This window comes from Christiangramia sp., from assembly GCF_029937855.1.
GTDB lineage: Bacteria > Bacteroidota > Bacteroidia > Flavobacteriales > Flavobacteriaceae > Christiangramia.
Map to the genome: position 1 here is coordinate 56,884 of NZ_JAPYPC010000006.1, position 91,251 is coordinate 148,134.

Genomic DNA, 91,251 nt, shown 5'->3' on the forward strand with positions numbered 1-91,251 from the left:
GAAGTATGCATTCAGAATATGGATGGGGAGAAGGTAGGAACTGGCTGTAAAGGCCAAAAACCTCACTAAGATAGCTTGGTTCTTCTATTTCTGGAAGAACTAATAGTGAAGATTAGTTTTAGTAATCCACGGATTTAAAAACCCATCAGGATTTCATTTTTGACAAATATTCTTTATCTGTGAGATCGAGGATTAATGGGGTGATACTTGTCTTTTCGTGTTTTATGGCCCATCTATCTGAATCCTCATCTTCAGCTTCTATAGGTACCACAGTGAACCAATAATGCTGCCTTCCCATAGGATCTTTGTTAGCTACCATTTTCCCATCATAATGTCTTACCGAAAGACTGGTCCAGGTTATTTCTCCATTAGGGTTTCTGGGGAAATTAATATTTAACAGCTCCTGTTCATCTTTATCTACAACTTCTTTAAATGCATCTCCTACGTAAGGTGAAAGAGCATCAAAATCGGTTTCTGTCTCTCCTACAGATACGCTAAAAGCAATACCTCTTATTCCAAATAAAACTGCCTGCCTGGCTGCAGATAAAGTACCGGAATGCCAGGCAGAATTTCCGAGATTTGAACCAATATTCACTCCTGAAACAACAAGATCGATATTTTCAAAGAGGTAAGTGCCCAATGCTACACAGTCAGCTGGTGTTCCATTCACGCGGTAAGCCTCCATTCCTTCAAATTGGATGGGAGATGTTTTGTAAGAAATTGGTCTTCCAGAGGTGATGGCCTGTCCCATAGAAGATTGTTCCACATCTGGCGCCATAACAATTACATCGCCAAATTTGGAAGCAACTTTAGCCAGACAGGCAAGCCCCGGACTATAAATTCCATCATCGTTTGTCACCAGAATTTTCATTTGAATTAATTTTAATGAATAATTGATATAAAATCGTTATTTCCGTTTTCTGTCCTAAAATCCTTTCGTCCTCCCTCAATTTAATTGACTCCATTAAATCTTCGTTTTGAAGGTATTCACTTTAATTTGATTTATTTTCAAAATGGGATTCTGAAACCATTCCGATAGCTTTTGGAACAAAATGACAGATTTTTTTCATTTTAGGATATTTTATAGATAACAATAAAATCTCATTCTCTTTCTGAAAGGTACTATTTATCACCGTTAAAAACTAGGTAAAAACTGCTAAGAAGTAGTTAACTTTTAATTTCGGCAGGATTTCTTTTTTACTTTTAAAAGGAAATTATCATACTGAAGATGAAGCAGGTAATACATAATCCAACAGCAGGTAAAAAACATATTTCTAAAGAAGAAATAGTGAAAGCACTTAAAGATAATGGATCTGAAATAGCGTACATCTCTACGGAAGAATCTGGATGGGAAAAATTCTTAGAATCTAATCCGGAAATAGTATATGTCGCCGGAGGAGATGGTACGGTTCATAAGGTAGCAACCGCTATTATTAATAGAGAAAGCGGCACTAGGAATCCAAAGATTCATATTGTTCCTACCGGTACGGCTAATAATATGGCTAAATCTTTAAATATACCTTTTGGTATAAACAGTATCAAAAATATAAAGGGAGATAGATTTAAAGCTATAGATTATGGGAAAGTAAAAGGTTTAAGCGCAAAGCATTCTTTTGAAAGTATTGGTATAGGCGTTTTTCCAGCTTTTGTAAAGGAAATAAAGAGGATGAAAAAGGAAGGTGAACCAGCCGGAGATTTGAAGCAACTTATAGAAAAATTAGTTGAAAAAGTCACAGAATTTAAGCCACTCAAGGTAAAATTAAAAACAGAGAGTTTTAAAATAAGCGGTTCTTTCCTGCTTGTAGAAATTATGAATATTAATTATTTGGGACCTAATCTACATTTTGCTCCTTCTGCTATCTCAAATGATGGATTTTTTGATCTAATCATGGTGCCTGAAAACAGGAGACGTGAATTGATATTATATTTGGAGCAGCTATTAAATGGAAAAAATGGAGCATTCGATGCTGAAAACTTTATGTTGAAGCTAAAATTAAAAGAAGCCCGAATTAAATGTAAAACTAATTTAGTTCAAATAGACGACGAGCTTGACGAGTCCTTTAAAAATACAATGGAAATTAAGGTAATTCCGAAAACTTTGAATTTTTGTTATTAAATACTGAGAGCATTAGCCTGAAGAGTTCGCACAAAGATTTAAATTGATTCATAACCACATAGGATATTGAAAACACATATTTATAGATCTTGATATCCTGGTAATATTAAGTATCAATAGAATCGCCTGCCCGGTTAAGCCTGTACATGAAAAACAAGTTGAATAACTAGTTGATTATTGGAAGTACCTAAGTAAATACTATTATAGATATTAATTTGAGGTAAACCAATTTATAACAAAGCGGGAAATCCTTTAAGGAGATCCCGCTTTTAGAAAGTTGACCAAATCCTGCTGATTTGGAATATAATTGCTTTAATTTATGAAACGCTGTTTTCAGGTTTCCATTCAAATTTTTTGAATGCTTCATCTACCGGAGTTTCTGCAATATGGTTGGAATAATTACTGATCACTTTTTGTGATATTCCCAAAATAATTTCTAGAAGCTGACGTTTGGTGAATCCGGCAGCATAAAAAGCCTCCAGTTCTGCTTTAGACACATTTCCACGGTTGCGAACAATAGAAAGCGTTGTTTCATGCAAAGTTTGGAGTTTTTCGTTAGGCATTTTTGTCTGGTTACGCAATGCTTCTGTAATTGCTGGATCCACCTTCATCATATTAGCTATACCAGTATGAGCGGGAACACAGTAATGGCATTCATGCTCCACATTAATGGTTTGCCATACCACGGTGAGTTCTTCATTATTAAAAGAAGAATTTTGAAAAACTTCGTGAAGCATTTGATAAGCTTCCAGAGTTCCAGGGGACTCTGCCAGCACACCATGTAGATTAGGAATCATCCCAAAAGCTTTTTGTGACTTTTCTAATAAAGCTTTGCTTTCTTCCGGAGCAGTATCCGTATTGTGAATTTTTAAAGTACTCATAGTTTAATATTTAAATTAATAATTATTTATCTAAGCAAATGCTTAGTTTTAAGGGAAAAAAATTGTCAGATGTTTAAGAAGGTGGTTTGAATATAATCGTCCAGTTGTTCCTTGTTCAGTAGTCGGGAACCTAAAGATAAACCCAGCATGGATGTCATTAGATAGTTAGCCTCTCTTTTAATAGTTTCCTGGGATTTGCCTGATTCCTGTTCTAAATTATTTATAAATAAAACTTTGATCTCTTCAGTAAACTTCATTAATTCCTGTATAAGATCAGGCGTTGCTTTGCTTCCCAGTTCACTGAGGCTATTACATACAAGACAACCTTTATTTATATCATTGTTTCTAGTAAATTTCAGAAAATCATAAAAGAACTGTTCAATTCCTGCAACTCCGTTCTTAGACTCCTTTAATTTTTCCCTGATGCTATTTAATTTTCCTTTATAGATTTTTATACTTTCAAGAAACAAACCGTGCTTACTACCAAAACTAGAGTAGATTGAAAACTGATTGATTCCCATCTTATTCTCCAACATACGGACGGAAGTCCCCTCATAGCCATTTTCCCAAAAAAGGTCCATTGCCTTTTGAAGTACCTCCTGTTCATCATATTGTTTGGTTCTGGCCATAATTTTAAATAATAATACGAATCTAAGCAGTTGCTTTGATATAGAAAAGTTTTTAAGTTTTATTTATTGTTTTACACAAATAAGATCTGTTTTAGTTATTCTTATAAAATGAATAATAACTTAACTCTGAACTTGTTGTAGAATCTATTTGAAAAATAAATCAATGTTTTATTGGTACCCTTAAATCAATGATTCCACTGAGTCAAATAAATAAAGTTTGATGAAAGAATTTATGAACAGATAATGGATAGATTAGATAATTCACTGTTTTTCAAATAATCATTTATTTTTCATTCTTTTGTAGACCTTTAATCTTTAAACTTAAGATAGATAAGCCCTATATCTCAAATCTATGAAGTCTAAAACCAATTTGGTAAGCTCTGGACTCCTTACCAGAATAAAAATCTCTGCTACACAATTTACGGGTCTTGCTTTAATTTTGCTCTTTTTTTTATTTCTTTTAACCGGAATAGAGATTGGGTTAGCCAGCGTAAATCATAATCTGAAAAGTGATTTCCTTGACCTTTTTTTATGGAGTTTTTACGAGGATTTCAAGTTTTTTCTAATCCTGTTTTTTCCGGCTTATCTATTTTTTGCCCTGCTCCATCTAATTAGTCCAAACCTTGCCAAAACCATATTCCTAATTTCCAGCCTTATATTATTTATAGGTCAACTTACCTTGATTTTTTATTATAATACCACGCTGGTTATGCTGGGAAGTGACCTGTTTGGATATTCCATAAATGAAATAATTCAAACAGTAGGTGCATCGGGATTTTTCAGCTTAATTCCAATTCTTATCTATATCCCTTTAATTGCTGGATTATCCATTTCCCTGGTATATCTTCCGAATAAATGGAGGCCGGGACATGTGATTTCATTAAGTTTTCTTGCCATTTCATTTATTTTTTTAGTTACAGGTGGATCTGAAAAACTGAATACAAAAATTTTGATTTCAGATTTTGAAACCAATCTCGTGAAGAACAAATCTCAGCATTTTTATTCTGAAGCCTATGCTTACCTGAATCCTGAGCTTTATGAAACCGATATCTATGCTGAAAGTTATCTGGAGAATTTCTTTTCTGAATATGCAAATGCCGAACCTATAAAATACCTGAATGATCCTGATTATCCTTTTCTGCGTAAAGCTCTAAAGCGCGACGTGCTTACCTCATTTTTTAAACCAAAAGAACAGGCACCAAATATTGTTATTATTATAATGGAAGGTCTGGGTAGGGCTTTTACAAACCGGGGTGTATACCTTGGTAATTTTACCCCATATTTAGATTCTCTTTCAAAAGAAAGTCTTTATTGGCCAAATTTTTTGAGCAACGGCGGCCGTACCTTCACGGTGTTACCTTCATTATTGGGTTCACTGCCATTTTCCCAGAATGGATTTATAGAGATGGATCAAAATATGCCAGATCAAATTTCACTTTTAAACCTCCTGAAAAAAAATAATTACCAAACCTCTTTTTATTATGGGGGAAATTCTGAATTTGATAAGATGGCAGCCTACCTGCGAAAAAATAAAGTTAGCCATATTACTGATATAAATGATTTTCCATATGCTTATCGACAAATTCCCCCTTCTGCCAGTGGTTTTACCTGGGGATATGGTGATAAGGAATTATTTCGCTATTATTTGAATACTAATCCTGTTGGTGAAAGCCAGCAGCCAAGACTGGATGTATTGTTAACGGTAAGTACCCACGATCCTTTTGTCATTGCCGAGCCTGAAAAATATACAGAAAAATTTGAGGAGAAAATGAGTGAGTTCGGTTTTAGTGAAGAGAAAAAAGAGAATTATAGAAATTACCGGGAACAATATACGAGTATTTTATTCGCTGATGACGCTATTAAAAATCTAATAGAATCGTACAAGGAACGGGAAGATTTTGAGAATACTATCTTTTTGATTACCGGTGATCATAGGATTCCGGAAACTCCCATGGCTTCTAAAATTGATCGTTATCATGTTCCTTTGATCATTTATTCCCCTATGATCAACCGGCCGGCTGAATTTGAATCGGTTTCCTCTCATTTTGATATTGCACCAAGTTTAATATCGTTTCTGAAAAACAACTATGATATAAAATCCCCTGAGATGAACAGTTTTATTGGTAGGGGTTTAGATACTACCAGAAACTTCCAGAACATTCACCAAATTCCTATGATGCAAACTAAAACTGAGGTAATAGATTTTGTAATGGGGGAATATCATCTAAATGGAGACAATTTATATAGACTAAACCAGGAATTTACAGAAGTATTCGTTGATGATCCTATAAAGGAAGATGAACTGCGAAATGAATTCAATCAGTTTAAGATTAAAAACTCCGAGATTATAAATGGAAAAAAAATAGTACCGGATTCTATAGTTGAAAGATATACGATCAACTAATTATATATACGTTCTGAATATTGTTCTAAAATATTTGAAATTAAAGGCCTGTAATAATTCCAGAAGAAACTGCTACGTTCCATAATATTCCTATCATCATAAAATAAGCCTTTGAAAAAACTAATACCTGTAAAGTAAGAACTCCCCATTCCTACAGGATTATCTGCAAAATCACCAGAGAAATAATAGAAATTATAATCATCCCCAAGGTGTTGCGTAACCGCAGGAAAAGTGGAAGGAATACCGTATTTTTTTAGCTCTTCGAGGCCCTTGGAATTGGCATCAATCACAAATTTGGAAACTGTTGTATTCACTTCATTATTCCAAGAAATAATATCGAACCAAAAAGGATATTTTATTCGTTCAGGAAGTGAATATTCTTTTTGAAAATTTGCTTCTGTAATAATATAAGGCATGGCATTTTTCAGATGGGTTTCATCTTCCAGGATCACTACCTGATCCTGATTGTTTACAAAAGCAATCCCTGAATTTTTAAACGGCCATTCTCCGTTATGGGAATTCCGGTAATTCCTAACCAGCCATTTTGGAAGTTCCTTGTTTTCCTGCAGGTTGAGGTTGTCAAAAAAACGGGCTGTCCAGCCGCTCCATTTCAGCTGAAAAATTTCCTCGAATTGATTCCTATTTTCAAAAGCCGTAGGCGAGCCAATGGTATTAAATTCGGTGATAATTAATTTATTCTTTTCTTTCAATAATTTGAGTAACTGCAAATCTTGGTCACTCAAGCCACCATAAAGGATACCAGAACGTTCTTTTTCATCTTCCTCCTGAAACCACTCGTTGTTATATATTCCGTAAGTATCAGTGAAATAAGCCAAATCTGCATCATTGCTTAACTGGTTTAATTTTGAAAATGAGAATCTTTCAAGGCCTTTTAGATTAAATTTCTCATTTTCTTCAGGAAAAAAGCCAAAATAATCCTCTTCTACTTTATATGATTTTTCTGAAGTTTTAGTGTATTTTTCATGGTTTAGAATCCAGTTGAGTGAGATATGTTCCTGGCCTTCTGTGGTGAGTACCGTCTTATCTATAATTGCAATAACCAGTTTTGTATTTGGAGTGAAAAGCCAGGCCAGCCACATGATAGTAGGAAGCCCGATGAAAAGGAGCAGGATTCCCAGGAAGAGACGTTTTCTCATTTCTAGAATCTTTTGAAATATCCTACGCCCACTGAAATTTGGTTGCCGCGAGTGTCCGGAGCATATTCCTGATCTTCCAGTTCTGCATTAATGAAAAATATATTGGTACTATTTACCGACATTCTGTATCCCACAGAGATATTATTTGACTTTAATTTATAGGGATCCTGGTACAGGATATTGTTTGTGTTATCATCTGGCGAGATTCCTGTTCCAATTCCAAAACTTAAATAATCATCGGCACCTGCAATATAATAACGCACATTCAGGGCATAGGAGTGGGAAACATTTTCTTCATCTGGAGTAAGATAGGTCCTTGCATTCAACCAAAAGTTACTGATGTATTTACCAACTGATGCCGTATAAATCCAGGTTTCTTCATCAAAACTTAACATCCTAAAACCCACTTCGCCCTCAAAAGCTGCCGGTAAATTGGCAAAAAGGGATGCTCCAACCCGATAATCAGGGAATATACTACCACTACTGGATAAACCGCCGCTAAGGTAGGCATAGAAAGTATCTGAAATACTGGGATATGCATCAATCACTAGTTGGGTGCCGTTAGAACTGAATCTGTTGGCATAATTAAGCCTCCCGATAATAGAACCTAATTTGGTACTTCTGGAGTAGTCGATACTGGCAAGGTGCCAGGGATCATCAAAACGATTCTCAAAATTGACAAACTCATAATCTACCCCAATCTGATTTCTTGCTGAAACGTTGCGAATGGATTCTCCCAGGGAACGAGCTTCAGTTAATTTTGGGTTTATCTTTAAGAGTTGATTTAAAGTATTACTGGCTTCAGAATATTGCTGTAAATCTTTTTGAACTTTTGCTTTTAAGAGAAGGAGCTCTTCAGATTTTGGATTAGTTTTTATACCAGTGTTCAGTATTTCCAAAGCTTTTTCTGAATTATCATTCCAGTATTCCAGGCTGGCGTAGGCGAGAGAACCATCTTCATGGCCGGGATTTTCATTCAGAACCCTTTCAAAAGCGACCCTAGCACTGTCAATTTTATCTGTCCATGTATAAAGTCTCCCAAGGAATATTCTAATATCGGCATAAGAAGGGCTTTTTTCGAGTGCCAATTGGGTGAGTTCTATTGCTTTTGGATAGTTATCTTCGTCAAAAGCAGCAATTCTTGCTTTTTGAAATAGCTCGTCAGTAGTAAATTCCTCTTCCTGCGCAATCGAAGAAGTAGTGAAAAAAAACACGAAAAAGAACAAAAGTAGGGGGGATGTAATTTTGGATTTCATACAATAGGGCATATTATTTTAGAACAATATTCCTGTTGAAAGACTAATGTTTGTAGGTTAAAAAAGTTTCAGCAGTAAAAAATAAATATTCTAAAGTCGTCGCAATATAATAGCTTTAAGTAAATTGAGTAATAAATAGCTATAAATTTTGTCTACTAAATGATTACGAAAAAATCAACATAATAAAACTAAAAATATTATTCTTGCGTATGTTTTCTCTAATTACTGGCTAGAACTGACCAATCTACAAAAATTAGAAAGTTATTTCTTACACAAATGCCCTTCATTTACGGACAAAAAGCATGTATAAGCTTTATAAGGATTGATTTTCAGATGTATTTATTATATTTCCATAAATAATTTCGAATGAGGAAGATCCTGGTAATTCAAGAGGATATCGTTATTCTTAAAATTATTGAAAGATTAGTTAGTCTCAATGGTTTTGATTGTAAGGCAATTAGATCCCTGGAGGCACTTTCAATTGAAGATCAACAAACCAATTTCGAATTTATTATAACTGATATTTTATTTGAAGGAATAGCTCCGTTGCAGTTTATAGCTCAGGTTCAGGAGGTTATTCCCCATAAAAATTTGCTCATAGTAACCAATATGGGACAGGATAAGATAAAACAGGAAATATTTGCCTTGCAGGGTATTACAGGGTTTTATGCTGTTCCTATAGATCTGGATGAAATTGAAGCCATAATACAAGCCTACTAATGAATGAAGCAAGAATACTTTTATTCATCGCGATTGTTTTTTTAGTTCTGGTAATATATTGGATATCTATTACCATTAGTCTTATTTACAGGAATAGAAGAACTTCCAGGTTAAATAAGATTGAAAATACCTTTGCAGATATTGTAAGTCGGTATTTATACAATGATCCTGTTAATCCCATAACTTTAAATGAAATTACTGCCAGGCTCAAAAATGTAGGTATCAGGCCAAAGAATAAAAATAATATTCAGTTTCTTATAAGGCTTATGATTCGCACTCAGCGAACTATTTTGGGGAGTAATTTCACCAAACTTCAGCAATTATATACCCAGATTCCTCCTTATGGCGTTTCCATTAAAAAAATATCCAGTTGGAGCTGGTATAGAAAGGCAAGGGGAATTCGAGAGATCTATGAAATGAACCAGTCTCAGTATTTTGAAGAGATCTTTAAATATCGCAACGATAAGAATATTTATGTTAGGAGAGAGGCCCAGATTGCGCTGGTAGTTTTTTTAGGTTGGGAAAGTTTAAGGTTCCTTCCTTATCTTGAAAGAAATATGACTTTGTGGCAACAGATAAAAATTGTAGAGAAACTTTACGATCTATATCCTAAACCGGAGCTTAAATGGTTGCATAAAGCCTACAAGACCGAAAAACTTTTTGGTAAAAAGCTGCTAATGCGTATTATTAGAAAGTATTTGCTGCATGGGGAAGTAGATTATATTATTGATAATTTAAACCATGAAGATTACGAGGTACGTGAAACTGCAATTTACTGCATTCAAACCTTTGCAGTTCCTTTGTCCACGATGGCTTATATTAAAGAATTGTATGATGAAATTCCCAATGCCACACAGCAAGGACAGTTGTTGACTTATATATTTGAAAATTCAGATATTGATTTAGATTTTTATCTGAAGCAGCTTTATAGCGATAACGATGAACTTAAACTTAGTGTGGCAGAAATTCTATGGAATAATGGTTATAAGGAGAAAGTTCAGGAATTTTATTACCAGCAGTATCCTAATTCAGTATTAAATGTGGGATAGTGCCGAAGGCTTCTTTGGAAGTTATTATCTCTACTGGATAAGTGTATTCTTATTTATTGGTTATGGTGCCAGTTTATTAACTTTATATCTAAGCGGAATTCTTCTTGCCAGAAGATCGATTAAAAGAACTAAACAACGATCTGTCTTTTTACGTGCTGAAGATATTGTTAGCGCTACAGATATACCATCGGTCACTGTGATTGCCCCGGCTTATAATGAAGGACTTACCATAGTGGAGAATGTTAAGTCTTTGCTTTCAATTCAGTATCCTTATTATGAATTGATTTTAGTAAATGACGGGAGTAAGGATGATTCGCTGCAAAAACTTATTGATGAGTTTGATCTTGAAAAGCAGGATGCAACATTCATAACCCAGCCTATACCCACAGCTTCTGTAAAATACATATACAGGAGTCGGAAGAAAAAGTACACTCATCTTACCGTAATCGATAAAAACAATGGAGGTAAAGCAGATGCCATCAATGCAGGTGTGAATTTCGCTACCACAGAATTGGTGATCTTTACAGATGTAGATTGTATCATAGAGCAGGATGCAATTTTGAAAATGGTAAGACCTTATCTTGAAGAAGATGATAAAGAAATTATTGGTTGTGGTGGAGGAATAGGGATCGCCAACGATTCTATTATAAAGGACGGTATTTTAACCGAACTTCGTTTGCCTCACAGGCTTATTCCTATGACGCAGGTTGTAGAATATATTCGATCATTTTTACTGGGAAGAATGGCCTGGAGCGAGATCAACGGACTCATGCTTATATCTGGCGCATTTGGGATGTATCCCCGAAAGCGGGTTATTGAAGTCGGCGGCTTCAATCCTAAAACGGTGGGGGAAGATCTGGAGCTATGTATCAGGCTGAGAAAACACATGGAAGAGAAAGATATACCGTATAAAATAGTTTATCTGCCCGAAACGCTTTGCTGGACAGAAGCCCCTTCAGATTATAAAATATTGATCTTGCAGCGTGATCGTTGGGCCCGTGGATTATGGGAAACAATGAGTTTACATAAGGATTTACTGTTCAATAAAAAATACCGCCAAATGGGAATTTTATACTATCCTTATTGGCTTATATTTGAATTTGGTGCGCCAATTGTGGAATTTACGGGGATTATCTGTATTATAGCTTTTACTATTTTTGGATGGATCAACTGGCCTTTCGCGATATTGTTATTTCTTGCAACTTATCTTGTAGGCTGTGTATTTTCCACGATCGCAATTTTTATGTATATCAAAAGCTTTGATCATTATACCAAACCCAAACAGATCGTAGAACTGTTATTGGCAGCATATCTGGAACCTTTTATTTATCATCCTTTAATATTGTTCGGTCAGATAAAAGGATATTATAAAAAACTCTTTGATATCTCTTCCGGGTGGGGAAATATGACCAGAAAAGGCTTTAAGGTTACAAAATCGCAACAATCCTAGATAGACTATTTTCCTTAACTTGGTTAATATTTCAGTCTAAACTATAGATGTCCCCATGAATTTTAAAAATCTAATTTTCTTTATACTTCCTTTGTTTTGTTTTGCACAGGAAAGCAATATAGTAATAACCGGGGAAGCAAAGATTTCCTATCAAAAATTCGGGAGAGGTTTTCCTGTTCTTATAATCAATGGGGGACCGGGGATGAATAGTAATGGGTTTGCTTCTTTGGCAGCCTTACTTTCAAAGAATAATACAACCATTATCTATGATCAAAGGGGAACGGGCAAATCTGGATTAAAAAACCCAACCCATTCAGAAATAAGTATAGAAAATTTAGTTGAAGATATTGAGAAACTCAGAGTAGTTCTGGGATATGATCAATGGATCATTCTAGGTCATTCTTTCGGTGGAATGTTAGCTTATGCGTATGCAGCTGAATATCCAGAACGCATAAAAGCTATGATCCAGTCCCATAGTGGTGGGATGAGTTTAAACAATGTGGAGAAATTCGATATCACCAAAAGACTTACTGAGTCTGAAAATGATAGTCTTGTGCATTATTCTTTAATGGTGCAATCTACTCCGGGCAATTCGAACTTAATGAAACAGCGTGCAAAATATTTAGCAAAGGCATATTTGTATCATTAAAAATATGAAGATCAAATCACCGAACGATTACTTCAGGTAAACCGAAATATAAATAGTCAAATATGGTCTGATATGCGCTCCACTGGTTTTGACAAAACAGAGGCAATGAAAAGCTTTCAGAAACCAGTGTTGATATTGCATGGAGATTATGATCCTGTACCAGTTTCTATCGCCAAAAAGGCAGATGCTATCTTTCCCAATTCCAAATTGCAGATCATGGAAAATTGCGGACATTATGGCTGGCTGGATAGACCGGATATTTACCTGAAAGAGGTTAAAAATTTTTTAAAAGAGAACTCTTCTTTAGTCAATTGATCTGGTAATTCTATCTTGTAGCAAGGTTAAAGAAAATAATTTCAAATGGGAATTAGTAGTATAAAAGGGACAACAAGATTAGCCAATAACGTAGAGTTACCATATTTAGGTCTCGGTGTTTACAAAGCAGAGAATGGGAAAGAAGTGATAAGTTCTATTCATCATGCATTGGAGGCCGGATATAGACTTATAGATACTGCTTCTTTTTACGGAAATGAGGAGGGAGTAGGAAAAGCTATAAACATGGCGAATGTATCCAGAGACGACATTTTCGTTACTTCCAAAATTTGGATAAACGATCAGGGAGCAGAAAATACTCGCAAAGCATTTGATCAAACTTTGGAAAAGTTAGGATTCGATTATTTGGACCTCTATTTGATCCACTGGCCGGTTCCGGGAAAATATCTTGAAACCTGGAAAGTCTTTCAGGAGCTGTATGAAGAAGGAAAAGTTAGAGCCATAGGAGTGAGCAACTGCCTTCAACATCATCTTGAAAGTATTAAAGAGTTGGGAGGAGTGCAGCCCATGGTTTTACAAAATGAATTTCATCCAAGGCTTATCCAGCAGGATTTATTGAATTATTGTATTAAAAATAATATTCAGTATCAGGCCTGGTCTCCTTTTATGAGAGGTGAGATATTGGATAACAGCCTCATAAAGCAAATTGCTGAAAAATATAAGAAAACGGCGGCTCAGATCGTGATTAGATGGGATTTACAAAAAGGAGTGGCTACAATTCCCAAGAGTGTTCATAAAAGTAGAATTGAGGAGAACGCAATGGTTTTTGATTTTAGGTTAACTAATGATGAACTCAGCAAAATTGATACATTGGAAGATAATACCAGGACTGGAGCACATCCAGATCATTTTATGGAACACTTTAGCTGAAAAGAATATTTTTATTATTAATTCCTTTTGAAAATTGGAATAAAGCAATTTAATTTGCAAACCTTAATAGGGAGTGATCCTTCGGCAAATATAAAGTTGAACTGTACCATAGTTTATCTTTAAAAAGCCGAAAAATCACAAACTGGCTTTTATATAGATTGGGATGTGGCCCTTCACCAAGCTTAGGATAAACTGCACCACAGGTATCTTTTGCGGGTCGAAAAACCATAAACTGGCAGGTGATCTGCTTATTACATAATTCGGGATGTGGCGCAGTCTGGTAGCGTATACGCCTGGGGGGCGTGGGGTCGCAGGTTCAAATCCTGTCATCCCGACAATTAAGGTGTCAACGGACACCAAAAAATAGCTAATCTTATGAAAATCAGCGATTTCAATTTTTTCTGAAATCATAAGATTAGCTTTAATATCAATTCATAGGTTACCTATTCGGTTACCTAAATAGGTATCAATTTTTTCAGTAAATTGGTAATTCAATAGACTTGACTTTCGCAACGATTTGACTTTCGTAAAACGAATCGATTATTCACCTAAAGCGAGAGAATATGCAGACTTTAAAGACTTTTAGTATTCATTTTTGGCTTAGTACGGCCAAGAAAAAAGATGATTTAGCACCAATTTATGCCCGAATTACGGTTGATGGTAAACGTGCTGAAATCAGTTTAAAACGATCTATATCGGTTACCTATTGGGATACCCGTTCCAAACGTGCAAATTGGAGAGTTCCCGCTGGAAAAGCCCTGAATATCTATTTAGATCAGGTTTATGCCGATTTACTGGCTTGCCACAAGCAGCTTTTGGGTGAATCCAAATACGTGACAGCCCAGGCTATTAAAGCAAGGTATCTCGGGGAGGACGAACAACATAAAACGCTACTTCAATTGGTCTCCTACCACAATAAGAATATGGTTTCGATACTTAAGCCCGGAACCCTAAAAAACTATTATACAACGGAGCGCTACATCAAACGATATCTAACTAATAAATTAAAAACCAATGACATTTTTCTAAAGCAATTATCCTATAAATTCATTATTGATTTTGAGCAGTTTCTTCGCAATGGAAAATCCATAAACCGTTCTCAACCCCTCCGAAATAATGGGGTTATGAAACATTTAGAGCGTTTAAAGAAAATGATGAACCTGGCTCTTCAATTGGAATGGGTTGAAAAAGATCCATTTGTGCGATTCAAGCTAAAATTTACAAAACACCAAAAGGAGTTTTTGTCTCAGTCCGAACTAGAAATTTTGGAAACCGGCAACTTATTTCCAGAAACGCTACGCAAAACAAGAGATGTTTTTATATTTTCCTGTTACACAGGACTGTCTTATATCGACGTTAAATTGCTTTGTGAAAAACATATCGTACGGGGAATTGATGGCGATTATTGGATATTTACAAAAAGGGAAAAGAATGATGAACCCGTAAAAATTCCCCTTTTAGATAAAGCGCTTGATATTTTGAAGAAGTATGATCATGGCAGTGGAAATGGCGAGGAGGAACTGCTGCCGGTCTTTTCCAATCAAAAAATCAATAAATATTTAAAAGAGATAGCTAACATCCTTGGAATACAAAAGAAACTATCCTTTCATGCAGCTCGTCATACTTTTGCGACTACAGTAACACTTTCTAATGGAGTACCAATTGAAACGGTATCCAAGCTACTGGGTCATAGCAAGCTTTCCACTACACAAATTTACGCGAGGGTACTTGAACAAAAGGTATCAACCGATATGCGCTCTTTACGAAATAAATTAGAAACAGAAGATAGAGAACATACAAGGTTGCATATTAAATAATGAATACTAGTGAGTGGTCTCTAAGACCACATTTTAAAAACTTATGCTTAAAATACTTTATTATGGTTATTTCTAACATATACCAGACACATCTCGAAATTCTACAGCTTATAAAAACTTCAATGGATAAAGTTTATAAGAAGGATAGATCTTCAGCTTTCAAAAAATATTATGATGAAATTTCTGAAAGTTTAAACAAAATGGAATTAAATAAAAACCTGACTCCTTTAAAAGTTGGAGATTATGTAGTCTTGGATGACAACTATTCTTTTCAAAAAGACAAAGCAAAAATATTAGATAAATTTAAAGTAATTAATATACGACCTCATAAAAACAGAAGAGGAGGGATTGGGTATAAAATTCATAATATTAAACTCAATTACTCTTACTATGTTTCAAGGAATGCTATTAAAAAATCAAATGAGCGTTAAAATTATAAGCAAGAATCAAAGAGAAACAGTTTACTGAGAAATAGAAATAGACTCACCCCATTCCCCTTCATTCCGCAGAAAATCTCCATTGTGGTAAATACGCTTCATTAATAAAGTCTTGGACACAGCTCCAAAGATTCCGGTTTCCATTGCGCCCTCTCGCAGAAAAATGCGATAAGCTCCATTCCTATCTACACCTTTGAAGTTAAGTCCGCTTAAAATCCTTCTTCAAGATTATTTTTCGTTTAATAACCCGGAAAGCACATTCCCCTGCATTTCGCGAAAGGCTACATTTCTGGAAAAGAGCTTTCCTAAAAAAAGTCTTGGACACCATTCACGATTTCTACTTGTCATTCCACTAACCTGATTCACTGTCTTGGTGCGGGACGCTACATTCCTATTCCAAATCGAGAAAGGAGTCCGCTGGATAGGAATTCCATTTAATCATTTGGTGCCGCTTCCTATATTTTGATATTTCACAAAAGCCTTTAGAACTCACTCCCGCACCCTCGCCGCCACTCCCTTTTTTTGACAGCAAAATACCAACATTTAGAAGTTGAACGGACTGCATAAGCCAGTCGTGCCTCCTTTTTATAAGTCCTTATCAATTCCAAATATTGAAAATGTATCAGCAACAAAAAAAGGTAACAGCGAGGGCACTATAGGAAGTAAATCTAAAATGAATCTTATGAAATCTTATAAAAACATCAAAAAGGAAGCGACACCAAAAAAACAAAAAAAGGAAAACGCTCCAGATATAATAAGTAAATCATTTCAAAAAATATCAAAGTAAACTATCTGAAAGGTTCAGGTAGAGTAATTAGTAATCTTTAATTCTTTTAATCATGAGTACTTTAAAAAATCACGTACAGTTAATTGGAAATGTTGGACAGGATCCACAAATCACGAACCTTGAAAGCGGGAAAAAAGTAGCCCGTTTTTCACTCGCCACCAATGAGTTTTATAAAAATGACAAAGGCGAGAAAGTACAAAATACCGAATGGTACAGCATAGTGGCTTGGGGAAAGACTGCCGAAATCATCGAAAAATATGCCGGAAAAGGTAAAGAGATCGGAATATCTGGAAAACTCAAATCCCGAAGCTATGATGATAAAGACGGAGTAAAACGGTATGTAACCGAAGTAGAAGCCAACGAAATTCTTTTGTTGGGTATAAAGAATGGCGATAATTCAGCCGAATAATTAAAAAAAGTAAGAGGGCGGGTACTTGCTCACGGTAACGCCCTCTTTTTCATTTCAACTCTTTAAATACAATCAAAATGAAAGCACAAGTTAATGAAATATCGATAAAATATCAGGGTAATTTTAAGATCTCACAGGCACCAAAAATAACTTCTTCAGTAAATGCCGCAGAGCTATTATTTGATATGTGGAATAAAGACCAGATAGGACTGCAGGAATGTTTTAAAGTCATGCTCTTAAACAATTCTAATAGAGTAAAAGGTATTTTTGAAGTTTCTACCGGTGGCATTACCGGCACCTTAGTAGATCTGCGAATTCTTTTTGCAGTTGTTCTTAAGAGCCTTAGCTGTTCTGTGATTCTTTCGCATAATCACCCTTCAGGAACTTTAAAACCCAGTGAGGCGGATAAACGCCTGACAGAAAAAATTAAAAAGGCAGGGGAGCTTTTAGATATTAAAATCCTTGATCATTTAATCCTGACCCCCGATGGTGATTATTTTAGTTTTGCTGATGAAGGCAGACTGTCTTAAAACCAAGTCTTTTTTGCACTTGATAGGACCAAAATTGGATTTGTTATCAACTTCATTTGGTGATGACAAATCCATGTTTTGATCATTGGGGTTGCCAAAAAATTGCGCACTATGTCCCGTATTATAAAAAAGATGCTTTGAAAGAGGTTATCAAGGCTCCCAAAAGCTTTTTTGCCCATAATGTTCATGATTCTCTTTAGGTTGTATGCTATGAAAATTAGCCCAATGTCAGCAGATGCCCTTGCTTTCGTTTTCTTGGTCATAACATGATCAAACCCCCATTGCCGTTTTATGGTTCCGAAAGGATGTTCGACAATGGCCTGCCTTCTTTTGTAGGTTTCCTTGCTTTGGAGCACCCTTTTCTCATTCGCTTCGAGATAAGCTCTGTACTCTGAACGTTGAATAGACCTTCCTTTCTTGGATTTGGTACATAGCTCCATTACCTTACAGGCTTTACATGCAGGGGTTTTATAGAGCTTATATCTAAATTCTCCTGAAGAATGTAAATACCGGGAGCCATTGCTCTTCATTAAATTACCTTCTGGACAGGTATAAGTGTCCGTTTTATCATTGTATTTGAAATTTTCCCGAACATAATATGGGTCAGGGGCTGGAGTGGCACTAACTGGTGCCGGTATGGCAACGAGCGTATCTATACCAAGCTTGTTTGCTATCATGAATTGGCTTCCGGAATGATAGCCCTTATCGTAAAGAGCCGTAAAATCACTGGTGCCAAGAATAGACTTGGCACGTAATAGCATATTCCCCATAGCCTTCCTATCACCTTGGTTGGTGACCTTATAATCAATAGGAATGCAGTGCTTTGCATCGACCGTAGACTGGATATTATAAGCCACTTCGGTAATGTTTCTACGAATCAAAATTTGCCTGCTTTCAGGATCAGAAGTAGATATTTGTTCCTCTTTTGATATTTTTAATTGTTCCTGTAATTGTTTGTAATTTTTCCGGCGCCTTGAATGCTTGTTAATTTCTTTTTGTATTTCGTTTCGATTGGTATCACCATCTTCTTCGGCTAATAACTCATTGTATTGTTGAAGCTTTTTGTCTATATATTCTAACTGACGCTGTATCTTTTTTTGGTTGTAATTATTCTTTTTACTGTTTTGAGCTCTTAACTTGGTACTGTCCCCTGCGATGAGAATTCCCCCGATCAGCCCAAAGTTTCTAGCTATGGATACAGTAGCTCGAAAAACCTTCTTAATGGCTTTGGGGTTATCTCGTCGAAAATTGTTTATAGTATTGTGGTCAGGGGTAAGCCCCTCTAAAAGCCACATAAGCTCAATATTCCTTTTACATTCTTTTTCCAATTGTCTGCTTGAGCGCACTTTATTCATATATCCATAGATATAGAGCTTCAGTAGGGTGGCGGGAGAATAAGCTGGTCTACCATTCTCACCGAAATCAGCTTTGAACCCAAGTTGTGCCAGTTCTAGGCTATTTACAAAAATATCTATAGCCCTGACAGTATTATCCTGCTCTATGATATCATCAAGTGTTACAGGAAATAGGGATGCTTGACGACGGTCTGTTCCTTGTATGAATTTCATACCTTAAGTTACAAAAACTTCTAAGAATACATCTTACCTATCCGCAAAGATCCTGAGGTTTTTAGACAGTCTGAAGGCATACTTTAGATGCTATCAGATATACTTATAAAAATTAGCTAAAGAACATCTCTGAAACTCCAGAGATGTTTTTTTATGCTTTGAAAATTTCAATTGGTAAAAAATTCTTATCTTTAAAAGGCTGATCTTCAGCATTTATTTTTAGATATAGTGAGCCTATATTTTTGACTTTCGCTGCTCCCTATACCCATCAATTTATTTTATAAGGAATCTTGAATTCTAAGAAAAAGGCAATTGGCGTTTAGCCAGATTGTATAATTTTTTTGTCCGCCTGGCGGGACAAAAAGGAATAGCAAGAGGATAACGGGCAGAGCCACGTTACATATTCGGTTTAAATTTTAAACAACTGAAAGTCAGTTACTTAAAATAATTAATTTTTGAGTTTTGGGAATTCGGAAGTCATTTTTTAGTAAAAACCTTCCGCAACACCCATAAAATGGTCAGTTTTTTACTAAAAAATGGATAGAGAATATAAAAAAGAACAGTTTGAGACTTTAAAGATCAAGTCTTCCGTAGCTAAGAAATTTAGACGGTTTAGTCGCATGTTATCTAAATCACAGTCGGTCAGTTTGCTTATGATGATTGAATTTTTTGAAGAGCATAGTATTTCCCCTATGGAGTCAATGGGTCCTAAAATGCAAACGTTAGAGTACCTAATCAAAAAAAGGTTCAATGGAGTGATCGCGATTCTAAAGGATATGGAAAAGAGTCAGACCAAACCTACCGTGGCCATGATGCAATCCTTATTTGAGGAGTCAGCACCTAAAAAACAAGCCCTGATATTGGAGAAAAAAAATGCTCAAAAAGATCCGCCTAAATATCAGGAACGTAGTCAGCAAGAAACATAAATCATCGGAAATGTATATCACCATCACAGCACAGAAATTGGGCGGGAATTACTCACAAGGTTCAGCCGACTTTGTGGACTATCTGGAAAAGGAAAACCAGGGTTTGGATCAGGAAGATGGAGAGTATTTTTTCAATCAATATGGGGACCAAATTTCAGCTGAGGAAGTAGTTCGGGAAATTGATGCTAACACTGCCAAACTGGAAAAGACCGAACCCAGGTTTTATTCTATTACGATAAGCCCTTCAAAATATGAATTGAATAGAATACAGAATAGCAGCGAGGATCTAAAAAAATATACCCGGGAAGTGATGAAGGATTATGTGGCATCTTTTAACCGCGAGATCAATGGCCGACCGGTCAATATTGATGATATAAAATATTACGCAAAAATTGAGCATCAACGAAGCTTTAAAGGAACAGATAAACAGGTGCGGGAAAATCAGCCTTTTGCTAGTAAAATAATTCAACTAAAAAGCGATATCCAAAAAGTGGAGCGCGGTGAAATCTCTGGCAATATCGCAAGGATGGAACGGGAGATCCAGAAGCTCGAAAAGACAGCACCCCATCAGCAGAATGGAGCACGTATCGTTCAGGGAATGCCCAAGGAAGGTAATCAAAGTCATGTTCATATTATCGTGAGCCGTAAAGATGCTTCCAATAGGTTTAGCCTATCTCCCGGAAGTAAATACAAAGCCTCCCAGGTAGAACTAAACGGCAAAACTGTCAAACGGGGCTTTGATCGAGATAAATTTTTTAGTAAGGCTGAAAAGACCTTTGACAAGAATTTCGGATATCAGCGGAATTTTGTGGAGACCTATAAAGCCAGGAAGGAATTTATTAAAAATCCCCGGTCTTATTTTTCAGTCCTAATGAAATTACCCACAAATGAAAAAGCAATGGCGATGAGAATCCTAAAGCAAACTGGAATGCCCATGATGCCAAGTATTCCTACCAGTCAGGCGCAACTGGCATTAAAAGTATTTAATCGCTTACGAAAAGGCTTAGATATAGCCGTTAAATCAAGTTCTATCGGAATTTAAATGGAAAATTATGGAGTTATTTAGTATCATGAACATCTTATCAATTACTGTTTTTGGTAGTTTACTTTTCTACGGACTTTATCAGATTTCCAGATTTGCATTTTTCTTCAATACAACCTTGCTATCGGGATTTATCGTTTATTTTTTTTATCCAGATCAGATGATGGAAGGTTTACTTTATTTTGGCTGTCCGTTGATTTTAATAAATACTGTTTTCTATGTTTTTCTGCATAAAACTGATTTAAAGAGTAACGTAGCTTTGAAATACCAGGTGAATTTCAAAACAATTAGTAAAAGTTTCAAAATTGAAAATATCAAAAGGGGTGTTTCTATTATTGGTTCTGCTGGAAGCGGAAAAACAGAAAGCGTAGTTTATGGTTTCCTGAAGCATTTTCAGAAATACAAATTTTGTGGGGTGATCCACGATTATAAAGATTTTGAGATTACAGAAATGGCTTATCCGCTTTTTAATAAATCGGATATACCTTTTAAAGTGGTTTCCTTTGATAAAATCATCCATCGGGTAAATCCCATTGCACCCCGATATCTTGAAAATGAAGAGAGCGTTAACGAAATTTCCAGGGTGCTGATTGAAAATCTGCTGGAACATAAAGAGTCGGGAACTAGCGGGACAACCAAGTTTTTCAATGATGCTGCGGAAGGATTAATAGGAGGGATGATCTGGAAGTTAAGAACATCCTATCCCGAATTCTGTACCTTACCTCATTTAATAGCCATCTATCAATTTCTGGATACAGAGAGCCTTATTGCCTTTTTAGAATCAAATAGGACGTCCAGAGCAATGGCAGATGCTTTTATTAGCGGTAAAGATTCTGAAAGGCAAACCGCAGGGGTGAAAAGTACCCTGGCCAATGCATTAAAACGTATTAGTACCCAAAGTATTTTTATGACCTTATCTGCCGATGAGGTACCTCTGAACATCAACAATCCTGATAATCCAGCGGTAATTTCTGTAGTGAACAATCCCAAGTTTGAATCTTCCTATTCTCCGGTGATTGCTGCAATTATCCATACTATCACCAAGCAAATGAGTGTACGTAACTCAAATTCATCTTTTCTATTGATGGAAGAAGCACCTACTATACGTTTATTGAATATGCACCGCATTCCGGCTACTTTAAGAAGTTATGATATTGCCACGGTTTACGTGATGCAGGACAAGATCCAGAACGATATGATGTATGGAGACAAGGCTAGCAAAGCGATATTAAGCAATTTGTCTTATCAGTTCTTCGGAAAAGTAAACGATCCTGATACCGCTAAATATTACGAGCGATTTTTTGAAATTATTAAAGATCCGACCAAAAGTGTGAGCAGCGGCCACAATCTGAATTTTGATACACGAGTCATAACCGGTGAACATGAAATCCCTAAAAATAGAGCAGATGTTTTCTTTCGTTTGAAACAGGGTGAGTTTATTACGTATGCCGATGGCAAGGATAAGAAAATACAATTTAAATTACAGAAGATTCGACGTCAGCTTCCCCAAGAGACTAAACACTTTTCAAAGGTTGATTTAGAAAGTAATTTTGAGAGGATTTATCAGGAGGCGAGGTCGATATTTAGTTGAGTCCAAACAAAAAACTCTACTTGTGTATCAACATTGGGTTGTTGAAAGCTTTTTTAATACTCAGGCTTCACATTTGAATCTTCTTTATATCTTGTTAAAAATTTAACGCAGTTATAATTAGAATATCTGATTCTGCGTGTTAGAAAGTAGTTCCCTACACGCTGTCTATTTTTTTAATAAGATTATCTCTGCATGACGGAACAGGAAATTGATTTGAATAGTTTTAATATACTTAAGCCACGGAAGGCACTCAATAAAGCCTTTTTAAAGGTCAAGCCCAATCGAACCCAGATTGAATTGTTTAAAGATAATCTTAAGGAATTACTGGATAGGACCAATGATACCGAGTCCGAAGAGTTCCATAAGAACCTGGTTACAGACTTTCTGAAAAAGACTTATTACGACCCCAACCACTTTATAAATACCAAAGGCCGCAACGACCTGGTGATCCATAACGGGAACAAGGCTAAAAGTACCGTGGGGGTGATCATTGAGGCGAAGAAGCCAACGAACAGAGCAGAGATGCTCAGTAAAGAGAAGATCAACGTCAAGGCATTTCAGGAACTGGTGCTATATTATCTTCGGGAACGTATCACCCAGAAGAATCTGGAAGTGAAATATGTGATCGCTACTAACATACATGAGTGGTTTATTTTTGATGCCAATATTTTTGAAAAAACCTTTGCCCAGAATAAAAAGCTGGTGAATCAGTTTGTAGATTTCGAAGCTGGAAGACTGGCCGGGAAATCCACTGATTTTTTCTATAAAGAGATCGCTGAACCTTTTATTGCTGAAATGCAAAAGGAGGTGGAATTCACGCATTTCGACATTCGGAACTACGAAAGACCACTCCGTAACAACAATCCGAAAGATGACAATAAACTAATTGCGCTCTTTAAATTGTTGTCTCCCGAACATTTGCTGAAGCTTCCATTCACGAATGACAGTAATAGCCTCGATAAACGATTTTACGGGGAGCTGCTTCATATTATAGGCCTTACCGAAACCAAGCAGGGAGGCAAAAAGATCATTGAACGCCAAAAGGAAGGACAGCGAAACACCGGTTCTTTTTTAGAAAATGCGATCATCCAGCTGGATAGTACAGATAAGATTAGTCGTCTTGAGAATCCGTCGTACTTTGGAGATAACCAACAGGAAAGACTCTTTAATGTAGGTCTGGAATTAAGTATTACCTGGCTTAACCGGATCTTATTCCTAAAACTGCTGGAAGCGCAGCTCATCACGTACCATAAAGGGGACCGGTCTTATGAATTTCTTAGCCTGGACAGGATAAATAATTACGATGATCTCAACAGTTTGTTTTTCCAGGTGCTGGCCAGACAGTATGAAGATAGAAATGAAGATGTAAAAGCACTGTTTAAAAAAGTACCTTATCTAAACAGCTCCCTTTTTGAGCCTACAGATATTGAACATACTACCCTATTCATTAGCAATCTTCGGGACGATAAGACACTACCAATTTATAATGCTACCGTACTAAAAGATAAAAAAGGTAAAAAGCGCAGTGGCGAACTCAATGCACTGGAATATCTGTTTGAATTCCTTAATGCCTACGATTTTAGTAGTGAAGGTGGAGAGGCCATACAGGAAGATAACAAGACGCTTATCAACGCTTCTGTGCTGGGGCTAATTTTTGAAAAGATCAATGGTTATAAAGACGGTTCTTTCTTTACTCCGGGTTTTATCACGATGTATATGTGCCGTGAAACCATTAGGAAAGCGGTGGTACAAAAGTTTAATGAAACTAAAAGTTGGGACTGTAAAAACCTGGATGAACTTTATGATTGTATAGAAGACCGTAAGGAAGCTAATGAGCTTATTAATAGTTTGAAGATCTGTGATCCCGCGGTGGGAAGTGGACATTTTCTGGTTTCTGCGCTGAATGAGATGATCGCTATCAAAAATGATCTGAATATTCTGCAGGATCGCACAGGCAGAAGACTGAAGGAATACCAGGTGGAAGTGGTGAACGATGAACTTATTGTAACCGATGAAGATGGGGAGCTTTTTGAATACAATCCCCTGGCGAAGGAAAGCCAGCGCATACAGGAAGCACTATTCCATGAAAAGCAACAGATTATTGAAAACTGCCTTTTTGGGGTAGATATCAACCCGAATTCAGTTAAGATCTGCCGACTGCGCCTTTGGATAGAATTGCTGAAAAACGCTTATTATAAGAATGAGACGGAATTAGAGACGCTTCCGAATATAGATATTAATATCAAGTGTGGAAATTCCCTGATCAGCCGGTTTGACCTGGATGCCGATCTAAGCAAGGCGCTTAAGGATAGCAAATGGAGTATAGACAGTTACCGGGTAGCAGTAGATACGTACCGGAATGCCGAAAACAAGGAGCAGAAGCGGGAGATGGAAAGGATCATCCACGACATTAAAAATGATTTTAGGAGCGAGATCTCTGCCAATGATCCTAAGGTAAAGAAATTACAAAAGCTGAAAAGTGAACTCTTTTTGATGACGCAACAACCTAAAATGTTTGAACTTTCAAAAAGGGAAAAATCTAAATGGAATAAAAAAGTAGAAAAACTTACCAGGGACAGCAAAAAACTTGAAACCCAGGTACAGGAAATCAAAGACAACAAGATCTATGAAAATGCTTTTGAATGGCGCTTTGAATTTCCAGAGGTTTTGGATGATGAGGGGGACTTCAGCGGGTTCGATGTAGTGATTGGGAATCCACCATATATTAGGATCCAGGATTTAGTGACTTCACACAAAGAGGCAGTAGAGTTTTACAGCAATCATTTTATTACAACTGGAAAAGGAAATTATGATTTGTATGTTCCTTTTACGGAGAAAGGTGTGGAACTTATCCGGGAGCAAGGTAATATGTGCTATATCATGCCACATAAATTTATAAATGCTAATTATGGCCAGCCTCTGAAAGGTTTTATTGGAGAGAAAAAGCTTCTAAGAAAAATGCTTCATTTTGGTGCTGCTCAAATATTCGAAGATGCTACTACGTATACAGGTCTCTTCTTTATCTCTAAACGTGAAAACTTAAAAGTACACTATTCAAATCTGGACAATATAGATGAATTCAGAAATGGAGTTATACCGAGTTTTAAAGAAGGGACAACTTCTTTATTAACTGGTGAACAATGGCTATTTCTTGAACCTGAAGCTGCATCTTTACTTAAAAAGCTTCAAGCCCTTCCTGATACATTAGAATCTAAAACTTCCAGAATTTTTCAGGGGGTAAAAACAAGCGCAGATAAAATTTTTATTGTGGAGAAATTGGATGACAAAGGTGATCTATTTGAAGTATATTGTAAGGAGAATGAGAAAAAGTATTTTCTGGAAAAAAGTTTTTTATTGCCACTAATAAAAGGAGGAAACAGTCGTCCTTACAAAATCTCACCTACAAATCTACTTTTGATCTTTCCTTATAAGGATGGAGAATTAATAGCCTCGGATATATTAAAAAAAGATGCTAATGAAATCTGGAATTATTTTTTAGACCATAGAAGTGTGTTGGAATCAAGAGAAAGAAATTCTTTCAAAGACAAAAAATGGTATAGGTTTGGTAGATCTCAAGCCCTTTCTGAGATTGTTAATAGTAAAATTTTCACTCCAGATATAGCCCCATCTCCCCGATTTTCCTACGATGAAAAAGGAGAATATGCATTTACCGGGGGAGCTGCTGGAGGATATGGTATAATACCTAAAGATGAATCTGATTTCAAATCTCTTATGGCCATTCTGAATAGTAAGGTTGCATTTTGGTTTATCTCCAAAATTTCCACGCAAATGAGGGGAGGGTGGTACAGTTTTGAATCTAAATATATTAAATACATACCGATTCCAGATATTTCAAATACTTTAAAGAATAAAATCAATAGTTCCGTTGAAGAAATATTAAGATTGCAAAAAGAAACACCAAAAGCAGACACTTCTTCTTTAGAAGCAGAAATTGACCAGTTGGTTTATGAGCTTTATGGTTTGAAGGAGGAGGAGATTGAGATTGTAGAGAAGGCTGTTGAATAGCAAGAGCATGCTTGACTTAGCTTCTATACCTAGATTAATAAGCCGAAATAAATAGAAAAGAATTGATATAACGATTTACCTGTAAGCTATAAAAACCTATTATATGAAATTAATAAAAGCTAGAGTTCAGAATTATAGAAGTATTAAAGATACCGGCGAATTTGAAATTGAAGAATTAAAAACTATTATGGTTGGCCCAAACGAAGCTGGAAAAACAGTTTTACTGAAAGCTCTTCAACAATTAAGTCGTCCAACAGGAGTAAAGGGATTTGATATTATACGAGATTTCCCGAGGTCGTTATACAATGATATAACTACCAAAAAAGTCAAACCAGAAGAAGTTGAGATAGTTAGAGGGTATTTTAAACTCGATGAGGAAGATAAAGCAGAAATACCAGCTGAATTTCACGATTGCGAATATGTGTTGTATAGAAAATTAAATAATAAAGGGATTCATTTTTTGAAAAATGCACCTAAAAAAATCACTTATGGAGATTTAAAAAAAGACTTGAAAAGATTAATCATCCATTTGGATAAGCAATTCGCCGACCAAAATCCAGACGCAACTACCGAAAAAAAGCCAAGCGAAACAATAGCAGATTTAACTAAAACTTTCTACGATTCAAAAACATTCACAGAAGAAAATTCAAAAGAACTTATAAAATACTTGGATGATACCTACGGTTTAGTTGATGAGGATAATGACAAGGAAGAAGAAAGACATACCGAAATTTTAGAATTGCTAAAAAAGAACAATCAGCACGATGAAGTCTTAAAAACTTTAGATAAAAGAACACCCGTATTCGTTTTATTTAATAATTATTTCAAAGTAAAACCTTCAGTCCATTTAGAACATTTGGCAGAGCGAATCGAGAAAAATCTTCTTGAGGATGAATATTATGACTACGGTAATCTATGCTTACTAAAATTACTAGGTTTTACCGCCAGAGAACTTTCCGAAATTGGAAATACTGAAAGTCCTGATAAAAATGATACAGATGCGCTAAATGATTATCGAGATACCCTAGACAATCGAACTTACCAATTAAATGCAGCAAGCATAAAATTAACCAATGAAATTAAAAGCATTTGGAATCCAAATCCCAATCGACCAGAAGCAGAAAGATTAAGAATTTCTGCCGACGGACAATATCTAAAGGTTGTTGTAGAGGATGAATTAGGTGTTGAAATTGAGTTAGACCAAAGGTCAGAAGGTTTTCAATGGCTAGTTTCGTTTTTTGTCGTCTTTTTTGCAGAAGCGATGGATAAACATAAAAATGCAATCCTATTGTTAGACGAACCTGGAATGAGTTTACATGGATTAAAGCAGAGAGATTTTAGAGAAACCATTTCACGTTTAGCAATAACTAATCAAACCATTTATACAACACATTCGCCTTTTCTTGTTGGTTCAAACGAATTAGATTTAGTTCGGGTTGTAGAATTAAAAGACAGGAATGAAGGAACGAAAGTACACACTACTATTTCTTCAAGTGATCCAGCTGGTCTTCTGCCTTTACAAGAAGCTTTAGGTTATGATTTGGCCCAAAGTTTATTCTCACAGCAACGAAACCTGATTTTAGAAGGCATAACTGACTATTGGTACTTAGATGCTACTGCACAACTTCTTAGAGATGGCAAAGTTGAGAATCTTAATGATAAAATTGCACTTGTTTTCGCTAATTCTGCAGGAAAAGTTGTCTATTATGCGACTATACTTTATGCTCATAATTTAAAAGTAGCTGCATTATTAGATTCAGATGTTGCGGGCGACCAAACAGCTAAACAAGAAAATTTAGTACATACTTTAGGAAACAAAAACATACTTAGAACAAGGGATTATGTTTCTAACATTCCCAAAGCAGAAATTGAAGATTTACTAAGGCAAACATTAATTAAAATTGTTAAAGATGAATATGGAGTTGATACAAAAAAAACTTCTAACTCTCAACCGAACCGTCCGATAATTGAAATATTTTCAAAGGAAGTTCCTGATTTCTCAAAATATAAGCTAGCGAAGGCATACGTTAGATGGACAAGAAATAATGAGGCGAAAAAATTACAGAAATCGGAATTAGAAAATTGGAAAAAAATGATTCAAAAAATCAATAAGATTTTGAAATAAAATTATCTGGAAATATCTTCGCAACTAATTATAGTATTTATTTTAGTCCTATACCTTTTTTAGGTATATTTACCGAATAAATACTAAAATGTCTGTATCTGAATATATTAAGAAGCTATTAAGCGTGGAGGAGTATTCCTTTTCCCTGGCTGAACTTTTAAATGAAACCGGGAAAGGAAAAACTGCCGTAATAAGAGAACTTGACCGTTTAATTGAAAAGGGAGAAGTCATCAACCTTAGACAGAGCTTTTATCTAATACTCACGCCAAGATACTCAAGCTTTGGCAAATTACCCATTAGCCTTTATATAAATAAGCTTTTCCATTATTTAGAACGCAAATATTACCTGGGGTTTTATAGCGCGGCTAAAGTTTATGGCGCCAGCCATCAGCAGGCACAGCGGGATTATGTAATGTCCCAGACACCTAAACTTCTGGACATTCAAAAGTCCACCATCGATATTCGATTTTTAACGACTTCAGTTTGGCCTAAAAGCAATATTATTTCAAAAAAATCAGATGCCGGAATTTATCATATTTCGAGTCCGGCCCTTACGCTGGCAGATCTGGTGCGTTACCAAAACAAGCTGGGCGGTATCAACCGGATGCTTTCCACGATAGAAGAATTAATGGAAGAGGTCACCCAAAATGATCTGGAAGAGCTACTCGAATGGTTTGATCATAAAGCCACCTTGCAGCGTGTAGGTTATTTAATTTCAGAAATAGATGCAAATAATAGCCTGGGAGACCTTATTTTTGAACACCTGGATAAAAATAAATTTTATCCTGTTTTATTGCAACCCGATACAAAACAAAGACCCGGGGCAGTGGACAACAAGTGGAAAGTAGATGTTAACCTACAATTAGAAAGTGATATATGATCCCAAAACCTTATTTGGCTCAATGGCAGAAACACGCCCCATGGAGAGAATTTTCACAAATTAATATAAGTATCTTTAGTGCCAGATTTATTTAGATTAATGACCGAAACAAACCGTATAGAATATAAACAGCAACTTACGGAAGGATTAGAAAAAGAGGTGATCGCTTTTCTAAACTATCGTGAGGGTGGTGTGATATATATTGGGATAGATAAGAACGGGAACACAACCAATCTTCTGGATGCTGATGCCGACCAGTTAAAAATCAAGGATAAAATAAAGAACAACATCCGTCCCTCTGCGTTAGGATTGTTTGACATTGTGAGTGAAGAAAGGGACGGTAAGAATATCTTAAAAATTATTGTGGCCAGCGGTCCTGAGAAGCCGTATCATCTTAAAAAATATGGGATGAGTGAAAAGGGTTGTTTTATCCGAATTGGTTCAGCTGCTGAACCTATGCCTCAAAAGTTGATTGATGAGTTATTCGCAAAGCGTACACGGAATTCTATTGGAATAATAAAAGCGCATCGTCAGGATTTAAGCTTTGAGCAGCTTCATATTTACTATCAGGAAAAACAAAAACCGCTCAATAAGCAGTTCAGGAAAAATTTAGAGCTTACAACGATAGAAGGTGATTTAAATTACGCGGCTTATTTGTTGGCCGATGACAATAATGTTTCTGTAAAGGTTGCCAAATATAAAGGCGATACGCGTGTAGATTTAGTGGAAAGTAATGAATATGGCTATTGCTCATTAATAAAAGCCACCAAGAGTGTTTTGGATAAAATGAATTTGGAAAACCGGACGATAACTCAAATCACCCATAAAGAACGAAAGGAGCATCGTCTTTGGAATGCCATTGCACTCCGAGAGGCCATAATAAATGCTCTTGTCCATAATGATTATACTCGCGAGATAGCTCCAAAATTTGAAATTTTTAATGATCGGATAGAAATAACATCCGCAGGATCCTTACCAGATGGCTTAAGCAAAAGTGAGTTTTTTGAAGGTTTTTCTATCCCAAGGAATAAAGAATTAATGCGCGTTTATAAGGATTTGGATCTGGTGGAACAATTGGGGTCAGGAATACCCAGAATACTGAAATATTATGATAAAACCTGCTTTAGTTTTTCTGATAATTTTTTAAGGATGGTTCTACCTGCAGCAGAAAAGGTTTACGGAACCGAGCAGGACACCGAGCAAGTACCCCCCAAGTACCCCTCAAGTACCCCTCAAGTCACCCCCCAAGTACGAGAACTTTTAAATGCTTTTACTTCCGAACACAATAGAACTGAATTGCAAAAATACTTAGGGCTAACAGATAGAAAGAATTTTAGAATCAATTATTTAGTGCCGGCCATAGAAAATGATTTGGTAGAATTAACGATCCCCGACAAACCTAAAAGCAGTAAGCAGCGGTATAGATTAACTGAGATAGGAAAAAAAGTAAGACAAAAATGAACCTTTATTACCAGAACCAGCCTATGACCAGAAAGCAGCTTTCCAGTGGTTAAAAGAAAATATCATTTCAAGAATGTGATCTTTAAAAAGGCCCTTTCTCTCGTGGTCCATTATGCGTTACCTTCCATCGGCCATCATTTTGCACTAACTTAAAAATACCAGGCTTAGTGTCGTAAGAAGTCGAGTATTTTATCCAGGCCACATCGTCTTCTATAGCCTTGTCTACAACTTTGAAGTCGGCTTCTGAATTCTTGTCTTCAATAAACATTGATTGAATGCTGGCCAGGTTTGCATAGCCTTCTGCAGTTGTGTGCTTTTTCAAAGTAGCCTCATCACCATAATAAAAACTCTCGGCAACAATTTTAGCCGTTTCATCAGGGGAAAGATTATTATTTTCCGCACAGGAAAAGAATAAAATTAGGAGTGAATAAATGAGCATTTTTTTCATTACAATTCAATTAGGATGATTAATAAATCTATGCGATATTTTAAGTTTAACCTTTCGTTCCCCGTTCTTTTCATTCAATTCAAGAACAGCTCTACGGTCGTCACTTAAAGAGAATTTGGGAACGACATACACCAGTCTTGCGGTTTCATTTTCCTTGATTTTTAAAGGCATATTATATTTGAATACCGGTGCCTTATATAGCTTCTGTAACGACTTCTTTTTACCTTTTTGTCTCGTTTCAACTGAGAGATTCAGGAAATTTAGATCATAATCTAAAGAAGATTTGTTTTTAATCTCTATATGGAAGTAGAGTTCATCCTTATCAAAAACGATATTTTCAACACTTAATACGATGCCTTCATTTCGCTTTTTTATCCTTCCTATCTTCTGCTTTCGGTTAATTAAATAACTACAGAATTTCTTATAGGAATGAGCTTTATTATCAATCTTTTTATCCAGAGAATCGATACTTGCAGTTGCCGCAACTAAAGGCTTCTCATTACCAATACTACTGGTTTTTTGGATAAAATAATTTAGCTTCGAAAGCTGTTTTTTATACCTTACAATATACGAAAAAACTGAACCATCTTTATTGATTATTAGTAAGTTACTTTCATTTCCCGGCTTGGCCTGAAGCAATCCAAAATACTGTTCTTTATCCCGATTATAGGTAAACACGAAATTATCAGACCCCGTTATGCCTTGTCGGATAGGCTCCGGGAAAAATAAGGCTACATTCTTTTGATCGTTGGCATAAATAGTATCTAAACGTAGGTGTGTTTTCGCGTTTATCTGTCCCGAAGAAAGTAGGGGAGCGAAAGTAAAAATAAGAGTCGAAATGATGATGTATTTTTTCATAAGAGTAAGTTTTTAAATGCCCAACTTGTCCCGAATTTATTTCGGGATTATGGACTCATAACTTTGGTTTTAGAATTAATTTATAATTGTTCAGGACCGTTACTTTTACATTTCGATTCTGTCGTTGGAGTACTTTGGTTACACCACCTATCTGGGGAACGCTTGGGATATTGATATCCTGTATGAGGTCATCCAGGACTTCGCTCATTGCTTCCTCCCGAAAACTATTTTCCACATAAATTCCTTCGCTTCCATCCTGAAGATCAAAGGCTTTTAACCTGGTGGAGTGGTGGTCTATATTCTCTATTTCAATAAGCGCGCGATTTGGCTGAAAACTGATGAATCCGAAAATGGGCGTATTCTTAGGAATTATTTTACCGTTAATAGTTGCTGTTTTGCTTAATCTCATTCGTAGTCGGGAATTTACCTTAACCACCTGATCTCCATCGACCAAGGCGTTTATGATAGCATCTGTATTTTTGATAATTAAATTTTCATTCTTAGCTGGAGCTGAAGCGAAGAACAGTTGATGTTCCAGGCCTAATTCTTTAGCTTCCATCTTTTGTCCGGCTTTTATTTCAGCGGAATCTTTTTTCTGGATCACGGACTCAGCCACTTTCTTTACGCCTATATTTTGATACGTCTTTTCAGAATACTGTATTCTGCCAGCTTTATATATGCTATCCACAATGTGCTCTTTCTCCTTTTCGGGCAAATCAGGGTCGTAGAAACCGAGGGAGTCTATCAATTTTTCATCATAGATACTAGGTGCATTGGTTTCCCGTACTTCTTTTAGATCATTGATGGCATCCAGTTTTGAATCATATTCTTTCTGTTCCTCATCAAGCTCAGGCACCAATGTTTGTTTAAGGATTTCATTTTCGTCTTCATTACCGCCGATGACCATCAAGGAATAGGAAACAATGAATATCACAACTACCAGAAGCACAGAGGCAAACACGATTTTATTTTTTTCAATTTTCATAAGATTGGATTTTATGTGCCCACCCGCCTGCCGTCGGGCAGGTTATGGGCTTTCAATTTTCAACAGATATTTTCTTTAAAGTGTTTTCAAAATAATCAGTAATAAGCAGCCCGTGTGGATTGTTAGGGAAATTACGATTGACGCTAATGAGCTTTCCTGTGGAAACCATTTCATAGGTATCTACAATTGACCCACGGTTAATTTCAAAAATGGTAATTGTTCTAAAGGAGTAAGCTCCATCCTTTTCTTCAAGTTGGGAATTGATACTTAAAACTTTCTGGATCAGCGAATATTGAAGTAATCGATTATAAACTCCTTCAGCTTTCTTTTGTCTATAGAGATTGTCCACGGAACTATTGCCAAGCCAAAGAGCCTTTTCCAAGTTCATCTCGTAGTTACTTGCATCGATATTATAGAAATACCTATGGAACAATTCTAAATGGGCAAGGGCTTCTACCCTGAAATTTTCTTTCTGGGCTATGAGCTTCAAAGGAATTACGGAACCATCTGTATTAATCGCAAATGCGTTGGTCATTGCCTTGTTATTGATGTTGAATACCATCCAAACTGAAAAGAAGCTGGAGAGTGTTGCACAGATAACCACAGCCAAAACGATAAATCGGTTGATCCTAAGTACTGCATATATGTTTTTATAAGGTGTTTTCATTGTGTAAAAAGTCTTAGTGTAAAAGAAATAGCACGTCGGTAGAGTTTGAATTTCAGAAATACGATAAACCCCACCGAACCCAGCTGTACAACAGGGGCAAAAAAACCGCTGCCTACATCTGTCCCGAACAGGTTCGTCCAAAAGTTGGTATTGATTTCCGTATAAATAGCATTAACGAAAATATTCACCAGGAAGAAAGCTGGGACAAGCATATAGACTCCGGCGTATAGCCTAAAAAAATTATAAGCCATGGATCGGAATTTTTCAAAAACGGCAAGACTGATAACCAATGGAAAGAAGGCTTGCATTATGCCTAAAAGAAAGAAGCGCTCAGCCAGAAATAATGGGTAAATGAATAGGTCTAAAATCCATAGAATAATACCAATGATAAACGCAAATATTTTAAATCCGTAAAGGGGTGTGACCAGTGCCTCATAAAGCAATGTCATTGCATTTTTTGCGGCATCCATTAGGTTAACATCTTCTTCAATGGGAATATCCTGCATTTGTAAAGGCAACAGGGCAGGCGCGGTGCCGCGATATTGAGCTTCTATGGAAACCAGGATACTATCAAAGAAGCCAAGGATTTGTGTGGAGAAAATAACCAAAAGCACTACTGCAAAGTTTTTGGCTAATTCCCCAGGACTTAAGCCCCAGGTGTAACCATCCTTATCTGCCACGCCTTCGTTATATTTTTTTAGGATATTGACTAGGAAGAATAACACCGCAAGCGTTTTCATTCCGGCAATGGTATATTGCGAGAAGCTGCTGTTCTGTATAGTCTGGAAAACCGTATCTATGTATTCCAATCCGATTCCTAAAAGAATTGTCGCGGTCATTTTTAATATGCTGTTTCGCGGTTATTGATTTTATCCTGCATCCTTCGGAAAGAAATAATATCCCGATAGCGCCTTGTTTTTGTAGTGATATTGGAAACCATTTCTCTGGACTCCAACTCTTTCTGCTTTAATATTTCAGCACGGTCTGCATCACTCATTTTTAGATAGTCACTGGATAGGATCTCGTCTATGAAATCCATTGTGTCCAATGAATTGTCTACAATAGCACTGAACGATTCTGATATTCTTTGCACTTCCTCTGGTTTGATGTATGGGGAATTAAGGATATCGCGTAAATCGCTTTGCATTACAGCAATAAGCCGCTGATTGTTACGACTTATTTCGCGTACTGCTTTTAATTGCCGTACCACATTATTCACTTTTTCCAAACTCTCTTTTTGATCCTTTAAAAAGTTTACAGTTTTCAGAAGATTAGCGGTTTGTTTTCCAGATTCCAATAGCTGCTTAACCAGACTTACAAAGTTGGTGTTGTCATAGACCGGCATTCCCTGGGCCACAGCACGGCTAGGGAAAATAAAGGCTAATGCCAGTGTGAGTATTAAAAGTTTTGTTCTCATGATTTCTAATTTTTAGATGAATATTCCGTGATTGCTTTTTCCATATTTTGATGTCGCTCATAGAGCTTCATTATAGCGTCGTTTTCTTGTCCGTCTGTGAGATAGGCGGCGTAAACTTCCCTGGGAACTTCAAGCCGGAAAATGTTACTTTCCTTACCAATCTTGATAAACATTTCTGTGTACTTACGTGCTCCTGTAAGGTTGTTCTTGATGGACTTTAATTGGTTCAAATCATGGCTTGATAGGTTGAGTCGCCTGACCAATTCTGCATATCCTTTTTCGTTATTCAGGCTATAAATAACCTGTGTATTTTCCAATATGCTGGCGGATGTAGAGTTTTGAGGGAGCTGATTGATGGATTGAAGAATAATTCCAATCGCCCCATTCTGTTTCCGAATAGCCTGATAGTAGAATTCCACACTTTCCAGTACGTTTTCAAATTTTAGTTGCTTGGCAAATTCGTCGAATAGGATGATCCCTTTTTCAGCACGGTTCTTCCAAATTGTTCGTTGTATAGCTGACTTTATCAGTTTCAACATTACGGATAGGATTTCCTTATTGTCTTTGACTTCATCCAGTTCAAAAACAATCAATCGTTTGTCTTCAATTTTATAGGTCTGGTCTTCGCTCACCTCAAAGAGAAAACTATATAAACCATTGCCGACATACTCCGACATGATGTGTAAGAAGTTGGTAATATTAAAGTAGTCAGGATGGATTTTAAGGGTATCCAGAAGGTCGTTTTGGTTCCGCTCGATAAAATGATAGAAACCATCCAACGAGTGATCTTCTGAAGTACTATCGTAATAATAGCGTAGTATCTTTTTGACCGAAACTGATTGTGCTTTGGTGACTTTCAGATCGGAAGTAAAGAGCTCGAACAGAAACACCGATAGATCTTCCAGCCGTTCCGGTGTCAGGTCATTTGTATGGCTGATGTAAAATGGATTAATGCCCAGATTCTTTCCACTTTCATAGCGGAGCACGGTATATTGTCCAGGATAAAGTTTGGCAAATTTGGTATAAGAACCTCCCAAATCAATGATGACCAGGCGAACCCCACTTTCAAAGTATTGACGTAGGATGTTATTAGCCAAAAAAGATTTGCCCTCACCTGTTGGTGCAAAAATGGCAAAGTTCCGTGCCTTGATACGTTTCTTTTGTTCGTCCCAGACATCTTTAAGAACAGGAATGTTATGTTCCCGGTCGTTAAAGATGATTCCAGTTGAATCCGATTTGTAGTTGGTATTATTGATGAAAAGACAAAGCGCGTGTTTTAAATCGGTTACATATAAATCTTCGTTGGAAAAATTAGTCGAAAAGCAACAATAACTGTTTAGTATATAATTCTTGCGTTCTTCTCCACGGGGATAGTAGGGGATAATATCAAGTTCTTTAAGCTCCGTTTTTATTTTAGAACCGATTCGACTTAGATTTTCAGGTTTCTTGTCCCAGAAAACTATGTTTAAATGGCCACGGATTATCCGGGCATTGTCATCTGCATTGATCTGGTCAAGGATATGCTGGATTTTTCCCAGAACCATTTTATTCTGAGAACCGAAATTGGAACTCTTGTTCAATTCCTCGACCTTCTTGTCGAGCAGCTTGCGCCATTTTTGTTTATCGTCCAGATACAGGATCTGGTTGACAATATGGTTTTCTTTCAGTGTAAGCCCTAAACCATCAATAAACCCCTGATGAAATACAAAATCGTCAGATGTGAATTTCTCATTGGTTTTGCTACTCTGTACACTTTCGCCAAAGCACAGTTCGCTATTGATGGCCAGGGCATCAAAATAATTTTCTCCAATATTGACGTTTGACTTTTCTAACAGAATATCGGTATCAAAACCTTCGTTAAAGCCATTGAAATACCCGTTGGTCAGCTCATCGATTCCATTTGCTTCAAGCGGAATAATTTCCATTTTTCTGCTATTATTGATAAAGGAAACTGAATCACTTACCGACCCTATAAAACTGTTTACATTATCGTCCATTTGCCGTTCAATACCTTTTGTAAGCTTTCGGAATGGGTTGACATACTTTGGATTGTTCAAAGTTTTATTTTTCGTCAATATGAAAAATAGACAGCAGCGATGTTTCATATATTTCATTCCCTGGAAATGATCATGCGTAGCTTTTTCCAAAAAAGTTTTATTTGGTAGTTTATCGGAAGAATAGGCCTTTTTTAAATAGATGTCCTGTTTGTGAACCACAGTGCCAACTGGAAGGGATTTTAATGCCTGAAACCAGCTTCCGTGGATTTCTTCAAAATCTTTTTCGGATAGGGAATAGATCTCAGGTAGTATTACTTCATAACATAAGACCACATTGCCGTTCGTGGCAAAAATTATATTGTCCTGAATATCTGCAATGGGTCGATATTTTGAAAGATTAATCTTGTCCATAATAAAAGCCTGAGTTTTGTTTGTTGCTGATAATTTTTGGAAAAGCTTTTGCCGTTTGTAAGAATTGTGGATTGTTGGTTATCCGAGTCAATGATATATAGACTGCTGTATTAAATACCATTGCAGTAATAATTATCCTAAAACTGAAAGAGAAGATGATGACCAGGAGCGAAGCGATAATGGAAATCATCATCAATGCGAACAGGGAAATAGGTAATCCAAAAATGACCGCCCGTTTCCTGATGTTTTTATAGACCTCAAATTTTTTCATTATACAACGATTGAGATTAGATAGGTAAAGATTCCTACAACTGCGCCTGCAATAAGCACAAAGACCAGTATTCGGGTGATCCCTTTTTTGAGGTCTGCATTCTCTCCAAAGAAATGTCCTGCATTAAAAAGGAAACCAATGAGGAAAATAACCCCTAGAATAATTGGGAAAATGGTTCGAATGGTATTGGACACATCATCAACAGAATCTTCGATGCCTCCAATTTGAGCGAAAAGTGACGAGGAGAGCAACGAAAGAAAAGTTACTAGGTAGATTGATTTTTTCATAACTGAAAATTTTAAATTTTTGATTCATTTTCGTTATAAGAAAAGTACATATATTTGTTTTTAAATAACTGATAATCAAATAATTGTGAATAAAATATTATTTAAATTCAAATAAATTCGGATGGTGTTATTTGACATTAAATTCTATGAAATTTGGATAGTAAGTTGTTGATAACCCGAAAAGTAAAAATGAAGGAAGTGCTCAAAAACGTCAGTTTTATAATTTTGCTCTTAAAAATGTGTTTCATTTTTGGGCAGGAAATACCGAATCAAAAAATAATAGTTATTGATCCGGGACACGGTGGAAAAGATTCTGGTGCAATTGGTGTAAATGGCATCCAAGAAAAGGATGTTGTTTTGAATATTGCCAATGCTATTTTGAAGCTAAATAATGAATTAGATAAACCTTTGGATATTTACTTAACCAGGTACACAGATACACTAATTTCTTTATCGGATAGGACGAAGTTGGCCAAAGCTTTAAAAGCTGATATGTTTCTGTCCTTGCATTGTAATCATTCCGGTAATTCAGATGTCCGAGGTATTGAAGTATATGTGGCTAACGCTGAATCAAATTATTCACAGGAATCCATCTGGCTGGCTTTTCAATTACAGACTACATTAAAAAATCAATTAGGATTTGAAAGCAGAGGTGTGAAGTTTGCCAATTTTCAGGTTTTAAGAGAAACGGTTGAATATTGTTCAGCGCTTTTAATTGAATTTGGTTTTCTTTCCAATGTTGATGAGGCAGTCTATTTTTCTGAAAGTTCAAATTTCACATTTACTGCACTAAATATTTTGAAAGGAATTAATAACTACCTAAAAAAAATATGATGAAAGAGGCATTCTTAAAAGTTGTATTAAGTATTCGGGACCTATGTAAGGAGTTTTTTGTTGAGTTATTTTCATTACTAAGGTCTTAAGAAGCTCACTTTATTTTCGTTTATCCCGAGCATCCTTATCAAAAGAGATTAAATTAAATAGTTCTCTCATCCTGCTGCGCACACGATCACCATAGCGCTCTTCCAACTTTTCTGCACCTAAATTTGTGGTCGCATGAGTAATGATTTTATATTTAGTTTGTAAATACAATTCATAACGTGACAAAAGAACCTCTCCCATCACGTTCAAATCTTTTCCGTAGAATCGTCCATCCGGTTCTACGCCAAGGTCATCAAAACAGAAAGATTTTGTGTTTCCGTAATCTTCAATGGTTTTAAAACCTAAATGGTTGAAGCTAAAAATTACATTGCGACAAGGGATCATCTCATAAGGCTTTTGCAATGGAACAATATATTTCAATAATTTCATGAGGCTGGTTTTGCCACATCCCACCGGACCGGATAATAGAATTCCTTTGTGAATATCAATATCATATTTTTTACAGATATCATGATCCTTAATGAAATAGGAGCAGAGTTTTAGTAATATATTTTTATCTTCTTCATAGATTTTAAATTTTTCCCCAAAAAGCAACTTTCCCTTTGCATTCAGGTAAATCAGTATTCTTGGAAAATCGTAAAGCACAGATTTTCCATCAAACTTACCGAGCGAATATTCCACGCCGCCTTCGTTTATTTTAGAGGGGTTCTCCATAATCTTCAGTTTTAGGTGTTCTTAAGTAGTCCCATTTTTGGGACGCTCGTTTTATGTTTGGTTTGATTTCTTTAGCAAATAATTCTGTTCGGTCCATCCAGTCCATGGCCAACGCACGCCAATCTCGAACTTCTTCCCCATCGCTAGTTTTCCAATTCTTAGCTTGGTAGTGATCAAAGAATTTTTTTCCTTCATCAGCATCAAAACTTTTTTCTTTAAAAAAAATAATAACGGCCTGCCTGCCCTTTGGCTGTTTATTAATGTTTACTTGTTTAGTATTGTTTATATTAGATACCAGTGCTTGTCCACTCACGGGACGGTTCGGGCCCACTACCTGTCCATTAATGGGATTGTGCTGGTTCAGTACTGGTTCACAAATGGGACGGTACTGTTCCGCCACCTGTTCTAATATGGGATCGTACTGTCCCATAACAGGTTCATCACTTGTCCCTATAATGGCCATCTTGATCTTACTTCCTTTAAAGGGATTGTTGGAGGGAAAATAGAAGAGATAGTTCCAGGAATGTAGATTAGTAATACATCTATGATAGGTAGTTTTGGATCCTATTTTAGCCACACGCATGAGTTCTCTACGATTTACATAGAATTCATCTGCAAAGCGACTGCTGTTCCATTCCTGAAACAAGGCCATATACAGGCTAATATGGGTGGGATTCAGGCGGTCATCAAAATAAAACGTTGAAAAAGCCGCGTTAAGTAGCTTAATATAATTCATAGCTTATAAGTCAAAATTATGATGCACCTTATTTTCGGCCATAAGCTTTTGAATTTCTTCAATATCGTAATAGATGATTCCTCCTACTTTGGAGTATGGCAAGGTTCCGTTGATACGTAGGTTTTGAAGAGTGCCTGGACTTATCTGTAGGAGGGCCATAACTTCAGAAGATTTTAAATATTTTTTGAGGGTCCCCTCAGCTTTCTTGGTTAGGAGTTCTTTTATCTCATCAAGCAATTCAAGCTTGAATTCCCTGAGATCATCGGTGGTAATAATACTTGTTGGCATAATAGAATGATTTTTTAAATTAAGGGACTACCAAAAGGTTAAACTTTTTAATTGACAGCCCCTGCATTGATTTGACTTTCATTCTACAAATTTGATTAGGATTATTGGGTTTTCTTCCCCAGTACGACCATAGTAGGGTCAAAATTTAACATATTGAAATTTACTCTAATTTGTACTGTTTTGGGGTCATGTCTGATCTTTTTAATTATAAATAGAAACAAATTCTATAAAAATTTTGCACTAGGTTTAATTACCATAGGTCTATCATAGTAGGGTCTTTTTTTAACATTAAAAGGGGATAGATGTAAGAGGCTTATTCTTCGCTTTTGTCCATTTCAAAAAGTAGGGAAGTGGCCATGCGATCAAGGAAAATTGTCCTGCTTATTTTCCTGTTCTTCATATAACGATAACCTTTGTATATATCTTTTGGTTCATAATCAAATACTTCCTGAAGCTTCTGCGATACCTGAATTATACTAAGTTCTTTCTGCTTTTTCAGACCGACAGCCCAAAGAGCATAGACCAACTCCACCCAATCTGCATTGGAAAACGGCCAGGGTATTTTTTCGGTAGGATGAAGGTTTATCCTATTACCGTTCAAATTATTTTTGAGTTTGAATAATCGCTCTTCCAGATAATTAACCAACGAATTATTAGCTTTGAGTTGGCCTAAAAGCATATCCCTTGGTGTAGAAAAATCTGGATCTTGAAAATAGAATTTTGAAATATTTAAATGATAGCTTCCCATGTAATCCCTCGTATAATATTCTTTATCAAAATAAAGAGCTCGTGAATTGGCATATTTGTCAAAATCCAGATTTTGCAAAAAGAAACGGTTGAGCTTATGGATTTTCTTCTTGATAAATTTGAGCTGGTAGTTTTTATCGGCCTTTGGGAATTGAATTTCAAAAGAATGAATCTCTGAAAAATATATTAGTTGAACCAATGGAATTTGTTTGGTAACCTTGAAAAAATTGATTTCAGATTCAATCGATTCAAAACCTTTGGAGACAATTTCCTTTTTATAAATGTAGAGTGTATTACGACATAGTTGAATAGAACGATAAGCTCGCTCTACAATTAGATCATTTTTCAGCTGAATATCTTTTAATTTTTTTAAAAATTTTTCTGATTCTAATTGTAAATCCATCTCCCACCAATTTAGCCTTTAAAGAATCCTTTGAAATCATCAACCTTAAAGATAATTTCTGCCTGCAAAAACCACTAAATAATATGGCGTATTTCATTAGGTGAAACCCGTATTTTTATACGGAATTCTATGTGAAGACTTATTATTAATTTTGAAAGTTGAGGACTATTGTAAGTTTTGAGGATAAACATCAACTTTCAATCTTCTTTCTTAAGAAAACGATCAAGAAATTCTCTTTTGTTTTTTAGTCCTGATTTTCTAAAGATATTAGATGCATGTTTGGACACTGTACTTTCTGCAATGAAAAGATCTTTAGCGATTTCCTTGTAGGGTGTTTCCGATAAAATAAATAACGCAATTTCAAATTCTCTTCTGGTTAAATTTTGAAAAATGATTTTGGTCTTGACTGGATCTTGATTTGGATCACTATTAAAGTTTATTATCCTACGGAGTTTTTCTTGATTTTTGAGGAAATAGAGATATCTGTTAATTTCAAGGGCTGTAATAACATAGAATGCAAAATTCATTATGGTAAAAGTTAACCATTGGTAATCACCTATTACAGTTAAAATGGGTAATAAGACAATACAACCTATGCTTATTGTAGCCAGCTTCTTTCGTCTTCTAAAAAAGGAATTTGGATTCTGAATCCTCGATATTCTTTTATAAAAGAGTCCGAGAAAAACAAAACCTAAAAAGGATATCGGGATCGTGAACAGGATCCGTGCAGCATCTAGCGAATGGGTAAGGAAATAAGGTATTAAGAATAATAAGATAAAACCTACACTTAAGATTATTGCAATATTCTGGATACTGAAATAATGTTTTATAAAAACAATATCATAATCTTTATAGAGATAATAAATAAGGTAGGTGCATAGTGCAATAGCGACTCCATAGGTAATGACATATTGAAGAATGAGAGGCTGAAGAAAGTCTTTTATAGGTAAAAATCCGCCAGTTAAATTATAAGCAACATATAAACAGCCAAGAATAATATATCGTCTGTGGCTTAGACGCCTCATTTTTGCATTTTGAAATATAGCAATGATCACTATTGTTGAGTCTAACAATAGGTAGAAAAAAGTCGTCCAATGTATTGAGGTGCCAAACATTTCGCTTATTCATTAGGCTCAAATTTATTGGTTTCTAAATTCTTGGTAACGTTGCTCCAATGAAACACTTGTCCGTTCATAGCGATATAAACGTCTGATTTTAGAAATTGTAGTGCGCTAATTGCATATCCTAAATTAAACGGTGCATCTGTATTTTTTTCAGTTCCTAAAATAAAAGAACCTACAAGCACTATAGTTTTATTCAGGCTACGGTTGCCTATATATTTTGCGGTATGTTCCATAGTGAAAGTACCGTGCGTAATCAATATTTTTTCTGAATCAGATAATTGGATACTTTTAACCAGCTTCGCACGGTCTTCCTCAGTTATAGAACGACTATCCTTTCTTATAGCTTCTTCAATGATAAATTGGAAAGAAACATTTGCTGATTCAAGAAAATCTTGAATAGAAGCAGTTGCTTTATTTTTATTTAAATCCCGATCCAGACCTTCTATAGTTCCTCCTGTGGTGATTATATGTATCATAGCGTAAGAGGTTTCTTATAAAGATAAGGTTTAAAATTTTAATTTAAACTATCCCGAAGCATTTCCGGTTTAACCACGGTTCTAAATCCTAAATGTTCCTGTGAGGAATCCAGTGCATTTGCCATACGGGCAGATATTCTGTAACTGGCGCAGTAAGAAGCATTACACAAATAAGAACCACCTTTGATGACCTTTTCGGGGGCCATAGCATTGGGATTAAACCACTCTGACGCTCCTTCCGGGTTTTTAACCATACTTTTTTCACTTATATCTTTGTAATAATTTGTATTGTACCAGTCCTGGGTAAACTCCCAAACGTTGCCAGCCATATCATATAATCCATATGGATTGGGGGGATACGATTTTACCGGTGCTTTTCCTTCAAAACCGTCAACGAGGGTATTGGAAGTTGGAAATTCCCCTTCCCATGAATTTGCCATTTCAGGTAATTTTTCCGAATCGGTGCCCCAGGTAAAAATAGCATCTTCTTTTCCTCCTCGGGCTGCGATTTCCCATTCGGCCTCCGTAGGCAACCTTCTTCCGGCCCATTTGGCATAAGCTTGTGCATCTTCAAAGGTAATATGTACTACAGGGTAATTCTCTTTGCCCTCTATACTGCTCCCTGGTCCATTGGGATGTTTCCAATTTGCACCAATAGTCCAGTTCCACCATTGTGAATAATCATATAGATTGGGAACGCTGCTTTTTGTTTTTTTAAAAGTAAGCGATCCGGGCTGTAAGATTGAATCTGCAGGTTTTGGAGTGCCTGGTGGCAGTTGTTTCTTCATTTCTTCCCAATTTATAGGCTTTTCAGCAACAGTTACATATCCCGTTTCCTCAACAAACTCTTGAAATTCAGCATTGGTTACTTCATTCTTATCCATAAAGAATCCGTCAACAGCTACCTCGTGTGCCGGTTTTTCGTGGTTCATTGCCATTTCATCGTTTTTTCGGGCTCCCTGTACGAAGGTTCCTCCCGGAATCCAAACCATTCCTTCCGGGGTTTCAGTATCTGAAGGTTTTTTGGGACTCCCTTTAATAGCAGGAACTGTAATATCTTCAGAATTTACAGTTTCTTTATTTTCATTTTTACAAGAGGAGATAATTAAAGAATAAATAAGAAATAAGAAGATTATTTTTAAGATTGAAGACTTGTTTTTATTTAATAAATATTTCATTCTTTATAATTGAGATTATTAATTGCGTTTATTTTAAGGCTCTTTCCAAGAGTCATCATAACACTTCCCGGAATTATGAAAACTGTAGAGGCCAATTCGATAATCGAAATTTCCGTCATGCTTTAAATAAATTCTGAACTTGTCCTTTTAACCTGCTTGCCGGTGAAGAATATTTTTATTGTATCAAAAGTAGTTAAAAACTTGCACTTTAGTGGATTTGGCTTAAGTTTTTAAAGAAATTAAAAAGTAGTTTCTAATAATTTTCTTCATTAGTTTCCGGTAAAGATACGGATTAAGATTTATTGGTTGGTTTAACCAATAGGACCGTTTTTTTTGACTCAAATAGCAAGGGCGTAGCTAAAAGAATGAAAGTTGTGTATCTGGTGGTTTTCTAGTAAGGTGATCCTATTTTTGGGTTGGTTTTTCCCGAAACTAAACAGGTCTATATAGCTCATTAAATGCAAGCGTCCCATCATGATCATTTTTGAATTAACCAGATCTTCTTTGTCCTTTTTTCACTACCAACAAATAGCTGTACGATAAGCCCTCACAATATTTGTGTTTTAATGGCATTGGGGCTGTCTCCAGAGAAATTCTTGAGGGGAAAATTTTGTTTGAGGCGATTGAACATTGTTTCTATCTTCCATCTGTGTTTATATATTTCCCATTTCTTTGGGCTGAACAAAAAGTTATTGGACAAGAACTCGTATACTTTCTGGTTCTTTTCATCCATATAGACTATTGTGCCTTAACTCTATGGTCAATTCTTTTTTTTAACGGTTATGATCTTATAATCCGCATTTCCTTTTGCCGTGTTACAAAATAAATATCCTGGCTTGTATAGTCAAAATACTGCCGGTAATCATAGGCTTTATCGAATACCACGAAAGAACCTTTTTGGATTTCAAGTTCTTTCAGAAAGGTGTGGGTAGCAGCATTGCTAAAGCGAACAAGACGAGGAACGTCCTTCATGACATTAATCATCGTATGCATCTTAATACCACCTTTTTCTTCCCGTTTATAAGATTACGTCCAACTCCCTTTAATATATCGCTGAAGAGGCTAATGGTGGTTGAATCCACAATCTTCAAGTGCTCAACAGGAAACCTTAGCGAACTGCTGTCCGATAAAAACCGGGCATATTTATTAAAAACTCATAATAGATAGTGGCAAAGACCTCGCTGTAGCGATTCGCATTGACATCCGATAGTGGACTACGCTTAGGAAAATTGTTAGGTCCTAGATGACTAAGCTTGTCCTCACAAGATAGTTCACGCCAAGAACTCCCTTTCCTGATAGCAACGGCGAGGGAAGTGTAGATTTTTTTCAGGAAAATAAAATAGCTGCTAAACATCAAATCTTTCATAGGTACTCGCAAAAACGCAGTAATGATACAAATATAGATAGGAATAATTACCATACTCGCTCTAGAGGCATTCAAGGCCATAGCCAAGTACCAATGGTATTTATTCAGCTCGGTCTTTTAAGATTGAATTTATTTGTAAAAGTGGAATTGTAAAACTCAATCATCCATTTCAAAATTGTATAGGAGATTCTATTTTGAGATATAACAAAAAGTAGGCTTACATCAATGAAAATGGTGAATTTACTCTATATTAAAAATTTTACAGTTAAACACCTAAAAAAATATAAAAAATGTTTTTTAATTTGTTTATGGGATTAAATATGCATTATTTCGTTAAATAACTGTAAAAATTATTCATAATTTAAATGGTTTTTCACAGCGAGTAAAAATCTTTTATGAAAATTTTTTCTAATCATTTTAATTCTTTGCCTGACCTGTTTTCAGGTTAATGCTCAGGACCTTGTTGTGTCGGGTAGAGTAAACTCTGAGGAGGATGGTTTGCCATTACCTGGGGTTAATGTAACACTTGAAGGTATGGATGTAGGAGCGGTTACTGATTTTGATGGTAATTATTCTATTGAAGTTCCGGAAGGTGCAAATATCTTAATTTTTTCTTTTGTTGGTTTTGTTTCCTAGGAAGTAAAAATAAATGGAAGAACTACTATAAATGTAGTTCTTACTCCAAATCAGGAGCAACTTTCAGAAGTAGTGGTCACTGGATACGGGGAAAGAGATAGGAGTTCTTTTATAGGTTCTGCTTCGGTATTAGGGAACGAACAAATTGAAGATCATCCCTTTGGGAATGTTGAGCAGGCTTTACAGGGAAATGTAGCAGGTCCTTCAGAGCAACTATTAATGACCGTGAGATGTTAGATGAGGAACTATTTTCAGAAATAGTAAATCCCAAAAAGATTCCAGCCAGAAAGTATCAAATGATAGTTTAAGATATGATAACGGATTTTGGTTTTTTACGTTGAAGGAACAGATCTAGGTACAAAAAACGGCGGTATTCCATATATGCCCGGTTACGGAGGGATCAAGATAATTTTGTTGCCCAATAATACGGTGTACTATTATTTCAGCGATAATTTTGATAATGTATGGAAGAAGGAGTGTATGAGTCTAATAGAATTTGGTCCTTTTGTGATGAAAATAATTCTTCCGAATAAATAATGTAATTTAATATCCTATGTTAGTTAATCCTCTGAAATTTCAAATCTGTTCAGTATTGTTTGTCTTTTTTTGCTGGACTGGTTCTTCCCAGTCCGAAGATTTTTTCATTCCGCTTAACCTAAAAAAGGCATATGAATATGGGACGAGAGCAATGAATGGAGAACCCGGTGAAAACTATTGGCAAAATTCAGCTGACTATAAGATGGAAATAATTTTTGATCCTGATACCAGAGAATTAAATGGCTCTTCAAAAATTTCCTATTCCAACAATAGTCCTGATACTTTAAGTGAGATAGTCATCCACACATTCCCTAATATCTTCAAAAGCGGAAGTGCCAGGGATAGGGATATTTATGATTCTGATGTTTCCAAAGGGCTTATTTTGGAAGAGTTGAAAATTGGGAATGAGTTAGTTATAAATAATGTCAAGAACCAGAATGGCAAACAAATCTATTCAGAAGCCACTTTTACAGTTATTCCTTTAAAAATACCAATGTTGCCTAACTCAAAAACTGAGTTGGTGGTGGTTTGGAATTATACTTTGAACAAAGAAACACATCTTCGCACCGGCCAGACAAGTGATACCGGATTTATGATAGCCTATTTTTTCCCCAGGATCGCCGTGTATGATGATATTGACGGATGGAATAAATACGCATATACCGGAAATACTGAATTTTATAATGATTTTGGTGACTTTGAAGTTGAGATAAGCGTACCGGAGAATTACCTGGTTTGGGCCACCGGGCAATTAACCAATCCTTCCGAAGTATTGAAGGATAAATTTTATGAACGTTTTAAAGCTGCCCAAAAATCTGAACAAAAAATCGCTATCGTTGACTTTTCTGATATAGGAAAAGACATAACCTTATCAAAAACAGACAATACCTGGAAATACAGCGCGAAAAAGGTACCTGACTTTGCCTTTGCAACAGCAAAAAATTATATCTGGGGGGCACGCAGTGTAGATGTTAACAGGGAAAGCGACCGGCTATTGACTATTCATACAGCCTATGATCCCAAATCAAAGGATTTTAAGAAAGTTAATGAATTTACGAAAGAATCAATAGAATATATGACATCGGTATTTCCTAAAGTCGATTTTCCTTTTGAAAACCATACTGTTTTTAACGGATTAGGAATGATGGAGTACCCTATGATGGCCAATGATAGATCTTTTGAGGATTTACATCGAAGCCGATGGCTTACCCACCATGAAACCTTTCATTCTTATTTTCCCTTTCTTACAGGTTTAAATGAAACGAAATATGCCTGGCTGGATGAAGGATTGGCCATGTATGGAACCAATGAATTTTTGAGAAGTATAAATTCTCCACTTAAAGATGAGATAGGTTTTCAAAACTTTGACGGAAGAATAGGATATGATTCAGATTTTCCCATTTTTGCAGTATCAAAATATCTCAAAAATCCCACCTATTACAACAACTCTTATCCAAAGGCAACAGCTTTTTTTCTGGTGATAAGGGAATATTTAGGGCAGGAAGAATTTACTTCTTTTATTCAGAAGTTTGTTAGTGTCTGGAAGGGGAAACATCCTACAGCCCTTGATTTTCTTTTTTTACTCAATGAATCAACCCCCGAAGATTTAACCTGGCTAATAAAACCCTGGATTTTTGAATTTGGTTACGTCGATCTTTCTATTGGAAATGTGACTTCTACTGAAGAAGGTTATAAGATCAATATTGAAAATAAGGGTAATTATCCTGTGCCTGTGTACTTAGATGTCACCTATAAAGATGGAACTACAGCTAACATATTAAGGCCAGTAAGGGTATGGCAAAACGGAGAAAAGAACTTCCTGATTTCGCTTGGGACGAATAAGGAAATTCAAAAATTAGTTTTAAGGGATATTAGTCTGATTGATGCGAATCCTGGAAATAATATTTTTACTTTTAAAACAAGGTCGCCATAGTACCTCCGCAAAAGGTCAAAAGACTATTTCAACAAATTCAGGTCAGGCTGGGCAAATTTAAGCACTCGCAAATACATATTAGAAGCGCTGTTATAAACACCGTCAATGGAAGAAATTCGCTTATTAATTACTTCAATAAGGTGATTATTGTCGCGGCACATCACATCGATTTCTAAATCATAGTCACCCGATGTTATTGCTAAAAAGCTAACTTCTCTAAATTCCAGGAGCTTATTAGCTACATCATCAATTTTATTTGCTGGGCGAACCGCAATTTTAATATTTGCATAAGCATTAAACCCGAGCTTGTCTGGATTAACCCTGCCGAGGATATGAATGGTTTTATCCTCGATTAATTTGGTGACTCTAGTTCTAATTGTGCTAATTGAAGCTCCTGTTTCCTTAGCCATCACAGTAAAAGAAGCCCTTCCGTCATTTTGTAAGTAAGACATGATTGTAAAATCAAGTTCATCGAGAGAATTATTTAAATCCATTGTATCATGTTATATATGAGCAAATTTAAGTAAAAATTGGCATTTAGGCCTTTCTAAAACACATAGTTTAAAAAATGCAATTTAGTGCTGTAAAAAAAATAAAATTATTTTTTTTGAATATTTTTTTGCAAAAAAGTTTTTTATTAAGAAAAATTTAGCAATTTTAGTGTTCTAATTAATTTCAATCAGAAGCAATGAAAAAAAGATTAAAATCAATTTTAGTACTGTTTGCTGTTTTGATAGTGCATATCTCATCTGCACAACAAGAAAAAACTATAACAGGAACAGTAATAGACGGAGATGGCTTACCTCTTCCTGGAGTAAACGTTCTGGTTAAAAATACAAATAGGGGGGTACAAACAGATTTTGATGGGAATTACACAATTCAAGCAGCTGAAGGGGAGGTGCTGGTCTTTTCTTTCCTCGGTCTTTCTACTGGAGAATATACAGTAGGCGATACAAGTATTATCGATGTGGTTATGGAAGCAGGAGAATCTCAATTAGATGAGGTGGTGGTTACCGCATTGGGAATTGAAAGAAAGCCAAAAGAACTTTCTTATTCTGTTTCCTCACTGGATGAAGAGGAACTAACAAATACCAAGTCAGTCAATGCAGCAACTGCCATGATAGGTAAAGTTTCAGGTTTACAAATTAATACCACAAATAATGGGGTGAATCCAAATACCAGAGTGGTATTAAGAGGGAACAGATCTCTGTTAGGTAATAATGAAGCTCTTATTGTAGTAGATGGTTTTCCAGCTCCTAGAGGAGTTTTAGATCAAATTAACCCTAATGACATTAAAGAAATGACCATTCTTAAAGGCGCTAATGCTTCTGCTTTATATGGATCTGATGCCGCAAATGGTGTAATTGTGATCACCACCAAAAAAGGTAATGGCAAGTTAACTGTCACTTATAATACCAACTACGAGCAACAGTCAGTAGCTTATCTTCCTGAGTTTCAGGATGAATTTGGACCAGGAGGATTCCCAGATGGTACTTTTTACCCCCTGGAAAATGTGAACTGGGGACCACGTTTTGATGGACGACCGGCTGCCATTAGTGAAGTTCTTTTAGATGGTTCGGTATTGGAAGCACCCTATTCACCCATTGAAAATAGGAATGAAAATTTTTTTGATACGGGCAGTACCATAAGGCATGGTATAACCATAGGAGGAGGAGATGAAAAAGGTGATTTGCTACTTTCAGTAGATCATACTAATACAAAAGGAATTATACCTAAAGATAGATATAATAGAACAAATTTCCGGGTAAAAGGTAGTCGTACCTATGAGAATTTAACTATAGGAGGGAATGTTTCATTTTTTAGAAGTCATAGAAATATTGTTGGAAATGGGGGGCGACAGGGAAGGCCGGTTTATTGGAATGTCCTCAATACACCCTTAAACGTTCCTCTTACTGAATTGAAAGACTGGCGTACAGGAAGGTTTACGAGAAATGAGGTCTCTTTTTTCCGCTTTTATGAAAATCCTTATTTTATTATAGACACACAAAGGTGGAAATACGATAGCAGCGAATTTATTGCTTTGGCAGATATTAATTACAAGTTCAATGAGTGGATCAACGCTACAATTAGAGTAGGACATACAGTAGATGTTAATGAATTTAAACAGGAATTTGGAGCTTATACGTATGCATTTAGACTACCTGATGCATATGCTAATGGTATTCCAGAATATGGCGCTAGTACAGCAGATAACTTGAATACATCCTCTAGAACAAATAGCGATTTTCTTTTAAATTTTAACCGTGAAATTGCTGATAATTTTTCTGCTAATCTTACTTTAGGACATAATTTGAGGATTCAAAGTTTTAGAAGGGTAAATGTAAGTGGGCAAGATTTAATTATCCCAGATTTCTATAATGTTTCTACAAGAACTGGAAACTTAGAAGGAGGTGAATTCAGTTCACAATATAGAAAGATGGGTGTCTATGGTGATCTCACATTAGGTTATAGCGACTTTTTATTTTTAAACGCAACAGCTCGAAATGATTGGTCTTCTACCTTATCTCAGGAGAATAGGTCTTTTTTCTATCCTGGCGTCGGGATTTCGTTTATACCTACCGAGGCTTTTCCTCAATTAATAGGGGATCAGGGAATCAGTTATTTAAAATTTAGTGCCAATATAACTAAAACGGGAAATGATCCTGGTGTTTACCAAAACGCGAGTACTTTTTTTGCTCCTCAAGAATCTTTTGCCGGCAATCCAGGCACGGGATTTTTTCCATATGGATCCACTCCTGGTCTTTCACAATCGGGAATAGATAGAGACCCTGATTTAAGCCCTGAATTTACTACTTCCAAGGAGGCAGGTATAGAATTTGGTTTCTTTAAGAACAGATTTACCGGGAATGTAACTGTTTACCAAACCAATTCTACGGACCAAATAATACCTGTAAATATATCCCTTGCTTCAGGAGCTTCGAGTCGTATTATTAATATTGGTGAAGTGGAAAATAGAGGGTTGGAAGTTGATTTTAATGCCCGCATACTTCAAACCGATGATTTTTCTTGGAAAATAGGAGGTAATTATTCTGGTTTCAAATCAGAGGTAAAGTCATTGGCTGAAGGTGTGGATCAACTGTCTATTGGGGGAATTGCTACGGCAGAAATAGTGGCCAGGGTAGGAGAACCTTTTCCTTTACTAAGTACTACCGCTTACGAAAGGGATGATGAGGGAAGGGTAGTTGTTGGAGCAAATGGAAATCCAATCCAAGCCGGTGGCAATGAAATAATGGGTAAAACTGTGCCAGATTATGTAGTAGGTGTAAATACAAATATCACTTTTAAAAATTTCAATTTATATGCCGTGGCAGATTATAGGACCGGCCATGTATTTTATAATAACCTTGTAAATGCATTGCGATTTACAGGATTGGCTCAGCATAGTGCCAGCTCCAATAGGCAACCATTTGTATTTCCAAACTCTTCCTATGCGGATGGAAATGGCGGATTTGTGGAAAACACCAATAGGCCAACCACCAGTGGGGGTTTTAATTTCTTTAACGGTACTTATGGTTCCATTAACGAGAATTATGTTACAGATGCGACCGTTTTAAAATTAAGGGAAGTTTTATTATCTTATAACTTTGGTGGAGACCTTTTAAATACTTTAAACCTTCAAACCTTCTCTTTAGGTTTGTATGGTAGAAACCTCCTCACTATCAGGCCAGCAGAAAATGTTTATACCGATCCTGAATTTAACCGTGATACTAGTAATGCAAATGAAATTGGTTTTGGCACACAAACGCAATCACCGCCAACAAGACAGTATGGAATTACCCTAACGGCAAAATTTTAAAAATTTAAATTATGAAGGCAAAACTTATAAAATCAACTTTAATGATTCTGTTTTTGCTGCTTATTGGCTGCAGCACTGATAGTTTTCTGGACGTTAATGACAATCCTAATGATCCACCAATTTCTACGCCACAACTTGCCTTACCCGTGGCCCAGCAAAGCTTTGCCTCATTAAATGCAACCTGGATGACCTATTTGGGGCAGTGGTTTGTATACAACTGGGCTTCACCATCAGACTGGTCAGCAAATGGGGATTTGAAAAGATACAACATAGACAATACATTTTTCAGTGTTATTTTTGAGCAATCCTATGGTCCCATTTTTAGGAATCTTACCTATGCCGAAAATTATGAAGACCCTAGTGGGGCAGTAGATTATAGTGCTTATGATGTAATTTCTGAAACAATAAAAGGTTTTCAGTATCAGTACCTAGTAGATTTGTATGGGGATATTCCCTTTACCGAGGCTAATTTCAGAGGGGAAAATCCTACTCCTGCCTATGATGATGCTGAATTTGTTTATAAAAGCGTTATTGATTCTTTAACTTCTGCTGCAACACTTTCGCTTGACCTTCCTGAAAATGTGGAGAATCCAGGTTCCCAAGATATTATTTTTGGAGGGGATATGACTAGGTGGGCACGATTTGCCAATACTATTAAACTCCGTATGTTGGTGCGGTTAAGTAATACCAACCAGGATCAATACATTCAAAATCAAATAGCTTCCATAAATGCCAATAGCGCAGGATATATTCAGGCAGATGTAAACGCTAATCCGGGTTATTCTGATAATTCAGGACAGCAAAATCCTTTTTATGGATTTGTAGGAGCGGGTCCCTCCAACACCCAAATTAGTCGGGAAGATTATACAGTGGCTACAGATTTTGCAATTGATTATTTAAAAGAAACCAATGACCCGCGTTTAAGCAGAATATATGCGCCAGCAGCCAGTACGGGTGAGTTTAAGGGCGTTCCTCAGGCAACATCTTTAACACTTCAGGGCAATAGGGCTGATGAGGTATCTAAAATAGGTCCTGGTTTGGTCAAGAGTTCTGAACAGGATCAACCTATCATGCTACTTGCCGAAGCTTTGTTTTTACAAGCTGAAGCTATGGTAAGAGGCTATATTCCAGGTGGCGATAGTGGAGCACAGGAATTATATGAAATGGGCATAGAAGCTTCTTTTGAATTTTTAGGTGTTGAGGGTGGAGCTGAAGCTGCAGCTGAATATTATAATCAAAATATTGAAAATGTAGGATGGGCTGCCTCACCTAATAAAATAGAAGCAATCATCACCCAAAAATATGTTGCTTTAAACGGTACTTCTTCTATTGAAGCCTGGATTGAACTTACCCGAACTGGTTATCCTGAAGGGGTTCCGGTTGCCCGGGAATCTGGCGGTGTTCGCCCGGTAAGGTTGTTGTACCCAGCTTCAGAAGTTTCAAGAAATGCTAATAATGTACCGGAGCAAACAGCTCAGGATGTGTTTACTAACCCACCATTTTGGAAATAAAAATTTATAAAAAATGAAAAATATATTTAATTTAAAACTTATCCCTTTCCTTATATTTGGTAGTTTATTTTTTAGCGCTTGCTTGGTAGATGATGATATTGTTAGGGATTATGGTAATGGGCCTAACCTTGTTGGTTTTCAAAGCACATCAACTACTCTTACTGTTGAGGTTGGCAGCGCTGAATCTTCTCTGGGAATCCCGCTTAGACTAATAGGCCCTTCTGTTTTTGAGCAAAATGAGGATGTAACTGTTGAAATTTCGGTTGGCCCTGGTTCAACTGCAGAGGAAGGGGTGCATTATCGTCTTGATTCTAATACGGTTCAGTTTGATGTTCCAGGTGGGATAGATGTAGTTACAGGTGAGTTGCCAATTACTATTTTAACGGAGGGGATCAATGGACCTTTAGAAAACAATCCTGTACTTAATCTTACAATTACATCAGTATCTTCAGAAGCTGATGTTGTAATTAACGAAAAAACAACTACTACTACGGTCACAATAGAATATATAAATCCTGAAGAGGAAACTGAGAGCTCTAATTGAATGAAATAGCATTCAAAACTGGGAGCTTTTTTTAGTTATATATGTCGAAGCGGTTTGGTAGGTTGAATTACGCCAGCTATTTAAACTATTTCCAATATCTTCCAAACCGCCTTGGCATTAGTAAACTGAAGGGGTGGGACAGGTATTTCCAGAGGCTCTAAATTTAAATATTTTTTTTATTAGTCATGTTGCACAACCTAATAATACATAATATCAACTTTAGAATTGATTGCTAAATTCGGAAATTATCTCTAAGGAATAATTCTGAAATTGAATATCCGCAAACACTCATAATATAAATATTTACTGTAAATTTCCTGAAAAATTACTGCTATGAATCTATTTACTTTTACAGCAAATTTTGATAGTGAAGAGTCCTGCCGTATTCATTTTAAAGAGCAGCGGGATAAAATCGGGATTGTCTGCAAGTGCGGAGGCCAGGAACACTTTTGGATAAAAAGCAGGTGGAGCTATGAGTGCAAACAATGCAGGAGCAGGATCTCCCTTCGCAGTGGGACGATCATGCAAAGTTCAAAACTTTCTTTTTTGACCTGGTACAAAACCATGTTTTTGATGAGCGCCACTAAAAAAGGATTTTCCAGTAAAGAGATCCAGACCCAGCTAGGCTTGAAAAGATATGAACCGGTCTGGGCGATGGTGCACAAAATACGAAAAGCGATGGGCAACAGGGATGCCCGCTATACTTTAGAAGGAATGGTTGAGATGGATGAAGGTTATTTCACAGTGGAATCATCTGAAGTAGAACAGGATAAAGGCCTGCGTGGGCGGGGAGCTGCCGGAAAACAAAATGTGGCCATCATGGCAGAATCCACTCCTTTGGAAGATATAAAGACCGGGAAAAAATCAAGACAGGCCGGCTACTTTAAGGCAAAGGTTCTCACCAGCCATGCGGCAGAGGAAATTAATAAAACGGTACGTGAATCTATTGATGAAAAGAGTATCGTATTTACCGACAAAAGCACCTCCTATGTGGATATAGCTGATTATGTGGAACTTCATATAACTGAAAAATCCAACAAGGATACTACCAAAGAAACATTAAAATGGGTGCACCTTGCCATCAGCAATGCAAAGAGAAACCTGCTAGGGAACTACCACAAAATCAAGGGAAAATATTTACAACTATACCTAAATGAATTTGTCTATAAATTGAACCGTAGGTATTTTGGAGAACGCCTCTTTGACCGGCTCATAATTGCTAATATTACAGGATTATGACTTTAAACGGATATTCAAATTCTGAAATAAATATGTGTATGGAAAAAACGCAATCAATTGCTTTCTATCAAGTTAATTTACACGGTTTATCATTTTGCGTTTTTATCTTAAAAATTAGGTTAATAGATTATGAACCCTAAGATGAATCAAAAAATTGTCACTAATATTTTGTTCTATTTGAATTAAATAGAGTTGGACTTTTGATTACTTCCCAAAGTCTTTAAAGATTAAAATAACCTTTCCAATAACTATAAAGTTTGTACTGATACGGTATTAAATTTATTATATGGAATAACTTTTCATGGAATATTAAAATAAAAAATAATTTTTGCATTTATGTGACTAATAAAATAATATTTGTTTTTTTTGTATATTATTTTGCAAAATATATTGTTTTAAATACATTTATAAAAAAATTTACATAATTTACTATAAAAGATTGAAAGTATGGGGAATCAAAATTTTAAATATCCAGAAATACAAAATTTTCTAAATGGCGCATTTGAAAATGGCGCTTTAGAAACTATGGAGGTTCGCTCCCCTTTAAATGGTAATCTTCTTTCCTCTGTACCTTTGTCAAACAGAAAAGTTCTTGATGAGGCTGTGGAATTCGCAGAAAAAGCATTTCCAGGGTGGAGGGACACGCCAATTAAAGAAAGATCGCAAATATTTTATAAATATCGCTCCTTACTGCAAGAGAATCTGGAAGAATTGACGGCTCTGGTTCGGGAGGAGAATGGAAAAACTTATGGTGAGGCCAAAGCTGAAATTGAAAAAAGCATGGAATTAACTGAATTTGCCTGTTCCATACCACAATTAATAGGTGATGAGATTTTGGAAGTTAGCCGGGGTGTGGAATGCAGGGTAGAAAGAAGACCACTTGGAGTGGTTGCCAGTATTGTACCTTTCAATTTTCCCAGTATGGTACCGCACTGGACCATCCCAAATGCATTGATGCTAGGTAATACAATGATTGTAAAACCTTCAGAAAAAGTGCCATTAAGCCTTGTTAGAGTAGCTGAATTGCTAAAGGAATCCGGCTTACCCGATGGTGTGTTTAACATTGTAAACGGGGACAGGGAAATTGTAGAGGCAATTTGTGATCATCCGGCAATTAAAGCCGTGTCTTTTGTGGGTTCTACAAATGTGGCCAAACTGGTTTATAAGAGGGCCACTTCAAATCTGAAAAGGGCACTGGCTTTGGGGGGAGCAAAGAATCATCTTGTAGTACTTCCTGATGCCCAAATTGATATGACAGCTAATAATGTGATTGCCTCCGTTACAGGTTGTGCGGGACAAAGATGTATGGCGGCTGCGGCCATGCTGGCGGTAGGCGAGACTGATCCTGTTATTGAAAAGATATGTGAAGCTGCAAGGAAACTGGTGCCGGGAGAAAATTTAGGCGCTGTTATTAGCAAGGAAGCGAAAGAGCGTATCGAGCGCTATATAACTGAATCAGAAGAACAAGGTGCAAAAATATTAGTAGATGGCCGCAATGCTAAAGTGGAAGGAGCCGAAGGGGGATATTATGTAGGCGCCACAGTAATTGATTATGTTACCCCAGATATGGCTATTGCAAAAGAGGAAGTTTTTGGACCGGTTTTATCTATAATCCGTACTAAAGATGTTTCGGAAGCCATGGCCATCGAAAATGCCAATCCTTATGGAAATGCCGCCGCTGTTTTCACGCAGAGTGGTGGAGCAGCACGCCAGGTAATAGAGAAAGCCTCAGCAGGAATGGTCGGGGTAAATATCGGAGTACCAGTGCCCAGGGAGCCGTTTTCTTTTGGGGGGTGGAATGACTCAAAATTCGGTGCCCTGGATATAACCGGAAAGAGTTCCATAGAATTCTGGACGCAGCTCAAAAAAGTGACCACTAAATGGAATGCTGAAGCCGGTATAAACTGGATGAGCTAATTTTTCTGAAATATAAAACTTAATCTCGCTAATCATGTCATTATTACAGGCCGATCAACAAACTATATTGGATAATAATTTAAATCATACACTATTTTCCTGGTCCAAACAAAAAGGAATTTCCCCTTTATTGATTGAAAAAGCAAAAGGGGTTTATCTTCACACTTACGACGGAAAGAAAATTATCGATTTTTCTTCCGGACTTATGAATGTCAATATTGGGCATGGGCATCAACGGGTTACTCGGGCAGTGGTAGACCAAATGGAAAAAGTAAGTTATGTAACCCCGGCCTGTGCCACTGAAGTACGTGGCGAATTGGGAAAAAAGCTGGCTGAAATATGCCCCGGTGATCTCAATAAGGCTTTTTTTACCGTATGTGGCGCCACGGCTATTGAAAATGCCATTAAACTGGCGCGGTTATATACTGGCCGGCACAAAATATTGACGCGTTATCGCTCCTATCATGGATCTACTATGGGAGCCATGAGCGCAGGGGGTGATCCCAGAAAGCATAAAGTGGATGTTCACCAGGGGACTAATTTTGTTCATTTTGAAATTCCTTATGAATACAGGTCATCAGGAAAAAACTGGGAAAAAGAATGCGAGGAACAATTGGAACGAATTATTGCTTACGAAGGCCATGATAATATAGCGGCCATTATGATGGAAGGGGAATCAGGTTCTTCGGGATGCCTTAAACTTCCTCCCGGTTATTGGAAAAAGCTCAGGGAAATCTGTGATAAATACGGAATATTACTTATTGCTGATGAGGTTATGAGTGGATTTGGACGCACCGGGAAGTGGTTCGGTGTAGATAATTACGAAGTGGTCCCGGATCTTATGGCAATGGCCAAAGGGCTCACGAGTGGGTATTTGCCATTAGGGTGCTTAATGGTCAGCGATAAAATCGCTGCAAAATTTGACGAAGAAACCCTAGCTCTCGGCCTTACTTATTCTGCCCATGCTACTGCCTGTGCCGCAGCCTTGGAAGTAATTAAGATTTATGAGGATGAAAATCTACTGGAAAATGCCAGGGATATGGGACGGTATATTGAATCGGAAATTAAAAAATTGAAAGAAAAGCATCCTTCTATAGGTGATTTTCGCAATACGGGATTATTGGGATGCCTCGAACTTGTAAAAAATCGGAATACCAGAGAACCAATGGCTCCTTTTAATGCCAAACCAGAAGAGATGGAGGTTATCAACAAGGTGGCTGCCAAAATTAAGGAATTAGGTATGTACACCTTCGTTAGGTGGGGCTATATTTTTGTAGCGCCGCCCCTTTGCATCAACAAGGAAGAAATAGATGAAGGGCTGGCCATAATTTCTGAAGCATTAAAAATTGCAGATGCTTCTACAGTTTAAATTTTAAATAATTCAACATGACAATTTTTTCAGTTAAAAAATTAATTCCGCAAATCCTATTTTTATTTATTATAAGTTTTGCTATTGCACAACAGGAGGAAAGGGCAAGGGATTTAGGTATCCCTTTTGAGGGAGAACCGGGAAAATTTAATGCTATTACAGATGTTCCCGGTGTGGAAGTAGGCTTAACCACTATCATTGAAGGTGAAGGTGCATTAAGAACGGGTAAAGGCCCGGTGCGCACTGGCGTAACTGCCATCCTTCCACGCGGCAAAACTTATGACCCAGTGTTCGCGGGCTGGTATTCTTTTAACGGAAACGGAGAAATGACAGGTACTACCTGGGTAGAAGAATCCGGGTTTCTTGAGGGGCCGGTAATGATAACAAATACCCATAGTGTAGGAACAGTTAGGGATGCCGTAATTGAATGGCAGTTTCAGAATAAGTTTTTTCAGCCTCTTAACGGCACCAAAGATGTTTTCTGGGCTTTACCGGTAGTTGCCGAAACTTATGATGGAATTCTAAATGATATCAATGGATTTCACGTAAAAAAAGAACATGCTTTCCAGGCGTTGGACAGTGCAAAAACGGGATTTATAAAAGAAGGTGGGGTTGGTGGTGGTACAGGAATGATAGCTCACGGATTTAAAGGGGGAACAGGAACATCTTCCAGGATTATTGAAATTGATGGAAACAAATATACTGTAGGGGTTTTGGTGCAGGCAAATTACGGCAGCCGGAGAGACCTTACCATAGGAGGAGTGCCTGTAGGAAGTGAAATTGACGTTCCTCAGAACAAAGTAAAACTGGGTAGTGAACCTGAAGGGGACACGGGTTCAATTATCGTTATTGTGGCCACAGATGCCCCATTGATGCCTCATCAGTTAAAACGACTTGCCAGGCGGGTACCGGTTGGAATTGCAAAAGTTGGTGGTTATGGCGGAAATGGTTCGGGGGATATATTCCTCGCCTTTTCTACCGCAAATGAAGATGCTTCCAATCGTTCAGAAAATCAATCTATCAATACCATTCCCAATGACTGGATGAACCCGTTCTTTAAAGCAACCGCCCATGCTACTGAAGAAGCCATTATTAATGCGATAATTGCGGGTGAAACTATGGAGGGGATCAACGGAAACATTATCTATGAACTTCCTCACGACAAGCTTATTGAATTGTTGAAAAAATACAACCGATATTCCCCTAAATAAAACTACAGTTTATGAGAAGTTACTATGTTGTACTGGTATTATTCTTATCATTTTTAGCCTTCCCGTCATCTGCTCAAGAAGTACTAAATGAAGCAAAATCTGCTGAAATTGATGCTTACGTGCGGGAGGAAATGAAAGAAAGACAAATCCCGGGACTCGCTCTCGCGGTAGTACAAAATGGTAAAATCATCAAAGAAAAAGGCTACGGCCTGGCAGATATTCAACATCAGGTACCTGTAGAAACCAACACTGTATTCGAGTTGGCTTCCATCACAAAACAATTTACAGCTTCTGCTATTATGATCCTTCAGCAGGAAGGCAAACTTGATGTGGATGATAAAATAGGACTTTATCTTGACGATGCGCCAGAGAACTGGAATGAAGTTAGCATTCGGCACCTTCTTACTCATACTTCGGGACTTCCGGTTATTGGCAGGGGATTTTCAGGTTATGATAAAATGTCAAGAGAAGATTTATTAAAATTAAGCAGGGTCAACTTTACAAAGGAACTGGCTTATACCGGGGCAAAATCTGATACCTTGGTTCAGCCACCTGGCGAAAAATACGTTTATAGTGACGTGGCTTTTTTCCTGCTCGGTGTTATTGTACAAAATGTGAGCGGGATGCCTTATAGGGATTTTATTCAGGAAAGGATATTTGATCCTGTAGGAATGAGTGAAACCTATATTCTGGATCAGGTAAAAATTCATCCGAATGAAGCCCGCGGGTATACTTTAAGAGATGGAGAACTGGTCAATATCAGAAGGATCTGGGAATATGAGATTCCTTCACATTACGGAGTGTTTTCTACAGTTGGAGATCTTGCAAAGTGGGATAAAGCCCTTTATTCCGAAGAAATTCTTACCAATAAAAGCAAAGAGCAGATGTGGCAGCCTATGATGCGAAACAATGGGATACCTTCCCCTTATGGATTTGGGTGGACCATCTGGTTACGGGAGGATAAAAAGATTATAGATCATACCGGGATTACGGGTACTCAAATCACCAGGTTTCTAAATGATAGTCTAACGGTTATAGTTCTTACCAATCTTGGCCAAAGGGGGAATTCGAATGTAAGGTCATGGGGTTTAAGTTCAAAAATAGGAGACATGGCTGGTGCCAGTCGTATTTATATTGACAACGAATATACAACCCTAACAGGTGCAAAGGTATTGAAGAATCAGCCTGGTAAAAAATTGAAAGAACTGGTAGGTGATTATAAAATGTCAGGCTCCGGAGCTGAGAGGAAAATATATTTCGAGAACGAAAAACTATTTTATAAGAATGGAGACGGGATAAACCAACTCGTCGCCCTGGATAATGATCAATATCTTATGCTGGGAACTACAGATGAGTGGTTACTGGAAAAAGTACCCGGAGAGAATAAATTACAATGGCGCTATAAAGGACAAAAAAGTGGCATGATGGAAAAAACAGAAAACAAATAATATGGCTGTACAAAATGAGGGATGGGGATCCCGGGTTGGACTTATTCTGGCCATGGCAGGAAATGCTGTGGGAATGTCCAATTTTCTTCGCTTTCCCGTTCAGGCTGTTCAAAATGGCGGCGGTGCGTTTATCATTCCTTATTTGGTTTGCTTTTTGGTTATCGGGGTGCCCCTTCTTTGGGTGGAATGGAGTATGGGCAGGGTCGGGGGAAAATATGGGCATCACTCCACCCCCTTCATTATGGATACCATGGGTAAAAACCGGTTATGGAAATACATCGGGGTTTTTGGTATATGGACCAATATTGCCATAGCTGCTTATTATTGTTATCTGGAATCCTGGACCCTATCTTATATGTTCCATTCCATTTTCGGAAGTTTTGAGGGCCTGGATCAAAATGAGGTAGCTTCTTTTTTTGACAATTATATCAATTTAGGCACTTCTACTTTTGGAATTCCATGGGAGCCGGTATTTTTCTTTCTAATTTGCCTATTATTAAACACTTATATCCTTTCTAAAGGTTTGGAGAAAGGAGTAGAGAAAGTGGCCAAAATAGGTGTTCCCTTACTTATTGTATTCGGAATATTCATAGCTATTAAAGGTTCAACAATAGATGCCGGTGAAGAGGGGGCAATTTTTGATAGCCTTGACGGATTGAATTTTTTATGGACTCCTAATTTTACCGATATGTGGTCGCCTTCAGTATGGCTCGCTGCTGCAGGCCAGGTTTTCTTTACGCTATCCATTGGTATGGGAACCGTGCATTGCTATGCGTCTTATGTAAAAGCCAAAGATGATATTGCTTTGAGTGCCATGTCTTCCGGCTGGATGAATGAATTTGTTGAAGTCGTTATTGGAAGTTTTATTCTTATCCCTATTGGGGTGGCTTATTTGGGGTTGGATGGTTTAAAGGAGTTGGTAAATTTGGGAGCTCTTAGTTTAGGATTTAAAACTCTGCCTTATCTTTTTATGCAATGGGGAGAAGTATTTGGGGCTATTTCCTCTTTCCTCTTTTTCAGTTTATTGTTTTTTGCCGGGATCACTTCTTCACTGGCGATGGGAACCCCCTGGATAGGATTTCTAAAAGATGAATTCAATTGGAGACATAAACCAGCTGCATGGTCTTTCGGACTTATAATCCTGGTACTTGCTTTACCGACTATTTTCTTTTTTAAATATGGCGTATTTGATGAATATGATTATTGGGCAGGAACGGTTTCGCTAGTGATCTTTGCGCTTTTGGAATCGATACTCTTTGCCTGGGGATTTGGAATTACCCGGGGCTGGGAAGAAATTACTGCAAATGCGGAAATCAAAGTTCCAAATATTTACAAATTCATCATCAAATTTGTTACCCCGCTATTATTGCTTTGGGTTTTCATTGGTTCTCTTGTTACTCCGGAAAATGGAGATTGGGAGGCTGCCTTTCAGGGAAATTGGGTGCTGGATGATAGCTCCATCATTAAAAAACTGATGAATTCCGGGATAAAGAATGAACTCGCTATCGCTACAGATCCAATTAAGATAGAGTTTCTGCAAAACCAGCTATTCTATGTAAATGCCTCCAGGATTTTATTGGTAACCGTATTTATAGCTTTCGCCGTATTGGTTTATCTCGCTTACAAAAGAAGAATGAAAAAAATAAACGTATGAATATTTCTGCCTTGATCCTGATGATAGTTACTGTGGGTACCGTTGCGGGCGTTACCATATATTTATTCGTGAAGGTTTTACGAACACCACCTAATCCTGAACCCGATTCGTATAATGCGAATGATGATGTTGAAGAACGTCAAAAGGATTCAGAATGATTTTTAATTCAGATAGAAGTGCCAGGGTACTGCCCAGTCAGATACTAGGCTTTTTGTGCTGGTGTTTCCTGGGATTAACCTATTATACGGTTTTTCCGCAACAATCCAGCAAGCATCCATTACCAAATATAATTATTATAAATGCTGATGACGTGGGATACGGAGATGTAGGCAGTTATGGGGCTACCCTTATAAAAACCCCTAACATAGATCGCTTGGCAACAGAAGGAAAGAAATTTACCGATTTCCATTCGGCCTCAGCAGTATGTTCCCCCTCTCGTTACGCGTTGCTTACCGGGGAATATCCGTTTCGAAAACAATTTACAAGACCATTGTTCTTAAAGGATTCTTTGGTGATTGATACTTCCCAGGTTACAATTGCAAGTATTTTAAAATATGCCGGTTATAAAACAGCCGCTATAGGAAAATGGCATTTAGGTTTCGGGAACAAATCGCCGGTTAACTGGAATGAGCCACTTAAACCAGGCCCACTTGAACTCGGATTTGACTATTATTTTGGGGTTCCGGTGCTGAACAGTCATCCTATGTGGAGAATCATAACGTGATAGGTTATGACCTTAAGGATCCTTTTGAATATGGAATACATTCAGAGACCAGGTGGTTTCCTGAAAAATGGAAATATGATGATATAGGCGGTGCCAGTGAAGCTCATCAGAAATATGATGATAGGATGGTGGGGACTACATTGAAGAACAAAGCAGTTGATTTTATTTCCGAAAATAAGAGTGAGCCATTTTTCCTGTATTTTGCACCTCATAATCACGGTATCTTAGAACCTTTTCACTGGAAAAGGCTTTCTCCGGACAACAGTGTCACTGCACGATTTTTTTCACTTATATAGTATGCTGTTTTAATTTCATATAATGGGATGGTCTTAAAACATGGCTTTCCTATGGGCAGATATGGGAGTATTTCCAATTTCTATTTATCTTTGTTCAATACTAAAACATCATGTTGTAGTAGTTTATGTTTCACAACACAAATAACTTCAACCCTTATTTTCTGAAAGTCAAGATGAGTTCAATGAGTTTTATTTTGTAAATTTAATGGTATATGCCTAAAATTTAATCGTTTAAAATGAAAAAAAAGGTCTCCCTCAAAGATATAGCCAAAAAAGTTGGAGTTTCAACTGCTACAGTATCCTACGTATTATCTAAAGGAAAAAATAGCCGGGTAAGCGAGGAAGTTTCCGAAAAGGTTAAGAAAGCGGCAAAAGAACTTAATTATCAGCCAAATCAAATTGCGAAAAGTCTAAAAATGGGGAAAACTTTTACTATAGGATTGGTGGTAGCTGATATCTCAAACCCCTTTTTTGCCAATATCGCCAGGATAATTGAAGACGAAGCTAAAAAACTTAATTATACCGTGATCTTTGGTAGTTCTGACGAGCAGGCTGATAAATCCTGGGATTTGATTCAGTTCTTAATGAATAGACAGGTTGATGGTTTTATAATTGCTCCTACCGAAGGATCTGAAAAACAGATAAAGCACTTAAAGGATAATAATATACCATTTGTCCTAATTGACCGTCATTTTCCGAAAATCGATTCGAACTACGTGGTCATAGATAATTTTGAAGCTGCTTTTAGTGCCATAGACCGTTTAATTGAAACAGGTAATAAGAAGATTGGGATGATTGCCTATAGTTCGGCCTTGCATCACATGACCCAGCGTATAAAGGGTTATCGGGAAGCCCTGACAAATAAAGGCCTGGAAAGAAAAAACAGCTGGCTTCATGAAATTGAATACTCTGGAATTGAGGAAGGTGTGAAAGAAGCGATAAATGCGATGTTGGATGAGAATGACAGGGTGGATGCACTTTTTTTTGCAACCAATACTTTGGCAGTACATGGTTTAAGATATTTAAACGAACTAAAGCATATAGTGGGGAGGGATATTGCAATTGTTAGCTTCGATGAAGGTGAAGCATTTGACTTCTATTATTGTCCTTTAACCTATGTCAAGCAGCCTTTGCTTGAACTTGGTTCAAATGCCGTCCGGATACTAACGAACCATATCAGCAGAGATGCTGAAAATGAACAGGTGAGTCTGGAAGCTAAGCTTATCGTTAGAGAGTCCTGTAAAATAGCCTACTAAGTATTAAAATATTACCATTTTCATTAAGCAATCTTCATGTTTAAGGGTTTAAAATTACATTTTCAATAATTTTTATTTTTTTGTTTAATCGATTAAGCATATATTTGAAATGTTCAAAATCAGGATTATCAGATAATTAATAATCTGAGAAATGATTTTTTATTTAAGCATTCCTGGTTAATAGAAAAACACATTTGGAGGAAGTAGTCTAATAAATCTCACTAATGAAATATTCAATAATCATAATATTCGTCATGGGTTTAATTTCATGTAATGATCAAAAGAAATCCGAAAATATGGAGGAAAGGAAAAGCTTTGACCAGGGAAGTTTTGGTTATGACTTAGAATTTCTAAGCTCAAAAGATGAGGATTTAATAGTCCTTAAAAATAAAGAGAGCCGGGTAATTGTTTCCCCAAAATATCAGGCTAAAGTATTTACTTCTTCAGCTTCGGGAAGTGCAGGAAGAAGTTTTGGATGGATCAACTATAAAGCATTTGATGGTGAAGAAGATCCGCATATGAACGCATACGGTGGTGAAAATCGTTTGTGGTTAGGACCCGAGGGAAGTAAATTTTCCCTTTTTTTTAAACCGGAGAGCGAAATGGTTTTCGATAATTGGAAAACCCCGTCTGCAATTGATACTGAAAGTTGGCAGGTTTTGTCAAAAGATAGTTCCATGGTCAAAATGCAGAAAGAAATGTCCCTTATTAACTATTCCAATACACCCCTGGCAATAAGAATTAATAGGTCGGTAGCAATACTTGGTAAGAAAGACATTGAAAAAATGCTGAATGTCACACTAGGGGATATTCAGAACGTTGGTTTTAAAACCGATAATTCAATCACTAATATTGGTGAAAATGCGTGGACAAAAGAATCAGGTGCCCCCAGTTTATGGATTCTGGATATGTTCACTCCTTCTGAAGAAACAAAAATTGTGATTCCATATAAAGATGAGGCTGAAGGCAAGGTTGCCACCACAGATTATTTTGGGGAAATATCGGAAGATCGGGTTCAATTTAAGAATGGGCATTTATTTTTTAAAGCCGATGGGAAATCCAGAGGTAAACTTGGTATCCCTCCCCAGCGGGCTAAAATTACTGCAGGAAGTTATGATCCAATAAATAATATTCTCACCATTACCCTATACGAAGTTGATAGTAATTCAATCTATCTAAACCAGGAGTGGACAATAGAGAAAGATCCGCTTAAAGGGGATGCGGTAAATGCATATAACGATGGGCCCTTGGAAGATGGTTCTCAAATGGGGCCTTTTTATGAGATTGAGAGCGTTTCTCCTGCAGCCTTTCTGAAACCAGGGGCTGCCTTAAGCCATCAACATAGTGTGTTTCATTTTATGGGTGCTGAAACCCATCTAAATAGAGTTTCAGAAAAAGTGTTGGGAGTAGAGTTGGAGGATTTTAAGAATGCATTAAGTAATAAGGAAAATTTAAATAAATAGAAAATGCTCAAAATAAGTAAATACCCTAAAATAGGAATTAGACCTGTGATTGATGGTAGGCTTGGTGGAGTTAGGGAATCGCTGGAAGGAAAAACAATGGGGATGGCAAAAGCTGTAGCCGAATTATTCGAAAAAGAATTGAAATATCCCGATGGAAAGCCCGTAATGTGTGTTATAGCCGATTCGTGTATTGGAGGAATAAAGGAAGCTATTAATTGCGATGAAAAATTCAGTTCAGAAAATGTTGGAGTCTCCCTTGCCGTTACACCATGTTGGGCATACGGGACTGAAACTATGGATTTTGACACTAGAATCCCTAAGGCAATTTGGGGTTTTAATGGCACTGAAAGGCCGGGAGGCGTATATCTTGCGGCCACTCTGGCCGCTCACAATCAAAAAGGTATTCCTGCATTTGGAATTTATGGAGAAGATGTTCAGGATTTAAGAGATGACAGTATTCCCAAAGATGTACAGGGGAAACTTTTATTATTTGCAAGAGCTGGTATGGCCGTAGCTTTAATGAAGGGAAAATCTTATTTATCTATTGGGAGTGTATCTATGGGGATTGCAGGTTCAGAGGTTGACCCTAATTTTTTCCAGGCTTTCTTGGGCATGAGAAATGAATATGTAGATTCAACTGAAATTTTAAGGCGGGTTCAACAGGAAATATACGATAAAGAAGAGTTCGAAAAAGCATTGAACTGGACCAAAAGCAAGTGCAAAGAGGGAAAAGATTTTAATGATTCAGATAAACAACGCTCCCGGGAACAGAAAGATGAAGATTGGGAGTTTGTGGTAAAAATGACTTTGATTATTCGTGATCTAATGCAGGGGAATCCAAAGCTAAAAGAAATGGGGTATGGGGAAGAATCTTTTGGTCATGAAGCCATTGTCTCTGGTTTTCAGGGACAACGCCAGTGGACAGATTTTTTACCAAACGGCGATTTTTCAGAAGCAATATTGAATTCTTCCTTTGATTGGAACGGCATAAGATCACCTTATCTGGTGGCGACTGAAAATGATGCTTTGAATGGTGTTTCCATGCTTTTCAATTATTTACTGACCAATACGGCGCAAATATTTGCAGATGTACGCACGTACTGGAGCCCCGATGCGGTTGAGCGTGTTACCGGTTGGAAAGCAGAAGGGAAAGCGAAAAATGGATTTATTCATTTAATCAATTCAGGATCGGCTACCCTGGACGGAACCGGGGAACAAACTGAAGAAGCTAAGCCCGTTATGAAGCCTCATTGGGAAATAACTGAAAAAGAAATGGAAAAATGTCTGGATGCTACGACATGGTATCCCGCCAGTGTGGGGTATTTCCGGGGCGGTGGGTATTCGTCTGGTTTTTTGACCAAAGGAGGAATGCCTGTAACCATGTGTAGGCTCAATCTGGTAAAAGGGATTGGCCCAACATTGCAAATAGCCGAGGGATGGACTATTGACCTACCTGAAGATGTTCACAAAAAGCTGGACGAAAGAACGGATCAAACCTGGCCTACAACCTGGTTTGTTCCAAAATTGACTAATGATGTAGCATTTTCTGATGTTTATTCGGTAATGAATAATTGGGGGTCTAACCATGGAGCGATTTCTTATGGACACATTGGTAAGGACCTAATTGCCCTGGCGGCCATGTTAAGGATCCCGGTATGTATGCATAATGTAGAAGCTGATAAAATTTTTAGACCTACCGCGTGGAATTCGTTTGGGATGGACAAAGAAGGTTCAGACTATCGAGCCTGCGATACGTATGGTCCATTATATAAATAAAGTCATAGTTCTCGTCATCTGAGGGCAGCTGAAGAGTTCAGCAACAGCATATGTTGAACGAAGCTGAAGGGTTTGAAAAGGCATGCAATATTTTACTTTAAAAATAAGGTCATATTAAAGGTCTCAATAGATACAATAGAAAATAGATTTTTAGAAAAGCAATCTAAATGAAAAGCAAAGCATCAAAAGTTTCATTAATAAGACCCGGCAATACCTGGCCTTTTATATTAGTTACCAGCCTGTTCTTTCTTTGGGGATTAGCCAATAATATGACAGATACCTTATTAGCCGCTTTTAAGCGGATAATGAGCATGTCTGACTTTCAAACTTCCTGGATCCAGCTGGCTTTTTATGGTTCTTATTTTTTATTAGCTCTACCTGCCGCCATTTTAATTAAGAAATATACTTATAAATCTGGTGTCCTGGTAGGATTGGGACTTTTTATAATTGGTGCTTTGCTTTTTTATCCAGCCAGTATAACCATGATTTACGGACATTTTCTTGCCGCCTTATTCATTTTGGCTGGAGGGCTTTCTATTTTGGAGACCGCTGCCAATCCATATATTATTGCAATGGGCCCGGAAGAGACCGGTACTCGAAGATTGAACTGGGCACAATCTTTTAATCCCATAGGTTCCATTTCAGGGGTGTTACTAAGTAAATTTTTTATCCTTTCCCATTTGAATTTATCCAGTGCTGAAGAAAGGGCGGGAATGAGTGCAGGGGATCTAATTTCCATACAATCAGAAGAGCTTTCATCAGTTATGGCTACCTATGTGGGGGTAGCCTTTGTTTTGATTATAATTTGGTTACTGGTAAAATTCACCAAAATGCCGAAGGCTTCAGATGATGATAATAAAATCAACTTAATCCCTAGTCTTAGACGTCTACTGAAAAATCGTAATTATCGCTGGTCTGTAATCGCCCAGTTTTTTTATATGGGTGCTCAAATCGGAGTGTGGTCCTACACCATTCGCTATGTCATGCAGGAATTACAGCTTAATGAAGATGAATCTTCCACTTATTATCTTGCTTCATTAATTCTTTTTGCGGTGTCACGCTTTATATTCACAGCATTAATGAAATTCTTTAGTCCTAGAAACCTACTAATGATTAGTGCTATTGGAGGGGGAATATGTACGCTATTGGTAATATATGGGAACGGGTACACCGGTGTAATTGCACTGGTGGCTATTTCTGGTTTTATGTCCCTTATGTTTCCTACCATCTACGGCTTGGGGATGAGCAGGCTGGGACAGGACACTAAAATTGGAGGTTCCGGATTGATAATGGCCATTTTGGGAGGAGCTGTTTTAACGGCAGTTCAGGGGCAGGTTTCAGATTTAACAGGAAGTGTAAACCTCTCCTTTTATATTCCATTTTTCTGCTTTTTAGTAGTTGCAATCTATGCGATTATTCAAAAACAAATAGAACCGAATAGGCTTATTCAAAAATCTGGTAAATTAAAAGTACCTGCGTAAAAGTTATTTTATGAGTAGTGCAAAGCAAGATTATGTAATAGGGATAGACTTTGGGACAAGTTCAGTACGGGCTATTCTTGTGGATGCCCATTCAGGAAAAGAGGAAACTGCTTCAGAATTTTTTTATCCGCGATGGAGAGAAGCCAGGTTTTGTGATGCCTCAAAAAACCAGTTTCGCCAACATCCCCTTGATCATATTGAAGGTCTGGAACATATTCTCAAAGAGATGCTTGGAGGAGTACCACCTGAAATTAAGAAAAATATCAGGTCTATTTCTGTAGATACTACTGGTTCAACTCCCATAGCAGTGGATGAAAATGGGATTCCGTTGGCGCTCCATGACCAGTTTAAAGATAACCCCAATGCGATGTTCTTTTTATGGAAAGATCATTCGGCTATTAATGAAGCGGAAGAAATAAACCTTCATGCAGAAAAATACGAAGTAAATTATTTAAAAAATGCAGGTGGGATCTATTCTTCAGAATGGTTTTGGGCAAAATTATTATATGTACTTAGGAAGGATTCTAAAATAAAAGAAGCTTGTCATTCCTGGGTGGAGCATTGTGACTGGATTCCTTTTTTATTGACTGGGGGAAATGATCTTTCCAAAATTAAACGCAGTGTTTGTGCCGCTGGTCATAAAGCTTTGTGGGCTGAAGAATTTGGAGGTTTTCCTCCAATAAGTTTTTTTTCTGAATTAGATCCTCGATTAAAAAAAGTTAGGAATAGTTTGCCTGAAAAAACATATACCTCGGTTGAGGTTGCAGGCAGGCTTAGTGAAGGATGGGCCAAAAAATTAGGATTGTCAACCGAAGTTTTAGTAGGAGTAGGTGCTTTGGATGCCCATATGGGTGCTGTAGGGGGGCAAATTGAACCTTACTATATGAGCAAAGTCATGGGAACTTCTACCTGTGATATGATTGTTGCTCCGGAAGCTGAACTGGAAGGTACTTTAGTGCAGGGGATTTGTGGCCAGGTAAAGGGATCCATCATTCCCGAAATGATAGGAATGGAGGCCGGTCAATCTGCTTTCGGGGATATTTATTCATGGTTTAGGGATATTATTTCCTGGCCATTAGAAAGGTTCTTGCACCAATCGGACAGTCTAAAGCCGGAACTGGCAGGTAAACTTTTAAAGGAAATAAGAGCTAATATCCTTCTAGAGTTGAATAAGGAAATTTCAGAAATGCCGCTTGATGTTAATGATGAATTAGCGGTGGATTGGTTAAACGGAAGACGAACACCAGATGCCAATCAAAATCTAACAGGGTTAATTCAAGGTTTAACCCTGGGAAGTACTACCCCGCGAATTTATAGAAGTCTTGTGGAAGCTACTTGTTTTGGTTCCAGGAAAATTATTGAGCGGTTTATAGAAGAGGGAATTCCCGTAAAGGGACTAATAGGAGTTGGAGGAGTGGCAAAAAAATCTCCTGTGATCAATCAAATGATGGCAGATATTACGGGGATGCCCATTAAAATCCATCAATCTGAACAAACCTGTGCTTTGGGGGCATCTATGTTTGCGGCAACCCTTGCCAGAGTTTATCCGACAGTAAGTGAGGCCATGGAAAAAATGGGTCCGGGCTTTGAAAAGGAATTCTATCCAGATGCTGAAAAGCACAAAATTTATAATATTCGATATGAGAAGTATAAAGACTTATGCAATTTTATTGATGAAAACAAATGAAGTTTTAATCTGTTCTTAAAGTAAAATAATTATGAAAATTACAGTCTATTCTTTAATAGCATTTTTGTTTACAAGCGCTATTTACGCTCAAAACAAACCTGCTGAAAAAGCAATTTATGAGTTGCGAAACTATACCTCAGAAAGAATATCCAGTTATGATACCCTTGGGGCGAATGATGATGGTAACTGGAAGAATAAAATTGAGCCTGGAGAAACCCGAACTATTGGAGAAGTACAGGGACCGGGTATTTTTAAGCATATTTGGATGACCATTGCCAGTAATGAGATCGATCATCTTAAAAAGATCGTTTTACGGATGTATTGGGATGGGGAAGAAACACCAAGTGTGGAAACTCCAATAGGGGATTTTTTTGGATTGGGCTTGGGACGATATTTTCTTTATGACTCTAAGTTTCTTTCGGTTGGTTCACAAAGGGCTTTAAATGCTTCCTTTCCTATGCCTTTCCAAAAATCGGCCAAGGTGACGATCACTAATGACGGGGAGCGGGCAATAGATGCGTTTTACTATAATATAGATTGGGAAAAACATAACTCATTACCCGAAGATATTGGATATTTTCATGCGCAATACCGGCAATCACAACCCACTGATGGATGGACTACCGATTGGAAATTGAATGGCGAGCCGGAAATTAACAATAAGACGAATACCAGCGGTGAAGGCAATTATATAATTATGGAAGCAGAAGGCAAGGGACATTTTATAGGGGTAACCCACAGTTTAATCCAGAACCAGGGGGACTGGTGGGGGGAAGGCGATGAAATGATCTATATTGATGGTGCTGAAGAACCACAAATACACGGAACCGGAGCTGAGGATTATTATTTAGGTGCCTGGTGTTATGGAGGCTGCGGGATAAATCCATTCGGGAACGCTAAACCAACTTTCGATTATTCAGAATATGGTAATCCATTAAACGGCGGGGATGACCGGGGGGCACAATGGATGGTATACAGGTTTCATTCAGAATCTCCGGTAACTTTTAATAAATCTATTAAAATGACCATTGAACATGGGCATGCAAACCATAGATCAGACAATTATTATACGGTGGGATATTGGTACCAGGTTGAACCTCATATTGATTTTCCAGAACTGCCTTTGGTAGAGGATCGTATTCCTCAACTTCAAAATATCGAGGGCCCTACACGTGGTAAGAATTAGAGAAAGAAATAAAGAATAATACTGCTTTCTACCTGACTAATTGAATATTTAAAACGAAGACTTTTTCTTCCTGGATAACAGGAATCAGTATATAGTTATTATTCTAAAATAAAGTAAAAAAACAATATAATTGACAAAATTTAATCGATTAAGCAAGGTGAATAAGTGATTTTATGCTATATTAGCGTTAAAATATAAAAAAATTTAGGATTTTATTTAATCGATTAATCAACCTTATTAAAATTTAAATATGAACGTATGTTACACAAATTAAAAAAGTATTTTCCAGAAGAAGGAAATAAGTGTTTATTACACTACTTTTTCCTCTCGATCATGATCTTATTGTTTACCGGCACTATGTATTCTTCGAGCAAACCAGGTACGTCATCCCAACAAAATATTTCAGGGATTGTTAAAGATGCCGATGGTATTCCCATTTTGGGGGTTACCGTCCTGATAAAAGGAACCAATCGAGGAACAACTACAAACTTTGATGGAGCATTTTCTTTAGTAGCATCTCCAACAGATACTTTGGTTTTTAGTTTTATTGGTTTTGAAACATTTGAAGAATTAGTTGGAAACCGAGATTTCCTAGAGGTATCTATGGTCAGTAATGTTGAGGGACTTGATCAGGTTTTAGTTGTAGGTTATGGTACAGTGAAGAAGAGCGATCTCACGGGATCGGTATCTTCTGTGACTTCAAAAGATTTTGAAGAAGGGGTGCAAACATCTACTCCACAACTTTTGCAGGGTAAGGCTGCTGGTGTAAGTATAACTCAAGCAGATTCCCGGCCGGGGGGTGGTTTTTCAATAAGAATTAGAGGCGCGGGCTCAATTACCGCAGGGAATGAACCTTTATACGTAATAGATGGCCTTCCTGGAGCATCTATAAATGCTCTTAATCCTGGGGATATTGAATCCATAGAAATTTTAAAGGATGCTTCGGCTACAGCAATCTACGGTTCCCGCGGAGCTAATGGTGTTATTCTGGTGACGACTAAAAAAGGTGTGGCCGGTGAGTTAAGAGTAAATTATGATGGTTATTATGGCGTTCAGGAAGTGGCTAACCGATTGGATCTTTTGACGGCTCAAGAGTATGTGTCATTCTTAAACGGAATACAGGAAGATCAAGGTTTGGATCCTTTATTCACTCCCGATCAAGCAGCCTTGGTGGGAAGTGGTACAGACTGGCAGGAAGAGATTTTCCGAACGGCACCAGTCCAGAATCATCAGATTTCCATTTCCGGTGGATCCGAAAAAACGAATTATTATGTTTCACTTAATCGCTTAGATCAGGAGGGAGTTGTAATTAGCACTGGTTTTAAAAGAACATCAGGAAGAGTAAATATTGTTCATTCCACAGATAATTTTAATTTTGGATTGAATTTAAATACTAGTCTTACGGAATCCGATTTGGTTCCTTCAGGAGGAATTAATGGTGCAGCAGGTGTTATTCCGGCAGCTCTCCAGTTTGATCCTCTGCTGTCGGTTAGAAATGCGGAGGGCGACTATTCTCTAAACCAGAATGTAGATTTGGATAATCCGGTAGCACAAGCTGAAACTATTTTTCCAGTTCAGGAAACAAACCAGACTTTCGGAAGTATTTATGGAGAATATTTTATTTTAGATGAATTTAGTGCAAAAATTAATTTAGGAACTGATCGAAGTATTTCCAGATTCGATAATTATTTGACTAGAATTACAAGAAGAGGTCAAAATACCAATGGGTCAGCAAATATTTTCGAAAATGAAGATTTTAGTAATTTAATTGAACTAACATTCAATTATAATAATGAGATCGGTGCTGATCATCAAATTAATGCCGTTATAGGATATACCTTTCAGGAATTTAAAGGTCGTGGATTCAATGCAGGAAGCCAAAATTTTCCTACCGATGCTTTTTTAACAAATAATCTTGAAGCGGGTGCACAATCTGGATATACAGTTGGTTCATACAAGGTAGAAAACCAGTTGCTTTCATATCTGGGAAGACTAAATTATACCTTTAAAGATAAATATTTAATAACCGGCTCCTTTAGAGCTGATGGTTCTTCTAGATTTGGAGAGGATAAAAAATATGGTTATTTCCCATCATTGGCTTTAGGATGGAAAATAGATAAAGAATCCTTTATGGAAGGGTTGAATGATATTTCTATTCTAAAATTAAGATCAAGTTATGGTATTACTGGAAATCAAGCCATAGGGAATTATAACTCGTTGGTATTATTAGGCACAGCAGGCGAGGCTGTTTTTAATGATCAGCAGTTTGTGGGCATTGCACCAATTCAATTAGGAAATCCCGATTTAAAATGGGAGACCACAAAGCAATTTAATATAGGTTTAGACTACGGGTTCTTCAAAAGTAGAATTACAGGATCCATGGATTATTTTTATAAAGAAACTTCCGACCTTCTGTTAAATTTACCTATACCATCAACTAGTGGCTTTTTAAATTCACTTCAAAATGTGGGGGATACAAAAAACAGCGGATTCGAAATGAGCATTAATTCAAAAAATTTCGTGGATGATTTTAAATGGTCCACCTCTTTAAATTTTGCCTTCCTTCACAATGAAGTGACCAATCTTGGGGATTTACCATTTATCCTTCAGGGGGATACAAGGTTTTTGTTTGATTATACCATCTTAAGGGAGGGGGAACCAATTAATGCATATTTTGGGTATAAAACAGAAGGCGTTTTTCAATCCCAGGAAGAAGTGGATGCCTCAGCGCAACCCAACGCAAACCCTGGCGATTTAAAATTTGTTGATGATAATGGTGATGGAGTTTTAAATGCAACAGATCGTGTTATACTAGGAGACCCATTCGCAGATTTCACCTTTGGTCTTTCAAACAATTTTGAATATAAAGGATTTAATCTTAGTGTATTTTTACAAGGCAGCATGGGAAATGATTTGCTAAATTTTACCAGAGTGGATTCTGAAAATCCGTTTTCTGATCTGAGAAATAGACAATCTTACGTGCTTGATCGATGGACTCCTGATAATCCCACAGATAGAAATCCATCTTTTATTAATCAAGATGTTTCTAGAGCTATTAATGATAGGGTAGTAGAAGATGCCTCTTATTTAAGACTTCAAAATCTAAGTCTCAACTATACCTTTCCCAACCTTAAGGTTAGGGCCATTAAGAATCTTTCGATTTCTGCTACCGGGCAAAATTTATTTACTATTACCGATTATAGTGGATTTAATCCGGATGTAAACACTTTAGGAACTTCTAATTTAAGGATTGATTACAACTCATATCCTCTTGCAAGAATATATACATTTGGAATTAAAATTGGACTTTAAAAATTTATTTATGAAAACAAAAAGAATATTAAGATATATTTCCTCATTTATGTTAATTGGGGTATTGATTAGTTGTGGTGATGCGCTGGAAGAAGAAGTTTTTTCATCCTTAGGGCCTTCAAATTTTTATAATTCTGCTGATGATGCTGAAGCTTTATTAAATGGGGTCTATGCTATTTCCCAAGGAGATGATTTTTTTAACCTTGTAAAGGATTATCTTACTTTAGATGAAATGACTACCGATATAATGATTGCAAGAAGAGGAGCCATAAACGCCCATACTCAACCTATGGAAGATTTTGTATGGTCTGCTAACCATCCTTATTTACAGGATTTCTGGAACAGATTTTATATTGCAATATATAGAGCAAATATTGTGATTGATGAAGTTCCTAAAATTGATATGAACGAAGATAGGAAAGAACAAATAGTTGCTGAAGCTCGGTTTCTCCGAGCTTTTAATTACTATCAACTTTATAATTTTTTTGGCCCAGTGCCTCTTGTTCTTACCAGTAACACTTCGGTAAAAGATAGGCCTGCTAGAGCTACCGAACAGGAAATGAGATCTTTTTTTGAACAGGAATTTTCTGAATTAGGAGATAGCCTTCCTCCTGCACAAAGTGAATATGGACGAGCAACCAGTGGTGCGGCGTTAGGATATTTAACTAAATTCTATTTAAACACAAAGCAATGGCCTCTAGCTGCTGAGGCAGCCATGGATGTAATAGATAGCGGGGTACATTTTTTGTTTCAGGGAGAGAGGTCTGAGCTGTTTGCATTAGAAAACGAGGGGCATAGTGAATTTATATTTGTAGCACCGTTCCCAGAAAATGTACAGGAAGGGGGAAATAATTATATTTCCTTCGCAGCCCCTCCTGGATATCAATTTCAATTTCCTCCAAAAAGAATTTTTTCAGCCCATTTAAAAATCCGCTCGGAATTTTTAGAATTATTTTCTGCTGAGGATGAGAGATTGAATGCATTTTTATTTGAATATGTAGATCAAGCGGGAGATTTAATTACTTTAGGAGAAGATGATGTTCGAAGTTTTAAGTATAAGGAAGATCCTAATGGAATAGCACAATTTTCCGGGAATGATTTCCCCTACTTGAGATATGCAGATATTTTATTAAGTCGTGCAGAAGCCTTAAATGAAATCGAAGGGCCTAATGAAGAAAGTATTAATCTTATGAACCAGGTTCGTCAAGTAGCTGGTCTGGAAAATTTAACCTTAAACGATTTTTCCAGTAAAGAAAGGCTTCGAAATTTTATTTTGGATGAAAGAGGAAGGGAATTTCATACAGAAGCTCTAAGACGTCAGGATCTAATTAGGCATGGAAAATTTATTGAATACGCCTTGGACAGAGGTAAACCGGCTGCGCCTTATCAAGTAGTATTTCCAATACCTCAATCAGAAATAGACAAAAATTCCAATCTGGAACAGAATGAGGGTTATTAATTTTGGAAACAAAAAAACATATTATTTTTCTGATTTACTTAATATGGAAAATTAACTTGTAAGTGCGACTCATTACAATTAGTAAGCCATCTTTTGATAGAAATTAAATAAGATATTAATAACTATTTTGAAGTCCATAAGTTTGGTAACCTCGTGTTTCTTACTGTAGGGTTTCAATGCAACTATGATTTTATGAATTGGGCCGTAGGCACAATTTCAGGTGTTACTATTTAATTTAAAAGTATACGACACTCCCTAATCACAAACCTGATTACCTGATTTGTAAATTTCAAAAAAAACGATATTGAATAACGCCAAAAAAATGAATGATATGCCAGAAATTAGTAATTTTCAGCCATTAAATTGTCTTTGGCTGCTTATCGCAGGGTTAACCTGCTTATCAATGACCCCACAACAAAATAATGTTGAAAAATCACCAAATGTTATTATTATAAATGCAGATGATGTGGGATACGGGGATGTTGGTGTTTATGGGGCAACCCTTATAAATACCCCTAACATTGATCGTTTGGCAACAGAAGGAAGAAAATTTACCGATTTTCATTCGGCCTCAGCCGTATGCTCACCTTCACGGTACGCGTTGCTTACCGGTGAATATCCTTTTCGAAATCAGTTAACCAGACCATTATTTCTGAAGGATTCTTTAGTGATTGATACTGCTCAAACTACGATAGCAAGTATTATGAAAGATGCCGGGTATAAAACGGCGGTCATAGGGAAGTGGCATTTAGGCTTTGGAAAAAAATCCCCGGTAAACTGGAATGAACCGCTGAAACCCGGACCTCTTGAACTTGGGTTTGATTATTATTTCGGGGTTCCTGTGCTGAATAGTCATCCTCCCTTTGTATACGTCGAGAATCATGAGGTTGTGGACTTTGATCCTGAGGATCCTTTTGTATATGAGAAACATGCAGAAACCAGATGGTTCCCTGAAAAATGGAAATATAATGATATAGGTGGTGCCCGCGAAGCCCACCAAAGGTATGATGATCGAATGACTGGAACTACTTTAAAGAATAAAGCAGTGGATTTTATAACTGGAAATAAGAGCAGAAAATTCTTCTTATACTTTGCACCTACTAATATTCATCACCCATTTACTCCCGCACCTCGTTTTATCGGTATCAGTAAAGCTGGTCGTTATGGCGATTATATGCATGAACTGGACTGGATGGTAGGAGAAATTATGGCGGTCCTGGAAAGGGAAGGGATCGCAGAGAATACTTTGTTGATTTTTACTAGTGATAACGGCGGAATGCTAAATCATGGTGGTCAGGACGCATATGGAAAAGGACATAAGATGAATAGTAATTTATTAGGTTTCAAATTTGATTCCTGGGAAGGTGGTCATCGGGTACCATTTATAGCAAGATGGCCAGGACAGATCCCTGCTGAAACAAAATCATCCCAATTGTTGGGAAATACGGATATTCTGTCAACCTTGGCTGCTATAATAGGAGAGAAACTTGCCCCCGGTCAGGCTGCTGACAGCTATAATATGTTACCTGCACTTACAGGTGAACCTAAAGATCCAATAAGAGATCATTTACTTGTACATTCTTCTGAAACTGATAATGTTGCTTTTAGAAAAGGGGATTGGGTTTATATAAGCGGAAAAGGCGGTGGGGGTTTTGGTCCGAGAAAAGAAGACCAAAGTGCTTTTGGCGGTCCCGAGGCACTGCTTTTTGCCGGTCAGCAAAATAGTGATATTACAGAAGGTGAAATTAGGGGTAATGCTCCCCCCGCACAGCTCTACAATCTGAAGGAAGATATCTCTCAATCCTATAATTTATACGAGGAGCAACCTCAAATTATTAAGGAGATGAAAGATTCCTTAGAAAAAATAAGGAGCTCTGGACAAACGCGGAATTAATCAGGCATAATTTACATTTTAAATGAAATCTCCAAAACTTAACCTTCTTGAAGTCAGTATGATCGTGGTAAGCCTGGTGATAGGTATGGGTATCTTTCGTACACCGGTGAATGTTGCCCGTGAATCCACTTCCATAGATATGTTTTTTTGGGTGTGGGCGATAGGCGGACTTGCCGCTTTATGTGGTGCATTAACCTATGCTGAAATCGGTTCAAGGTATCCAGTGACCGGTGGTTATTATAAGATATTTTCCCATTGTTACCATCCCTCAATTGCCTTTGCCATTAATTGCATTATTTTGGTTGGAAATGCTTCCTCCCTGGCAGGAGTGGCGCTAATTGGTTCAGAGTATCTTACCTATGCGGTGTTCCCAGATTATGATAGCCCCAATCTGCTCAATCTTTTAACAGCCACATCTACGATTATTTTCTTTTATGGTGTCAATTTGCTGGGATTAAAAGCCAGTGCAAAAACCTTGAACGCGCTTACATTTGTTAAGATAGGGATGGTGGTATTGCTTATAGGAGCATTATTTACTGGGGATTTTGCTGAAACTGGTCAAAATATTGCTATTTCCACGGGTGATGGCGGCCTTACCTCTCTACTAAAAGCTCTGGGTATTTGTCTGGTTGCCGTAAGTTTTACTTATGGCGGATATCAGCAGGTTATAAATTTTGGTGGAGAAGTGAAGAAGGCTCCCAAAACTCTTCCAAGGGGTATTTTTATAGGTATTGCATTTATCCTGATTTTATACATGGGAATTAATTATACCTACTATAAAGTTATTGGGTTTGAAGGACTCAAGGAAGCAGAATCTGTTGCCGCAATTTTAGCGGGGGCTATATTTGGAGAAAAGGGATTTTTTATTTTTTCAATTCTTTTATTTCTTTCCGTTTTAGCTTATGTCAACGTTATGCTAATGAGTAATCCGCGGGTTATGTATGCCATGAGTGATGAAAATATTCTCCCTTCAGTATTTAAAAGGACAAATCAAAAAACCAACGTGATGGTTATTTCATTAACCACATTTACGGCATTGTGTATGGTAACCTTGTTTTTCGCCAGGACCTTTGACACTATATTAAATTATATAATTTTTCTGGATAGTATTGGAATGGCTACTTCTGCTGCAACCATTTTCATTCTAAGAAAAAAAACTGCCCATTTAAGTAAAAAGGATATCTATAAAATCCGTTGGTATCCCTGGGTACCCTTATTTTTTATCGCTAGTTATGTGCTGGCAGGGGCGAGTATAGCTTTTACGACGCCTAAAGCAGCAATAGTTAGTACCATCGTATTTATAGTGTTTTTTCTATTATATTTTGTTCTAAAAAGGGTGAGAAAACCCAATAGTTAAGGTAGGAGGGAAAAGGGGGTAGAGGTTATAATCAAATCGAAGATCAATGGAGAATTCTTATATTTTTAATGAACTGGGGGAGCGCCGAGAAGATTACTTTAGAGCAATTGCGCCGCCGATAATCCAAACAAGTAATTTTGCTTTTGATAGTGTTGATGATCTGCGGAAAGCCTTTGAAGATGAATATTCTACATTTCTATATAGCCGTGGCTTAAATCCTACCACCGATATTCTCAGGAAAAAACTGGCAGCGCTTGATGAAGCTGAAGATTGTCTTGTTTTTAATAGTGGAGCCTCAGCGATATTTGCAGCTGTTTTAGCCAATGTGAGTAGTGGAGATCACATTGTTTCTGTCAATAAGCCTTATACATGGGCTCAGAAAATGTTTGACAATGTACTTCCAAGATTTAATGTAACCACTACTTATATTGAAGGAAGAACTCTAATTGAATTAGAGGAGGCGATAAAACCAAATACAAAGGTCATATATTTGGAATCACCGAATTCATGGGATTTCTCACTTCAGGATCTATCAGCAGTAGCCGGTTTAGCAAAGGAAAAAAATATTATTACAATATGTGATAATAGCTACTGCACACCATTATATCAGAAACCAATTAAGTTGGGAATTGACCTAGTACTGCAATCTGCCACCAAATATATAGGAGGGCATAGTGATGTAATAGGGGGTGTCCTTTGTGGAAAGCAAAAAATGATGAAAAACATTTTTGATAGTGAGCTTCTTAACATGGGAAATGGAATTAGTCCATTTAATGCCTGGTTGTTGTTAAGAGGCTTGAGAACGCTGCCGGTACGCCTGGAGCGAATAAGCAAAACCGCTCTGGAAGTTGTTAAATTCTTAAAGAACCAGGAAAAGGTAGAGGAGGTTATTTTTCCGTATGATCGGGATTTTTCACAATACGAACTTGCTCAAAAGCAAATGAAAGGAGCCGGCGGACTTTTTACGGTAGTTTTAAAAGTCAGTTCAAGATCCCAGATCGTTCAATTTTGTGAGTCCTTAAAACATTTTCTCCTGGCGGTAAGCTGGGGTGGGCATGAGAGTTTGGTGTTGCCAAAATGTGCTTCCCTTGATCCGGAAGAATTTGATGCACATAATAGGGAACATCGTATGATCCGATTTTACTGCGGGCTCGAAGATGCCGATTATCTTATTGCGGATATTGAGCAGGCCTTTAAAAAAATGGAAGCCTAAAGCAAATAGATAAGATCTTATTTACACAGATGGAGTAGAGTAGGCTTTTTACTGATTTAATCTTACATATATTGGCTATATAATTTAAAATTAATCTCTAAAAAGACCTAAATTTAAAGTTATGATGCTCAAAATACTTGCAAAACCAATAATTACCCTCCTTTTATCCGGTTTTTGTTTAACGGCATATTCCCAGGATTATCAGCCCCCAGTTTTTCCTGATGAGAACAGACTAAAAAAAATTGAAGCCGCCTTCCCCATTATTGATGAAATGTTTCAAAAGTATGCAGAAGAAAACCATTTTCCCGCAATGGTTTATGGTGTTGTTTTGGACGGAGAATTAGTTCATACCTTCAATGCCGGCATTGCAAATATAGAATCTGAAATTCCTGCCACTTCCAATTCTGCTTTTCGTATTGCATCTATGACCAAAAGTATAACGGCAATGGCAATTTTGAAATTAAAGGATGAGGGTAAATTGAGGCTGGACGACCCTATATACTTATATGTACCTGAAATGAAGGACATTGATTATTTAACTAAAGATGCACCCGATATTACCATCAGACATTTACTCAATCATGCATCTGGATTTCCTGAAGATAACGCCTGGGGTGATCGCCAACTTGACAGTTCTGATGATGAATTGCTTGATATTTACAATGAAGGCCTTTATTTTTCCAGTATTCCTGGAACAGGTTATGAATATAGCAATTTAGGTTATGCAACATTGGGATTAATTATTAAAGAAGTTTCAGGGCAAACCTATCAGAATTATATAAAAGAAAATATCCTGGAGTCTTTAGGTATGAAAAACACCTACTGGGAATATACAGAAGTGCCTGAGGACCAATTAGCACATGGTTATCTTTGGGAGGAAAATAAATGGGTGGACCAGCCTTATTTACATGATGGAGCTTACGGGGCTATGGGCGGAATGATAAGTACCGTGGAAGATTTTAGCAAGTATATGGCATTTCACCTTTCCGCTTGGCCTCCACGTAATGATGTTGAAGCCGGTCCCTTGAAAAGAAGTTCTTTACGGGAAATGCACCATCCCTGGAATTTACCTTCTGCTCATCTCAATGCAAAAAAAACCAGTGGGGAGCCGTGCCCCACAGTGAGTGCTTATGGATATGGTCTTGGATGGATAAAGGATTGCGAAAATAAAGTTACTATCGCACATAGTGGAGGTTTGCCGGGGTTCGGAAGTCAATGGCGCATACTTCCTGAATATGGTATAGGAATAGTTTCTTTTGCCAATAGGACCTATGCAAATACCGGAATGGCCAATGCACAGGCTCTGGATACTTTATTTGCCTTATCAGATCTACAACTTAGGCAATTACCACCTTCAGAAATATTAAAACAGAGAAAAGAGGAACTGGTAGAAATTCTTCCCAACTGGGAAAGCGCACAGGCATCTGGCATTTTTGCCGAAAATTTCTTTATGGATAACTTTAAGGAAGAATTAAAGGGAGAAGCTGAAGCGGCATTTGAAAGAGCAGGTGAAATTACCAATATTTCAGAAGTAATACCCCAAAATCAATTAAGGGGAAATTTCTTAATGGAAGGGGAAAAAGCTAATATCAGGATCCATTTCACTTTGACCCCACAAAACCCTCCAATGATCCAGGCTTATAATCTGCAAGTATTGGAAAAAGAATAGTAGATTACAATTGAAAATTTTTCTTTTGTCAAATTACTTTAGTGAAGTGGCATATTCAAAAATTGCAGATAAACCTCCCGTATGCCAGAAAAGAACGGTGGAATTTAGTGGTATTTTCTCATTTTTCAGAAAATCCATCATCCCATAAAAAGCCCTGCCGGAATAAACAGGGTCTAAAAGTATTCCTTCATTAATGGCCAACTCATTTATGGCATTTTTTTCATTTTGCCTTATTACGCCATAACCTGATTTATCATAGTTCCTGATTAATTTAATATCGTCAGAACTATAATTCCTATTTAAGTTCAATAACTTCTTTCCGTCCTGGATGATTTTCAGGATTTTTTCTTCAAGACCAGAACCGTGAATTTCAATTTTGTCTATATTGATTGGGATAAGTTCGGCAGATAAACCATATAACTCTTTTCCCAAAGTGAGTCCTGCCAATGTCCCGCCAGAGCTAGAGGCAAAAAATATATATTCTACGATTATATCCTGTTTTATTAATTGATTTTGAAGTTCTTTTACGGCATTTACAAATCCCATTGCTCCTGTGCCATTTGAACCACCGTAAGGAATCATATAGGGTTTTTTTCCTTTGGATTTCAATTCGTGCTTAAGAAGATTCATATCTTCCCCTCTTCTGTTTTCTGCGGAAAAATGGATTTTCGCGCCCAATAAATGTGACAGGAGTATATTTCCGTTAAATATTTTCGGTTCATTTCCACCTAAAACCAAGTCACATTCCAAACCTGCAACGACACAGGCTGCAGCGGTTTGTCTGCAATGATTTGACTGTTGGGCGCCTCCGGTAATGACTGTATCACAATTATTATTTATGGCTTCCTGAATTAAATATTCAAGTTTTCTAGTCTTGTTTCCCCCGCTGGCTAATCCTGTTTGATCATCTCTTTTGATATAAATATCATAGCCTTTATATTGTTCTGATAAATTCTTCAGTTTGTGCAATGGGGTCGGAAAAAATCCCAGATCAAATTTATTTTCAAGTACCATTATTGAAATTCAGAATTGTTAGGTTGCAAATTCTTATTTTTTTTGTTTCGGAATGTTTAGACTCCAGTTTTTTGGAGGTTGAAAATTTTCGGGCATTTTATCTATAGGGGGTACGGCACTGGGTTGAATGCTATCAAATTCTGTGACGATATTATAGAGTTGATTATACAATTGTGGGTTTTTCTGCTTAACATTATTTTGTTCATAAGGATCTTCAGAAATATTGAATAAAACATTTTCTTTTAACTCCATTCTGGGAAGTGTATTAGGAGTGTGTTCCCCGGTTTTAATTAGCTTCCAGTTTTGATTTATTATGCCCCCCCTTCCTAAATATAAATTTCGATTACTTTCCATCTTTTCTCCTCTGAAAAGAGGATGAAGGTTAATTCCGTCGGTTTCATTTTCTTTCATTGGCGATAAACCTACGATACTTCTGAGAGTTGGAACAATATCTACATAACCTATTAATTGGTTTATCTTTCTCTGGTTTTTAAAGACATTTGGCCATTTAATGATTGCAGGCACTCTAACGCCTCCTTCCCATTCTTCCAATTTTTCACCCCTAAGCTTTCCATTGGAAGCCGCTCCTCCTTTTTGATTAATATTGGTCAAACCGCCATTATCACTATGGAATAAGATTAGGGTATTTTCAGAGATTCCCAACTTTTCAAGAGTATTTAGTATCGTTCCAATACCATCATCCATATTGGTAACCATAGCCGAGAATATCTGTCTGGCCTTTTCCTGTTTGTTAGGAACATTCAGATCATTGTCTTTCGCTCCGTACATTTGTAAGTATTTTTTCTGCGCCTGCAAAGGTGTATGAGGAGCATTATAAGCCACATATAAAAAGAATGGATTTTCTTCTTGAGAATAGCGCTGTATATTTTTTACAGCTTCTTCAGTAATAAGATCTGTGGTATAGCCCTTATCGTTGGAAACTTCATATCCCAAGTGCCAATCTTGTTCTCCCTCTCTTTTATGGGTAAAATAGTCAATCGCCCCATTGAAATGTCCGTAAAAATGAGTGAAGCCTCTTTTTAAGGGATGATATTCCGGTCTGGAATGACCCAGGTGCCATTTTCCAATTATTGCCCTGTTTTTATAACCTGCTTCTGCAAGCATTTGCGGTAATATTTTTTGAGTAGTATCCAATCCGAAATCAAACCAAGGTCTTACCACTACTTTTCGCAATCCAAACCTGTCTGGGTAACGTCCGGTCAATAATCCTGCGCGTGATGGAGAGCATATAGGAGCCACATAATACCGGTCCAATTCAATTCCTTCCCGGGATAATTTGTCAATATTTGGAGTTTTAATAGTGCTGCCGTGATATCCTACATCCCCCCATCCTAAATCGTCTGCCAGAATAATGATGATATTAGGATTGGAAGTTTGCGTCCTGGCTTCCATAGCAAGGAGAGAGAAGAAAATCATTAGAAGAAAGGATCTGTTATTTCTCATTATACAGGCTTTGGTTTTATCAGGAGGTAGGGTTCCCAGGGATTAGTAAATTCAGTATTAAAAAAACCAGAACCCTTACCTCCCTCAGATAAAGAAAATCTTAATTTTCTGGTTTTAATTAAACCAATATAAAGCGCCTTCAATTTCGAAATTGCGCATTTTATTCATTAATTCTGAAACTTTTTCTGGATTTTGTTTGGCCAGATTAATTCGTTCTGAAGGATCTAAATTTAGATTATACAATTCAGGTTCAAGATATTTATTCATGGGTTTATCCGGCCCCTGAAAGGGGGCAATTCGTAATTTCCATGGCCCAGAACGAATGGCTTCCAGATACTCCTTTTCAAAATAATAGAATTCTCCCTGGCTATTGTAATTTTCATTTTCTTCGAGCAAAGCAGAGAAGTCTACTCCATCTATTATTCTATCATTCGGTGTTTTAGCTCCGGCAACACTAGCCAGGGTAGGGAGCAGATCCATTATCGTAATAGTTTCAGAGGATATACTTCCTGGTCTGATTTTGGCAGGCCATTTCATGATCAAAGGTACTCTGAATCCTCCTTCATAACTGTTTATCTTGCCACCTCTTAATAAGCCTGTCGTACCGGCATCCCATGGCTTTACAATATCATCCGCGAACATTCTGCTGGACATATAATTCCAGGGACCATTATCACTGAGAAATAAGACGATCGTATTTTCTTCGACACCATTTTTTTTAATAGCATCAAGAATCTGACCCATACTCCAGTCGATTTCCTGTATGACGTCGCCATATCTACCAGATTGTGAAGATCCTTTGAATTTTTCTGAAGCTTCGATTGGAACATGGGGCATATTATAAGGAAGGTATAGAAAAAAGGGTGAATTTTCCCCGGCACTATTATTAATAAACTTAACGGCTTCTTCCGTATAATCTGCAGTTAGCTGGCTTTGTTCCCATTTTTTATTAAGTGGGGTTTCGTCTCTATATAACTGCAGCGGTACTTCTGTCTGTACCCATGGAGCCATCATGTCGTTGCTGTTTATCAACCCGTAATATTCATCAAATCCCTGGGATGTGGGTAAAAATTCTTGACGATTTTGTCCCAAGTGCCATTTGCCAACGCATTTTGTCGTATAACCAACTTTTTTAAGTAATTCGGCTATGGTGATCTCATCTGCTGGTAATCCTTTATCTGCTTCAGGATAGAGTACTCTTGGAAGTCCAACTCTCAATGGATATCTCCCGGTTAATAAAGATGCCCTGGCTGGAGTACATGTGGATGCCGACGAATAAAATGAAGTAAATCTCATTCCCTCATCAGCCATCTTGCTTAAATTTTGCGTTCGGTTTAAAGGGTGTCCATAAGATTCTAAATCTCCGTAGCCCAAATCATCAGCCATAACTAGAATAATATTTGGCTTAGAAGACTCTTGGGTAACTCCAGTTACTGGCATTAAAAGAATTACATAGAAAAGTTTAAATTTTAACCACGTGAACTTCATAAAAATAATTTTATTGTAAGGATTCTGCAGAAGCTAAATTATGTAAAATAAGTTTAAATTGCTGTATTTAAATATAAATTTTGTATAAAAATGTAACAAATGTGCAATTTTTGCATTAATAGGTGTTTGGTAGAAATAATTGCAGTTGAAAAATAATAATTGAAATAGCTTTTAAAAAAGATAATATCCAAGCAGAGGAATCGGACTTATAATTGATGGTAGGTGGAGATGTGAGGGAATTACTTAAGAAAAAACTATGGCTATAGTGAAAACTGTATGAGAAATTTAGTAATCTAAAAATCCATATTTTCGTGAGATGCAGCGAAAATATAGAAAAGGGGTCTCATACGGTAAGCCATTTATCCTGCCATATAGTTTGGGTTACCAAATATAGATACTCGGTTTTAAAAGGAGATGTTCAACTGCGGTGTAGAGAACTTTTGATGCAAATATGCGGAGCGGAGGAAGTAGAAATTCAGAAAGGTGTTGTCAGTAAGGATCATGTTCATATGCATATAGAGCATTCTCCGAAACAGAATATCAGTTATCTTATAAAGATGCTTAAAGAATGTAGTTCGAGAAAGCTTCAACAAGAATTTCCTAAACTACAACAGCGCTATTGGGGGAGGCATTTTTGGGCAAGGGATATGGTGAATGGAGTATTGGTAATATAACAGAAAAGATGGTCAATGAATATTTAGAACATCATCGTCGAGATACAGGAGATAATTCTAATTTCATATTGGAATAGGCCTAGGAACTTTCAGCGCCGTGTAAACTAAACCTCTGTACTTTCGTGCAGAGTTGTTTAGTTCAAGAAGTTAAAATATTCTGGAGTTGAGCCGGTAAAATGTATTATAGCAGATAGCTGTATAGGTGGCATGATAGAAGCACTCAAATGTGCTGAAAAGTTCTAGGCTGAAAATGGTCGGATATCCTTATATGTAGGAAAGGCCAGGTATTGTACCTCTCGCTATTACGCTTGCGGTTCATAATCGAAAAGGTTTACCAATATTCGGAATTTACGGTAAAGATTTTCAGGGTTTAAGTGAAAGGAGTATTCTGGAAGATGTGAAAGATAAATGGGCTGGTTTGGCCGTAGCTTTAATGAAAGGAAAGTTGTACCTGGCTATAGGAAGTGTTTTCATGGGTATTATAGGATCTGAAATAAATTCTGATTTTTTTCAGGAATTTCTTGAATGAAAAACGAACATATTGATTTAAGTGGGGTGCTCCGAAGAATTGAGCCTTAGATTTATAATGAGAAAGAATATGAAAAAGCATTAAAATAGACAAAAAGAATTGCATGGAAGGGGAGAATCACAATGATAAGTTAAACAGCGGTCCCGGCAGCAAAAAGATGAAAATTGGGAATTTGTAGTAAAAAATGACCCTTATCATCAGAGATCTTATGCAGGGAAATCCTGAACGGGAGAAAATTGGGTATGGGGGGAAGCTTTCAGTCATGAAGCAATAGTCTCGGGAAAACGTTCATTAATAGAGACAATAAACGATCAGCTAAAGAATAGTTGCCACGCCGAACATTCCAGACACAGAAGGTTTGGAAATTTTACAATAATCTGGTGGCCAGCTTGATTGCCTACTCCTTCAAAGATAAGAAACCAAGAATAAAGTTTGAAGAACAGCCACCCTAAATGGTCAACTCGCATTATTTTGCTAAGTCTTTAGGTCGAACTCAGGTGATAAAGATATATTTACTTACATTCTGGAATTCTTTTGGATAAGGAGGGAAGCGATTATCGCGCTTGTAAAATATAAAGTACTGATTTTGCAATATTTTTACCGCTTAATGAAGCTGATTTTGGGTATTAATTTGATTATTATTTTTGAATTTATGGTAAAAACCAAATTATTATAAAGTGGGAAATCCATCAAGGGAATCCCGCTTTTAAACTTTACCGGATACTATTTTGATATTTGTAGATGTCAAGCTCATAACCCGAAGGTCACTGGTTCGAGTCCAGTTCCCGTTAATGATAAAGGTTTAAAAATAATGTAAGATCTGCTTTAATTACGAAAGTGTATATATTGATATCTGTATTTAAATAGATTTTCAGAAATTATGTAAAACAACAGGTGCAACATGAATTTATCTAAGTGTAGGAATATTTTGTCGAAATTTTTATAAAAAAATTGCTTTATATTTGCATCTACAGTTGAAAACGTAGTGGGGTTACCTATTCGGTTACCTGATTATATTGAAACACATTGATGGCTTGATAAACAAAGGATGATGGGAACAGAGCTTAGTCCTGTCATCCCGACTTTTTACACATTATGTAAATTACAGGGTAATTACATGTTTTT

The 91,251-nt window shown here is 37.0% G+C and carries 79 protein-coding genes, 1 tRNA gene and 1 pseudogene; 53 read left to right on the top strand and 28 right to left on the bottom strand.

Annotated features, from left to right (window positions below; translation table 11 throughout):
• Positions 1–145: 145 nt before the first annotated feature.
• Positions 146–871: a 5'/3'-nucleotidase SurE gene (gene surE, locus Q1K34_RS05085; protein ID WP_300435380.1), complete on the bottom strand. Its 726-nt coding sequence runs from the start codon at positions 869–871 to the stop codon at positions 146–148.
• 357 nt (positions 872–1,228) lie between these two features.
• Between surE and Q1K34_RS05090 the strand changes: the two genes are divergently transcribed.
• The gene (locus Q1K34_RS05090; protein WP_300435383.1) at positions 1,229–2,116 is read left to right on the top strand and encodes a diacylglycerol kinase family protein; all 888 of its coding nucleotides are present in this window, start codon (positions 1,229–1,231) and stop codon (positions 2,114–2,116) included.
• 317 nt (positions 2,117–2,433) lie between these two features.
• On the opposite strand, the gene Q1K34_RS05095 is transcribed toward Q1K34_RS05090, so the two are convergent.
• Complete coding sequence (locus Q1K34_RS05095) at positions 2,434–2,997, bottom strand: carboxymuconolactone decarboxylase family protein (RefSeq protein WP_300435386.1); 564 nt, start codon at positions 2,995–2,997, stop codon at positions 2,434–2,436.
• A 65-nt stretch (positions 2,998–3,062) separates the two neighbouring features.
• Positions 3,063–3,626: a TetR/AcrR family transcriptional regulator gene (locus tag Q1K34_RS05100; protein WP_300435389.1), complete on the bottom strand. Its 564-nt coding sequence runs from the start codon at positions 3,624–3,626 to the stop codon at positions 3,063–3,065.
• A 352-nt stretch (positions 3,627–3,978) separates the two neighbouring features.
• On the opposite strand from Q1K34_RS05100, the gene Q1K34_RS05105 reads away from it, so the two are divergent.
• On the top strand, positions 3,979–6,030 hold the full coding sequence (locus Q1K34_RS05105) for an LTA synthase family protein (protein WP_300435391.1): 2,052 nt from the start codon (positions 3,979–3,981) through the stop codon (positions 6,028–6,030).
• Here Q1K34_RS05105 and Q1K34_RS05110 read toward each other — a convergent pair.
• Together Q1K34_RS05110 and Q1K34_RS05115 are read right to left on the bottom strand one after the other, a co-directional pair.
• Positions 6,027–7,187: a hypothetical protein gene (locus Q1K34_RS05110; RefSeq protein WP_300435393.1), complete on the bottom strand. Its 1,161-nt coding sequence runs from the start codon at positions 7,185–7,187 to the stop codon at positions 6,027–6,029. The two genes, Q1K34_RS05105 and Q1K34_RS05110, sit on opposite strands and share 4 nt — an antisense overlap.
• A gap of 2 nt (positions 7,188–7,189) precedes the next feature.
• The gene (locus tag Q1K34_RS05115; protein ID WP_300435396.1) at positions 7,190–8,443 is read right to left on the bottom strand and encodes a YaiO family outer membrane beta-barrel protein; all 1,254 of its coding nucleotides are present in this window, start codon (positions 8,441–8,443) and stop codon (positions 7,190–7,192) included.
• Between the two features lie 366 nt (positions 8,444–8,809).
• Between Q1K34_RS05115 and Q1K34_RS05120 the strand changes: the two genes are divergently transcribed.
• The 12 genes from Q1K34_RS05120 (at position 8,810) to Q1K34_RS05175 (ending at position 17,494) form a co-directional block, all read left to right on the top strand.
• Positions 8,810–9,163 (top strand): response regulator, encoded by a 354-nt coding sequence (locus Q1K34_RS05120; RefSeq protein WP_300435398.1) that lies wholly within the window; start codon positions 8,810–8,812, stop codon positions 9,161–9,163.
• Positions 9,163–10,212 (top strand): hypothetical protein, encoded by a 1,050-nt coding sequence (locus Q1K34_RS05125; RefSeq protein ID WP_300435401.1) that lies wholly within the window; start codon positions 9,163–9,165, stop codon positions 10,210–10,212. The genes Q1K34_RS05120 and Q1K34_RS05125 overlap by 1 nt, the downstream gene beginning before the upstream one ends.
• Positions 10,202–11,662 carry a glycosyltransferase gene (locus tag Q1K34_RS05130; RefSeq protein ID WP_300435405.1) on the top strand — a complete coding sequence of 487 codons (1,461 nt, stop codon included), beginning with the start codon at positions 10,202–10,204 and terminating at the stop codon, positions 11,660–11,662. The genes Q1K34_RS05125 and Q1K34_RS05130 overlap by 11 nt, the downstream gene beginning before the upstream one ends.
• 55 nt (positions 11,663–11,717) lie before the next feature.
• Positions 11,718–12,311 carry an alpha/beta fold hydrolase gene (locus Q1K34_RS05135; RefSeq protein WP_300435408.1) on the top strand — a complete coding sequence of 198 codons (594 nt, stop codon included), beginning with the start codon at positions 11,718–11,720 and terminating at the stop codon, positions 12,309–12,311.
• 105 nt (positions 12,312–12,416) lie between these two features.
• Positions 12,417–12,626 (top strand): alpha/beta hydrolase, encoded by a 210-nt coding sequence (locus tag Q1K34_RS05140; RefSeq protein WP_300435411.1) that lies wholly within the window; start codon positions 12,417–12,419, stop codon positions 12,624–12,626.
• Positions 12,627–12,671: 45 nt separating this feature from the next.
• A complete protein-coding gene (locus tag Q1K34_RS05145) occupies positions 12,672–13,514 on the top strand; it encodes an aldo/keto reductase (RefSeq protein ID WP_300435414.1) in 843 nt (280 codons plus the stop codon).
• A 261-nt stretch (positions 13,515–13,775) separates the two neighbouring features.
• Positions 13,776–13,849 (top strand) — tRNA-Pro (locus tag Q1K34_RS05150).
• Between the two features lie 228 nt (positions 13,850–14,077).
• Positions 14,078–15,331 (top strand): site-specific integrase, encoded by a 1,254-nt coding sequence (locus Q1K34_RS05155; RefSeq protein ID WP_300435417.1) that lies wholly within the window; start codon positions 14,078–14,080, stop codon positions 15,329–15,331.
• 122 nt (positions 15,332–15,453) lie between these two features.
• Positions 15,454–15,762 carry a hypothetical protein gene (locus Q1K34_RS05160; RefSeq protein WP_300435420.1) on the top strand — a complete coding sequence of 103 codons (309 nt, stop codon included), beginning with the start codon at positions 15,454–15,456 and terminating at the stop codon, positions 15,760–15,762.
• Positions 15,763–16,318: 556 nt separating this feature from the next.
• Positions 16,319–16,555: a hypothetical protein gene (locus tag Q1K34_RS05165; RefSeq protein WP_300435423.1), complete on the top strand. Its 237-nt coding sequence runs from the start codon at positions 16,319–16,321 to the stop codon at positions 16,553–16,555.
• 52 nt (positions 16,556–16,607) lie between these two features.
• Positions 16,608–16,964 (top strand): single-stranded DNA-binding protein, encoded by a 357-nt coding sequence (locus tag Q1K34_RS05170; RefSeq protein WP_300435425.1) that lies wholly within the window; start codon positions 16,608–16,610, stop codon positions 16,962–16,964.
• 77 nt (positions 16,965–17,041) lie between these two features.
• On the top strand, positions 17,042–17,494 hold the full coding sequence (locus tag Q1K34_RS05175; RefSeq protein WP_300435427.1) for a JAB domain-containing protein: 453 nt from the start codon (positions 17,042–17,044) through the stop codon (positions 17,492–17,494).
• Here Q1K34_RS05175 and Q1K34_RS05180 read toward each other — a convergent pair.
• A complete protein-coding gene (locus Q1K34_RS05180) occupies positions 17,491–19,062 on the bottom strand; it encodes an IS1182 family transposase (RefSeq protein ID WP_300435429.1) in 1,572 nt (523 codons plus the stop codon). The two genes, Q1K34_RS05175 and Q1K34_RS05180, sit on opposite strands and share 4 nt — an antisense overlap.
• 536 nt (positions 19,063–19,598) lie before the next feature.
• Here Q1K34_RS05180 and Q1K34_RS05185 point away from each other — a divergent pair.
• The 7 genes from Q1K34_RS05185 (at position 19,599) to Q1K34_RS05215 (ending at position 31,113) form a co-directional block, all read left to right on the top strand.
• The gene (locus Q1K34_RS05185) at positions 19,599–19,988 is read left to right on the top strand and encodes a BfmA/BtgA family mobilization protein (RefSeq protein WP_300435432.1); all 390 of its coding nucleotides are present in this window, start codon (positions 19,599–19,601) and stop codon (positions 19,986–19,988) included.
• 10 nt (positions 19,989–19,998) lie between these two features.
• Complete coding sequence (mobB, locus tag Q1K34_RS05190; RefSeq protein WP_300435434.1) at positions 19,999–21,030, top strand: MobB family relaxase; 1,032 nt, start codon at positions 19,999–20,001, stop codon at positions 21,028–21,030.
• A 10-nt stretch (positions 21,031–21,040) separates the two neighbouring features.
• Complete coding sequence (locus tag Q1K34_RS05195) at positions 21,041–22,621, top strand: type IV secretion system DNA-binding domain-containing protein (RefSeq protein WP_300435437.1); 1,581 nt, start codon at positions 21,041–21,043, stop codon at positions 22,619–22,621.
• Positions 22,622–22,813: 192 nt separating this feature from the next.
• Positions 22,814–26,647, top strand: coding sequence for an Eco57I restriction-modification methylase domain-containing protein (locus Q1K34_RS05200; RefSeq protein ID WP_300435440.1), 3,834 nt, complete (start codon positions 22,814–22,816; stop codon positions 26,645–26,647).
• Between the two features lie 103 nt (positions 26,648–26,750).
• On the top strand, positions 26,751–28,772 hold the full coding sequence (locus Q1K34_RS05205) for an AAA family ATPase (protein WP_300435443.1): 2,022 nt from the start codon (positions 26,751–26,753) through the stop codon (positions 28,770–28,772).
• A gap of 88 nt (positions 28,773–28,860) precedes the next feature.
• Entirely contained in the window at positions 28,861–29,652 is a 792-nt protein-coding gene (locus Q1K34_RS05210) for a type IV toxin-antitoxin system AbiEi family antitoxin (RefSeq protein WP_300435445.1), read from the top strand.
• A gap of 99 nt (positions 29,653–29,751) precedes the next feature.
• The gene (locus tag Q1K34_RS05215; RefSeq protein WP_300435448.1) at positions 29,752–31,113 is read left to right on the top strand and encodes a Fic family protein; all 1,362 of its coding nucleotides are present in this window, start codon (positions 29,752–29,754) and stop codon (positions 31,111–31,113) included.
• An 82-nt stretch (positions 31,114–31,195) separates the two neighbouring features.
• Here Q1K34_RS05215 and Q1K34_RS05220 read toward each other — a convergent pair whose 3' ends face one another.
• Genes Q1K34_RS05220 through Q1K34_RS05260 form a run of 9 tightly spaced genes read right to left on the bottom strand, consistent with a single transcriptional unit; the run spans position 31,196 to position 38,454 of the window.
• Positions 31,196–31,561 (bottom strand): hypothetical protein, encoded by a 366-nt coding sequence (locus Q1K34_RS05220; RefSeq protein ID WP_300435451.1) that lies wholly within the window; start codon positions 31,559–31,561, stop codon positions 31,196–31,198.
• A gap of 6 nt (positions 31,562–31,567) precedes the next feature.
• Positions 31,568–32,419, bottom strand: a complete 852-nt coding sequence (locus Q1K34_RS05225) for a DUF4138 domain-containing protein (RefSeq protein WP_300435454.1) — start codon at positions 32,417–32,419, stop codon at positions 31,568–31,570.
• Between the two features lie 55 nt (positions 32,420–32,474).
• Complete coding sequence (gene traM / locus Q1K34_RS05230; RefSeq protein WP_300435457.1) at positions 32,475–33,404, bottom strand: conjugative transposon protein TraM; 930 nt, start codon at positions 33,402–33,404, stop codon at positions 32,475–32,477.
• A 52-nt stretch (positions 33,405–33,456) separates the two neighbouring features.
• The gene (locus Q1K34_RS05235) at positions 33,457–34,071 is read right to left on the bottom strand and encodes a conjugal transfer protein TraK (RefSeq protein WP_300435459.1); all 615 of its coding nucleotides are present in this window, start codon (positions 34,069–34,071) and stop codon (positions 33,457–33,459) included.
• Positions 34,068–34,910, bottom strand: coding sequence for a hypothetical protein (locus tag Q1K34_RS05240; protein WP_300435461.1), 843 nt, complete (start codon positions 34,908–34,910; stop codon positions 34,068–34,070). Before Q1K34_RS05240 ends, Q1K34_RS05235 begins: the two co-directional genes overlap by 4 nt.
• A 2-nt stretch (positions 34,911–34,912) precedes the next feature.
• Complete coding sequence (locus Q1K34_RS05245; protein WP_300435463.1) at positions 34,913–35,488, bottom strand: conjugal transfer protein; 576 nt, start codon at positions 35,486–35,488, stop codon at positions 34,913–34,915.
• 5 nt (positions 35,489–35,493) lie between these two features.
• On the bottom strand, positions 35,494–37,896 hold the full coding sequence (locus tag Q1K34_RS05250; protein WP_300435464.1) for a TraG family conjugative transposon ATPase: 2,403 nt from the start codon (positions 37,894–37,896) through the stop codon (positions 35,494–35,496).
• On the bottom strand, positions 37,883–38,167 hold the full coding sequence (locus Q1K34_RS05255) for a hypothetical protein (RefSeq protein ID WP_300435467.1): 285 nt from the start codon (positions 38,165–38,167) through the stop codon (positions 37,883–37,885). The genes Q1K34_RS05250 and Q1K34_RS05255 overlap by 14 nt, the downstream gene beginning before the upstream one ends.
• Complete coding sequence (locus Q1K34_RS05260) at positions 38,167–38,454, bottom strand: hypothetical protein (protein ID WP_300435470.1); 288 nt, start codon at positions 38,452–38,454, stop codon at positions 38,167–38,169. The genes Q1K34_RS05255 and Q1K34_RS05260 overlap by 1 nt, the downstream gene beginning before the upstream one ends.
• 189 nt (positions 38,455–38,643) lie before the next feature.
• Here Q1K34_RS05260 and Q1K34_RS05265 point away from each other — a divergent pair, with 189 nt between their 5' ends.
• Complete coding sequence (locus tag Q1K34_RS05265; RefSeq protein ID WP_300435472.1) at positions 38,644–39,288, top strand: N-acetylmuramoyl-L-alanine amidase; 645 nt, start codon at positions 38,644–38,646, stop codon at positions 39,286–39,288.
• 99 nt (positions 39,289–39,387) lie between these two features.
• Here the strand turns inward: Q1K34_RS05265 and Q1K34_RS05270 are convergent, their stop codons facing one another.
• The 9 genes from Q1K34_RS05270 to Q1K34_RS05305 form a co-directional block, all read right to left on the bottom strand.
• Positions 39,388–40,050, bottom strand: a complete 663-nt coding sequence (locus tag Q1K34_RS05270) for an ATPase (protein WP_300435475.1) — start codon at positions 40,048–40,050, stop codon at positions 39,388–39,390.
• Positions 40,034–40,786: a hypothetical protein gene (locus Q1K34_RS05275; protein ID WP_300435478.1), complete on the bottom strand. Its 753-nt coding sequence runs from the start codon at positions 40,784–40,786 to the stop codon at positions 40,034–40,036. The genes Q1K34_RS05270 and Q1K34_RS05275 overlap by 17 nt, the downstream gene beginning before the upstream one ends.
• 3 nt (positions 40,787–40,789) lie before the next feature.
• Positions 40,790–41,074, bottom strand: coding sequence for a helix-turn-helix domain-containing protein (locus Q1K34_RS05280; protein ID WP_300435480.1), 285 nt, complete (start codon positions 41,072–41,074; stop codon positions 40,790–40,792).
• 313 nt (positions 41,075–41,387) lie between these two features.
• A complete protein-coding gene (locus Q1K34_RS05285; protein WP_300435483.1) occupies positions 41,388–42,224 on the bottom strand; it encodes an RteC domain-containing protein in 837 nt (278 codons plus the stop codon).
• Between the two features lie 197 nt (positions 42,225–42,421).
• Positions 42,422–43,249, bottom strand: a complete 828-nt coding sequence (locus tag Q1K34_RS05290) for a LuxR C-terminal-related transcriptional regulator (protein ID WP_300435486.1) — start codon at positions 43,247–43,249, stop codon at positions 42,422–42,424.
• A gap of 95 nt (positions 43,250–43,344) precedes the next feature.
• A complete protein-coding gene (locus Q1K34_RS05295; protein ID WP_300435488.1) occupies positions 43,345–43,824 on the bottom strand; it encodes an asparaginase domain-containing protein in 480 nt (159 codons plus the stop codon).
• A 38-nt stretch (positions 43,825–43,862) separates the two neighbouring features.
• Positions 43,863–45,002 (bottom strand): formylglycine-generating enzyme family protein, encoded by a 1,140-nt coding sequence (locus tag Q1K34_RS05300; protein ID WP_300435490.1) that lies wholly within the window; start codon positions 45,000–45,002, stop codon positions 43,863–43,865.
• Positions 45,003–45,549: 547 nt separating this feature from the next.
• Positions 45,550–45,735: a transposase gene (locus Q1K34_RS18010; protein WP_367183304.1), complete on the bottom strand. Its 186-nt coding sequence runs from the start codon at positions 45,733–45,735 to the stop codon at positions 45,550–45,552.
• A gap of 47 nt (positions 45,736–45,782) precedes the next feature.
• Positions 45,783–45,995, bottom strand: a complete 213-nt coding sequence (locus Q1K34_RS05305; protein WP_300435492.1) for a hypothetical protein — start codon at positions 45,993–45,995, stop codon at positions 45,783–45,785.
• A gap of 838 nt (positions 45,996–46,833) precedes the next feature.
• On the opposite strand from Q1K34_RS05305, the gene Q1K34_RS05310 reads away from it, so the two are divergent.
• The 4 genes from Q1K34_RS05310 to Q1K34_RS05325 all read left to right on the top strand — a co-directional run bounded on the left by Q1K34_RS05310 (position 46,834) and on the right by Q1K34_RS05325 (position 49,474).
• Entirely contained in the window at positions 46,834–47,004 is a 171-nt protein-coding gene (locus Q1K34_RS05310) for a carboxypeptidase-like regulatory domain-containing protein (RefSeq protein ID WP_300435494.1), read from the top strand.
• A 72-nt stretch (positions 47,005–47,076) separates the two neighbouring features.
• A complete protein-coding gene (locus tag Q1K34_RS05315; protein WP_300435496.1) occupies positions 47,077–47,241 on the top strand; it encodes a hypothetical protein in 165 nt (54 codons plus the stop codon).
• Between the two features lie 87 nt (positions 47,242–47,328).
• On the top strand, positions 47,329–47,541 hold the full coding sequence (locus Q1K34_RS05320) for a hypothetical protein (RefSeq protein WP_300435498.1): 213 nt from the start codon (positions 47,329–47,331) through the stop codon (positions 47,539–47,541).
• Positions 47,542–47,743: 202 nt separating this feature from the next.
• Positions 47,744–49,474 carry a M1 family metallopeptidase gene (locus tag Q1K34_RS05325; protein ID WP_300435500.1) on the top strand — a complete coding sequence of 577 codons (1,731 nt, stop codon included), beginning with the start codon at positions 47,744–47,746 and terminating at the stop codon, positions 49,472–49,474.
• A 23-nt stretch (positions 49,475–49,497) separates the two neighbouring features.
• Here the strand turns inward: Q1K34_RS05325 and Q1K34_RS05330 are convergent, their stop codons facing one another.
• On the bottom strand, positions 49,498–49,968 hold the full coding sequence (locus Q1K34_RS05330) for an Lrp/AsnC family transcriptional regulator (protein WP_300435502.1): 471 nt from the start codon (positions 49,966–49,968) through the stop codon (positions 49,498–49,500).
• A gap of 194 nt (positions 49,969–50,162) precedes the next feature.
• Between Q1K34_RS05330 and Q1K34_RS05335 the strand changes: the two genes are divergently transcribed.
• From Q1K34_RS05335 to Q1K34_RS05450, 24 genes are all read left to right on the top strand, one after another.
• Complete coding sequence (locus tag Q1K34_RS05335) at positions 50,163–53,291, top strand: SusC/RagA family TonB-linked outer membrane protein (protein ID WP_300435504.1); 3,129 nt, start codon at positions 50,163–50,165, stop codon at positions 53,289–53,291.
• 11 nt (positions 53,292–53,302) lie between these two features.
• The gene (locus Q1K34_RS05340; RefSeq protein WP_300435506.1) at positions 53,303–54,802 is read left to right on the top strand and encodes a SusD/RagB family nutrient-binding outer membrane lipoprotein; all 1,500 of its coding nucleotides are present in this window, start codon (positions 53,303–53,305) and stop codon (positions 54,800–54,802) included.
• Positions 54,803–54,815: 13 nt separating this feature from the next.
• Positions 54,816–55,346, top strand: a complete 531-nt coding sequence (locus Q1K34_RS05345; protein ID WP_300435508.1) for a hypothetical protein — start codon at positions 54,816–54,818, stop codon at positions 55,344–55,346.
• A gap of 333 nt (positions 55,347–55,679) precedes the next feature.
• Positions 55,680–56,585, top strand: a complete 906-nt coding sequence (locus Q1K34_RS05350) for an IS1595 family transposase (RefSeq protein WP_300435510.1) — start codon at positions 55,680–55,682, stop codon at positions 56,583–56,585.
• Between the two features lie 447 nt (positions 56,586–57,032).
• Positions 57,033–58,502, top strand: a complete 1,470-nt coding sequence (locus tag Q1K34_RS05355) for a CoA-acylating methylmalonate-semialdehyde dehydrogenase (RefSeq protein WP_300435512.1) — start codon at positions 57,033–57,035, stop codon at positions 58,500–58,502.
• 34 nt (positions 58,503–58,536) lie between these two features.
• Positions 58,537–59,871, top strand: a complete 1,335-nt coding sequence (locus Q1K34_RS05360) for an aminotransferase class III-fold pyridoxal phosphate-dependent enzyme (protein ID WP_300435515.1) — start codon at positions 58,537–58,539, stop codon at positions 59,869–59,871.
• A 17-nt stretch (positions 59,872–59,888) separates the two neighbouring features.
• Entirely contained in the window at positions 59,889–61,082 is a 1,194-nt protein-coding gene (locus Q1K34_RS05365) for a P1 family peptidase (protein WP_300435517.1), read from the top strand.
• Between the two features lie 11 nt (positions 61,083–61,093).
• Positions 61,094–62,530: a serine hydrolase domain-containing protein gene (locus Q1K34_RS05370; RefSeq protein ID WP_300435520.1), complete on the top strand. Its 1,437-nt coding sequence runs from the start codon at positions 61,094–61,096 to the stop codon at positions 62,528–62,530.
• A gap of 1 nt (position 62,531) precedes the next feature.
• A complete protein-coding gene (locus tag Q1K34_RS05375) occupies positions 62,532–64,184 on the top strand; it encodes a sodium-dependent transporter (RefSeq protein WP_300435522.1) in 1,653 nt (550 codons plus the stop codon).
• Positions 64,181–64,342, top strand: coding sequence for a hypothetical protein (locus tag Q1K34_RS05380; protein WP_300435524.1), 162 nt, complete (start codon positions 64,181–64,183; stop codon positions 64,340–64,342). The genes Q1K34_RS05375 and Q1K34_RS05380 overlap by 4 nt, the downstream gene beginning before the upstream one ends.
• Positions 64,339–64,908, top strand: coding sequence for a sulfatase-like hydrolase/transferase (locus Q1K34_RS05385; RefSeq protein WP_300435526.1), 570 nt, complete (start codon positions 64,339–64,341; stop codon positions 64,906–64,908). The genes Q1K34_RS05380 and Q1K34_RS05385 overlap by 4 nt, the downstream gene beginning before the upstream one ends.
• Positions 64,890–65,204 (top strand): hypothetical protein, encoded by a 315-nt coding sequence (locus Q1K34_RS05390; RefSeq protein ID WP_300435528.1) that lies wholly within the window; start codon positions 64,890–64,892, stop codon positions 65,202–65,204. The genes Q1K34_RS05385 and Q1K34_RS05390 overlap by 19 nt, the downstream gene beginning before the upstream one ends.
• Positions 65,205–65,440: 236 nt before the next feature.
• A complete protein-coding gene (locus tag Q1K34_RS05395; RefSeq protein ID WP_300435531.1) occupies positions 65,441–66,460 on the top strand; it encodes a LacI family DNA-binding transcriptional regulator in 1,020 nt (339 codons plus the stop codon).
• A 296-nt stretch (positions 66,461–66,756) separates the two neighbouring features.
• Positions 66,757–67,923, top strand: coding sequence for a DUF6786 family protein (locus Q1K34_RS05400; RefSeq protein ID WP_300435534.1), 1,167 nt, complete (start codon positions 66,757–66,759; stop codon positions 67,921–67,923).
• Positions 67,924–67,926: 3 nt separating this feature from the next.
• The gene (locus Q1K34_RS05405) at positions 67,927–69,699 is read left to right on the top strand and encodes an L-fucose isomerase (protein WP_300435537.1); all 1,773 of its coding nucleotides are present in this window, start codon (positions 67,927–67,929) and stop codon (positions 69,697–69,699) included.
• Between the two features lie 167 nt (positions 69,700–69,866).
• A complete protein-coding gene (gene fucP / locus Q1K34_RS05410; RefSeq protein WP_300435540.1) occupies positions 69,867–71,180 on the top strand; it encodes an L-fucose:H+ symporter permease in 1,314 nt (437 codons plus the stop codon).
• 10 nt (positions 71,181–71,190) lie between these two features.
• The gene (locus tag Q1K34_RS05415; protein WP_300435543.1) at positions 71,191–72,867 is read left to right on the top strand and encodes a ribulokinase; all 1,677 of its coding nucleotides are present in this window, start codon (positions 71,191–71,193) and stop codon (positions 72,865–72,867) included.
• A gap of 31 nt (positions 72,868–72,898) precedes the next feature.
• The gene (locus Q1K34_RS05420) at positions 72,899–74,053 is read left to right on the top strand and encodes a DUF2961 domain-containing protein (RefSeq protein ID WP_300435546.1); all 1,155 of its coding nucleotides are present in this window, start codon (positions 72,899–72,901) and stop codon (positions 74,051–74,053) included.
• 258 nt (positions 74,054–74,311) lie between these two features.
• Positions 74,312–77,365 carry a TonB-dependent receptor gene (locus Q1K34_RS05425; RefSeq protein ID WP_300435548.1) on the top strand — a complete coding sequence of 1,018 codons (3,054 nt, stop codon included), beginning with the start codon at positions 74,312–74,314 and terminating at the stop codon, positions 77,363–77,365.
• 10 nt (positions 77,366–77,375) lie between these two features.
• Positions 77,376–78,824 carry a RagB/SusD family nutrient uptake outer membrane protein gene (locus tag Q1K34_RS05430; protein ID WP_300435551.1) on the top strand — a complete coding sequence of 483 codons (1,449 nt, stop codon included), beginning with the start codon at positions 77,376–77,378 and terminating at the stop codon, positions 78,822–78,824.
• 403 nt (positions 78,825–79,227) lie between these two features.
• Positions 79,228–80,718: an arylsulfatase gene (locus Q1K34_RS05435; protein ID WP_300435554.1), complete on the top strand. Its 1,491-nt coding sequence runs from the start codon at positions 79,228–79,230 to the stop codon at positions 80,716–80,718.
• Positions 80,719–80,740: 22 nt separating this feature from the next.
• Complete coding sequence (locus Q1K34_RS05440; protein ID WP_300435557.1) at positions 80,741–82,075, top strand: APC family permease; 1,335 nt, start codon at positions 80,741–80,743, stop codon at positions 82,073–82,075.
• A 46-nt stretch (positions 82,076–82,121) separates the two neighbouring features.
• On the top strand, positions 82,122–83,288 hold the full coding sequence (locus tag Q1K34_RS05445) for a PLP-dependent aspartate aminotransferase family protein (RefSeq protein WP_300435560.1): 1,167 nt from the start codon (positions 82,122–82,124) through the stop codon (positions 83,286–83,288).
• Positions 83,289–83,409: 121 nt separating this feature from the next.
• Positions 83,410–84,957, top strand: a complete 1,548-nt coding sequence (locus tag Q1K34_RS05450) for a serine hydrolase domain-containing protein (RefSeq protein WP_300435563.1) — start codon at positions 83,410–83,412, stop codon at positions 84,955–84,957.
• Positions 84,958–84,990: 33 nt separating this feature from the next.
• On the opposite strand, the gene Q1K34_RS05455 is transcribed toward Q1K34_RS05450, so the two are convergent.
• From Q1K34_RS05455 to Q1K34_RS05465, 3 genes are all read right to left on the bottom strand, one after another.
• Complete coding sequence (locus tag Q1K34_RS05455; protein WP_300435565.1) at positions 84,991–85,971, bottom strand: D-cysteine desulfhydrase family protein; 981 nt, start codon at positions 85,969–85,971, stop codon at positions 84,991–84,993.
• Between the two features lie 33 nt (positions 85,972–86,004).
• Positions 86,005–87,435, bottom strand: a complete 1,431-nt coding sequence (locus tag Q1K34_RS05460; RefSeq protein WP_300435567.1) for an arylsulfatase — start codon at positions 87,433–87,435, stop codon at positions 86,005–86,007.
• A 114-nt stretch (positions 87,436–87,549) separates the two neighbouring features.
• Positions 87,550–88,923 (bottom strand): sulfatase, encoded by a 1,374-nt coding sequence (locus Q1K34_RS05465; protein WP_300435569.1) that lies wholly within the window; start codon positions 88,921–88,923, stop codon positions 87,550–87,552.
• Between the two features lie 329 nt (positions 88,924–89,252).
• Here Q1K34_RS05465 and tnpA point away from each other — a divergent pair.
• The 3 genes and pseudogenes from tnpA (at position 89,253) to Q1K34_RS05475 (ending at position 90,519) form a co-directional block, all read left to right on the top strand.
• Positions 89,253–89,674 (top strand): annotated as a pseudogene (gene tnpA / locus Q1K34_RS05470) (IS200/IS605 family transposase).
• A 209-nt stretch (positions 89,675–89,883) separates the two neighbouring features.
• Positions 89,884–90,126 carry a hypothetical protein gene (locus Q1K34_RS18015; RefSeq protein WP_367183305.1) on the top strand — a complete coding sequence of 81 codons (243 nt, stop codon included), beginning with the start codon at positions 89,884–89,886 and terminating at the stop codon, positions 90,124–90,126.
• Between the two features lie 303 nt (positions 90,127–90,429).
• Positions 90,430–90,519, top strand: coding sequence for a hypothetical protein (locus Q1K34_RS05475; RefSeq protein ID WP_300435572.1), 90 nt, complete (start codon positions 90,430–90,432; stop codon positions 90,517–90,519).
• Positions 90,520–91,251 lie beyond the last annotated feature (732 nt).

Bases quoted from the DNA above. Each gene is read 5' to 3' on its own strand.
- Q1K34_RS05105 (WP_300435391.1), top strand. From the start codon at position 3,979: ATGAAGTCTAAAACCAATTTGGTAAGCTCTGGACTCCTTACCAGAATA.
- Q1K34_RS05395 (WP_300435531.1), top strand. From the start codon at position 65,441: ATGAAAAAAAAGGTCTCCCTCAAAGATATAGCCAAAAAAGTTGGAGTT.
- Q1K34_RS05130 (WP_300435405.1), top strand. From the start codon at position 10,202: ATGTGGGATAGTGCCGAAGGCTTCTTTGGAAGTTATTATCTCTACTGG.
- Q1K34_RS05160 (WP_300435420.1), top strand. From the start codon at position 15,454: ATGGATAAAGTTTATAAGAAGGATAGATCTTCAGCTTTCAAAAAATAT.
- Q1K34_RS05300 (WP_300435490.1), bottom strand. From the start codon at position 45,002: ATGAAATATTTATTAAATAAAAACAAGTCTTCAATCTTAAAAATAATC.
- Q1K34_RS05380 (WP_300435524.1), top strand. From the start codon at position 64,181: ATGAATATTTCTGCCTTGATCCTGATGATAGTTACTGTGGGTACCGTT.
- Q1K34_RS05250 (WP_300435464.1), bottom strand. From the start codon at position 37,896: ATGGACAAGATTAATCTTTCAAAATATCGACCCATTGCAGATATTCAG.
- Q1K34_RS05330 (WP_300435502.1), bottom strand. From the start codon at position 49,968: ATGGATTTAAATAATTCTCTCGATGAACTTGATTTTACAATCATGTCT.
- Q1K34_RS05365 (WP_300435517.1), top strand. From the start codon at position 59,889: ATGACAATTTTTTCAGTTAAAAAATTAATTCCGCAAATCCTATTTTTA.
- Q1K34_RS05415 (WP_300435543.1), top strand. From the start codon at position 71,191: ATGAGTAGTGCAAAGCAAGATTATGTAATAGGGATAGACTTTGGGACA.
- Q1K34_RS05215 (WP_300435448.1), top strand. From the start codon at position 29,752: ATGACCGAAACAAACCGTATAGAATATAAACAGCAACTTACGGAAGGA.
- Q1K34_RS05180 (WP_300435429.1), bottom strand. From the start codon at position 19,062: ATGAAATTCATACAAGGAACAGACCGTCGTCAAGCATCCCTATTTCCT.
- Q1K34_RS05110 (WP_300435393.1), bottom strand. From the start codon at position 7,187: ATGAGAAAACGTCTCTTCCTGGGAATCCTGCTCCTTTTCATCGGGCTT.
- traM (WP_300435457.1), bottom strand. From the start codon at position 33,404: ATGAAAATTGAAAAAAATAAAATCGTGTTTGCCTCTGTGCTTCTGGTA.
- Q1K34_RS05235 (WP_300435459.1), bottom strand. From the start codon at position 34,071: ATGAAAACACCTTATAAAAACATATATGCAGTACTTAGGATCAACCGA.
- Q1K34_RS05340 (WP_300435506.1), top strand. From the start codon at position 53,303: ATGAAGGCAAAACTTATAAAATCAACTTTAATGATTCTGTTTTTGCTG.
- Q1K34_RS05325 (WP_300435500.1), top strand. From the start codon at position 47,744: ATGGAAATAATTTTTGATCCTGATACCAGAGAATTAAATGGCTCTTCA.
- Q1K34_RS05220 (WP_300435451.1), bottom strand. From the start codon at position 31,561: ATGAAAAAAATGCTCATTTATTCACTCCTAATTTTATTCTTTTCCTGT.
- Q1K34_RS05240 (WP_300435461.1), bottom strand. From the start codon at position 34,910: ATGACCGCGACAATTCTTTTAGGAATCGGATTGGAATACATAGATACG.
- mobB (WP_300435434.1), top strand. From the start codon at position 19,999: ATGTATATCACCATCACAGCACAGAAATTGGGCGGGAATTACTCACAA.
- Q1K34_RS05175 (WP_300435427.1), top strand. From the start codon at position 17,042: ATGAAAGCACAAGTTAATGAAATATCGATAAAATATCAGGGTAATTTT.
- Q1K34_RS05295 (WP_300435488.1), bottom strand. From the start codon at position 43,824: ATGATACATATAATCACCACAGGAGGAACTATAGAAGGTCTGGATCGG.
- Q1K34_RS05290 (WP_300435486.1), bottom strand. From the start codon at position 43,249: ATGAGGCGTCTAAGCCACAGACGATATATTATTCTTGGCTGTTTATAT.
- Q1K34_RS05305 (WP_300435492.1), bottom strand. From the start codon at position 45,995: ATGCATACGATGATTAATGTCATGAAGGACGTTCCTCGTCTTGTTCGC.
- Q1K34_RS05145 (WP_300435414.1), top strand. From the start codon at position 12,672: ATGGGAATTAGTAGTATAAAAGGGACAACAAGATTAGCCAATAACGTA.
- Q1K34_RS05245 (WP_300435463.1), bottom strand. From the start codon at position 35,488: ATGAGAACAAAACTTTTAATACTCACACTGGCATTAGCCTTTATTTTC.
- surE (WP_300435380.1), bottom strand. From the start codon at position 871: ATGAAAATTCTGGTGACAAACGATGATGGAATTTATAGTCCGGGGCTT.
- Q1K34_RS05355 (WP_300435512.1), top strand. From the start codon at position 57,033: ATGGGGAATCAAAATTTTAAATATCCAGAAATACAAAATTTTCTAAAT.
- Q1K34_RS05185 (WP_300435432.1), top strand. From the start codon at position 19,599: ATGGATAGAGAATATAAAAAAGAACAGTTTGAGACTTTAAAGATCAAG.
- Q1K34_RS05450 (WP_300435563.1), top strand. From the start codon at position 83,410: ATGATGCTCAAAATACTTGCAAAACCAATAATTACCCTCCTTTTATCC.
- Q1K34_RS05430 (WP_300435551.1), top strand. From the start codon at position 77,376: ATGAAAACAAAAAGAATATTAAGATATATTTCCTCATTTATGTTAATT.
- Q1K34_RS05285 (WP_300435483.1), bottom strand. From the start codon at position 42,224: ATGGATTTACAATTAGAATCAGAAAAATTTTTAAAAAAATTAAAAGAT.
- Q1K34_RS05265 (WP_300435472.1), top strand. From the start codon at position 38,644: ATGAAGGAAGTGCTCAAAAACGTCAGTTTTATAATTTTGCTCTTAAAA.
- fucP (WP_300435540.1), top strand. From the start codon at position 69,867: ATGAAAAGCAAAGCATCAAAAGTTTCATTAATAAGACCCGGCAATACC.
- Q1K34_RS05375 (WP_300435522.1), top strand. From the start codon at position 62,532: ATGGCTGTACAAAATGAGGGATGGGGATCCCGGGTTGGACTTATTCTG.
- Q1K34_RS05155 (WP_300435417.1), top strand. From the start codon at position 14,078: ATGCAGACTTTAAAGACTTTTAGTATTCATTTTTGGCTTAGTACGGCC.
- Q1K34_RS05445 (WP_300435560.1), top strand. From the start codon at position 82,122: ATGGAGAATTCTTATATTTTTAATGAACTGGGGGAGCGCCGAGAAGAT.
- Q1K34_RS05090 (WP_300435383.1), top strand. From the start codon at position 1,229: ATGAAGCAGGTAATACATAATCCAACAGCAGGTAAAAAACATATTTCT.
- Q1K34_RS05385 (WP_300435526.1), top strand. From the start codon at position 64,339: ATGATTTTTAATTCAGATAGAAGTGCCAGGGTACTGCCCAGTCAGATA.
- Q1K34_RS18010 (WP_367183304.1), bottom strand. From the start codon at position 45,735: ATGGATGAAAAGAACCAGAAAGTATACGAGTTCTTGTCCAATAACTTT.
- Q1K34_RS05120 (WP_300435398.1), top strand. From the start codon at position 8,810: ATGAGGAAGATCCTGGTAATTCAAGAGGATATCGTTATTCTTAAAATT.
- Q1K34_RS05260 (WP_300435470.1), bottom strand. From the start codon at position 38,454: ATGAAAAAATCAATCTACCTAGTAACTTTTCTTTCGTTGCTCTCCTCG.
- Q1K34_RS05125 (WP_300435401.1), top strand. From the start codon at position 9,163: ATGAATGAAGCAAGAATACTTTTATTCATCGCGATTGTTTTTTTAGTT.
- Q1K34_RS05135 (WP_300435408.1), top strand. From the start codon at position 11,718: ATGAATTTTAAAAATCTAATTTTCTTTATACTTCCTTTGTTTTGTTTT.
- Q1K34_RS05435 (WP_300435554.1), top strand. From the start codon at position 79,228: ATGACCCCACAACAAAATAATGTTGAAAAATCACCAAATGTTATTATT.
- Q1K34_RS05255 (WP_300435467.1), bottom strand. From the start codon at position 38,167: ATGAAAAAATTTGAGGTCTATAAAAACATCAGGAAACGGGCGGTCATT.
- Q1K34_RS05405 (WP_300435537.1), top strand. From the start codon at position 67,927: ATGCTCAAAATAAGTAAATACCCTAAAATAGGAATTAGACCTGTGATT.
- Q1K34_RS05360 (WP_300435515.1), top strand. From the start codon at position 58,537: ATGTCATTATTACAGGCCGATCAACAAACTATATTGGATAATAATTTA.
- Q1K34_RS05440 (WP_300435557.1), top strand. From the start codon at position 80,741: ATGAAATCTCCAAAACTTAACCTTCTTGAAGTCAGTATGATCGTGGTA.
- Q1K34_RS05225 (WP_300435454.1), bottom strand. From the start codon at position 32,419: ATGAAAAAATACATCATCATTTCGACTCTTATTTTTACTTTCGCTCCC.
- Q1K34_RS05335 (WP_300435504.1), top strand. From the start codon at position 50,163: ATGAAAAAAAGATTAAAATCAATTTTAGTACTGTTTGCTGTTTTGATA.
- Q1K34_RS05140 (WP_300435411.1), top strand. From the start codon at position 12,417: ATGAAAAGCTTTCAGAAACCAGTGTTGATATTGCATGGAGATTATGAT.
- Q1K34_RS05095 (WP_300435386.1), bottom strand. From the start codon at position 2,997: ATGAGTACTTTAAAAATTCACAATACGGATACTGCTCCGGAAGAAAGC.
- Q1K34_RS05270 (WP_300435475.1), bottom strand. From the start codon at position 40,050: ATGGAGAACCCCTCTAAAATAAACGAAGGCGGCGTGGAATATTCGCTC.
- Q1K34_RS05455 (WP_300435565.1), bottom strand. From the start codon at position 85,971: ATGGTACTTGAAAATAAATTTGATCTGGGATTTTTTCCGACCCCATTG.
- Q1K34_RS05205 (WP_300435443.1), top strand. From the start codon at position 26,751: ATGAAATTAATAAAAGCTAGAGTTCAGAATTATAGAAGTATTAAAGAT.
- Q1K34_RS05275 (WP_300435478.1), bottom strand. From the start codon at position 40,786: ATGAATTATATTAAGCTACTTAACGCGGCTTTTTCAACGTTTTATTTT.
- Q1K34_RS05170 (WP_300435425.1), top strand. From the start codon at position 16,608: ATGAGTACTTTAAAAAATCACGTACAGTTAATTGGAAATGTTGGACAG.
- Q1K34_RS05370 (WP_300435520.1), top strand. From the start codon at position 61,094: ATGAGAAGTTACTATGTTGTACTGGTATTATTCTTATCATTTTTAGCC.
- Q1K34_RS05100 (WP_300435389.1), bottom strand. From the start codon at position 3,626: ATGGCCAGAACCAAACAATATGATGAACAGGAGGTACTTCAAAAGGCA.
- Q1K34_RS05420 (WP_300435546.1), top strand. From the start codon at position 72,899: ATGAAAATTACAGTCTATTCTTTAATAGCATTTTTGTTTACAAGCGCT.
- Q1K34_RS05425 (WP_300435548.1), top strand. From the start codon at position 74,312: ATGTTACACAAATTAAAAAAGTATTTTCCAGAAGAAGGAAATAAGTGT.
- Q1K34_RS05400 (WP_300435534.1), top strand. From the start codon at position 66,757: ATGGAGGAAAGGAAAAGCTTTGACCAGGGAAGTTTTGGTTATGACTTA.
- Q1K34_RS05460 (WP_300435567.1), bottom strand. From the start codon at position 87,435: ATGAGAAATAACAGATCCTTTCTTCTAATGATTTTCTTCTCTCTCCTT.
- Q1K34_RS05280 (WP_300435480.1), bottom strand. From the start codon at position 41,074: ATGCCAACAAGTATTATTACCACCGATGATCTCAGGGAATTCAAGCTT.
- Q1K34_RS05345 (WP_300435508.1), top strand. From the start codon at position 54,816: ATGAAAAATATATTTAATTTAAAACTTATCCCTTTCCTTATATTTGGT.
- Q1K34_RS05350 (WP_300435510.1), top strand. From the start codon at position 55,680: ATGAATCTATTTACTTTTACAGCAAATTTTGATAGTGAAGAGTCCTGC.
- Q1K34_RS05465 (WP_300435569.1), bottom strand. From the start codon at position 88,923: ATGAAGTTCACGTGGTTAAAATTTAAACTTTTCTATGTAATTCTTTTA.
- Q1K34_RS05195 (WP_300435437.1), top strand. From the start codon at position 21,041: ATGGAGTTATTTAGTATCATGAACATCTTATCAATTACTGTTTTTGGT.
- Q1K34_RS05210 (WP_300435445.1), top strand. From the start codon at position 28,861: ATGTCTGTATCTGAATATATTAAGAAGCTATTAAGCGTGGAGGAGTAT.
- Q1K34_RS05115 (WP_300435396.1), bottom strand. From the start codon at position 8,443: ATGAAATCCAAAATTACATCCCCCCTACTTTTGTTCTTTTTCGTGTTT.
- Q1K34_RS05200 (WP_300435440.1), top strand. From the start codon at position 22,814: ATGACGGAACAGGAAATTGATTTGAATAGTTTTAATATACTTAAGCCA.